106 protein-coding genes and 2 pseudogenes (2 of these 108 running past the window's edge) are annotated in these 115343 nt (G+C 50.0%); 56 read left to right on the top strand and 52 right to left on the bottom strand.

What is annotated here, in order from left to right; translation table 11 throughout:
- Together mukB and J0X00_RS20825 are read left to right on the top strand one after the other, a co-directional pair.
- Window positions 1-4181 carry the 3' portion of a chromosome partition protein MukB gene (mukB, locus tag J0X00_RS20830; protein WP_282477662.1) on the top strand. 280 nt of this gene lie to the left of the window's left edge, so only the last 4181 of its 4461 coding nucleotides appear in the window; its start codon lies beyond the left edge, outside the window; it ends in the stop codon at window positions 4179-4181.
- Between the two features lie 73 nt (window positions 4182-4254).
- Complete coding sequence (locus J0X00_RS20825; RefSeq protein WP_136484477.1) at window positions 4255-4608, top strand: hypothetical protein; 354 nt, start codon at window positions 4255-4257, stop codon at window positions 4606-4608.
- A 121-nt stretch (window positions 4609-4729) separates the two neighbouring features.
- Here J0X00_RS20825 and fhuB read toward each other — a convergent pair whose 3' ends face one another.
- The 3 genes from fhuB to J0X00_RS20810 are packed head-to-tail and all read right to left on the bottom strand — an operon-like array spanning window position 4730 to window position 8406.
- On the bottom strand, window positions 4730-6733 hold the full coding sequence (gene fhuB, locus J0X00_RS20820; protein ID WP_282477661.1) for a Fe(3+)-hydroxamate ABC transporter permease FhuB: 2004 nt from the start codon (window positions 6731-6733) through the stop codon (window positions 4730-4732).
- On the bottom strand, window positions 6730-7629 hold the full coding sequence (locus J0X00_RS20815; protein ID WP_282477660.1) for an iron-siderophore ABC transporter substrate-binding protein: 900 nt from the start codon (window positions 7627-7629) through the stop codon (window positions 6730-6732). The genes fhuB and J0X00_RS20815 overlap by 4 nt, the downstream gene beginning before the upstream one ends.
- A 9-nt stretch (window positions 7630-7638) precedes the next feature.
- Window positions 7639-8406, bottom strand: coding sequence for an ATP-binding cassette domain-containing protein (locus J0X00_RS20810; protein ID WP_218562971.1), 768 nt, complete (start codon window positions 8404-8406; stop codon window positions 7639-7641).
- A gap of 133 nt (window positions 8407-8539) precedes the next feature.
- Here J0X00_RS20810 and J0X00_RS20805 point away from each other — a divergent pair, with 133 nt between their 5' ends.
- The 3 genes from J0X00_RS20805 (at window position 8540) to J0X00_RS20795 (ending at window position 11879) form a co-directional block, all read left to right on the top strand.
- Window positions 8540-9115, top strand: coding sequence for an MSMEG_1061 family FMN-dependent PPOX-type flavoprotein (locus J0X00_RS20805; protein ID WP_136484481.1), 576 nt, complete (start codon window positions 8540-8542; stop codon window positions 9113-9115).
- Between the two features lie 129 nt (window positions 9116-9244).
- Window positions 9245-11410, top strand: coding sequence for a TonB-dependent siderophore receptor (locus J0X00_RS20800; RefSeq protein WP_282477659.1), 2166 nt, complete (start codon window positions 9245-9247; stop codon window positions 11408-11410).
- Window positions 11411-11480: 70 nt separating this feature from the next.
- Window positions 11481-11879: a VOC family protein gene (locus J0X00_RS20795; protein WP_282477658.1), complete on the top strand. Its 399-nt coding sequence runs from the start codon at window positions 11481-11483 to the stop codon at window positions 11877-11879.
- Between the two features lie 198 nt (window positions 11880-12077).
- On the opposite strand, the gene J0X00_RS20790 is transcribed toward J0X00_RS20795, so the two are convergent.
- The gene (locus J0X00_RS20790; protein ID WP_282477657.1) at window positions 12078-14033 is read right to left on the bottom strand and encodes a methyl-accepting chemotaxis protein; all 1956 of its coding nucleotides are present in this window, start codon (window positions 14031-14033) and stop codon (window positions 12078-12080) included.
- A 681-nt stretch (window positions 14034-14714) separates the two neighbouring features.
- Here J0X00_RS20790 and J0X00_RS20785 point away from each other — a divergent pair.
- Window positions 14715-15401, top strand: a complete 687-nt coding sequence (locus tag J0X00_RS20785; protein WP_282478334.1) for an EAL domain-containing protein — start codon at window positions 14715-14717, stop codon at window positions 15399-15401.
- A gap of 265 nt (window positions 15402-15666) precedes the next feature.
- Here J0X00_RS20785 and J0X00_RS20780 read toward each other — a convergent pair whose 3' ends face one another.
- The 6 genes from J0X00_RS20780 to J0X00_RS20755 all read right to left on the bottom strand — a co-directional run bounded on the left by J0X00_RS20780 (window position 15667) and on the right by J0X00_RS20755 (window position 22073).
- The gene (locus tag J0X00_RS20780) at window positions 15667-16659 is read right to left on the bottom strand and encodes an alpha-L-glutamate ligase-like protein (RefSeq protein WP_136484980.1); all 993 of its coding nucleotides are present in this window, start codon (window positions 16657-16659) and stop codon (window positions 15667-15669) included.
- Complete coding sequence (locus J0X00_RS20775) at window positions 16655-18163, bottom strand: inactive transglutaminase family protein (RefSeq protein ID WP_136484487.1); 1509 nt, start codon at window positions 18161-18163, stop codon at window positions 16655-16657. Before J0X00_RS20775 ends, J0X00_RS20780 begins: the two co-directional genes overlap by 5 nt.
- A 15-nt stretch (window positions 18164-18178) precedes the next feature.
- Window positions 18179-18919: an ATP-dependent zinc protease gene (locus J0X00_RS20770; RefSeq protein ID WP_136484488.1), complete on the bottom strand. Its 741-nt coding sequence runs from the start codon at window positions 18917-18919 to the stop codon at window positions 18179-18181.
- 178 nt (window positions 18920-19097) lie between these two features.
- A complete protein-coding gene (gene cmoB, locus J0X00_RS20765) occupies window positions 19098-20072 on the bottom strand; it encodes a tRNA 5-methoxyuridine(34)/uridine 5-oxyacetic acid(34) synthase CmoB (RefSeq protein ID WP_282477656.1) in 975 nt (324 codons plus the stop codon).
- Window positions 20073-20282: 210 nt separating this feature from the next.
- Window positions 20283-21011 (bottom strand): carboxy-S-adenosyl-L-methionine synthase CmoA, encoded by a 729-nt coding sequence (gene cmoA, locus J0X00_RS20760; protein WP_282477655.1) that lies wholly within the window; start codon window positions 21009-21011, stop codon window positions 20283-20285.
- Window positions 21012-21206: 195 nt separating this feature from the next.
- Window positions 21207-22073, bottom strand: a complete 867-nt coding sequence (locus tag J0X00_RS20755; RefSeq protein WP_282477654.1) for a DUF72 domain-containing protein — start codon at window positions 22071-22073, stop codon at window positions 21207-21209.
- 415 nt (window positions 22074-22488) lie between these two features.
- Here J0X00_RS20755 and aspS point away from each other — a divergent pair, with 415 nt between their 5' ends.
- On the top strand, window positions 22489-24264 hold the full coding sequence (gene aspS, locus J0X00_RS20750) for an aspartate--tRNA ligase (RefSeq protein WP_282477653.1): 1776 nt from the start codon (window positions 22489-22491) through the stop codon (window positions 24262-24264).
- Window positions 24265-24444: 180 nt separating this feature from the next.
- A complete protein-coding gene (locus J0X00_RS20745; RefSeq protein WP_218562976.1) occupies window positions 24445-25023 on the top strand; it encodes a thymidine kinase in 579 nt (192 codons plus the stop codon).
- A gap of 100 nt (window positions 25024-25123) precedes the next feature.
- Here the strand turns inward: J0X00_RS20745 and J0X00_RS20740 are convergent, their stop codons facing one another.
- The 3 genes and pseudogenes from J0X00_RS20740 to J0X00_RS20730 form a co-directional block, all read right to left on the bottom strand.
- Complete coding sequence (locus J0X00_RS20740) at window positions 25124-25756, bottom strand: YdcF family protein (protein WP_282478333.1); 633 nt, start codon at window positions 25754-25756, stop codon at window positions 25124-25126.
- Window positions 25749-26579 carry an NAD(P)H-binding protein gene (locus tag J0X00_RS20735; RefSeq protein ID WP_282477652.1) on the bottom strand — a complete coding sequence of 277 codons (831 nt, stop codon included), beginning with the start codon at window positions 26577-26579 and terminating at the stop codon, window positions 25749-25751. The genes J0X00_RS20740 and J0X00_RS20735 overlap by 8 nt, the downstream gene beginning before the upstream one ends.
- Window positions 26576-27473: pseudogene (locus tag J0X00_RS20730) on the bottom strand (LysR family transcriptional regulator). The gene J0X00_RS20735 and the pseudogene J0X00_RS20730 overlap by 4 nt, the downstream one beginning before the upstream one ends.
- Window positions 27474-27578: 105 nt before the next feature.
- On the opposite strand from J0X00_RS20730, the gene J0X00_RS20725 reads away from it, so the two are divergent.
- Window positions 27579-27998 (top strand): PACE efflux transporter, encoded by a 420-nt coding sequence (locus J0X00_RS20725; RefSeq protein ID WP_136484984.1) that lies wholly within the window; start codon window positions 27579-27581, stop codon window positions 27996-27998.
- A 116-nt stretch (window positions 27999-28114) separates the two neighbouring features.
- Here J0X00_RS20725 and J0X00_RS20720 read toward each other — a convergent pair whose 3' ends face one another.
- Window positions 28115-28348 (bottom strand): TIGR02647 family protein, encoded by a 234-nt coding sequence (locus J0X00_RS20720; RefSeq protein ID WP_136484496.1) that lies wholly within the window; start codon window positions 28346-28348, stop codon window positions 28115-28117.
- A 402-nt stretch (window positions 28349-28750) separates the two neighbouring features.
- On the opposite strand from J0X00_RS20720, the gene focA reads away from it, so the two are divergent.
- The gene (gene focA, locus J0X00_RS20715; protein ID WP_136484497.1) at window positions 28751-29593 is read left to right on the top strand and encodes a formate transporter FocA; all 843 of its coding nucleotides are present in this window, start codon (window positions 28751-28753) and stop codon (window positions 29591-29593) included.
- Between the two features lie 309 nt (window positions 29594-29902).
- Here focA and J0X00_RS20710 read toward each other — a convergent pair whose 3' ends face one another.
- Both J0X00_RS20710 and J0X00_RS20705 read right to left on the bottom strand, forming a co-directional pair.
- The gene (locus J0X00_RS20710) at window positions 29903-30703 is read right to left on the bottom strand and encodes an ABC transporter permease (RefSeq protein WP_136484498.1); all 801 of its coding nucleotides are present in this window, start codon (window positions 30701-30703) and stop codon (window positions 29903-29905) included.
- A gap of 101 nt (window positions 30704-30804) precedes the next feature.
- Complete coding sequence (locus tag J0X00_RS20705; RefSeq protein WP_282477651.1) at window positions 30805-31551, bottom strand: transporter substrate-binding domain-containing protein; 747 nt, start codon at window positions 31549-31551, stop codon at window positions 30805-30807.
- Between the two features lie 195 nt (window positions 31552-31746).
- Here J0X00_RS20705 and J0X00_RS20700 point away from each other — a divergent pair, with 195 nt between their 5' ends.
- Window positions 31747-33486 carry an alpha-galactosidase gene (locus J0X00_RS20700; protein ID WP_282477650.1) on the top strand — a complete coding sequence of 580 codons (1740 nt, stop codon included), beginning with the start codon at window positions 31747-31749 and terminating at the stop codon, window positions 33484-33486.
- A 21-nt stretch (window positions 33487-33507) separates the two neighbouring features.
- Here J0X00_RS20700 and J0X00_RS20695 read toward each other — a convergent pair whose 3' ends face one another.
- Window positions 33508-34707, bottom strand: a complete 1200-nt coding sequence (locus tag J0X00_RS20695) for a putative manganese transporter (RefSeq protein WP_282477649.1) — start codon at window positions 34705-34707, stop codon at window positions 33508-33510.
- A 287-nt stretch (window positions 34708-34994) separates the two neighbouring features.
- On the opposite strand from J0X00_RS20695, the gene J0X00_RS20690 reads away from it, so the two are divergent.
- On the top strand, window positions 34995-35384 hold the full coding sequence (locus J0X00_RS20690; RefSeq protein WP_136484502.1) for a DUF2750 domain-containing protein: 390 nt from the start codon (window positions 34995-34997) through the stop codon (window positions 35382-35384).
- 88 nt (window positions 35385-35472) lie between these two features.
- Here the strand turns inward: J0X00_RS20690 and J0X00_RS20685 are convergent, their stop codons facing one another.
- The 6 genes from J0X00_RS20685 to pspF all read right to left on the bottom strand — a co-directional run bounded on the left by J0X00_RS20685 (window position 35473) and on the right by pspF (window position 41929).
- The gene (locus J0X00_RS20685; protein ID WP_136484503.1) at window positions 35473-36261 is read right to left on the bottom strand and encodes an ATP-binding cassette domain-containing protein; all 789 of its coding nucleotides are present in this window, start codon (window positions 36259-36261) and stop codon (window positions 35473-35475) included.
- A 2-nt stretch (window positions 36262-36263) separates the two neighbouring features.
- Window positions 36264-37253 carry an oligopeptide/dipeptide ABC transporter ATP-binding protein gene (locus J0X00_RS20680; protein WP_136484504.1) on the bottom strand — a complete coding sequence of 330 codons (990 nt, stop codon included), beginning with the start codon at window positions 37251-37253 and terminating at the stop codon, window positions 36264-36266.
- Complete coding sequence (locus J0X00_RS20675) at window positions 37253-38140, bottom strand: ABC transporter permease subunit (RefSeq protein WP_282477648.1); 888 nt, start codon at window positions 38138-38140, stop codon at window positions 37253-37255. Before J0X00_RS20675 ends, J0X00_RS20680 begins: the two co-directional genes overlap by 1 nt.
- Window positions 38127-39089 carry an ABC transporter permease subunit gene (locus tag J0X00_RS20670; RefSeq protein WP_136484506.1) on the bottom strand — a complete coding sequence of 321 codons (963 nt, stop codon included), beginning with the start codon at window positions 39087-39089 and terminating at the stop codon, window positions 38127-38129. Before J0X00_RS20670 ends, J0X00_RS20675 begins: the two co-directional genes overlap by 14 nt.
- Window positions 39089-40711 carry an ABC transporter substrate-binding protein SapA gene (gene sapA, locus J0X00_RS20665; protein ID WP_282477647.1) on the bottom strand — a complete coding sequence of 541 codons (1623 nt, stop codon included), beginning with the start codon at window positions 40709-40711 and terminating at the stop codon, window positions 39089-39091. The genes J0X00_RS20670 and sapA overlap by 1 nt, the downstream gene beginning before the upstream one ends.
- Before the next feature lie 195 nt (window positions 40712-40906).
- Window positions 40907-41929: a phage shock protein operon transcriptional activator gene (pspF, locus tag J0X00_RS20660; protein ID WP_136484508.1), complete on the bottom strand. Its 1023-nt coding sequence runs from the start codon at window positions 41927-41929 to the stop codon at window positions 40907-40909.
- 219 nt (window positions 41930-42148) lie between these two features.
- Here pspF and pspA point away from each other — a divergent pair, with 219 nt between their 5' ends.
- From pspA to J0X00_RS20640, 4 genes are read left to right on the top strand one after another with little or no spacing between them, the layout of a single operon-like run.
- Window positions 42149-42811 (top strand): phage shock protein PspA, encoded by a 663-nt coding sequence (pspA, locus tag J0X00_RS20655; protein ID WP_136484509.1) that lies wholly within the window; start codon window positions 42149-42151, stop codon window positions 42809-42811.
- 27 nt (window positions 42812-42838) lie between these two features.
- Window positions 42839-43078 (top strand): envelope stress response membrane protein PspB, encoded by a 240-nt coding sequence (gene pspB, locus J0X00_RS20650; RefSeq protein ID WP_136484510.1) that lies wholly within the window; start codon window positions 42839-42841, stop codon window positions 43076-43078.
- Entirely contained in the window at window positions 43065-43454 is a 390-nt protein-coding gene (gene pspC / locus J0X00_RS20645; protein ID WP_136484513.1) for an envelope stress response membrane protein PspC, read from the top strand. The genes pspB and pspC overlap by 14 nt, the downstream gene beginning before the upstream one ends.
- 36 nt (window positions 43455-43490) lie before the next feature.
- A complete protein-coding gene (locus J0X00_RS20640; RefSeq protein ID WP_206208400.1) occupies window positions 43491-44069 on the top strand; it encodes a DNA-3-methyladenine glycosylase I in 579 nt (192 codons plus the stop codon).
- Between the two features lie 126 nt (window positions 44070-44195).
- On the opposite strand, the gene J0X00_RS20635 is transcribed toward J0X00_RS20640, so the two are convergent.
- Together J0X00_RS20635 and cls are read right to left on the bottom strand one after the other, a co-directional pair.
- On the bottom strand, window positions 44196-45401 hold the full coding sequence (locus tag J0X00_RS20635; RefSeq protein WP_282477646.1) for a cystathionine beta-lyase: 1206 nt from the start codon (window positions 45399-45401) through the stop codon (window positions 44196-44198).
- Window positions 45402-45532: 131 nt separating this feature from the next.
- Entirely contained in the window at window positions 45533-46987 is a 1455-nt protein-coding gene (gene cls, locus J0X00_RS20630; RefSeq protein WP_282477645.1) for a cardiolipin synthase, read from the bottom strand.
- Between the two features lie 342 nt (window positions 46988-47329).
- Here cls and J0X00_RS20625 point away from each other — a divergent pair, with 342 nt between their 5' ends.
- The 5 genes from J0X00_RS20625 (at window position 47330) to J0X00_RS20605 (ending at window position 52433) form a co-directional block, all read left to right on the top strand.
- On the top strand, window positions 47330-48664 hold the full coding sequence (locus J0X00_RS20625; protein ID WP_282477644.1) for a sodium-dependent transporter: 1335 nt from the start codon (window positions 47330-47332) through the stop codon (window positions 48662-48664).
- Between the two features lie 154 nt (window positions 48665-48818).
- The gene (locus J0X00_RS20620) at window positions 48819-50204 is read left to right on the top strand and encodes a class II fumarate hydratase (RefSeq protein ID WP_282477643.1); all 1386 of its coding nucleotides are present in this window, start codon (window positions 48819-48821) and stop codon (window positions 50202-50204) included.
- A 122-nt stretch (window positions 50205-50326) separates the two neighbouring features.
- Window positions 50327-51022, top strand: coding sequence for a TIGR01621 family pseudouridine synthase (locus tag J0X00_RS20615; RefSeq protein WP_282477642.1), 696 nt, complete (start codon window positions 50327-50329; stop codon window positions 51020-51022).
- Window positions 51023-51030: 8 nt separating this feature from the next.
- Complete coding sequence (locus tag J0X00_RS20610) at window positions 51031-51963, top strand: class I SAM-dependent methyltransferase (RefSeq protein ID WP_136484527.1); 933 nt, start codon at window positions 51031-51033, stop codon at window positions 51961-51963.
- Between the two features lie 125 nt (window positions 51964-52088).
- A complete protein-coding gene (locus tag J0X00_RS20605; protein WP_136484529.1) occupies window positions 52089-52433 on the top strand; it encodes a YajD family HNH nuclease in 345 nt (114 codons plus the stop codon).
- A gap of 29 nt (window positions 52434-52462) precedes the next feature.
- Here the strand turns inward: J0X00_RS20605 and J0X00_RS20600 are convergent, their stop codons facing one another.
- On the bottom strand, window positions 52463-53254 hold the full coding sequence (locus J0X00_RS20600; RefSeq protein ID WP_282477641.1) for a CLCA_X family protein: 792 nt from the start codon (window positions 53252-53254) through the stop codon (window positions 52463-52465).
- 248 nt (window positions 53255-53502) lie between these two features.
- Between J0X00_RS20600 and J0X00_RS20595 the strand changes: the two genes are divergently transcribed.
- Window positions 53503-53883 carry a hypothetical protein gene (locus J0X00_RS20595; protein WP_218562991.1) on the top strand — a complete coding sequence of 127 codons (381 nt, stop codon included), beginning with the start codon at window positions 53503-53505 and terminating at the stop codon, window positions 53881-53883.
- 532 nt (window positions 53884-54415) lie between these two features.
- Here the strand turns inward: J0X00_RS20595 and J0X00_RS20590 are convergent.
- The gene (locus J0X00_RS20590; RefSeq protein ID WP_282477640.1) at window positions 54416-55066 is read right to left on the bottom strand and encodes a TetR/AcrR family transcriptional regulator; all 651 of its coding nucleotides are present in this window, start codon (window positions 55064-55066) and stop codon (window positions 54416-54418) included.
- Between the two features lie 95 nt (window positions 55067-55161).
- On the opposite strand from J0X00_RS20590, the gene J0X00_RS20585 reads away from it, so the two are divergent.
- From J0X00_RS20585 to J0X00_RS20575, 3 genes are all read left to right on the top strand, one after another.
- Window positions 55162-56235, top strand: a complete 1074-nt coding sequence (locus tag J0X00_RS20585) for an aldo/keto reductase (protein ID WP_282477639.1) — start codon at window positions 55162-55164, stop codon at window positions 56233-56235.
- Window positions 56236-56325: 90 nt separating this feature from the next.
- Entirely contained in the window at window positions 56326-57393 is a 1068-nt protein-coding gene (locus tag J0X00_RS20580) for a metallophosphoesterase (protein WP_282477638.1), read from the top strand.
- 129 nt (window positions 57394-57522) lie between these two features.
- Window positions 57523-58371 (top strand): DUF6279 family lipoprotein, encoded by an 849-nt coding sequence (locus J0X00_RS20575; protein WP_282477637.1) that lies wholly within the window; start codon window positions 57523-57525, stop codon window positions 58369-58371.
- Window positions 58372-58760: 389 nt separating this feature from the next.
- On the opposite strand, the gene J0X00_RS20570 is transcribed toward J0X00_RS20575, so the two are convergent.
- Window positions 58761-59945: an alkene reductase gene (locus tag J0X00_RS20570; protein ID WP_282477636.1), complete on the bottom strand. Its 1185-nt coding sequence runs from the start codon at window positions 59943-59945 to the stop codon at window positions 58761-58763.
- A gap of 168 nt (window positions 59946-60113) precedes the next feature.
- Between J0X00_RS20570 and J0X00_RS20565 the strand changes: the two genes are divergently transcribed.
- Window positions 60114-61010, top strand: a complete 897-nt coding sequence (locus J0X00_RS20565) for a LysR family transcriptional regulator (protein WP_282477635.1) — start codon at window positions 60114-60116, stop codon at window positions 61008-61010.
- A 1022-nt stretch (window positions 61011-62032) separates the two neighbouring features.
- Here J0X00_RS20565 and J0X00_RS20560 read toward each other — a convergent pair.
- The gene (locus tag J0X00_RS20560) at window positions 62033-62803 is read right to left on the bottom strand and encodes an AraC family transcriptional regulator (protein WP_282477634.1); all 771 of its coding nucleotides are present in this window, start codon (window positions 62801-62803) and stop codon (window positions 62033-62035) included.
- A 106-nt stretch (window positions 62804-62909) separates the two neighbouring features.
- Between J0X00_RS20560 and J0X00_RS20555 the strand changes: the two genes are divergently transcribed.
- From J0X00_RS20555 to J0X00_RS20545, 3 genes are all read left to right on the top strand, one after another.
- Window positions 62910-63620 (top strand): type 1 glutamine amidotransferase, encoded by a 711-nt coding sequence (locus tag J0X00_RS20555; protein WP_282478332.1) that lies wholly within the window; start codon window positions 62910-62912, stop codon window positions 63618-63620.
- A gap of 78 nt (window positions 63621-63698) precedes the next feature.
- Window positions 63699-64334: a LysE family translocator gene (locus J0X00_RS20550; protein WP_282477633.1), complete on the top strand. Its 636-nt coding sequence runs from the start codon at window positions 63699-63701 to the stop codon at window positions 64332-64334.
- A gap of 362 nt (window positions 64335-64696) precedes the next feature.
- Complete coding sequence (locus tag J0X00_RS20545) at window positions 64697-64912, top strand: TIGR02450 family Trp-rich protein (RefSeq protein WP_218562998.1); 216 nt, start codon at window positions 64697-64699, stop codon at window positions 64910-64912.
- 69 nt (window positions 64913-64981) lie between these two features.
- Here the strand turns inward: J0X00_RS20545 and J0X00_RS20540 are convergent, their stop codons facing one another.
- The 5 genes from J0X00_RS20540 to J0X00_RS20520 form a co-directional block, all read right to left on the bottom strand.
- Window positions 64982-65602, bottom strand: a complete 621-nt coding sequence (locus tag J0X00_RS20540) for a CDP-alcohol phosphatidyltransferase family protein (RefSeq protein ID WP_282477632.1) — start codon at window positions 65600-65602, stop codon at window positions 64982-64984.
- Window positions 65595-66242 carry an ATP-binding cassette domain-containing protein gene (locus J0X00_RS20535; protein ID WP_282477631.1) on the bottom strand — a complete coding sequence of 216 codons (648 nt, stop codon included), beginning with the start codon at window positions 66240-66242 and terminating at the stop codon, window positions 65595-65597. Before J0X00_RS20535 ends, J0X00_RS20540 begins: the two co-directional genes overlap by 8 nt.
- Entirely contained in the window at window positions 66239-67924 is a 1686-nt protein-coding gene (locus tag J0X00_RS20530) for a thiamine ABC transporter permease (RefSeq protein WP_282477630.1), read from the bottom strand. Before J0X00_RS20530 ends, J0X00_RS20535 begins: the two co-directional genes overlap by 4 nt.
- Before the next feature lie 18 nt (window positions 67925-67942).
- Window positions 67943-69088 (bottom strand): ABC transporter substrate-binding protein, encoded by a 1146-nt coding sequence (locus tag J0X00_RS20525; RefSeq protein WP_282477629.1) that lies wholly within the window; start codon window positions 69086-69088, stop codon window positions 67943-67945.
- 264 nt (window positions 69089-69352) lie between these two features.
- The gene (locus J0X00_RS20520) at window positions 69353-69796 is read right to left on the bottom strand and encodes an META domain-containing protein (protein ID WP_136484565.1); all 444 of its coding nucleotides are present in this window, start codon (window positions 69794-69796) and stop codon (window positions 69353-69355) included.
- 162 nt (window positions 69797-69958) lie between these two features.
- Between J0X00_RS20520 and J0X00_RS20515 the strand changes: the two genes are divergently transcribed.
- Complete coding sequence (locus tag J0X00_RS20515) at window positions 69959-70207, top strand: DUF1289 domain-containing protein (protein WP_136484568.1); 249 nt, start codon at window positions 69959-69961, stop codon at window positions 70205-70207.
- 334 nt (window positions 70208-70541) lie between these two features.
- Here J0X00_RS20515 and J0X00_RS20510 read toward each other — a convergent pair whose 3' ends face one another.
- The 5 genes from J0X00_RS20510 to J0X00_RS20490 form a co-directional block, all read right to left on the bottom strand.
- Window positions 70542-70763: a hypothetical protein gene (locus J0X00_RS20510; RefSeq protein WP_136484570.1), complete on the bottom strand. Its 222-nt coding sequence runs from the start codon at window positions 70761-70763 to the stop codon at window positions 70542-70544.
- A 230-nt stretch (window positions 70764-70993) separates the two neighbouring features.
- Window positions 70994-72091, bottom strand: a complete 1098-nt coding sequence (locus J0X00_RS20505) for an ABC transporter permease (RefSeq protein WP_282477628.1) — start codon at window positions 72089-72091, stop codon at window positions 70994-70996.
- Entirely contained in the window at window positions 72088-73014 is a 927-nt protein-coding gene (locus J0X00_RS20500) for an ABC transporter ATP-binding protein (RefSeq protein WP_282477627.1), read from the bottom strand. Before J0X00_RS20500 ends, J0X00_RS20505 begins: the two co-directional genes overlap by 4 nt.
- Window positions 73011-73970 carry an HlyD family efflux transporter periplasmic adaptor subunit gene (locus J0X00_RS20495; protein WP_282477626.1) on the bottom strand — a complete coding sequence of 320 codons (960 nt, stop codon included), beginning with the start codon at window positions 73968-73970 and terminating at the stop codon, window positions 73011-73013. Before J0X00_RS20495 ends, J0X00_RS20500 begins: the two co-directional genes overlap by 4 nt.
- A 228-nt stretch (window positions 73971-74198) precedes the next feature.
- Window positions 74199-75455, bottom strand: coding sequence for an aromatic amino acid transport family protein (locus tag J0X00_RS20490; protein WP_282477625.1), 1257 nt, complete (start codon window positions 75453-75455; stop codon window positions 74199-74201).
- Between the two features lie 360 nt (window positions 75456-75815).
- Here J0X00_RS20490 and J0X00_RS20485 point away from each other — a divergent pair, with 360 nt between their 5' ends.
- A complete protein-coding gene (locus tag J0X00_RS20485) occupies window positions 75816-76676 on the top strand; it encodes a DMT family transporter (protein ID WP_218563009.1) in 861 nt (286 codons plus the stop codon).
- Between the two features lie 105 nt (window positions 76677-76781).
- Here J0X00_RS20485 and J0X00_RS20480 read toward each other — a convergent pair whose 3' ends face one another.
- From J0X00_RS20480 to xylB, 4 genes are all read right to left on the bottom strand, one after another.
- Window positions 76782-77909, bottom strand: a complete 1128-nt coding sequence (locus tag J0X00_RS20480; protein ID WP_282477624.1) for a 5-methyltetrahydropteroyltriglutamate--homocysteine S-methyltransferase — start codon at window positions 77907-77909, stop codon at window positions 76782-76784.
- 235 nt (window positions 77910-78144) lie between these two features.
- A complete protein-coding gene (locus J0X00_RS20475) occupies window positions 78145-78438 on the bottom strand; it encodes a hypothetical protein (RefSeq protein WP_136484586.1) in 294 nt (97 codons plus the stop codon).
- Between the two features lie 1017 nt (window positions 78439-79455).
- On the bottom strand, window positions 79456-79788 hold the full coding sequence (locus tag J0X00_RS20470) for a hypothetical protein (protein ID WP_136484588.1): 333 nt from the start codon (window positions 79786-79788) through the stop codon (window positions 79456-79458).
- 197 nt (window positions 79789-79985) lie between these two features.
- Window positions 79986-81443 carry a xylulokinase gene (gene xylB, locus J0X00_RS20465; RefSeq protein WP_282477623.1) on the bottom strand — a complete coding sequence of 486 codons (1458 nt, stop codon included), beginning with the start codon at window positions 81441-81443 and terminating at the stop codon, window positions 79986-79988.
- 196 nt (window positions 81444-81639) lie between these two features.
- On the opposite strand from xylB, the gene J0X00_RS20460 reads away from it, so the two are divergent.
- Window positions 81640-82833: a DNA-binding transcriptional regulator gene (locus J0X00_RS20460; protein ID WP_282477622.1), complete on the top strand. Its 1194-nt coding sequence runs from the start codon at window positions 81640-81642 to the stop codon at window positions 82831-82833.
- Window positions 82834-82918: 85 nt separating this feature from the next.
- Here J0X00_RS20460 and J0X00_RS20455 read toward each other — a convergent pair whose 3' ends face one another.
- Window positions 82919-84322 carry a sugar porter family MFS transporter gene (locus J0X00_RS20455; protein WP_136484595.1) on the bottom strand — a complete coding sequence of 468 codons (1404 nt, stop codon included), beginning with the start codon at window positions 84320-84322 and terminating at the stop codon, window positions 82919-82921.
- Between the two features lie 326 nt (window positions 84323-84648).
- Between J0X00_RS20455 and xylA the strand changes: the two genes are divergently transcribed.
- The gene (xylA, locus tag J0X00_RS20450; protein ID WP_282477621.1) at window positions 84649-85968 is read left to right on the top strand and encodes a xylose isomerase; all 1320 of its coding nucleotides are present in this window, start codon (window positions 84649-84651) and stop codon (window positions 85966-85968) included.
- 404 nt (window positions 85969-86372) lie between these two features.
- Here the strand turns inward: xylA and J0X00_RS20445 are convergent, their stop codons facing one another.
- Window positions 86373-86816 carry a DUF2798 domain-containing protein gene (locus tag J0X00_RS20445; protein WP_282477620.1) on the bottom strand — a complete coding sequence of 148 codons (444 nt, stop codon included), beginning with the start codon at window positions 86814-86816 and terminating at the stop codon, window positions 86373-86375.
- A 68-nt stretch (window positions 86817-86884) separates the two neighbouring features.
- On the opposite strand from J0X00_RS20445, the gene J0X00_RS20440 reads away from it, so the two are divergent.
- The 10 genes from J0X00_RS20440 (at window position 86885) to J0X00_RS20395 (ending at window position 95421) form a co-directional block, all read left to right on the top strand.
- Window positions 86885-87322, top strand: coding sequence for a MarR family transcriptional regulator (locus J0X00_RS20440; RefSeq protein WP_136484602.1), 438 nt, complete (start codon window positions 86885-86887; stop codon window positions 87320-87322).
- A gap of 161 nt (window positions 87323-87483) precedes the next feature.
- Window positions 87484-88167, top strand: coding sequence for an HTH-type transcriptional regulator RutR (gene rutR, locus J0X00_RS20435; protein WP_282477619.1), 684 nt, complete (start codon window positions 87484-87486; stop codon window positions 88165-88167).
- 359 nt (window positions 88168-88526) lie between these two features.
- Window positions 88527-89618, top strand: coding sequence for a pyrimidine utilization protein A (rutA, locus tag J0X00_RS20430; protein ID WP_136484608.1), 1092 nt, complete (start codon window positions 88527-88529; stop codon window positions 89616-89618).
- On the top strand, window positions 89615-90337 hold the full coding sequence (rutB, locus tag J0X00_RS20425; protein WP_282477618.1) for a pyrimidine utilization protein B: 723 nt from the start codon (window positions 89615-89617) through the stop codon (window positions 90335-90337). Before rutA ends, rutB begins: the two co-directional genes overlap by 4 nt.
- Before the next feature lie 11 nt (window positions 90338-90348).
- On the top strand, window positions 90349-90738 hold the full coding sequence (rutC, locus tag J0X00_RS20420) for a pyrimidine utilization protein C (RefSeq protein WP_136484612.1): 390 nt from the start codon (window positions 90349-90351) through the stop codon (window positions 90736-90738).
- A gap of 24 nt (window positions 90739-90762) precedes the next feature.
- Window positions 90763-91527: a pyrimidine utilization protein D gene (rutD, locus tag J0X00_RS20415; RefSeq protein WP_136484614.1), complete on the top strand. Its 765-nt coding sequence runs from the start codon at window positions 90763-90765 to the stop codon at window positions 91525-91527.
- 86 nt (window positions 91528-91613) lie between these two features.
- The gene (locus J0X00_RS20410; protein WP_282477617.1) at window positions 91614-92204 is read left to right on the top strand and encodes a malonic semialdehyde reductase; all 591 of its coding nucleotides are present in this window, start codon (window positions 91614-91616) and stop codon (window positions 92202-92204) included.
- Window positions 92197-92754: a flavin reductase gene (locus tag J0X00_RS20405; RefSeq protein WP_282477616.1), complete on the top strand. Its 558-nt coding sequence runs from the start codon at window positions 92197-92199 to the stop codon at window positions 92752-92754. The genes J0X00_RS20410 and J0X00_RS20405 overlap by 8 nt, the downstream gene beginning before the upstream one ends.
- 293 nt (window positions 92755-93047) lie before the next feature.
- The gene (locus J0X00_RS20400; RefSeq protein WP_218563018.1) at window positions 93048-94541 is read left to right on the top strand and encodes an NCS1 family nucleobase:cation symporter-1; all 1494 of its coding nucleotides are present in this window, start codon (window positions 93048-93050) and stop codon (window positions 94539-94541) included.
- 118 nt (window positions 94542-94659) lie between these two features.
- Complete coding sequence (locus tag J0X00_RS20395) at window positions 94660-95421, top strand: SDR family NAD(P)-dependent oxidoreductase (protein ID WP_282477615.1); 762 nt, start codon at window positions 94660-94662, stop codon at window positions 95419-95421.
- Window positions 95422-95563: 142 nt separating this feature from the next.
- Here the strand turns inward: J0X00_RS20395 and J0X00_RS20390 are convergent, their stop codons facing one another.
- Entirely contained in the window at window positions 95564-97810 is a 2247-nt protein-coding gene (locus J0X00_RS20390; RefSeq protein ID WP_282477614.1) for a phosphatase PAP2 family protein, read from the bottom strand.
- A 426-nt stretch (window positions 97811-98236) separates the two neighbouring features.
- Between J0X00_RS20390 and J0X00_RS20385 the strand changes: the two genes are divergently transcribed.
- The 11 genes and pseudogenes from J0X00_RS20385 (at window position 98237) to J0X00_RS20335 (ending at window position 106962) form a co-directional block, all read left to right on the top strand.
- On the top strand, window positions 98237-98428 hold the full coding sequence (locus J0X00_RS20385) for a hypothetical protein (protein ID WP_282477613.1): 192 nt from the start codon (window positions 98237-98239) through the stop codon (window positions 98426-98428).
- Window positions 98429-98561: 133 nt separating this feature from the next.
- Window positions 98562-99500 carry a universal stress protein gene (locus J0X00_RS20380; protein ID WP_282477612.1) on the top strand — a complete coding sequence of 313 codons (939 nt, stop codon included), beginning with the start codon at window positions 98562-98564 and terminating at the stop codon, window positions 99498-99500.
- A gap of 135 nt (window positions 99501-99635) precedes the next feature.
- Complete coding sequence (locus tag J0X00_RS20375; RefSeq protein ID WP_136484627.1) at window positions 99636-99827, top strand: hypothetical protein; 192 nt, start codon at window positions 99636-99638, stop codon at window positions 99825-99827.
- Between the two features lie 161 nt (window positions 99828-99988).
- Complete coding sequence (mbhE, locus tag J0X00_RS20370; protein ID WP_282477611.1) at window positions 99989-102655, top strand: hydrogen gas-evolving membrane-bound hydrogenase subunit E; 2667 nt, start codon at window positions 99989-99991, stop codon at window positions 102653-102655.
- Entirely contained in the window at window positions 102655-103008 is a 354-nt protein-coding gene (locus J0X00_RS20365) for a Na+/H+ antiporter subunit C (RefSeq protein ID WP_282477610.1), read from the top strand. The genes mbhE and J0X00_RS20365 overlap by 1 nt, the downstream gene beginning before the upstream one ends.
- On the top strand, window positions 103005-104501 hold the full coding sequence (locus J0X00_RS20360; protein WP_282477609.1) for a proton-conducting transporter membrane subunit: 1497 nt from the start codon (window positions 103005-103007) through the stop codon (window positions 104499-104501). The genes J0X00_RS20365 and J0X00_RS20360 overlap by 4 nt, the downstream gene beginning before the upstream one ends.
- Window positions 104498-104974 carry a Na+/H+ antiporter subunit E gene (locus tag J0X00_RS20355; RefSeq protein ID WP_136484636.1) on the top strand — a complete coding sequence of 159 codons (477 nt, stop codon included), beginning with the start codon at window positions 104498-104500 and terminating at the stop codon, window positions 104972-104974. The genes J0X00_RS20360 and J0X00_RS20355 overlap by 4 nt, the downstream gene beginning before the upstream one ends.
- Window positions 104967-105245 (top strand): cation:proton antiporter, encoded by a 279-nt coding sequence (locus J0X00_RS20350; RefSeq protein WP_136484638.1) that lies wholly within the window; start codon window positions 104967-104969, stop codon window positions 105243-105245. The genes J0X00_RS20355 and J0X00_RS20350 overlap by 8 nt, the downstream gene beginning before the upstream one ends.
- A complete protein-coding gene (gene mnhG, locus J0X00_RS20345) occupies window positions 105245-105538 on the top strand; it encodes a monovalent cation/H(+) antiporter subunit G (RefSeq protein ID WP_218563025.1) in 294 nt (97 codons plus the stop codon). The genes J0X00_RS20350 and mnhG overlap by 1 nt, the downstream gene beginning before the upstream one ends.
- A gap of 150 nt (window positions 105539-105688) precedes the next feature.
- Complete coding sequence (locus tag J0X00_RS20340) at window positions 105689-106189, top strand: hypothetical protein (protein ID WP_282477608.1); 501 nt, start codon at window positions 105689-105691, stop codon at window positions 106187-106189.
- Between the two features lie 306 nt (window positions 106190-106495).
- Window positions 106496-106962 (top strand): annotated as a pseudogene (locus tag J0X00_RS20335) (GNAT family N-acetyltransferase).
- A gap of 193 nt (window positions 106963-107155) precedes the next feature.
- Here the strand turns inward: J0X00_RS20335 and J0X00_RS20330 are convergent.
- The 6 genes from J0X00_RS20330 to J0X00_RS20305 form a co-directional block, all read right to left on the bottom strand.
- On the bottom strand, window positions 107156-108118 hold the full coding sequence (locus tag J0X00_RS20330) for a transposase (protein WP_282477607.1): 963 nt from the start codon (window positions 108116-108118) through the stop codon (window positions 107156-107158).
- A gap of 460 nt (window positions 108119-108578) precedes the next feature.
- Window positions 108579-108857, bottom strand: a complete 279-nt coding sequence (rplY, locus tag J0X00_RS20325; RefSeq protein ID WP_136484765.1) for a 50S ribosomal protein L25 — start codon at window positions 108855-108857, stop codon at window positions 108579-108581.
- A gap of 282 nt (window positions 108858-109139) precedes the next feature.
- A complete protein-coding gene (locus J0X00_RS20320) occupies window positions 109140-110486 on the bottom strand; it encodes an ATP-binding protein (RefSeq protein WP_282477606.1) in 1347 nt (448 codons plus the stop codon).
- Complete coding sequence (locus tag J0X00_RS20315) at window positions 110476-111135, bottom strand: response regulator transcription factor (protein ID WP_136484769.1); 660 nt, start codon at window positions 111133-111135, stop codon at window positions 110476-110478. Before J0X00_RS20315 ends, J0X00_RS20320 begins: the two co-directional genes overlap by 11 nt.
- 66 nt (window positions 111136-111201) lie before the next feature.
- Window positions 111202-111525 carry a PepSY domain-containing protein gene (locus tag J0X00_RS20310; protein WP_240798173.1) on the bottom strand — a complete coding sequence of 108 codons (324 nt, stop codon included), beginning with the start codon at window positions 111523-111525 and terminating at the stop codon, window positions 111202-111204.
- Window positions 111526-111741: 216 nt separating this feature from the next.
- A complete protein-coding gene (locus tag J0X00_RS20305) occupies window positions 111742-113478 on the bottom strand; it encodes a DEAD/DEAH box helicase (RefSeq protein ID WP_282477605.1) in 1737 nt (578 codons plus the stop codon).
- Between the two features lie 86 nt (window positions 113479-113564).
- Here J0X00_RS20305 and rsuA point away from each other — a divergent pair, with 86 nt between their 5' ends.
- Window positions 113565-114266 (top strand): 16S rRNA pseudouridine(516) synthase RsuA, encoded by a 702-nt coding sequence (gene rsuA, locus J0X00_RS20300; protein WP_136484775.1) that lies wholly within the window; start codon window positions 113565-113567, stop codon window positions 114264-114266.
- A 667-nt stretch (window positions 114267-114933) separates the two neighbouring features.
- Window positions 114934-115343 carry the 5' end (the start) of a Bcr/CflA family multidrug efflux MFS transporter gene (locus J0X00_RS20295; RefSeq protein ID WP_282477604.1) on the top strand. It continues 799 nt past the right edge of the window, so only the first 410 of its 1209 coding nucleotides appear in the window; it begins with the start codon at window positions 114934-114936; the stop codon falls past the right edge of the window.

Genomic DNA, 115343 nt, shown 5'->3' with positions numbered 1-115343 from the left:
ACTCACGTAATCAGCGCGTACTGTTTGCGGTTAAGCTGCAACAAGTCGCCGGCCGTGATAAAAAAGTCGATATCAAACCATTTTTGATTCAGGGCCTGCCAAGTCATGTTAAGCCTACCGATGTCCTGGTTGAAAGCGTGTCAGACAACCATGCCCGCGTGCGTCAGATCAATGAAGTTAAAGACGCCGTTACGGCGATTGAAGGCGCGCACTTTAAGTCATTTGCTTCGATAGTCGATTACCATAACCAGATGTTCGAACTGGGTGTGGTACCGAAGAAACTGCGTAACAGCAGTGACCGTTCAAAATTTTACCGCCTGATTGAAGCCTCTTTGTACGGCGGTATCTCCAGTGCGATTACCCGCTCGCTGCGTGATTACCTGCTGCCACAAAATGGCGGGGTGAAAAAAGCGTTCCAGGACATGGAATCCGCGCTGCGTGAGAACCGAATGACGCTGGAAGCGATCAAAACCACTCAGGCAGATCGTGATCTGTTCAAACATCTGATCACTGAATCGACCAACTATGTGGCTGCCGACTACATGCGCCATGCTAACGATCGTCGTCAGAAAATGGATCAAGCCCTGGCGCTGCGTGGCGAACTGTTCAGCGCCCGTGAAACCTTGATTGAGCAGAACAGCCTGCTTAATCGGGTGCATGAAGAGCTGGAACTGCTGGTGGAAACGGAAGCGACCCTGGAGCAGGACTATCAGGGGGCTTCCGATCACCTGCAACTGGTGCAGAATGCACTGCGCCAGCAAGAGAAAATTGCCCGCTATCAGGATGATCTTGAAGAGCTTAACATTCGTCTCGAAGAGCAGATGATGGTGGTTGAGGAAGCGCAGGAGCGCGTCCTGACGGTGGAAGAGCAGGCGTTGATTGCTGAAGAAGAAGTCGATAGCCTGAAAACGCAACTGGCTGACTACCAGCAGGCACTGGATGTTCAGCAAACCCGCGCTCTGCAATATCAGCAAGCGGTGACTGCACTGGAGAGAGCACGCACGCTGCTCGATGATCAGCATCTGAGTGCCGACACGGCTCAGTCGTTGGTTTCCGGCCTCAAAGCTGAGCAGGAGAACCGTACGACTGAACTGCTGGCGCTGAAACATAAGTTGGATATGTCATCCGCGGCAGCGACCCAGTTTGATAAAGCTTATGCTCTGGTGAAAAGCGTGCTGGGCGAAGTCGCGCGCGGTGACGCGGCCGATAAAGCCAAAGCCCTCGTCCGTCAGGCGACGGACGCTAAGCAGGTGGTACAGAACGAACACCAGTGGTACTCGCAGCAGCGTGACCTGGAACGCCGCATCGAGCAGCAGAATGTGGTTCGTCACCTGGCAGAAAGCTATCAGTCGCAGCATCAGGTGACTCTGAGTGATGAGATGACGGTTGAGCAAGAGCAGGAACGCCATGCGGCGTTGCTGGAAAGTGTTGAAGCCTCATACGAAGAGCTGCGTGAGAAACGCAGTGAGCAACGCCGACTGGAACAGGATTACCAGGCTGAGATTAGCCGTCTGGAATCCATTGCACCGGCCTGGATTAAAGCCAGCGATGCGCTGGAAACGCTGCGTGATCAGAGTGATGCTGAACTGGCTGACAGCCAGTCAGTGATGGCGCAGATGCAGATCGTGCTGGAGCAGGAAAAAGCTCAGTCGATCGCCAAAGATCGTCTGGCTGAGCGCCGAACTCAGCTTGACAGTGAAATTGAACGCCTGGCGTCGCCGGGTGGTTCGGACGATCCGCGTCTGAAAGGTCTGGCGGATACGCTGGGCGGTGTATTGCTGTCAGAGATCTATGATGATATTACCATCGACGATGCGCCATACTTCAGTGCCATGTATGGCCCGGCGCGCCACGCGATTGTGGTGTCGGATCTGTCTGGAATCAAAGAAAAACTGGTTGAACTGGACGACTGTCCGGAAGACTTGTACCTGATCGAGGGCGATGTGGATGCCTTTGATGACAGTGCGATGAATGCGGAAGAGCTTGAAGGCGCGGTCTGCGTGCAGCTTAATGCACACCAGATCCGTTACTCACGCTTCCCGAAAATCCCATTGTTCGGCCGCGCGGCACGTGAACAGCGCCTGGAACTGCTGCGCAATGAACGTGAAGAAGTGGTTGAACAGCATGCGAAAGCAGCGTTTGACTCGCAGAAACTGCAGCGTCTGTACAGCAGCTTTAACCAGTTCGTTGCCCAGCACCTGCAGGTGGCGTTTAATGACGATCCGGAGCAGGCACTGCAGCAGATTCGCGATAAACGCAATCAGGCTGCGCGTACTCTGGCTGAACTGGATAACCAGGAGCAGCAACAACGCAGTCAGCTGCAACTGAGCAAGCAGGCCCTGACGGCACTGGACAAAATTGCGCCGAATATGCTGCTGCTGGAAGATGATTCCCTGCCAGAGCGTTTAGAAGAAATCAGCGCCAATATTGCTCGTCTGAGTGAAGCAAAAACCTTCCTCACCGCGCACGGTAAAGCGGTCGCCGAACTGGAGAATATCGCCTCAGCGCTGGAAGCGGACCCTGAGCAGTTTGATGCGCTGGAAACCCAGTACCAGCAGGCTGACCAGGCACTGCAGACCCTGAAGACTCAGATCTTCGCCTTGTCGGATCTGCTTGAGCGTCGTCATCACTTCGCTTATGAAGATTCGGTTGATCTGCTCAATCAGAGCAGTGAACTGAGTGAGCAACTTAAAGCCAAGCTGGTACAGGCAGAAAATCAGCGTGGACGTCAGCGTGAAGAGCTGAAACAGGCTCAGTCACAGCTCAACCAGTATAACCAGGTTCTGGCGTCGCTGAAGAGTTCGCATCAGGCCAAACTGGAAACCGTACAGGAATTCAAAGCCGAGCTGCAGGAATATGGTGTGCACGCAGACGAAGGCGCCGTTGAACGCGCTCAGCGTCGTCGTGATGAACTGCAACAGCGCCTGCACAGCTCGCGCAGTCGTAAAAGCGAATATGAGCGTACCATTACCTCGACTGAGCTGGAGATGAAGTCTCTGGCCAAGCGGATGAAGAAGGTCGAGAAAGACTACAAAGAGCTGCGTACTTTCGTTGTGAATGCCAAAGCGGGCTGGTGTTCAGTACTGCGTCTGGCGCGTGACAATGATGTCGAACGTCGTCTGCATAAGCGTGAACTGGCTTACCTATCGGCTGGTGAGCTGCGTTCGATGTCAGATAAATCATTGGGTGCACTGCGTCTGGCGGTGGCGAACAATGACGATCTGCGTGATGCGCTGCGTCTGTCGGAAGACAACAGCCGTCCTGAGCGGAAGGTTCTGTTCTACATTGCTGTCTACCAGCACCTGCGTGAGCGGATCCGTCAGGACATTATTCGTACCGACGATCCGGTGGAAGCAATCGAAGAGATGGAAGTGGAACTGGCCCGTCTGACCGAAGAGCTGACTCAGCGCGAAAACCGCCTGGCGATCAGTTCAGATTCCGTCGCCAGTATTATCCGTAAGACGATTCAGCGTGAGCAGAACCGGATTCGGATGCTCAACCAGGGCCTGTCAAACATCGGGTTTGGTCAGGTCAGTGGCGTGCGCCTGAACGTGAAAGTACGTGAAAGCCATGAAATTCTGTTGTCCGGTCTGGCGGAGAATCAGGCTCAGCACAAGGACCTGTTTGAAACCTCGCGCTATACTTTCTCTGAAGCGATGGCTAAGCTGTTCCAGCGTGTGAACCCGCATATTGACATGGGGCAGCGTTCACCGCAGGTACTGGGTGAGGAGCTGCTGGATTACCGTAACTACCTTGAGCTGAGTGTTGAGGTTAACCGTGGCTCTGATGGCTGGTTGCAAGCCGAGTCCGGCGCGCTGTCGACCGGTGAAGCGATTGGTACCGGTCAGTCTATTCTGCTGATGGTAGTGCAGAGCTGGGAAGAGGAATCGCGCCGCCTGCGCAGTAAAGACATTATGCCATGTCGTCTGCTGTTCCTGGATGAAGCTGCTCGTCTGGATGGTAAGTCGATTGCGACTTTGTTTGAGCTGTGTGATCGCCTTGATATGCAGTTATTGATTGCTGCGCCGGAAAACATCAGTCCTGAGAAGGGTACGACCTATAAACTGGTACGTAAGGTGTTTAAGGACCATGAGCACGTGCACGTGGTCGGACTGCGCGGTTTCGGTCAGGGTGACAAGCCTAAATCTGCACAACAACTCCTGGCTGAAGAGCTGAGTTAAGTGGATAAAACGCCTTCCTTCGGGAAGGCGTTTTTGTGTTTGGTATCCTAATCGATTGATACAGAGGGAAACGATGCCATTGATATTTAAAGCCAGCCCAGAGCATGATGAAGATTTGTGTCAACAGTTAGCGGTTTTTCTAGATGCTCATAAGACGGAGTTTGAAACGCGTTTAATTCCGGATTTAACCCATATCGACCTGATGGCTCACAATGTCAACGGGATTGAAGTGCTGAGTGTTGAGCATATCAGCGATAATCAGTACCGGTTGCGCTATCGCTATGACTGGCAGCTGTTTAACGGCTGTGCCGGAAAAGACGAGTCAGGCATCGAACGTGACAGTGTCCGCTTTACTCTGGATGACAACGGGGTTATCGATATCGCGTTTTTGGTCACGGATGAAAGAGGTACGGCTGATGAACTATAGCCCTGAAACGGATAGAGTTAAAACGGATAGCGTTAAAACTGATCGTGTTGAGACTGCTAACCCTGAAGCGTGATGCAAAAGAGTGATGAGATGACCCATCACTCTTTTTGTTGCGGATGAATCAGTTCTTACGCATCAGATAAAGGAAGTAAATTCCGCCCAGCATGGAAGAGATTAATCCGGCCGGGAATTGCCACGGGAACCAGACCATACGCCCGACCCAGTCTGACAGGGTCATGACAATCGCACCAATCAGGCAAGCACTGATTAACTGCGAACGGGCATCGTAGCGTCCCATCGCTCGGGCCATGTGCGGCGCGAGCAGGCCGATAAAGGTCAGCGGGCCGATGACGATGGTGCATAATGTGGTCAGTGCGGCGACCATCAGCAGAATACCTTGCCGCATCCGGCCGACATGCATGCCGACACTGCCGGCAGAGACTTGTCCCAGGCTGACCACATTAACATGACGCGAAGTCACCAGGGCAATCAGCATAAGTGGGCTGATTCCGCCAATGAGCATCAGCACATCACGCCACGACGTCAGATAGGTAGAGCCGGATAACCAGGTCAGTAATGCCTGGGCATCTTCGCTGCTGCTGGACAAGGTGATACGCAGCAGGGCATCCAGTGCCGCACTGAGTGCGATACCGGTCAGGATCACGGTCATCGGAGCGAAATGTTGCTTACGGCTGGTGGCCCAGATCACCGCCGCGACTGTCAGTGCGCCCAGTGTGCCGACCAGTATCTGACCGTCGCGGCCAAGTTTGATACCAAACATCACACATAATACCATGGCCAGAGAGGCTCCGGAGCTGATTCCCAGCACTTCCGGGCTCGCCATCGGATTGGTGGTCATACGCTGAATGAGCGTACCGGCGACCGCAAGACCAATGCCGGCAAGCAGAGCGCTGAAAAGACGTGGTGCGCGCAGTGCCAGTACGTCTGAACTGATGGAGAAAAACCAGCCGCTGTCTTGATTGCCGAGTGTTGCTGCAACGGCGATGACCGCCACTAAACCGGTACCGAGCCACAACAACTGGCGTGTGAACGAGGTCTGTTTGTAATGCAGGGCTGCGTCAGCGGTTTGTGCGTGTTGCGATGGCCAGATGTTTCTGGTCAGCAACCAGAGGAAAAAAGGTGCGCCGATCAACGCGGTCATGGCCCCGGTAGGCAGTAACTGGCTGGTCACTTCTTTGGGTATCGCCTGAATCAGTAGATCCGATAGCAACAGCATTAAGGAGCCCAGTAGGCCGGAGAGCAGGATACGTGCACTCAACGCGCGCACTTTGAGCAGACGCACAATATTAGGCGTGACGATACCAACGAAGCCAATCAGGCCGACTTCACTGACCACAACAGCAGTCAGTAAGATAGCCAGACCTAAGCTAATAATTTTATAACGCTTTACGTTAACGCCGATTGAGTCTGCAACGGTATCACCGAGCGCCAGCGAACTGAGCGGGCGTTGCACCAGCAGCAACAATGCCGTAGTAGCGGCAATGACCGGCGCGAGATGCCAGACACCATCCCATCCATTCTGATTGAGAGAGCCGGTCCCCCACACGAAGATATTGGTCAGATGTTTTTCATTGACCAGCATCAGCATGGTGTTCACTGAGCCGAGAAACAGGCTGACGACCATGCCTGACAGCACCATCTGAACTGCTGCGAATCCCTTCCTGGCTGACAACCAGAACACCAGAACAGTTGAAAATACCCCGCCGATAAACGCAAAAGTCACTGCGGGAAGCATAGCTAAACCCGGCACCAGCAACATGCTGATAATCAGGCCGAATTGAGCACCAGAGGCAACACCTAACGTCGTCGGCGCCGCGATCGGATTACGCAGCACAAACTGCATCACGCAACCGGCAACCGAAAGTGCAAACCCGCACAGCAGTGCGACCGTGAGGCGGGGCAGATAGGTCAAACCAACCACAATATGCTGATAATTAGCGCTGTCGTAGTCAAACAGTGTCCGGAACAGCACCTTGCCACCGCCAAAGGGAGCGGTCAATTCGACAAGCACCGCCAGCAGCAATAACGTCAACCCTAGCCCCAGCCAAATCCGCCATGAGCGGAAGGGTTGAGAATGAGGGGCAGAAACGGTTAAGTCATTCATGGTTGTTCGGTCAGAAGGCGGGTAATGTTATCACTTAGCCGGCGCGCGGCTATCAGGCTGCCGAATGACCAAATTGCCGGCAGTTCATACACCTGCTTGTTGCGGGTGAATGCCATCGCCTGCCACAGCGGAGACTGGGTCAGGGCTTCTCGGTCTTTTGGACGCAGCGGGCCAAAAATCAGTACACGCGTGTCCTGATGCTCCGCTATTTTACTGATCTCGGTGGTGGCGAATCCCCAGCTGTTGGTTGCTTGCTGCCATTCATTATGCAAGCCCATCTGGGTAATGGTGTCGTTAATCAATGAACCTTTACCGTGGATACGCAGCGTTTGCTTATTGACGAAGCGAATGAACATCAGATTGCGATCATCGGCGCCGGCCTGGCGCAGTTTAGCACCATTGTCTTGCAGATGTTGGCGGGTTTGCTTTATCAGATCCTCGGCCTGCTGTTCACGGTTAAGAATCTGCCCAAGCTCACGTGTCAGTTGTTCAGCATTCGCCAGCGGTGTTTGGCTGTCATTGTAAATATCGACCACTGCGACTGGTGCGATGCGGCTCAGCGTGTCATAAGCGGGCAGCAGGTAAGAGCTGATCAGGATCAGATCCGGCTTGAGTTTAGTCAGCAGCTCAACATTGGGTTCGGTGCGTGAACCAAGATCGGCGACGCTGTCGGGTAATGACGGCTTGCTGACCCATTGGTTGTAATTCTGTGTGTCTGATGCGGCAACAGGTGTCACGCCCAGACTCATTACGGTCTCACTCAATGCCCAGTCGAGCGTTGCCACGCGGGTAGGGGGATGGTCGAGATGCAGAGCGGAGAGGGGGTGAACCGTGTCCGCTGCGGCAACTGCCCAGTTGGTGTAAATAAAAAACAGAGCCAAAAGCATTTTTTTCATCGGGGCGTCCTATGGAATATAGCTGATCAACTGGCCGTTAGCCGGATTACGAAATAGTGCGAGATCCATACCGTAGATGGATTTGAGAACGTCTGTCTGCATGATCTGCTCGGGGTTTCCCTGTGCGATCACCTGGCCTGACTTGAGCGCTATGATATGATCGCTAAAGCGCGCGGCCATATTGATATCGTGCAATACGATCACCACGGTCAGATTAAGGCGCTGGTTGAGCTCGCGAATCATCTCCAGCAGTTCGTACTGATGATGGACATCCAGAGCGGAAGTCGGCTCGTCCAGCAATAGGCATTCGCTTTGCTGCGCAAGTAACATCGCAACCCAGGCACGCTGGCGTTCGCCACCGGACAGGGTCGCAACAAAGCGGTCCGCATAAGCCGTCAGGCCGGTATGCTCAATCGCTTGTTCAATCGCCTGATGATCTTCACTGTTGAGCTGGCCAAAAGCGCCTTTCCACGGATAACGGCCAAAACTGACCAGCTCACGCACAGTGACCCCGTCGGTGACGGGCGGATGTTGCGGCAGGTAGGAGACTTTGCGCGCAAATGATTTATGTTCGAAGCCTTGCAGTGGCTTACCCGCAATATCAATGCTGCCACGATTGGCATGATACTGGCGGCTCAGCAGTTTCATTAAAGTGGATTTACCACACCCGTTATGTCCCAGCAGTGCTGTCACCTTGCCTGGCGGAAAGGTGAGATTGGTGGGGTGTAAAATTACAGTATTATCTATCTGATAGCTGACGTCTTTTAATGTGAACATGATTTCTTAGCAGCCATAACCTTTGGCTCAGTGTCATCCGGTGATAAATATGGTAATGTAAATTATTAACAATTAAAAGTAAGTCGCATTTTCAAATGCATCATTCTTTGACGTGTAGGGATAAATAATAACAATGACTCAGATTACGACACTGGAACAACTCCGCGAACTCTATCCAATGCCGGCCCCACTGGTAGTGGAAAAAGATGTTCACCATATTGATCAGCACAGCCGCACTTTTCTCCAGCACAGTACGCTGATGTTTCTGGCGACTGAAGGTAAAGAGGGGTTTCTGGATCTATCGCCGCGTGGCGGTACTCCGGGTTTTATCAAAGTGCTGGATGATCACACCATTGCTTTTCCGGACAGTCCGGGCAACAACCGCCTGGATACTCTGAGCAACTTGCTTGCCAATCCCAAAGTCGGACTGTTGTGCATGGTGCCGGGTGTGGAAGAGATTGTCCGTATCAAAGGAACCGCGTCACTGCACATTGATGAGGAGCTGCGTCAGCAATGTCTGGACGGAAAAAGTAAACCTAAGCTGGTGGTTAAAGTGGCGGTAGAAGCGCTGTTTTTCCACTGCCCGAAAGCGTTGATGTTATCCAAAATCTGGAACAGTGATTCGTACCAGGATCGCAGTTTCCTGCCTTCACTACTGGCGATCATTAAGGATCAGCAGGTGGAGAAAACACAGCACGGCGACTGTTGATGTGAGACTTATGTCACATTAATGAAGCAAAAATTGAACTTGTCAATTAATCTTAGTTCATGGTGTTGAAATAAATGCAAATGATACCTACTATCATTTGCATTTTGATAAAGACAACAGCGTAACACTATGAATAAAACAATGATTGCGACAGTGGTCGCCATGCAATTTGCTTCGGCTGCAATCTATTCTCCTTCTCTCTTTGCCCAGCAAGAGGGCTCATCTCAAACAGCTCAAACGACTCGATCATCCGAGCAGGAAATGGACACCCTTGTGGTGACCGGTCGATATACAGCGACCGAACAAGTATCCAGTGCAACCGGTATGAACTTATCCGATATGGAAACGCCGCAGTCGGTGAGCGTAATTACGGAACAACGTATCAAAGACCAAGGCTTGTCGAACGTTAAAGATGTGGTCAATACTGCGGTTGGACTCTCAGTCGATCCAGCAGACACCGAACGAAACACCTTTATATCCCGCGGCTTTGTGGTTGGCAGTTATCAGGTAGACAGTGTTCCGCAATCGCTGGGTGATCTTGGCGGTGCCTTAGGGGAAACCCTGATTGACCTGTCTATCTATGACCGGGTTGAAATAGTACGTGGTGCAACTGGCCTGATGACAGGTTCGGGGAATCCGGCCGCTGCGATCAACTTCGTACGTAAGCACGCGGACAGTCAGGAGTTTCGTGGCTATGTCAATGTCAAAGCGGGCAGTTGGGATCGACGTGAGATCACGACGGATTTATCCGGCTCGCTCAACGACAGCGGCTCTGTACGGGGTCGGATTGTGGCGAAGTACGACAAACACGGTTCGTTTATGGATCGTTACAGTAAAGAGACTTCGGTACTGTATGGTGTGGTGGATGCAGACATGACTGACAACACGCTGCTGAGAGTCGGGGCCGGCCTGCAAAATAATAATGCTGACGGTGCAACCTGGGGTTCACTGCCGTCCCATTACACTGACGGCGAGAAGATTAACTGGTCACGCTCCATGTCGACAGCGACCAACTGGAGTTATTACGACACCGATGCAAAATACTACTTCATTAATCTCGAGCACTATTTTGCTAACGGCTGGCGTCTCAAGACCGATTACAGCCACAATGAATACACTAATGATGACAAACTGTTCTATATCGGTGGTCAGATAGACAAGGCAGATGGTGGTGCTTCACTGGGACAGTGGCTTATCAATGGAGATTCAAAAGCCACCATCGATAGTATTGGTACACAGCTGAATGGTGACTTTGGTTTATTTGGCCGTCAGCACGACTTTGTTGCCGGTGCGCTGTTCAGTCATCAGACCCGCAAAATCTATTACGGCTATCCGGCTGAAAGTGGCCAGAATTTCAACCAGAGCTTACTGGATTATCAGGGCAACGTATCGGTATCAGGCTGGCCGCAACGTTCACTCGATTCCGACTACACCACTGAAGAGCTGGGTTTTTATGCCGCAGCCCGTTTCGATGTAACAGACGATTTGAAATGGATTGTAGGCAGCCGGGTCTCCAACTGGAATCGTGATGGCCTGTATTCGACAGCTTCGGCAACCAGTAAGGTCGACTATGGTGATAACGGGGTGATCACGCCATACACCGGATTACTCTACGATTTGACCGCCCAGCATCGTGCCTACGTGAGCTATGCTGAGATCTTCCAGCCGCAATTCAATAAAGATGCCAGCGGCGACTTCATCGATCCGCTGACCGGTAAAAACTACGAAGTGGGACTAAAGAGCAGTTTTGCTGATGATCAGATTCATACTGCCATCTCGGTATTTCGGATTGAGCAGGATAACCTGGCTGAATCGACCGGCACGCTGAACAGCAAAGGTGAAACTATTTATCGTGAGGTTGACGGGGTGACCAGTAACGGCTTTGAGCTTGAGGCGAACGGTCAGGTGACGGACGGATGGAATCTGAGTGCGGGCTACTCGCAATATACCGCTAAGGACAAAGATGACCAGCCAGTTAGCACAACTCGCCCGCGTAAGCAGTTCAAACTGTTTACTACCTATAACTTTACCTCAGCACTGCCTGAGCTGACTTTAGGGGGTGGTGTAAAATGGCAAAGCCGTATTTTCGCTGATGACAGCAGCGGTTATCGCACCGAGCAGGGTGACTATGCTTTGGTTGATCTGATGGGGCGCTACGACATTACCCGCCAGACTCAGGTACAGGTCAACATCAATAATGTGTTTGATAAAAAATATTACGCCGGGATCTGTACCACCTGTTACAGCTATGGTGATCCTGCTAATGTCACCGTCAGTCTGCAACATAACTTCTGATGGTGTGACAAGCGTTTAACGTTAGCGAACTAGCAAACTTGCACGACAAACATAATCAATCAGGAAAGGTATGATTTCTAAAAATACCAAGCTCAGGATCGCGCGTCCGACCGACAATCTGGAAACCATTGCCGATATGTATATCCGGGGGCTTGGTTTTGAGCTGTTGGGCCGTTTTAGCGACCACAATGGTTTTGACGGTAGCATTATCGGCCACCCGCAGCATAACTATCATCTGGAGTTCACCCATCATCGGGGGACTCTGGTGGGCAAAGCGCCGACGCAGGATAATTTACTGGTGTTTTATCTGCCTGAGCAATCAGAGTGGCAGCAATGCTGTGCACAGATGCTGGAGGCCGGTTTTATCCGGGTCACTGCATATAATCCTTACTGGGATGTGGTTGGTAAAACATTCGAAGATGTTGATGGCTATCGGGTGGTATTGCAGAACCGGGAGTGGTCAGCCTAGCTTAACGATAATCTACAACACTTAACGCCGCAACGCGTCTGCATAAACATCATACGCTGGCAGAACATGGCACACGTATTAATGGCTGGTGCATTGCGCGGTATCGAGCTGGAACAAGAAGCGCTGTGATACATTTCGGGCTGACTGTGATAGATGCGGCCTACGGCGATGTTTGCCGATAAGGCCGCTACAGGCTAGTTAGGCGCTAAGTTTAAACAGAGCAACCAGATCATTCAGTTGGTCGGCCAGGCGGGCAATTTCACTGCTTGAACTGCGGGTCTGGCTTGATGCCAATGCGTTTTCCTGGGCAATGCGTTTTACGTTGACTACGTTTTCATTGATGGTTTCGGCCACGGTGCTTTGTTGCTCCGAGGCGCTGGCAATCTGCATGTTCATATCATTAATGACACCGACCGCATCTGTAATCGACTGCAGCACAACCCCGGTTTTACCCGCTTGTTCAACACAATCGTCCGCCAGGGATTTGACCTGATTCATCACTTGCACCGAGCTTTTAGTACCGGACTGCAACTGCTCAATGATCGACTGGATTTCTGACGTTGAACCCTGCGTTCTCGCAGCAAGCGAGCGCACTTCATCGGCGACAACAGCAAAGCCGCGCCCTTGTTCGCCGGCGCGAGCCGCTTCGATCGCAGCGTTGAGGGCTAGTAGGTTGGTTTGATCGGCGATCGCGCGAATCACATCCAGAATCGAGCTAATATTCACCACATCTTGCTGGACCATGTGCAGTTTCTCTGAGGAGAGATTTACACTCTCAGACAAGGTGCCGATGGAGTTGACCGTTTCTGCCACGACTTTGGCGCCATTTTCTGCCTGTTTATCGGCATCATTGGCGGCATCCGCTGCCCTGGCGGCATTCGACGCCACATCATGCACGGTTGTCGCCATTTCATTCATCGCCGTCGCGACCATATCGGTCTCGGTTTCTTGTCGTACAATGCCTTGTGTGGTTTGGTCTGTCACCACAGCCAGTTCTTCTGAGGCAGAGGCGAGTTCGGCACTGGCACTGTGGATGGTTGATATCATGTCGGTCAGATGATCGGCGGTATTTTGAATAGCGTTCAGCAGTGTGCCTGTCTCGTCTGTACGATGTGTTGCAACTTGTATAGTGAGGTCACCTTGGGCAAGCTGATTGGCGGCCCCGACCGCGGCCTGAATTGGTTTGGTTATGTTGATAGTGAGCAGGTAAGCGGCCACGACTCCCAGCACGATCGCCGCAACGGACAGTATCAGAGTTAACTGAATACTGCTGTCGGTGTTGCGCTCTACTTCTGTGCCAAGAGCGTTTTGATCACCGATAATCGACAGTTTCACCTGCTCAACCTGACGGGCGACATTAGGCCCCTCGATATCCAGAGCCTGAGTTATCATCTCGTTACGCTGATTGATCATACGGTTAATATCGCGCATCTCAGCCACATAAGCGCTGTGAGCCTGCTTGAATTCACTTAGCATAGCGAGGTGTTGTGTAGTGAAGAGATTCTTTTCAAGGTTGGGCAATACCTGCTTCATCGCCTCGTCCATATTGGCAAGAGCCTGCTCAAAATCCTGCTTTGAATTGGTTTGTAAGAACTTAGCGACGTAGAGGCGGCCGGTGAGCATGACTTTTTGTACCTGACTGGCGTCATATGCGGCTTCGGTGTTACCATCGTCGTACACGGACTGGATAAGGTTGTCGATTTGGCGGCGCATTTTTTCCCCGCTGGGCACCAGGTGCTGATCATGGGCAGTATTGCGTTGCTCTATCAGGCGGGTGACGTTCTCAAATGCGTTCTGGTATGTGATGACCGATGAGGCGATGGACTGGATCAACTGTACACGAGAAGGTTCCTGAATATCGTCTTTAGCTTGCTGTAAAAGATGGTTCATTTTGGACAGATAGTTTTTATAGTCCTGCAGACTCCGTTCATCCTGAGCAATCAGGTAGTTTTTTACATTCATGCGAACCATCAGCATATTGGCCTGCAGCTCTCCTGCCAGGTTACTGTCATCGGCGAGATCACCGTAACTCATCAAGCCCTGATTGGTTTTAGTTAATGCCAGAATGCTGATTGCCAGAACGACAGAAAGCAGTGTTAACAAGGCACCAAAGCTCAGCGCCATCTTCTTGCCTAGTTTTAGGTTATTAAACATGCCAACTTCCTTGTATCTAAATAAAAGCCTGTATGCAGAATAGTCTAGTTTTTATTAGTTAAATATAGGCAATAAATTATATCGTACATTGTTTTGATTCTATTGATAATAGAAGTATCAATATATTTTTCATGATGGTAGTTATTAATATCAATAATATAACCAAGCTTGAGGTGGGTGTTTTTTTCTAGGAGAAGTGCTGTTTTTTATATTGGTAACAGTCACATGGTTATTCTTCAAGAAAGTGCAATAAAAACATATTGTTTAAATGTTAATTTAATTATTGTGAGTTGCAGTGTTTTATCGGATTCCAGTTGTTAATGATTCAATATAACCGGAAAAAATTGGAATAGAGATAATTAATCTATCGCTTTATCCAGCTCGTTTCGTGGGAAATACTGCATCAATCATTCATCCAGTAGAAAATCAATAAAAAATTGAAATGATATTTTTATTGATTTGTGATCCGAGTCGATGATTCATTCTGTTGCAAAGCACATTTCAGGATAAATTATTTTTCATGCTGCATGATTCGGTGATGGTTGCGTTCTTGTATAAATATGACTACTCTGACCGACTGATATACCAGTAGGCTATTTTATGAAAGACAGTCTCAATCACAAAAACGTGGCGTTGTGCCGACAATGTTCCGGGTCCAGTAAGCTCGAATTTGATTTCACGATGGCATTCCAGCCCATTATCGACTGCACATCACAAACAGTGTTTGGCTACGAAGCTTTGGTCAGAGGGCTTGATAATCAATCCGCGTATTCGATTATTTCTCAGGTCAATGATGACAACCGCTACCTGTTTGACCAGTTGTGTCGTGTCAAGGCGATTACCTTAGCGGCCAGGCTGAAAATAAATTGCATGCTCAGTATCAATTTCCTGCCTAATGCGATTTATAATCCTCAGCGCTGCATTCGAACCACGCTAGAGGCCGCCAATACTCACCAGTTTCCAATCCAAAATATCCTGTTTGAGTTCACCGAAAGTGAGAAGGTCGAGGATAGTCACCATATCCGTGCCATTGTAGAGTCCTATCAGGCGATGGGATTCAAAACTGCGATTGATGATTTTGGAGCCGGCTATTCTGGGCTCAATCTTCTGGCGGACTTTCAGACTGATATCGTCAAGTTGGATATGGCGTTGATTCGTAATATTGATGCTGATAAAGGGCGTCAGACCATAGTTATACACACGTTGAATATGTTACGTGATCTTGGGGTCAGAGCATTAGCGGAAGGGATTGAAAGTGAGGCAGAGTACCGCTGGTTAAAAGCGGCCGGGGTGGAACTGATGCAGGGCTATTACTTTGCTAAACCTGGTTTTGAATCATTACCTGAAGTCGACTTTTCTGCGCTTTAGACTTTCTCCACGTTTTCAATGCAATGTCAGCCATTCGATACAGGGTTAGTGGCTAACTACTGGCTTATCGATTCACGACTGATTTGCTATTAACGGCGGCCTCAGCGGTTAACGGCTTGCTCATCGCTTAAACATCATGTTTGTGATGAAAGAGTGAGCCAGAAGTTCGCTAAAAATAAAGAGATAAAAAACGGAAGTCACCGTGACTTCCGTTTTCAGATTAGGATGTGTTTAAATATTTCCGTTGTTAGGTCAGAACACGCCGTTAGAAGCTGACGGCTTCACCCTTAACGCCAAATTTCTTCATTGAATAGGCGACACGCTCGGCCGGGGTCGGTGGGATCAGCACGCTGCCCAGATTCTCAATGTGGTGCAGGCGTGGTAACAGGCCGGCACCATTGGCAATCTGGATCGCAAGCCCTGGACGGGCATTCAGTTCCAGTACCATAGGGCCTTCTTCTTTATCCAGCACCATATCCGTCCCCACGTAGCCAAGGCCGGTCATTTCCCAGGCGCTGGCGGCGAGGGTCAGCAGTCTTTCCCAGTGCGGCACTTCGAGAGTAAACAGATCTTTACCTGTATCGGGATGATGAGTCACCGGACGATTAAACTGCACCGCTCGCACCGCTTTGCCGGTCGCGATATCAATCCCGACTCCGACAGCGCCCTGGTGCAGGTTCGCTTTACCATCTGACGCTGAGGTAGAAAGACGCATCATTGCCATCACTGGGTAGCCTTTGAAGACGATGATACGCACGTCCGGCACCCCTTCGTAGCTGAAACCGTCAAAACAGTCATCGAACTTAATCAGGTTCTCAACCACAGCCACGTCATTCTTACCACCCAGAGAAAACAGGCCAGCCAGCGCGTTACTGATATGACGTTCGACATCTTCTTTACTGATGGTTGCGCCAGACGGTTTAGTGTACACCCCATCTTTGTGAGAGGTGACTACCAAAATCCCTTTCCCCCCGCTGCCTTGTGCTGGTTTGATGACAAAGCCTGGCCATTTTTTAACCATGTCATGAATGTGTTTCACATCGGCCTGGTTAGCAATGACACCAATCAGCTTCGGCACGGTACAGCCAGCCTGCTGCGCGATCAGTTTAGTCTTGAGTTTATCATCCACCAATGGGTATTTTGAACGGTCGTTGTAACGACCGATGTAACTGTGGTTACGTTTGTTCATACCCATGATCCCCTTGCGACTTAGCTTGAAAGGGGAGGTGTAGTCAGAGAGAGAAAACCGCATATTAATCTCCGTCAGCCAGTGGTTTGAAGCGACGCAGTTCTGTGATGCGGTAACCGGTATAGGTACCAAATAGCAGAATCGCAGCCAGTACAATCAACTGCAGACCGATGAAGTTAAAGGTCAGGTGCTGCACGTAGGAGTTCGTCATGGCCAGATAGATCAAGACCGCAGTAAATAGCGATCCGCCACCTTGCAGAATGACTTCCTTCGCACCTTCTTCTTCCCAAAGAATCGACATACGCTCGATGGTCCACGACAAAATGATCATCGGGAAGAACGTAATGCTCAGACCTTCGGTCAGGCCGACTTTAAACGCCACGACGGTAAAGACCGAGATAATCAGAATCACCGAGATGATCACCGCGGATATTCGCGCCACGAGCAACAGGTTGAGCTTCGACAGATAACTTCGGATGATGAGACCTGTGCCGACGATCAGCAGGAAGCCGATAATACCTGTGGTGAGCTGAGTCTGTACAAACGCCACCGCGATCAACACGGGCATAAAGGTGCCCGATGTTTTCAGACCGATAATGACCCGCAGGAACACCACAATCAGCGCGCCGATAGGGATCAGCATGATGGTTTTAAACATCGCCTGTTCTTCCAGCGGTAGGCTGTGAATCGATAGGTTGAGCAATCCGTCAGACTGAACCTTGTTACTGGTGGCCTGTTGCGGGGTCACATCCTGGGCAATCATGCTGAAATGCACCTGGCTATTCTGACCGCCCATTACATCCAGCAGTGAAATGTTGGATTCATCCCACACCAGCAGATTCGGATGGCTTGGCTGGGTTCCGGTTTCCGGATTAAACAACACCCACTTTTTGCCATTCCAGACTTCATTCATGTGCTGGATGGTCTGGCGGCGACGGCCGTCTTCCAGCTCGATCACGCCCACCACTTTATTCGGTACCTGAGCGTATGACAGCAGTTTTTCTGCCGCATCGACCTTGCTCATGTTATTCAGCAGCAAGGAGGCATTCTGACTTTCTGCGTCATTGAGGGTTTTGATCAGCTCGCGTGCAAAGGTGATGTGATCGGCGGAGCGTTGTGTTGCGCGTTCGATCAGAGCAATAGCGGATGCCTCTTCCGGACCGTTAAAGGTCGGTTTAGCCGGTTTGCCGGTCGGCGGAACAGGTTTGGCTTGTGACTGAGGATCAACCAGGAATTGAGTTTTGTAGTAAATAGTTTGCGGGCCACTGGCGTGGCGAATGGACCATTCGGCGCGGCGACCGCTTTCGGTCGTGATGTAGGAGACGCCATAGCCTGGTGAAGAAGCATTTTCGCCCACTAGGGTAAAACCGTCCTGGGTGTGCGGCGCGGCCAGAGAAACTTTGGCTTCTTTGCCTTGGGCGACAAATTCGATTCTGGCTTCAATATCCCAGACCTGACGAGTCTCACCCGGCGTCCAAGGGACACCGTAGCTCTGATGGCGAATCACACTTAAGGTAATGCCGATTGCGACCAACAGAATAATCGATAGATAAAACGGAATTCTTGACGTCATAAGTGACCTTATTTCTTATTTTGATCCTGTCTGAATGTGTTTGCGACTGACATCCACTACGGCGATATCGCGAATAAATTCGCGGCCAAGAAGAATCGGATGGCTCATCTGTGAACGGTCAGCCAGAGTAAATTGAGTTTTTTCATGAATAGCGCCGAGTTTGACCCAAAGTTCAACCACTGCGCGACGCTCGGTATCCTCACTTGTTGACTGGCGAATACGCACATAACGTAAGATTGGCGCTTCGATCCAGTTGGTGTCATCTTTCGCACCTTGCTCATCACTTAAATGAAAGCGTACCCAATTTTTACCATTGCGTTCGAACTCTTCAATATCCACTGCGTTGAGCGATGAAGTTGCAGCGCCGGTATCAATGCGGGCATTAAATGATTTGTTAACGACATCCAGTGTCACGGTTTCAATTTCACCCAACACAACTTCATGACGCGGCTTGGTCTGAACGACAGTCGGTTGCGGTGAAGGCGCAGGGGCAAGGGCTGCTTGCTTTTTATGTTCTTCAATAGTGGTTTGCAACTCGTTAACTTGAGTCGTTAATGTGGAGACGTGATTTTCAAGACTATCGATATAATCCATCTGGTTACTGATATGCAGTTCCAGGTTAGTCATCTTATTGGATAACGTGGATTCGGACTGTTGAATCGCGTCCAGCGTAGCATGATGATACTCATCGCCTTTCAATAGTGTACAACCAGAAAGCATTGTCAGTGCGACGACGGGTGCAATTCGCTTAAACATTTGCGACCTTATTCTTCAATTATCAGTTGATGTAGTTATAGCAAAGGATGAGCAAAGCATCCTTGGCTAGATTATTCCTATCTGAGGAATAGCGAGTTAAAACTGTGTCAAATATCCCTGTTTCTTCAACAGATTCAGGGAATATTAATAGCATTAAGTGACAGCAGTGTCGCCTGATTCAGACGGGTTTTTTGGCGACCAGAATAGCGCGACGTGGTGCCGGATATCCTTCCACGGTTTTTGACGGGTCATTCGGATCGATATAATCCGGCAGGGAATTGTGCGTCATCCATTCCGTGGTGCGTTGTTCGCCCAGTGAAGTAACATTCTCATCGACTATCCGTACGCCTTCAAAGCCTACTTTCTCCAGCCATACCTTAAGTGCTAGAGCGGAAGGGAAGAAATAGACGTTACGCATTTGCGCATAGCGGTCAAACGGTACCAGCACCGCGTTTTCATCACCTTCAATGACCAGGGTCTCCAGGATCAGTTCGCCACCGGCAATCAGCTGATTTTTCAGTTGCAGCAGGTGATCAAGCGGTGAACGGCGGTGATAAAGAACCCCCATACTAAATACCGTATCAAAGGCTTCCAGCTCCGGCAGTTGTTCAATACCCAGCGGCAGCAAATGAGTACGCGGGTCACCCCCCATCAACTTGCGCACGGCCTCAAACTGAACCAGAAACAGTTCGGACGGATCGATACCAATGACCTGATGGGCTCCTTCCCCGAGCATACGCCACATGTGATAGCCGTTGCCACAGCCCACATCAAGCACGCTGCGACCTTTTAAAGGTGTGATGTGCGGCAGCAGGCGATCCCATTTCCAGTCTGAGCGCCATTCGGTGTCGATATGAATACCGTGCAGGTGGTAGGGGCCTTTACGCCACGGGTGAAACATTTTTAATAAGCTTTCTAGCTTTTTCTGTTCACCCAGAGCCAGGGGCTGCTGGTTAGTTACACTTACCGACTCTTTCAGGTCAATGTTGTCTGGTTTGAAGTCCGGGAGCTTCTTTAAAGCACGTAACCAGCGGTCCATATCACCGTGGCTTTTGTCTTGCCAGTCAGCGAGTTGCTGAGGCAGGATTTTGAGCCAGGGTTGCAGACGCGTATCCTGAGCAAGTAGCGAGTAAACATTACCAAAGTCAAACATGGCAGGGGATTCCTAATTCCGACATCTTTGCCCTGACCAAATAATTAATGCAATCACTGATTCCGTCAGGGCAGGGAAACGCGTTGCCTAAAGCTGATTTGTGCGCCAATCGGTTCAGCGCGAGTTGATCCGTTTTCGCAACGGATCTGTGTTCGAACAGAGACGCTTTCAAACTGAGCGGCTTTCGAGCTTCGCTGCTTGAAAACGTACTTACTTAATCGCAAACATCGAGCCGAAGTTAAAACACTGGAACCAGACTTCGTAACTGGAGAAACCGATTTTTGCAAAGCGCTCTCGGTGGATTTCTACTGAGTCGGGGCGCATGACATTTTCAATTGCGCTGCGCTTCTGGCTGATTTCCAGTTCGCTGTATCCGTTGGCGCGTTTAAAATCATGGTGTAAATCAATTAATAATTCGTTCGCCACCTGATTTTCAAACACATATTTTTCCGACAGTATTAAAATACCGCCAGGACGCAAACCGGCGTATATTTTTTCCAGCAGCGTGAAACGATCTTGCGGAGAAAGAAACTGCAGGGTGAAATTAAGCACCACAACCGACGCATTTTCGATCGCCATATTGCGGATATCGGCTTCAATAATTTCAACCGGCGTATCTGACCGATAAGCATTCACGTGCAATTTGCAGCGCTCAACCATCGCTGCGGAGTTATCGACACCGATGATTTTGCAGCCTTCTTGTTTAATACCACGACGCATGGACAGGGTAGCCGCGCCCAGTGAGCAGCCCAGGTCATACAGGTTGCTGTGGGGTTTAGCAAAACGCTCAGCCAGCATACCAATCGCAGAAATAATATTGGCATAGCCGGGAACCGAGCGCTGAATCATGTCCGGAAAGACTTCAACCACACGTTCATCAAAGGTAAAGTCGCCAATCTTATCGATTGGTGATGAGAATATAGTGTCTTTGTTGCTCATGGTGACCTCAAGGCGGCTAGCGTCAGCCTGACCAACAGCATCAGGCTCAATAAAAGGCGCATATTTTATGAAAAATTTAGTCTTATGTCATTAGTACCCGGACTGCGATAACGTATTCCGTCTCATTTGTTTAGAAAGTGCTGAAAATATCAGCGCGTCAGGGCAGAGAAACCACTAAAACGAGTATGTAAACAGCTAAAACATGCTGATTTGGCTGTCGCCCTGGCTGGCCGGAAAGGTGGCGAGATCCGGTAAAGGCAGCTGTTGCTGCAGTTGCTGATAAAGTGACAGCGCGAGTTCCGGCGCCAGATTGTTATCCGGGGTATGTATCATCACATAAGGCTGTTTACCCTGGGCGACCCACAGCGGGAGTTTTTTTAGCCAGGGCTGGAAAAAAGCGAGATTGGCGTCAAGATCCGGATGGCCGATAAAACGCATCATCGGATGGGTGGCGGTAGCGATGGCATGCACCGGCACTTTAGGCTTTTTCATCTGCGCATCAATGATCACTTCATTGACCGGTTCAGCCGCAAACACTGGGCGACTGTCCATAATGATGCGGTCTATGCCTTGTTCCAGCAGCCATTGATTGAGGCTGCGCTCTTCTTCTCCCTTAGCGAAAAAAACGGGATGACGCACTTCAACTCCGAGCGGAAATTGTTTGGGGAAATAGCTGCAGAACTTTTTTAACTGCTCCAACTGAGCCGGACCGAAGGCCGCCGGTAACTGAATGGTCCACATGCCGACACGTTCATGCAGCGGCTCCATCAACGTCATGAAGTTTTTTAACTCGTCCTGGCAGCCCAGTAACATTTGCTGGTGGGTAATCTGTTTAGGCAACTTAAAGGTGAAGCGAAAATCGTCATGGGTGGCCGCTTTCCAGTTACTGACGGTCACCGGGGAAGGGGACGCATAGAAGGTGGTGTTACCTTCTACGGTATGAAATACCCGGCTGTACTTTGCCAGTCTTTCCGATGCCTGGGTGCCCCGGCCGTAAAAGCTGCTTTGCCAGGCAGGGTGGGACCACATTGTCAGGCCCAGTCGTAGGGGAAGTTCCGTCATGATTGATTCTCGTCTGCGGTGACTTGTTTCTGGTTTGTATCGCTATTTTATCGGTGGCCGTGACTTGTGGGTAAACGCCACGGGCGCGTTCAGAGAGTGATTCAGTGTCGGGCAGGATACGACAGATTGACGCTTTGCCCAAGTACGAAGCAATCTGAGGGGCGCTAATCTCGCAATTCGCCGCCGCTTAGGGTTATAATCAGCGCCAATTTTTCGTGTTGCGCCGCAGCTATATGTGGATTTGACGCATTATTGTACTAAAAAAGCGCGACACTGGATAAATCACAACAAATTGTATTCTGTAAGGTCGATTTTAGCTGCCTTTCAGCGTATAAATGAAACTTTGCGCCGCGCCGGAGGCTGTTTCTGGCGCGGCTTAGAATTTGATGACTAATTAGAGATTGGGAATTTCACTATGCGTAGCCATTATTGTGGTCACCTGAACAAGTCCCTTGCAGGACAAACTGTAGAACTGTGCGGCTGGGTAAACCGTCGCCGCGATTTAGGCGGACTGATCTTCATTGATATGCGAGATCGTGAAGGCGTCGTTCAGGTGGTGGTTGATCCCGATATGGCAGACGTTTTTGAAGTGGCAAACCAGCTTCGTAATGAATTCTGTATCAAACTGACCGGTGAAGTGCGTGCACGTCCTGAGAGCCAGGCGAATAAAGACATGGCGACAGGTGAAGTGGAAGTGCTGGCGACGGGTCTGGCGATCATTAACCGTTCCGATGTTCTGCCACTGGACTTCAATCAGAAGAACTCAGAAGAGCAACGTCTGAAATATCGCTATCTGGATCTGCGTCGCCCTGAAATGAGTGATCGCATTAAACTGCGTGCTAAAGCGTCAAGCTTTGTACGTCGTTTCCTCGACAGCAACGGTTTCCTGGATATCGAAACCCCGGTTCTGACCAAAGCAACCCCGGAAGGCGCTCGCGACTACCTGGTACCGAGCCGTGTGCACAAAGGCAGCTTCTACGCGCTGCCACAATCACCACAGCTGTTCAAACAGCTGCTGATGATGTCAGGCTTTGACCGTTACTATCAAATCGTAAAATGTTTCCGTGACGAAGATCTGCGCGCTGACCGTCAGCCAGAATTCACCCAGATCGATATCGAAACGTCATTCATGACGGCAGATGAAGTTCGTGCAGTGACTGAAAAAATGGTTCGTGACATGTGGCTTGAGCTGCTGGACGTTGACCTGGGCGAGTTCCCGGTGATGCCATACAGCGAAGCGATGCGCCGTTTCGGTAGCGACAAACCAGATCTGCGTAACCCGATGGACATGGTGGATGTCGCTGACCTGCTGAAAGATGTTGAGTTCAAAGTGTTCTCTGGCCCGGCTAACGATGCGAAAGGCCGCGTTGCTGCACTGCGTGTACCTGGTGGTGCTGCACTGAGCCGCAAGCAGATCGACGAATACACTTCATTCGTTGGCATCTACGGCGCAAAAGGCCTGGCATGGCTGAAAGTGAACGATCTGGCTGCAGGTATGGAAGGTATCCAGTCTCCGGTGGCTAAATTCCTCAACGAAGAAATCATCAGCTCTATCATCGAGCGCACTGGCGCGCAAACCGGTGACATCATCCTGTTTGGTGCTGATAAAGCGAACGTGGTTTCTGAAGCGATCGGCGCACTGCGTCTGAAAATCGGTAAAGATCTGGGGCTGACTAACGAGTCAGCTTGGGCTCCGCTGTGGGTTGTAGACTTCCCGATGTTCGAAGCGGACGATGAAGGTCATGTCTCTGCGATGCACCACCCATTCACTTCTCCGCTCAACATGACAGCGGAAGAGCTGAAAGCGAATCCGGAAAATGCACTGTCTAACGCGTACGATATGGTACTGAACGGCTACGAAGTCGGCGGTGGTTCGGTACGTATTCACGATGCGAAGATGCAGGCAGCAGTATTTGACCTGCTGGGTATCGATGCAGCTGAGCAACAACTGAAATTCGGCTTCCTGCTGGACGCGCTGAAATTCGGTACGCCACCACATGCGGGTCTGGCATTTGGTCTGGACCGTCTGGTGATGCTACTGTGTGGCACGGAGAACATCCGTGACGTAATTGCATTCCCGAAAACTACGGCAGCGGCGTGTCTGCTGACTGACGCACCAAGTGCAGCGAACCCGGCGGCTCTCGATGAGCTGGCGATCGCAGTGACGGCAGCGAAAGAAAAAGCGGAATAAGCAATAAATAAATCAGGGTGGCTAAGCCGCCCTTTTTTTTTGTCTGGTGCCTTGGTATGTTTGCCAGGGCACGTTTGTGTAGTGCTTTGCGTGCCCCAAGCTCCGCATTGAGGGGCGGGTAGATGCAGAGCACCTGTTTCTGGCTTTACACAGCCAATTTTTGCACAGGAATCAGCTCTCTTGGCTCAGATGTATTTTTATTACTCGGCAATGAACGCGGGTAAATCAACCACACTGCTTCAATCTTCGTTTAACTATCAGGAACGCGGCATGACTCCGGTGATTTTCACCGCGGCCATCGATGATCGTTTTGGGGTCGGTAAAGTCAGTTCACGCATTGGTCTAGAAGCCGATGCACACCTGTTTACCGCAGAAACCAATCTGTTTGATGCCATCAAGCAGCTGCACCAGAATGAAAAGCGTCACTGTGTCCTGGTTGATGAGTGTCAGTTCCTGACTAAAGAGCAGGTATATCAGCTGACCGAAGTGGTGGATAAACTGGATATCCCGGTATTGTGCTACGGCCTGCGTACCGACTTCCTGGGAGAGTTGTTTGAGGGCAGCAAATACCTGCTGTCCTGGGCGGATAAACTGATTGAGCTGAAAACCATCTGTCATTGCGGCCGTAAGGCCAACATGGTTATTCGTACTGATGAACATGGCAACGCCATCTCAGAGGGGGATCAGGTTGCGATTGGCGGCAATGATAAATATGTATCAGTGTGTCGTCAGCACTATAAAGAAGCGTTGGGTCGCTGATTAAAAGTGCGTTGAGAAAAGAAAAGGATGGGCTAGCCCATCCTTTTCTATTGGTTACCTAGCGCTTCTTATCGGTTACCTAACGGCAAACACGTGCCTATTATGCGGCCAAAGGTTTGAGGGCAAGATAAGCCTGCTCCACATCGGCCGGGATCATCTGTTCAATCTGAAAACCTTTCTGAGGGTAGTGCTGAATACGCTCAAAGTCGCCGATGACGGCTTGCATAACGAAGTCCAGGGTCAATTCTTCGGTCAGGTAGTCGAAAATACCACAGCCGGTTGAGGTCACTTGTAGCGATTTGATTTCACCCGGCCACTGTTTGACGAAAGTCGCATAGGCACGACGCTCCATATACGGTTTTTGTACCAGCAGAATACGCTTGGCTTCAATCCCTTTCGCTTGCAACATGTCATAAGTAAAGCGCACATTTTCGCCGCTGTTGCTCGAGCGTGGTTCTAGTAACAGGGCTTCTGCGGGCACGCCGCAATCTTTGGCGACGGTGGCAAAAGTAACTGCTTCACTGTGCTCAAAAATACCATCGGTAAAACGCCCGTGACCACCAGAAAAAACAATCAGCGGGGCGAGCCCTTTGTGATACAGCGACGCCGCATATTCCGCGACACGAGTATCATTGCTGCCAGGGACAAAAATCACATCGGCCGGCGTCAAATCATGACCCAGCTGCATGTATTGCCACAGTGTTTCCAGATGTTGATAAAGGTGTTTATCCATCGGCATTCAAAGCCTCCAATGTATTCAAATAATGGAACTGATAACCGGCGCAAACCAGTTTATCAGCCACAATGAGTTTGTCGGCGACATCCACCACCGCTGGCAGCGGGTCGGTTGATGCAACCGCATCCAGTGCCGCCTGATAGAATTCCGCTTTGCTGACCGTGTTCGGCGTGGTGGCATTGACCACGTCACTCTGCAGGTGCTCGACGGCAAATGTTACTGCGCCGATGGCATCATCAAGATGCAGCATGTTGGCCGGTGCCAGCGTACTGACTTGTTTCAGCCTGGCCGCAAAGCGCGACGGGTGGCGGTCCGGGCCAATCAGGCCGCTGCAGCGTACAACGGCGTAATCCAGTCCTGAGTCTAAAACGCTCTGTTCCGCTTGTAACATCACTTTTGCATTGGCTGAGAAATCGGCATCAGATTGGGCCAGCGCCAATGAGGCTTGTTGCTCGGTCATGGCTTCAGCGCGGCTCGGATAGACGGTCGTCGAGCTGATCATGATGATTTTTTTACACTGCGCGCGTTGTGCTGCTGAAACTAAATCCTGCCATTGCTGGGCATATTCGTCACCCTGACCACGGCGGAATCCGGGCGGAAAACTACCGACTACCGTATCGCAGCCTAATGACGCTAATGTGTCAGCCAGGTGAAGGGGATTGTTCAGGTCGCAGACAAACCCCTGAATACCCTGTGCTGCCAGTTGCTCGATACCGGCCTGGCTGGTGCGGCTTGCGCTGACCTGGTAGCCAAGTGTCTGTAAATGTTTTGCCAGTGGTAAACCTAACCAGCCGGCTCCGATAATAGCAATGTGCTTCATGAGGCAGATCCTGTAAACAGTTGTCGCAAAAGTTGACGAGTGCGTTGATGAAGTGTGTCGGACGAGGTGTGGTGATGTTGAATCACATCCACATTGGTGTACCAGGCCAGTTGCTCAAAAGCAACCGGCACACGAACCAGTTCACCGTTATCCACATGGGGCCTGGCAAGGTGAGCAGGTAAAAAGCACCAGCCACAGCCGTGCAGCGCCATATCCAACAACAAATAATAATGATCAGCGTACCATACATCCGGGCTGTGCGGTTGATGAAAGCTGCTGGATGAGTGGTTTCTGGAACGTATTACCAATTGGCGGTGCAGACGTAGGGTATCGACATGTGGTGCCACCGATTGTGCCAGGGTATGTTGCGCCGCGACGTAGACGTCAAACTTAATTGAGCCGATCGATTCGAAATCCAGACTGTGCGGCAGGATCTGTTCGCCGAATATCAGGCCGCAGCTTGCGCGTCCGGTTTCGACCATCTCGATGATATCTGTACTTGATGCGCTCAAGCATTCTAGCTCAAGGCGGGGAAATTCGTGTTCCAGGCGGGTGATAAGCGGGGCAAGACCCGACAGCAGAATACCCTCATCCATCGCTAGAGTCAGAAGCTGGTTTTGTGGTGCATGCAGACTCTCTGCCAGAGACTGAAAACGTTGATGTTGCTGTAACGCCGCTTTGGCGTAGGGCAAGAGTTTATGTCCGGCAGCTGTTAATACCGGGTAGCGGCCACTGCGTTCAAATAAGCGCATATCGCAGTCGATTTCCAGGTTAATAACATGCTGGCTGATGGCTGATGGCTGACTGTACTTTACCCAGTTTACGCGCTGCGGCTGAAAACGAGCCTTGTTCGGCGGTCGCTATAAATGCAGCCAGTTGTTCAATGCTGTACATGTATCGTTATTAGTGATGGTGTCTAATTATTTAATATCTAACTATTAGATGATAATCGCCGTGTGTTCAACGTTAAAATGAAGATCTGCTATGCAAAAACATATGATGTCCGGTTGGGAGCGAGTATTCCATGCCGTCAGTTTCGAACTGCTGGCATTAATGTGCCTGGTGCCAGTCGGCGCTCTGTTTTCCGGCCAGCAAGCGACGCATCTGGCGTTGGTTGGTCTGGGACTGAGCTTGTTTACCGTGGTATGGAACTTCTTATATAACCTGATGTTTGATCGCATCATGCAGGATGTTCGCAGTCTGCGGACTCTACGCCTGAGAGTTGTGCATGCGTTGGGCTTTGAAGGTAGCCTGGTGTTTGTCACTGTGCCTGTTTTGGCCTGGGTATTGAGAATTTCTCTGCTTGAGGCGCTGGTGGTTGAAGCGGGCTTTTTACTGTTTTTCTTTGTTTACACCATTGTGTTTAACTGGCTGTATGACAAGTACCAGCCTTACCAGCGCTGGTTTGTGACCGGATAACGGATTTATTCGGCCGAAAAGATATGTGACGGAATAACGAATGGGTTAGCACACAGAGCAACCTGATGCCCTGAACAAAAAAGAGCGTCGAAGGACGCTCTTTTGGTGTGTCTGGATTATTCGCTCAGAACGCGCAGTAGGCGATCCGCCTGCTCGGCCATTTCAATGCCTTCGTTAGTCAGATAGCCACCATCAGGCAAAGTGCATAAGCCTTTGTCATGCAGTCGCTGCACGGCACTTATCAGTGAATCGGATGCATCTTGGTGGACTTTAATCCCGGTCGCCGCACTGCCGATATCAAACTGAAGCAGAACGTTCAGTTCGTCGATATGCTGTTGAGAAAACTTCATCTTAAGTCCTTCTTGCAGGTTGAATAAGTTTTACAATAGGCGGGCATTGCTGTGGATGCAATCTTGCTCTGACAGATTTGTTAGGTCGAACAGCTCTGTTACTTTTTTGCGCAGTTATTAGTTCCGAAGGGAATAAAAGCAGCTAAAAATCGGCATAGGATTTATAAAGCTAACGGGTGGGGCAGCATACGGTAAATTATCATTTTAATTGATTAATATCAGTGTAATAAATATGTATTCATGATAATAACTAATACTAGTTATGGTTTATCGCTTTATTCCCAGTAATGACGTCTCGCACCATAGAATTTATCTATTACCTAATAAATTGCACTTGAATAAATATGGAAATAGAGCGATTATCCGCCACCTCTCTATGTTGTATCAAAATGTAACCGTATTATGGATCTTAATCAATTCGACTCATTACTGCCTCCTCAAATGGCAGAACGCGCCGCAGATGTTGGCGTAAATAAAGCGACCAAACCTGCCTCTAAATCTTTTCTTCTTGCTATCTCTGCTGGTATTCACATTGGTATTGCTTTCGTATTTTACACTGTAGTCACGACCGGCGCGCAAGATATGCCTTATGGCGTGACTAAACTGCTGGGTGGCCTGGCATTCAGCCTGGGTCTTATCCTGGTTGTGATTACCGGTGGTGAACTGTTTACCAGTTCAGTTCTGACTTTAGTGGCCAAAGCGAGCGGAAAAATCAGCTGGCTGCAATTAGTCAAAAACTGGGTAGTGGTATACTTCGGTAACATGGTCGGTTCGATTCTTCTGGTCGGAATCATGTTTGCGACCAAGCAGTTTATGGACAATGGCGGTAATTTGGGCCTAAACGCATTAGCGATTTCTCAGCATAAGTTACACCACAGTTTCTTCCAGGCATTTTCCCTGGGTCTGATGTGTAACATTCTGGTTTGTCTGGCGGTTTGGATGACGTTCAGTGCCCGTTCTCTGACCGACAAAGTCATGGTGATGGTATTACCTGTGGCGATGTTCGTTGCGTCTGGTTTTGAACACTGTATCGCAAACATGTTCCAGGTTCCGATGGCGATTGCGATCAAGAACTTTGCTCCGGATACGTTCTGGCAGATGACGGGGGCGGATATTGCCCAATACGCTGACCTGACGTTAAGTAATTTTTTCTACAGCAACCTGTTACCGGTGACTCTGGGTAACATCGTTGGTGGTGGCGTGTTTGTCGGTATCTGGTACTGGATGGTTTACCTGAAAGACTGATGCAGTTGATGCCAGTTCAACTTGATTGCCATAAAAAACGCCACGAAGTGGCGTTTTTTATGGGCGTGAGAAACCCCATCACCTCGAACGGCGGAAATTGCTTATCATGGTTATCCACATTTTCTGTGGATAAGTTGTTTTAAAGTGAGTGAGTAACCTTAAATCGATGATTTATGGTGCAAAAAGTGCACAATTGTCGTGCGGGGCGCAGACACTTTTTCCTTCATTCTATCCCCAAACGACTTGAAGCCGCAGCGGGGTTCGCGGCAACGCCAAGTCGTTTGGATAAAACGTGGGAGAATTGAGCATTTAATGCACATTTTCGTCGGTAAACCGGACGTTAACTTTGCCTTCTTTACTTAAAGCCGCCCGCAGCGAGAGGTGGACCGATAAAGTTAACGAGATATTCATCATCACGAAAATAGCGATCATGATCAGCAGTTGATATTTGATGGCAATGAGCGGGGATGTGCCACCTAAAATTTGACCTGTCATCATGCCTGGCAGGGTAACCAGACCCGTGGCAGCCATGGATGCCAACAAAGGAGCACTGGCCTTACGCAGCGCGTTTTGTACAAAACTGCGTGAGGCATAAAATGGCGAAGCACCCAGCGACAGGGCGGCTTCGTATTCGCTGCGTCTCTCTTTGTAGGCCGTGAACAAGTTCTGTAACGCGACAATATTACCACTCAGACTGTTACCCAGTAACATCCCTGATAACGGAATCATATATTGGGCACTAAACCAGGGGCTGGGCTGGATGATGACCAGACATAACACAAAAATCAGCGGAAATAAGCCGGCGACTAATCCTATCATTACCGGGCCGATTAAGATTTTAACCGGTAGTTTGGCTTTCGATACGATTGAACTGGCACCGACACTTATCATGATCAACAGCCATAATAAGTTGACCCATAAGCTGTTCAGCGAAAACAGATATTCCAGATAGATACCCACCAGTAAAAGCTGTATCGCCATTCGGGCGATAGAGATGATAATTTCTTTCCCAATCTGCAACTGATGATAATGGTTGACGGCTAGCGGGATCACCAGCAGGCAACTGAACAACCCAAGTTGCCACCAAGTGATATCCAGGACACTGCTCATGATAACTCCTTCATTTTTTTCTTTATTATAGCGAATATCCGGAGCCACTCAGAGCGATTTAAAGCAGGATTTTTGAGGCGGAGCGGACTCGCTCCTTGCTGTCAGGGGGTAGAATATGATTCGTATTTAGTCATGATGGCCGCGTATTCTCCGTTGTCCCGAATTGCCTCCATGCCTTTTTCAAAGACATCCAGATACAACCCAGCCTTGGGATTATTCTTACCGACCATGATATGGACCGGTGTTCGCGAAAGCTCGGGTTCGAGCGGGATCAGGCTACCAGGTTCGATGTGGTTGGCGTGCATTGTCCATAAAGCAACTCGTCGTTCACCGGCCAGTAAATCAATCCGGCCGTTTTGCAATTTACGCAGGTTAATGAGGAGCGTCTCAGCCGGCAGCAGGGTTAATTCCGGATGAGTCATCAGGCTTGAGTCATAGGCATAATTCTGCACTAGGCCTATTCGTTGACCTTTAAAGTCGTTCAGGCTGGTGTAGTGCGCCGGGTAACCACGGCGGGCGAACAGATGAATATCACTAAACAGGTAAGGCTTTGAAAAAGCAAGGCTCTGGGTGCGCTGTTCGGAATACCAGGCGGCGAGTACAATTTGATCACGTCCGTACTGCGCTTCTTTTAATGCCCGGTTCCAGGGTTTTATCGTAAGTTGCAGAGTGTAGCCTTGCGTGGCAAAAGCACGGCTGACCAATTCGACGGCCAGTCCGGGCATTTGCGGATTATCAATAACGTAAGGGGGCCATTCAGCCTGAATGGCATGAATGATGTTGTCGCCACGTGCCGCAAAACAAAACGCTGCTAAACTGAGAAGAGCAAATGAGTAGTGATGGCGCACTGACTTTCCTTGTGAATCGTACACTGGATAAAGTGTAGTGTATGAGGTGTATTTGTGGTGTCGTATAGCGCCAAATTTTATTGGTTAACTATGATAAACAGGCATTTGCGTTAGGTTGCGTGATTCTGGTTAGGTACCGATTAACATAATAACAATATACTTAATAGATATTGAGACTGAGTGAGCGAGGATGTTATGACTCTGCTAACGCTCGATAATTTGCGCGAAGTCGAGATTTTGCAACCGCGGGATACCGAAGTGTCGCGTCATTACAATGAACTGAGTTTTTCTTACCAGGGGCCGTTAACCCAGGTTATGGCAGAGGTTTTTCCACTGTGCCGGACTCTGCTTGATATCGAGCCGGGCGCCCGGATCTATGGTGATGGTTTTCAGATGCTGTCGCAGACCGCAGGAACCATAAGCGCTGTCGAAGAAGTCGGCCGATGCCCTGACAACGGGCAACTCTATCATCTTTATGCCGAGCGGTTACCAAAGCGCTTTTATAATTATCTGGTGATTGAAAGTGCCAACGGTTATCTGCTGTTTGGCTTTTCATCCTGTCGCCGTTTTGCCGGTTATTTCGAATTAAGCATGTTGAACGGCCACTATTGTGTAACTGCCTATCTGGACGGCGAAATGAGCCCGCCGCGCTATTGGGCTTTCAACGCACTGGAATCCGTGGTGATGCTGGAAGCGGAATCACTCGCCGGATTATTTAATGATTATGCACGTTATCTGCGTCTTCATCATGGTTGCCGGCCACATTGTGACGCCAACGCTCCACAAGGCTGGTGTTCCTGGCCCGCTTATGCCACCGATGCCAGCGAGCCACGTATTATTGCTAATGCAGACAGAATGACCGCCGGGTTAGACAGTCTGGAATGGGTGGTCATTGATGACGGCTATCAGAAATATATGGGGGACTGGCTTTCTCCCTCCACTCGTTACCCTGGCGGGATCCGGGCATTAACCGAAAAACTGCGCCGGCGCGGTAAACGGGTTGGTATTTGGCTGGCCCCGTTTATTGCCGAGGCAGACTCCTGTCTGTTCCGCGCTCATCCTGAATGGTTTGTCCGTCATTATGACGGCACGCTGCTCAAAGCAGAGGATGTGACCTATGGCGGATGGCGGCGTACCCCCTGGTACATTCTCGACTGTTCCAATCCTTATGTCCGGCAATACCTGACCCGGGTCGTGCGCACTATGCATGAAGAGTGGGGCATCGGGTTGTTTAAACTCGATGCCGGTTACTGGGGAGCGCTGAAGGGCAAGCGTTTCCGACCGGGTATTACAGGGGTAGAAGCCTACCGGCTCGGATTGAGGGCGATAGCTCAGGGCGCGGGTGACGCCTGGTTACTGGGATGTAACGCACCGATGTGGCCGTCACTGGGGCTGGTGGATGCGATGCGTATTGCTGATGATGTGGATCGGAATATTGACCGTTTCAGTCAGTTAGCGCGGCAAATTTTTTATCGCAGCTGGCAGCATCGCGTGCTATGGCAAATTGATCCGGACTGCCTGACGCTGACCTCGTTACCCGGGCAAGAGGTTTCAAAAGCCGCTTACTACTTTCATCGTGATGTTCTGTTGGCAAGTGGCGGATTATTGCTGTCCGGTGACCGTTTACCTGAAGCTGAGGAGTTCATGCGCCATAGTCTGGAAAAGCTGATCGCACGCCAGAGGATGTGTCAGCGCAGTGCTGCGATGAGTTGTCTGAGCCTTAACCACGCATTTTTACACCTTACCGAGGTTAGTGACCTGCACTGCCTGTTCAATAATGGCGCGGAAGCGCGCGATTTTACCCTGGTGGCTGACAGTCCGGTGCATTGGTACGATTTTTGGAGTGGAGAACGTTTGTGCAAGGAAGCACGCAAAGTCCTGCCGATCACGCTACCAGCAGGAATAGCCAGCCGGGCGATAGTGACCGCTTGCTAGACGATCGCAGCGTCGCTGCCGCTAGATTTCAAACAGCCAGAAGTAGCCGTAACCAACGACAATGGCCGGGATTGATGTATATATCGTGGCAAACAGAGCGGCTTTGGGGGCCAGTGCGATGGCAGGAAACAGCGCGTCACCATCGTTTGAAATCGCGTTCGCTAACTGGGTGGAAAGCGGCACACTACCCGCCAGATAAAAGCTGGTGATCAAAATCTGTGGGCCGCAACCGGGCAGCATACCGACAATAATGCCGACCGCAGGCATCCAGACTCCCCACTGCTGCCAGTCATTGCTCATCTCCCAGCCAGTGAAATGGCGCATTAATTCGAAGATCAGAAAAGCGATAATTACCCAGGCACTGACGAAGTTGGTGTCTTGCGCGGCTTTTTGCAGTGGATGAGCCTGCCGGACTTTCTCATTTTCACTCACCGCAGACTGATAGCTGTCTATCTCACGGGTCAGCGCCCACAATACCATCGCGGTAACGGCCAGGCTGGCACCAAGCCATTCGATACTGTGCGCAGGTAATCCCAGACGGGTATTAACATCAATCTGGAACGACTGGGCAAAAGCGACCAGTGAGGCCGGGATGATTGCCCATTGCCAGAATATGCCCTGTAAGTTAATTGCACGGTGATTCAGTGGTGTGTGGATGTTTGCTGGTGGCTGCTGCGCGGCTTCAGTGTTTTTCGGGCGCATAAAATCATCGCCGTGCAGCGTGTTCACCACCAGCCCTGTGATACAGCCAGTCACAATACCAATCGCGATCACGCCCAGTCCGGTTAACGGACGGCTGGCCAGCAACAGGAAGGCAGCATCGCCCATGGTCGCTGTCAGTACCGCAACCAGAGAGCCGAAACCGAGTCTACCATTGACAAACTGGGTGGTGACCACAATAGCGCCGCCACAGCCCGGCAGCGCGCCGAGTAAAGAGGCGATGATGACTTGCAGGTGACGTGAGCGCTGAAAAGCCACCACGAAACGATGAGTGCTGTTAATCCAGCGTGATAAATAGTGATAAATGGCCAGAGTGAGAGCCACATAAGTTGAAACGGCCCAGAAGGAGTCAGACAACGTGGTTATTGCCAGCTCACGTGTGTTCGGGCTGAGTACTAACATGGTCAGGGCGATGGGCAGCAGCAGTCGTTTGTAGCCGAGTGGGGCTGCACCGGAGCGTACCGAATCTGTCAACGCAGATGGCCATCGAATCGAAAACATAGTTACCACCGTTGAGAATGCGAATAATTATCACTATACGATAATGAGAATGATTATCAAGTGAATTATGACGATTTATTGAGTACGATAATTTTTATAAATGCGAATCTCGCGTCGGCTGTCCGCTGGCTCGTGGCAGGTCAGAAAAAGGACAGGCGCTCAGTGTTGGCGAAGTGGGTCGGCATGGTGAATTGGCGTCAGCGTATCAATCGGGTATCATGCCTGTCTAAGCAAAGCTTTAAGGGTTTACAGCCTGATTCTGTAAGCCCTTTTATTGGGAGGCCGACATGGCGACAACACTGAGTGCGGAACAAATCGCGACCATTAATCAATATGATCAGGAGCAGCGTTTTAATTACTGCATTAAAGAGATCGTAGCAAACCAGCAAGTGTGGATTCTGAAAGACGAACACGGTTGTGTGATGCTCAATACCGAAGAGGACGATTGTGTGCCGGTGTGGCCTAACCGTGAGTTTGCCGAAGCGTGGGCAACGGGGGAGTGGGCCGATTGTGAAGCGGAAGCGATTTCGTTTAACAAATGGCGCAGCCGCTGGACTCAGGGGCTGGAGCAGGATGACTTGTCTGTTGTGGTGTTTCCGAACGACAACGAAGAAGGCGTGGTACTGTTCCCGGATGAGTTTGATTTCGAACTCAACAAACAAAACGCGCGTCGCTAATCGTGACTCGGCTCGTAAAATTAAGGCCTGTTATACAGGCCTTAATTATTGTGAGTGCTTGGTTTTTTCACTAATCACCGCGGCCTAATTATTTAAAGCTCGGCGCCTTGTTAAAGTGACTTTCCACCATGCGCTGGGTAATCGGGTGCTGAGGCTCGGCCAGCACCGTACTGGTATCGCCAAACTCGACCACTTCCCCTTCATGCATCACCATCACTTTGTCGGTGATATGCTTTATCACGCCAAGATGCTGCGAAACATAAATAAACGAAACGCCCATCTCTTCCTGTAGTTCCAGAAACAGGTTGAGGATCTGCGAACGCATTGCCATATCCAGACCATTTAACGCTTCGTCGGCAATGATGATTGAGGGTTGCAGGATCAGCGCCCGTGCCAGACAAACCCGCTGCTTCTGACCTGTCGCCAGCATTTGCGGATAAAAGTACGCGTGCTCCGGTAGCAGACCGACCCTTAACAGGGTGTCTTTAACCCGCTTCATCCGCGCTTCCGGCTCCATGCTGGTGTTTCGTTTCAGCGGGCCTTCCAGAATTCTGCCGATCTGAATTCGCGGATTTAACGAGGTGTTCGGATCCTGAAAAATCATCCGGATGAGCTTGCAGCGCGTGGCGTAATCTTTGTGTTCGAGCAGTTCGCCATTGACCCGGATTTCTCCGCCGCTTGGTTCGACCATGCCGGCCAGCATGCGCGCCAGCGTCGATTTACCTGAACCATTCTGGCCGATAAAACCTATGGTTTGTCCCGCTTCCAGAGAGAAGCTGACCGGTTTAACGGCGCTCTGGACTTTTTTTCTGAACAGGCCTGAGCGTGTTACAAAGTCTTTCGATAAGTTACTGACCTGCAGTAAGGCATCGCTCATGGTTACTGCTCCATATTCAGCGGGAAGTGACAGGCATATTTATGGGTTTTGACCCAACGGGTTTGTGGCATTTCGACACATTGGCGCTGCGCATACGGGCAGCGTGGTCCGAGGCGACAACCGATTGGCAAATGCTGTAATGGAGGAATAGACCCCGGCAGCGACTGCAATTTTTCCTTATGAGGGATCCAATCACTGAAATCCGGCATTGCTCTGAGCAGAGCGACCGTGTACGGGTGCTTGGGCTGACTCATCAGGCTTGCAGTCTTGGCAGATTCCACCGACTGGCCGCAATACATCACCGTGATGCGGTTAGCCCATTGAGTTATGGTGGTCAGGTCATGGCCAATCAACAAGATCGAGGTGTTGTTGAGTTGGTTCATCCGACTTAGCAGACGCAGGATCTGCGACTGAGTGACCGGATCCAAATCGTTGGTCGGCTCGTCGGCAATCAGCAGCTTAGGCTTGGCGGCGATAGCCATGGCGATCATGATTTTCTGACACTCACCATCGGTGAGTTCATAAGGGTAGCTTTTCATCACCCGGCGGTGATCTTTAATGCCGACCTTGTGTAACAGAGCAATCGCTTGTTTTTTACGCCACGCAAAGCGCTGCCACCAGCGCCCATCAAAGGTACGCGAGGGGATAGATTCAATTAACTGTTTGCCCACCTCGTCTGACGGATCGAGACAGGTCGACGGTTCCTGAAAAATCATCGCCACATCACGAGCGATAACTCGGCGGCGTTCACGCGGAGTTAACTGCAGCAAATCAATATTGCCGAGCCGCATCCGGTCAGCGGTGATGCGCCAGTTCTCTTTACCCACGCCCACAATGGCTTTGGCCACCAGGCTTTTACCTGAGCCGGATTCACCCACCAGGCCACGAATTTCACCTTCATTCATGGTCATGCTCATGCGGTCAACCGCTTTCACCAGACCTTGAGGGGTATCAATCTCAATTGTCAGGTGACGAATATCAAGTAACGGCATTATTCGACTCCTGCATTCAGTGCCTGACGGATGCCTTCACCCACCAGGTTAATCATAATTACAGTATACATGATAGCGATACCCGGTAACGTGACTGTCCAGGGAGCCAGATAAAGCAGCTCGACCGAATCACCCAGAATCGCGCCCCATTCCGTGCTCGGCGCCTGAGCTCCAAGGCCTAGGAAACCAAGCGCAGTAATGTCGAGAATGGCAATCGACAGCGCCATGGTGATTTCTGCGGCGATCACCGGCAGGATGTTGGGGAAAATTGAGTGCCACAGCAGATAACTGTCATTGGCGCCATCCAGGCGTGCTGCCATCACGTAATCTTTCTCGACTTCGTTATGCACCGCGATGTAGAGCGAACGGATAAAGCGCGGAATCAGGGCCAGACACAGCGCCAGCAGAATATTAAATTCACCGAACCCGAGAAAGGCGACAAAGATAATGGCCAGCAGCAGAGTCGGGATCGACATGACCGTATCAAGCAGATGGTTGAGTACGCTCGACAGCAACCCTTTAGTCATACCGGCCATAATGCCGATACCGCATCCGATCACGGTTGCGAGCAGGGTAATCAGCACTGATGCGCCAAATGTCAGGCGCGAACCGTCAATCAGGCGTGACAGAATGTCACGGCCTAAATCATCGGTACCGAGGAAGTACTCAACACTGCCGGACGGATCCCATGACGGCGGCACCAGAAGCTCGCCGGACTGCATATTCGGGTCGTGTGGGGTGAGCCAGTAAGAAGTCAGAGTAATCAGAATGATCAGGATCAGGCACCACAAGCCGAACATCGCCAGATTGTTGGCTTTGTAACTGCGCCAGAAGCGTTCAAACTGCGTCGGGATATGCTCTTCCTGATAAACGCTATTTGTTAGCATACCATTCCTTCCTTACCAGAGGGTTGATCATTGCACCGATCAAATCGGAGAGAATGTTGGCAGTTAGCACCAGGGCACCAACGGCAATCACACCAGCCTGGATAGACACGTAGTCCTGATTAGACAACGCATCGAGCAGCCAGCGGCCGATGCCCGGCCAGTTGAAAATCGATTCGGTGATGATAGCCAGTGTCAGCATACTCGACAGCTGGACCCCGAATTTAGGAATAATCGGCGGAATCGCGTTACGCAGTACGTGCTGGATAACGATTTCGTAGTACGACAAACCCTTGATACGCGCCGCGCGGATGTAGTTCTGCGTCATGACTTCAGCCACCGATGCCCGCATCAGGCGTACAACCTGTGTGGTCGGCGCCAGAGCGAGTACCAGACACGGCAGAATCATGTGTTCAATCACACTCTGCAGCGCAAAGTTGCGGTAAGGGCCTTCGGCCAGAAACGCATCTATGATGGCAAAACCGGTCACGTGTTTAATCTGATACAGCAAATCGTAGCGGCCGGACACCGGCAGTAGCTCGTAATTGAGCGAGAACACCATGATCAGGATCAGTGCCACCCAAAATAAAGGCGCTGAGTAGCCCGACATTGAGGTGAACGAGATAACGGTATCAATCCATTTACCTTGTCGCATTCCCGCTATGGTGCCGACCGGAATACCAACCAACAGCGAAAGGGTAAATGCAATCAGGCACAGTTCCAGCGTGGCCGGAAACACCGAGGCCAGTTCGGTCACGATTGGTGTGCCGTTTTTGGTCACACCGAAATTGAGTTTGAGTAACTCACTGAGATATTGTGACCAGCCGGCCCAGAAATCGAGTTTGCCCCAGGCTGAGTCCGGCTCCAGACGCAGCAGGCTGTAGCCGACCATGGTCAGGATCAGCAGGGTAATAACAAACAGGTTGAAACGACGCAGCGTGTAGTTAAGCATTATTCAGACACCCTCTCGACGGTATTAAACGGCTCGACACTGAAGGGGCTGAGACGAAAGCCGGTCAGGGTTTTGTTGTATGCTTTAAACTGCATGCCATGCGCGATCGGGATCACCGGAAACTCCTGGTTCAAGATATTTTGTGCCTGGCGGTATAAATTCAAACGATAGCGCGGCCGCTCCACTTCCAGAGCCAGATCGAGCAAAAAGTCAAAATCGGCATTACACCACATCGCCACATTCAGCCCGGCACGGTTTGAATCACATGAGAGCAGCGGACGCAGGAAGTTATCCGGATCACCGGTATCACCGCTCCAGCCGGTCAGGAACAGATCGATATGAGAGCGCTCCGCCAGTTCGGTGCGGTCAAGGCGATCTTCCGGGACCAGATGCAGGGTGACGCCGATATCAGCCAGGTTGGACTGAATCAGCTCCGCGGTTTTTCGCGGGCTCGGGTTGTAGGCTCTTGGCTCTATCGGCACTGACATACTCAGCTCCAGACCGGACTCAAAGCCGGCTTCACGCAGCAGTGCCAGAGCGTAGTTACGATCGTAACGCACCTGGACGTTATCTCGGTTGTAAGCCCACGATGTCGGCGGCAGGATGTTGTAAGCGATACTCCCGGTGCCGTAGTAAACAGAATCAAGAATATTCTGGCGGTTGATAGCAAAGTTAAGCGCTTTACGGACCCGAACATCACGCAGACCCGGATGAGAAGTATTTACGGCAATAAACGCCACGTTCATCGCCGGTTTGGCATCCAGAACGATGTTGGCCTGCTTTTCGATGATTGGGATCTGGCTCGAAATCGGCGAGCTCAGCACATCACACTCATCGCGCAGTAATTTGGCCAGAGTGCCGGTGCCGCGCTGGGAAATATCAAACACCACCTGCTCCATATTCGCCGGACCATTCCAGTAACCGCCATGGCGACGCAGACGGACTAAATCATGCATCTGGAATTCGTCGAGATAGAACGGCCCGGTACCGACCGGATGACTGTCGAGCATCGGTTTTTCGTCCTTCAGCTCCAGCTGATGGGCGTATTCCTCAGACAGAATCACGGCGTGCGTGGTGGCAATGTTGGACAAAAAGCTGTTATCAGCGCGGCTTAAGGTAAATTTGACCGTATGATCGTCCAGCGCCTGGACATCAACCAGCAGGTTGGAAAAATCGATACCGGCAAACCAGGGATAACCACCGCTGTGAACGTTATGGTAAGGATTGGTGGTGTCGATAATGCGGCGGAAGCTGAATACTACATCCTCGGCCGTCAGCGTACGGGTCGGAGAAAACCAGCGGGTGGTCTGGAATTGGACCCCGTTACGCAGTTTGAAGATGTACTCGGTACCACTGCTGTTGACATCCCATTCGGTGGCAATGTTAGGGACAGGCAGGTGAGTTTCAGGATCGAGTTTAATCAGCGTATCGTAGATCTGAGGGCTGAGGGCTTCAGATGTAATGCCGCTGTCGACCAGTTGCGGGTTAAATGTGCTCGGGCTGCCCTGACCACAGTAAACAAATCCGCTCTCGCGGATTTTACTATGATCGATTTCCTCGCCACATCCTGCCAGCAGGCTGATGCCGCATAATCCCAGAGTAAGTCGTAATAAAGTTTTCATAATGAAACTGAGTTGAGAACCGAGGCGGATTCTTGCGCATGAACGCCTCAAAATCCCGCTAATTTACCATTGTTTGTAGGCTGAAACCATGCCTAGTGTTGATGAAAGCGTGCCCTGTCAGTGAAAACTCAGCTTTAGCCGAGTTAAGCCGCGCAAAGATTGATCGGACGGGCCAGTTGGTCGGCAAGCGCCTGTTTATTCAGGGTTGTCTTGCAGTAATTGATATTTACGCACCATGCCCCTAAATTGATGATAGCTCAAGCCAAGCAGCTCCGCGGCCTGACGCTGGTTAAACTTAGCCGCCTGCAGAGCCTGGTTGAGAATCGCTTTGTCCTGATCCTGCTGCCACTGCTTATAATCCATCGGAAAGCTCGCCACAGTGTTGGAGGCCGAAGGTGCTGCGGCCGGAGATGCTAAGGCTGAAGAGGCCTTGTGCGGCGGCGGATTATCCCAGGGCTGGCTGAACGGGTCGAAAACCAGATTGTCGATCGGCGCTTCGTGCTGACCATGTTGATAGACGGCACGCTCAATGACATTTTTGAGTTCACGCACGTTGCCGGGCCAGGCGTAATCGAGCAGAGCCTGAAGGGCGCGGTCTGTAAAACCGACAAACAGTGGCAGAGCCAGTTCGCGGCACATGCGGATAGCAAAGTGCTGCGCTAACAACTGAATGTCTTCACGCCGCTCGCGCAGCGGAGGCAGGGCAATGACGTCGAAGGCTAGCCGGTCGAGCAGGTCAGCGCGAAAAGAACCTTGCTGTGCCAATTGTGGCAGGTCGGCGTTGGTGGCGCAGATCAGACGTACGTTAGCGGTCAGAGCCTGGTGGCCGCCAACCCGTTCGTACTGGCCATATTCGATAACCCGCAGCAGCTTTTCCTGCACTGACAAGGGGGCCGTCGCCAGTTCATCGAGAAACAGGGTGCCGCCTTCAGCTCGTTCAAAGCGTCCCTGATGACGGCCTTTCGACCCGGTAAATGAGCCGGATTCATGGCCGAATAGCTCTGAATCAATCAAGCCTTCACTCAGAGTTGAGCAGTTGAGCGCGACCAGAGGTTGATCCCAGCGGCGTGATAAGTAGTGCACGCGCTGGGCGATCAACTCTTTGCCGGTACCGCGTTCTCCGGTGATCAGCACTGGGCGCTCAATCGGCGCAAGGCGAGAAACTTTATCGAGTACGGCCAGAAACGATGGCGATTCACCGATCAAATTATGGGGCATATCTTTTCCTCAACAATCCTGTGCTCAACACGGCTTGGTGAATTTAACCAACTGTTAGCGAATTCTTTCACAGCATAGTGAAGAACGTGTCACTATTCAAACTAAGCGACTGAAAAATAAAGGTCTGATTATTGGCACGCTTTTTGGAGCTCAGAGATAGAGGCGGTCATGAGGTCATGACCGGCACCACATGCAGAGTTCATCAGAAGGAGTGACATTATGGGCATCTTTTCGCGTTTTGCAGACATTGTGAATTCCAATATCAGCGCACTATTAGATAAAGCTGAAGATCCGGAAAAAATGATTCGTCTCATTATTCAGGAAATGGAAGATACTCTGGTTGAGGTCCGCACCAACTCGGCCAAAGCCATAGCAGATAAAAAAGAGCTGGCGCGCAAAGTTGAGGCGCTGGAGCAGCAGATTGAAGACTGGCAAGCAAAAGCAACCCTGGCACTCAATAAACAGCGTGAGGATCTGGCACGTGGCGCACTGATTGAGAAACAGAAATTGCACAATGTATTGAAAGGATTGCATACTGAGCAGACGCTGGTGGAAGAGACGATTGATAAGCTGACCGGTGAAATCACCAAGCTGGAAAGTAAGATCACCGAAACCCGGGCTAAACAGCAGGCGTTAGCGATTCGCAGCCAGGCCGCCGGCAACCGCCGTGACGTGCAGCGTCATCTGCATACCAGCCGCACCGATGAGGCGATGGCTAAATTCGCACAGTACTCGCGTAAAGTCGATGAACTGGAAGCCGAAGCGGACCTTTATGCTCAGTCAGGAAAGTCGCTTGATCAGGAATTTGCTGAGCTGCAGGCTCAGGATGAAATTGAACAAGAGCTGGCAAAGCTCAAACAAGATATGAATAAACACCAATAATCTCAGTGGATTAATCAGGAGCGAACTATGGCCACATTTTTTTTAGCAGGACCGCTGGTCGTCTTTTTGATTTTTGTGGCACCGTTGTGGCTGCTGCTGCATTACCGCAGCAAGCGTAAAGCGGCCAACGGTTTGTCGCAGGAAGATTATGAAGCACTGCAGGGGTTGTCCGATAAGGCAAAAGGGCTGCAAGATCGCATCAATACACTGGAGCGAATTCTGGATGCCGAATCGCCAAACTGGAGAGGTCAGTATGACAGGTCGTGAACTGTATCGTGATCCGGTCAACGGTAAGATATCCGGTGTGTGTGCCGGCCTGGCTGACTATTTTGGCCTTGAAGTCTGGGTGGTCAGGATTTTAGTGATCACGGTATCCTTGCTGGGCGCGTTTGCATTAGTGCTGATTGCCTATATCGCGCTGACTCTGATGCTGGAGAAACAGCCGCAGCAGTACCGGGATACTTTGCGCAGCCAACAGTCACATACACTGAAAAGCTCACCCTGGGAGCAGGGTAAAACAGCGCAGGAGCTGCTGCAGACACTGCAAGATGATCTCAGTGACGCAGAATTGCGGGTACGCAGGTTGGAAGCCTACGTCACTTCTGATGCCTTTAAAGTGAACCGCGAATTCCGGAATTTATAAGCCACTTACATTTAGCCAATGAACAAGGCAGGAAGCATGACCTTAGCTGAACATATCCTTCAAAGCGACACCACCTGTGCCTGGGCGATGAAACATCCGCTTGAGCGAGAATATCATGATGCTGAATGGGGCAAACCGGTGCATGATGATAAGACGCTGTTTGAATTTCTTACCCTGGAAGGGGCGCAGGCCGGACTCAGCTGGATCACCATCCTGCGCAAACGCGAAGGCTACCGGCAGGCATTTGAAGATTACGATATTAAGCGGCTGGCGCAGTACGATGAAGCTCGGGTCGAGCCGATCATCAGCCAGTTTGATGTGGTAAAACATCGTGGCAAAATTGCATCGGTGTTTTCCAACGCGCGCGCTGCATTAGCTTTGCAGCAAGAATTTGGTTCGCTGGATAAAGCGTTGTGGCAATTTGTTGACCATCAGCCGCTGATGAATCACTGGACTACGATGGATGACGTGCCGGTTTCCACCGATCAGTCGCGCGCCATGAGCCACTTTCTGAAAAAGCGCGGTTTTAAATTCGTCGGTGAAACGATCTGTTACTCGTTTATGCAGGCAATGGGCATGGTTAATGATCACCTGCAAGGATGTCCGTGCAAGTAGTTGCCTGAATGGCGTTTAAATGACTCATTGTTTGTGCTAGCAAAAAGCCCTGCGGTCGCAGGGCTTTGCTGTCTGTCTCTGGCACTTATCACGTACCAACGCTCAAGCCATCAGGTTTAACTCTGTTCAGGCAGTGGCTTCCTGCTCCAGAATAACCGCGTTGTAACGCGCCAGGCCTTGCTCCAGATCGGCAATCAAGTCGTCGACGTCTTCCAGACCGATATGAATACGAATCAGCGTGCCGCTGAAGTTAGGATTTGCCACCGTACGCAGGCTGTTAAAGCTCTTTGGCTCATTGGCCAGGATCAGGCTTTCGAAACCGCCCCAGGAATAACCCATGCTGAAGTGCTGCATACTGTCCAGCAGGGCAGTCGTTGCACGCGGGTTACTGGTTTTCAGCACAAACGAAAACAGGCCGTTACCGCCGGTAAAGTCGCGTTTGAAGAATTCATGCCCCGGGCAGCTTTCCAGTGCCGGGTGACGGACGTGGTCCACTTCCGGACGCTGCTCCAACCATTTCGCTACTTTCAGGCTGCTTTCCGCGTGCTGACGCAGACGCACATCCAAAGTACGAATGCCACGCAGGCCTAAGTAAGCGTCATCCGGCGAGACACACTGACCCATCAGATAGCTTTGCTCGCGCAGTTGATCCCAGTATTTCTCACTGGCAACCGCAGTGCCCAGCATCACATCTGAGTGACCGACGATATACTTGGTTGCCGCCTGAATCGAAATGTCGACGCCGTGCTCAAATGGCGAGAAGTTAACGCCGGCACCCCAGGTGTTGTCGAGCATGACAATGATATCCTGCTCGTGGGCGATACGAGCCAGAGTCGGGACGTCCTGCACTTCCATGGTGATCGAACCTGGTGATTCGGTAAACAGAATCTTGGTGTTTGGCTGAATCAGGTCACGGATGCCTTCACCAATCGTTGGTTCGTAGTAGGTGGTTTCTACGCCGAATTTCTTCAGGATCTTGTCACAAAAATCACGTGTCGGCTCGTAACAGGTATCCACCATCAACAGATGATCGCCAGATTCTACGAACGAAAGAATCGTGTTACTGATGGCGGCGGTCCCGCACGGGTATAGCGCACAACCGGCGCCGCCTTCCACTTCCACCATGGCTTCCTGAAACGCAAAGTGGGTGGTGGTCCCGCGACGTCCGTAAAACAGCGTTTTATTGGCGCGGTTGATCGTGGCGTGATTTTTTTCAGCTACCGTATCGAATACGACTGTCGAAGCACGTTGTACGGGTGGGTTGACCACACCTTGGGTCCATTTTTTACTGCGGCCGGCGGTGATGAGTTTGGTCTTGTTGCCTTCTGACATTTACGATCCTTGTCTGGAAATTTGAATGCTCTATTTAAAACATGGAGCCGTAGGTCAATGCAAGCCAAAGTACAATAAAAAACTCATCCCGGCCCGGGCAGGGCGCTGAGGTCTTTTCCCGGCCCTGTCGCTTATAACAGCGGGTTGAATAGATAGAAAAGACGTTCTAAAAAGCGATGGCCGAGTGAGCGCTGTTCCCATACCTCATAATCCACTTGGGAGGATTGTTCAATGTAACTCTGCTGTTGCCAGTAAAGCTGTTGGGTGAATTCCTCATCATCCACGGCCAGGGTTACTTCAAAATTGAGCCATAAGCTTCGCATGTCGAGGTTAACCGTTCCGACCAGGCAAAACTGACGATCAATGACGACCGATTTGGTGTGCAGCAGTCCACCGGAAAACTCGTGAATAACCACACCGGCCTCAAGTAACTCGCCGTAAAACGCGCGCGAGGCCCACTTGACCATCACAGAGTCATTCTTGTGCGGGATAACCAGATCCACCTTAATGCCACGTTGAGCTGTCATCTTCAGCATCGCGAGCAGATCGGCACTCGGGACAAAATAGGGCGTAGTAATACACACAGATTCGTTGGCCTGGTTAATCGCCAATGTCAGCACCTGGGAAATCAAATGCTCTGGCATGCCGGGGCCGGACGGCACGACCTGAATCGGGTGATGCGGTGAGCTGCTGTCAATTCCGCATTCCGGCACATGAGGCAGGTTACGTTCACCGGTCTCGACCTCCCAGTCCCAGCAGTGGATAGCCGACAGCACGTTAACCGCAGGGCCGGTCACGCGCACCATGATATCAATCCACTGGCCGACGCCGGAATTTTGTTTGAAGTAAGCCGGATCGACCATATTCATTGAGCCGGTATAGGCGACTGCATCATCGATCACGATGATCTTGCGATGCTGGCGCAGATCGAGGCGGCGCAGAAAAATACGCCACGGGCTCACTTCCAGCGCCTGGACGACGTGAATGCCGGCATCCTCCATCATGGTCAGCCAGTGGCTGCGGAAAAAACGCGGGCTGCCGGCTGAATCGAGCAGTAACTTGACGTCGACACCACGTTTGGCCGCCTGAATCAGTGCCGACGCGACTGAATCGGCCAGCCCGCCCGGATGCCAGATATAAAACACCATGCGAATACTGTGCTGCGCTTGCTTGATATCATCAATGATGGAGTGAAGAATCTCGTTGGGTGAATTCTGCAGCGACAAGGTGTTACCACTCAAGGCCGGTATGCCCATACGGTGATTACATAACTCGTCAATTTTATAGATGTGCGCACCCATGCCGTCCGGCCGATGCGCCTGGCAATCATTCAGTGAGCGGAACCAACTGCCAAACGGCTTAAACATCTCTTTGGCGCGCTCAGCACGTTTGCGGCCCAGGTTCAGTTCACCGAACAGGAAATAGCACAGCACTCCGACGATCGGGAGAATGTAGATCACCATCAGCCAGGAAAGAGAGACACTGACGGCGCGTCTTTTTAAAACCACTCTGAGTGAGACACCCGCGACCAGAAACCAGTACAGCGCGATGCTTGCCAGAGTTAAGAAGTGATAAACCTTATCCATGCACTAAGTATACTCAAATTCAGTTGTTCGAATAGTAAATTGAAAGCATAAGCGTGAAAAGAAAACCAGCAAAAACAATATGAAACCAAGATAACAGAAAAGTTTGTTAATTGAGTGTAATTCTAGTGTTATATAAGGAAGGGTAGGTTAAAAACGCATCAGATAGTCTGACAAATGCGGGTGGAGTCCGAAAAATATACTGTTCGGGCTTCCAATTTTATTCCTAAACTGTTCTACTTGCCACAACCTTGGTGTCACTCTATTTTTAAATGTGTGTAAATAAATTTATACACCTACTTTTGGACACCGCACTGACAAACACAACATATTGGTACAGAAACAATGGCGAGTAGTTCTCGAGGTCAATTTACATCGCGGTTCGGCTTTATTATGGCCGCCGCGGGCTCGGCCGTGGGCCTGGGTAACGTTTGGGGTTTCCCGACCCAGGCAGCGAGTAATGGTGGCGCGGTCTTTTTGATCGTATACCTGTTGATGGTCTTTTTGCTGGCATTCCCGATGCTGGTGGCGGAACTGACCATTGGTCGTTATGGCCAGTCCAACCCGATTCGCTCGTTTCGTGCTGCGTGGCCGAAAGGCAAACTGGGTGCCATTTTATTAGGTATCGGCGGGATGATCGTCGTCTCCCTGATCCTGAGCTTCTACGCGATCGTGGCTGGCTGGCTGGTCGGCTCTTTCTTCAGCAGTGGCCTGGATTTTATCGGCATGCAGAGTGCTGGTCACTGGCTGACCACTTTCGGCACGGAGCGCAACCTGGTACTGATGGTGCTGTTTATGGCGCTGACCATGTTTGTGGTACGCAACGGTGTGGCGGACGGGATTGAAAAATGGTCAACTCGCCTGATGCCGCTGTTGTTCATTCTGTTTGGTCTGCTGACTATCTACATCTTCACTCAGGATGGTGCGGTTGAAGGTCTGAAAATGTACCTGGTACCGGACTTCTCTCATCTGACACCGCAACTGGTTGTGAGCGCAATGGGGCAGGCGTTCTTCTCACTGTCGCTAGGGGTGTGCGTAATGACGACGTACGGCTCTTACCTGAAAAAAGACACGAACCTGCCGAAAACCGCAGCGCAGGTCGCCCTGATTGATACCGGTGTTGCCTTTATTGCCGGCCTGATGATTCTGCCAGCGATGTTTGTTGCCAAACACAACGGGGTTGAAATTTTCTCTGAGTCGGGTGAACTGCTCAACTCAGATACACTGGTCTTTACTGTACTGCCGGCGATGTTTGATACCATGGGTTCCGTTGGTGCCCTGATTGGCTTGGTCTTTTTCCTGCTGATGATCATCGCGGCCCTGACGTCTTCAATTTCCATGCTGGAAGTGCCGGTTGCCTGTGCGACCGAAGAGCTGAAGCAGAGCCGCCGCACTGCGGTATTGTGGATTGGCGGTCTGGTCACGGTGATTTCTGCGGTGATTGTGATGAACTTCTCCAGCCTGTTTGGCCTGGTGATTCAGTTCACCACAGTGTACTCGCAGCCTATCATTGCTCTGTTGATCACCCTGATTGTTGGCTGGATCTGGAACCGTAACCAGATTCTGACTGAGCTGAAGCAGGGTTGCCCGGAGATTGAAAACAGCTGGTTCTGGAAAATCTGGCCACTGTACGTGCGCCTGGTTTGCCCGGTACTGATGCTGCTGGTCTTTTTTGCCTGATCCGCGCCGAGCCAAGCTCAGTTATCGGCGACGGCTTAGATAACTCTTTAATAAAAAAGCCACCTGCGTCAGCCGGTGGCTTTTTTGTATCTGCTATTCTCAGGGCGTAGGTTGGCACTGACCTGCCAGCAGTAAACAGAATAAGGAGCCTGAAATGGATACTACGTATCGGATTGAACAAGACAGTATGGGCGAAATTAAGGTACCCCAAGACGCCTTATACCAGGCTCAGACTCAGCGAGCAGTGAACAACTTTGCTATCAGTCGTCATCAGATGCCGAAAGCGTTTATTCAGGCGCTGGCGCGGATAAAGCAGGCGGCAGCGATGACCAACGCCCAACTCGGTTTACTTGATCAGGATATAGCGGATGCGGTGCAGCAGGCCACCAAGCAAATCATTGAAGGACACTACCTTGACCAGTTTCCGATTGATGTGTTCCAGACCGGTTCCGGCACCAGTTCGAACATGAACATGAACGAAGTACTGGCTACACTGGCGTCCAGAATCACCAACAAGACAGTCAGCCCTAATGACCATGTCAATATGGGACAGAGCAGTAATGATGTGGTCCCGACCGCGATTCAGCTCAGCTCTGCGATTCAGATTGAGCATCATTTGTTGCCGTCACTGTCCCATCTTAGCTCGGTGCTGGCCAATAAGAAGCAGCAACTGGCGCATGTGGTCAAAACCGGGCGTACTCACCTCATGGATGCGATGCCGATAACCTTCGAGCAGGAACTGGGCGGCTGGCAGGCACAGATAGAACACGCCAGTCATGCGATTGAGCAGACCCTGCCTGCGTTGACGGCTCTGGCTCAGGGCGGCACAGCGGTGGGCACCGGGATTAATGCCGACCCGCAGTTCGCTGAGGCGTTTGCGGAAAATCTGTCGCGTATGACCCGGATTGATTTTGTGCCCAGTGATAACTTCTTCTTTAATCTCAGCAGTCAGGATGCAACCGTGGCTTTGTCCGGCCAGTTAAAAACCACGGCCGTCGCTTTAATGAAAATGGCCAATGACCTTCGCTGGATGAACTCCGGCCCGCTGGCCGGACTGGGTGAGATTGAGCTGCCGGCGTTGCAGCCCGGCTCTTCCATCATGCCGGGCAAAGTCAACCCGGTGATCCCGGAGGCGGTGGCAATGGCCTGCGCTCAGGTCATCGGCAACGACACCACCATTACCGTGGCGGGGCAGGCGGGTAACTTTCAGCTCAATGTGATGCTGCCGGTGATTGCGCACAATATTCTGGAGAGCATTGAATTACTGGCTAATTCGGCCATCGCGCTGGCGGATAAAGCGCTAGTGGGCTTTACGGTGCGGGAAGACCATCTGGAAGCGGCACTAGCTAAAAATCCGATTCTGGTCACCGCGCTCAATCCTGTGATTGGTTATCTCAAAGCGGCCGAGATCGCGAAACAGGCCTACCGCCAGGGCAGGCCGGTGATTGATGTGGCTGAAGAACTGACAGAGATAAGCCGTGACGAACTGGAACACTTGCTTGATCCGGCACTGCTGGTGAAGGGGGGGATCGTCGAATAGGGCTCTGGCTGCCTGGATCGCTGGCAATGGACAAATATCGGTCAGCCAACATCGCGTAAGCGAGAGTTTGCTGACCTTTGGCGTCACTTGAGTATAATGGCGGTCCATTTTAGTGAGGCCGTATGTTCGATATTCTCTATAGTCATGCTGATTTTCTGATCATCAACAAGCATCCCGATGTGTCTGTACACAAGGATGACGGCGACACCATGTTGCTGCAGGACGTGGGTCAACAGAGCGGCGACAGCCAGCTTTATCTGGTGCATCGTCTCGACAAAATGACTTCGGGTATTTTGCTGTTGGCTCGCAATGCCAGTGCTGCGTCTGAGTTGTCCAAAGCGTTTGCCGACCGGGCAGTCGCAAAATTTTATCTGGCGCTGGGCAGCAAAAAGCCGAAGAAGAAACAGGGCCTGGTGAGCGGTGATATGGAACGCTCACGTCGCTCGGCGTGGAAACTGATGCCGAGCCAGCATAACCCGGCCGTGACCCAGTTTTTTTCCGCCGCTGCAGAGCCGGGTGAGCGCTTGTTTTTATGTAAACCGCATACCGGTAAAACCCACCAGATTCGGGTGGCGCTAAAATCGGTCGGCTCGGCGATTGTCGGTGACCCGATTTACAACCCGGGTAGCAGTGCCGATCGTGGTTACCTGCATGCCTTTGCGCTGCGCTTTCCATATCAGGGGGAAATCTACAGCTGGGTGTGCGATCCGCGTCAATATAACGCGCTGGGCGAGAAATGGCACAGCGTTATCGTCAGCCAGGGCATTGATGCCTGGCTTGAACCCTGGTCACTAAGCTGGCCAAGCGTGAAAAAGTAATTATATATATGCAAACAACTGCTTTATCTCAATTTTTTTCAGAAATCACGGCTCAACTGGCCGACGTTCCCAATGAAGTCCGCCGCCTGTTTCATGGCCGTGGTCAGCGCTTCGCCGGATTAGAGCAACTGACCGGTGACTGGCTGCAGGGGCAGTTGATCATCAGCCTGTTCAAACCGGTTGAAGATGAGTTTCTTGATGCACTGGTAAAGGGCCTAACTGAACTGGCTGCTTCGCCACTGTGGGCGCACAAGGGCGGGCGTTGTATTGTATTGCAACACCGCTATGCCGATGGCGCGCCATCGCAGGTGCTGGTGGGGGAACTCGATGACCGCCCGGTGGTGGAAGAAAACGGCCTTAAGTTTCAGCTTGATATCGGCCGCAATCAGAATTCCGGCCTGTTTCTCGATATGCGTTTGGGCCGTGACTGGGTGCGTGAGCACGCCAAACACAAAAACGTGCTCAACTTGTTTGCCTACACCTGCGGTTTTTCTGTCGCGGCGATTGCCGGTGGTGCCGATAATGTAGTAAACGTGGATATGGCCAAGGGCTCGCTGTCGAAAGGGCGCGAAAATCACAAGCTCAATGATCATAACCTGAATCAGGTCAGTTTCCTGGGTCATGATATTTTCAGAAGCTGGGGCAAGATTAAGAAATACGGCCCGTACGATCTGGTGATTATCGATCCGCCGTCGTTCCAGAAGGGCAGTTTCGCCCTGACCAAGGATTACGCCAAGATCCTGCGCCGCCTGCCTGATTTGCTCAACCCGAATGGCGAAGTACTGGCCTGCGTTAACTCGCCGATGGTGAGCAGTGAGTTCCTGATTGAAAGCATGCAGGCAGAAGCGCCGCAACTGACCTTCCAGTACCGCCTGGATAACCCGCCGGAGTTTGCTGATATTGATGATGAGTCAGCGTTGAAGGCGTTGGTATTCAGTTAAGTTCGGAAGATAGCACAGCTCAGGCTGTGCTTTTTTTCGCATTTGTCTGCCGGGTCGCGTGGCGATTCTTTCCGGTCTCGGCTCGTGCTAAAATCTAGCTTATTACCACTGTTAAGGATTACGACATGGCCTCAGATTATTACGGCACCAGTGCCGGTTACGCGCGCAAAGAAGCCGGCTACCGGGAAAAAGCACTCAAACTGTATCCTTGGGTATGCGGTCGTTGTGCACGCGAATTTGTCTACTCTAATCTGCGTGAATTAACCGTTCACCACAAAGATCACGACCACACCAACAACCCGGAAGACGGCAGTAACTGGGAATTGCTGTGCCTTTATTGCCACGACCACGAGCACAGCAAATATCTGGATCATGAGCGTTACGGCAGCGAAATCAAACCCGGTGATGATGAGCATCAGGGCGCCACGTACAATCCGTTTGCGGATTTAGCCAAGATGATGAAGAAGTAGGGATTAGGGCGCAGCGGATAAGATTGCTGTCAGCGGCTTAATGCTGCACCGAGCGGGTGGAAGTAGGCCTGCAGCGCAGTGTGAATAACATCTCTGTGCCCAATATCCGGATAAACCGCGATGCTGTCAGGTTTCGTGGTGCCTGAGACTAAATACGGGTTTTCAATTCCGGAACATGACTCTACCACCGCCTCAAAAGCGCGCGCCATCATCTCAGTTGGCTGAGAAAAGTAATTTGACCCCATCGCTTTATCCGCTTTGACGCTGCGCAGGACATAATCGTGCATGTCCTGGCCGTTATTAATCAGAAGTGTTGCATCGAAAATACGGAGTAAACGCTGATTCAGCGGATGCGGATAATGGTCGAGATTTTTTAACCAGCAATCACTGGCGAACAGGATACTTCTTTGCGGCCCGGAGCGGTCGCCGATGGCAAACGCCTTCTCTGCAATATAGTGATCAAACGCGTGCCAGAACTCATGTGCCAGCGCACCGGCACCGGCATTTTTCGCCAATGCCAGTTCACGTTGATTGGGAGCATAATGGGCCTGAACACCTTGGCGGCCACCAGTGCCGAATGCCAGATTCAGATTACCGCGCAGGCCAATTGCCTCCGGCGGCAGAGCCAGGATATAGGCCAGATCGGCCAGTGAATCAAAAATCAGATTAGCGGCGAGGTCCTTTTCTTCCGCGTTCACCCATTTACCGACACGAATACTGCCGATGCCAAACGTCTCTTTGATATCAAGAAATGACATCTGCTCGCCGTGGCGATAGTCGGGGCCTTTACGCGTCTTGTATTTAAAGCTGGTTAACTGCAAGCGATTCCTCGGAGATGGTATGCCACGGGCCGTCATTCGACACGGCCTTAACTTCGCAGGCCAATTGTACATGAATCCGTGACTCAGGGAGAGGGCGACTTCAGCTATCTGCGTTGAAAATGCGTTGAGCTAATAAGGCAGCACAGAGCCAGTAAGTTAGAGTAAAGCCAGTAAGTTAGAGTAAAGATAGCAATTTAGCATAAAAAGCGCATAATCTGCTTTTACGACACTGACAAAAGACATTCCCTATGGCTGACTTTCAATATTACTTTGAGCAACTTCCTTGTTTTAACTGTAAAAAGACCACGGTAAGCACCGATCTTGGCTGGTTAACGGCTGCCATGAAAGCAGATGTACAGGCGCAAGTGGCTGAGATTACCGCGCAAGATGGCCTTGACGCCGATATCGCGGTCAACGTGACCTGCACCAAAGACGAAGCGCGCGATTATTTGCTGCTGAACTTCTACGGTTACTCTGACGAAGAACTGGCGGATCAGGTGGAAGCTGACGACGAAAAAGAAGTCGCAGATGAAATCGCAGAGCTACTGGAAGCAGGCAGCAGCACCATCGTGTTTGAACACGAAATCGCACTGCAAAGCTGCACCGCGTGCGATGTTGATGCTGAGTAACAGCAATCGTCAACACCACCGCTAAACCGGTATGAATATGGAAGGCGTGAGCGGAATAAATCTGCTCACGCTTTTTTTGTTTTGTGCTGCTGGTTTTGCCCCAAACATCAAGTTAACTCGTTTTCTGTGACGTAATCAAACGCAGACTTTTTCGCCTACAAATTTTCATCCATTTCACTCAAATGTTGCCATTCTTTGCAATGCCTAAAAGCAGGACAGGCATACAGTCATATTGAAATTATGACGATTTTTATCCCAAATTCGTGCGCGTTTTTCAAGATGGTGAATTTAGAATAATTCTGATAAGTTAAGTCTATACAGATACTTAACTGTGTGTATTTTTACTGGCCCAATGATGTGAATGCGCATGCGCAATAATAAAATGTTAGGCTACAACCAGTCGCTATAAAATGGAGATGGAAAATCTGAACACCGTAGAAATTAAGTCATTCTCTGATGAACTATCATCTCTATCTCTCTCGACGTCCCGATCTGGCTAACTCTGGCGACCAACTTGTATTACCTTTGACTTTCATTCTCTTTTAGAAAGAGCGGGTAACAATACGCCATCGATAATTGTTGTCAGAAATGGCAAATCAAATGGTTTTCGTTGAATCAGTGCACGATAAGCAGCCATTGATGGAATAACACGAGACACGGCGTTAATGTCCGCGTTGGCTGCGATTTCACCGCGATCACGTGCTCGAACCATTAATATGCGATTTATGGTAGCCCAAGGCTTGACGATTGCCTCATCGCCTGCTTCTGCCAATTGTGGGTTTTCGAGCAACACCGAGGCCAGTCCAGCCATGATTCTCATTTTTCTTTTCCCAACTTCAGCCGTCTCAGGCTTAAACAAAGCCAGTAAGTCCCCTCTGAGTGTACCAGTGTCAGGCAGGCTTTCTAAGTCGATCTCGCTGTGCTTCAAATGGGCAATTGCATCAACAACAAGTTCCGCCTTTGAATTCCAACGCCGGTAAACGGTTGCCTTTCCTGCCTTCGCTCGCGAAGCGACCATATCCATAGTCATACCGTTGTAACCAGATTCCGCCAGAACCTCTATCGCGGAATCTAAAATCACGACATCACGCTTAGGATCTCGCTTGCGCCCTCTGGTCGATGGCTGGGATTCAGTCTTATCTTCATTTTTAGTTTGCATATTGTTTGGGTTTTTATTTATCACTCTGTTCACTCTTTACACTACCCATGTAATCTATTATACAATTACGGAACTTTACAGTCTCGTAATTGTGTGTAATTATTATTCTAACATTGAATATGAGAGATATTTTAATGCGATACAACAAACTAGGTAACACGGGATTATTCGTTTCAGAGTTCTGCTTGGGAACAATGACTTTTGGTAAGCCTGCTCCAAAGTATGCTGCTGCGGGTGGTGTAGAGCAAAAAGAGGTTGATTTGATTGCAAGCCGTGCATTCGATGCGGGTGTTAATTTTATTGATACCGCTAATGTCTATTCAGGCGGGCAATGTGAAGCCATCGTAGGTCAAACATTAAAAAATAACGGAATAGCGCGACAAGATGTGATCATTGCAACCAAGGCTGTACATGCAATGGGACAAGGACCAAATGATGGCGGTGCGTCACGTCATCATTTAATGCATCAGGCCAAAGCAAGTCTTAAACGTCTTGGCACGGATTACATAGACCTTTTTCAATTACATGGCTGGGATCCCGTAACGCCTTTAGAAGAAACGCTACGTGCGCTTGAAGACCTTGTTAGTCAAGGACATGTTCGCTATATCGGTGTCTCAAACTGGGCAGCTTGGCAGGTGAGTAAGGCGCTGGGTATCTCCGATAAACAGAATTCAGCTCGCTTTCAAACTTATCAAGGTTACTATTCACTCATCGGGCGTGATGCTGAGCGAGAAGTGATACCGATGCTCGAATCCGAAGGGCTTAGCCTTATTGCATTTAGCCCACTCGCAGGAGGGTATCTGACGGGGAAGTATCGCGATGGTAATGGGTCGGGGAGACGAGCAACGATTCAGTTTCCACCGGTGGACGAGACACGCGGCGCGCAGTTGCTATCAGCGATGGATACTATTGCCGCCCAGAAAGGAGTATCAATGGAGGTAATAGCATTAGCTTGGTTAAGCCATCAGTCCGTGGTTTCAAGTACAGTTCTTGGCATAAGAAATTTAAACCAGCTTGAAGCCAATCTTGCTGCTCTTGACCTCAAGCTTTCTGACGAAGAATTCAAACTGCTTGCTGAAGCCAGTGTACTACCTTCTGAATACCCCGGCTGGATGATTGCCAACGATAGCGATAATCGACTCAAACTCTTAAAAACAGGCATTGCAGAGCAAACAAAATTGCCACGTCAATAACTAACGCTGCTCTGCCATAGGTGTAAGCAAATGTTCCATATAATGTTTAGCATACCTTGCTGGTATGTAATTGTTCGATTCATATATCCGATGCCATGGATTCTATCCACTAAAATTGCGGTTGCGATACTGCTTTTGTTAGCTTCTCAATACCATTTGTTCAGCCGTTTTTCTTCCGGTAGCGTTTTTTCACCGGAATTCCCCCGTATCGTGGTCATGCTTTTCAACTGGGGGTTTGGTGCTATTCTGCTGCTTGCGATTTTCCAGTTGATCACTGACCTTGGCATTTTAGTGATGATGCTATTTAAGCACCAACAGCTTGCTATCCCATCTGGACTTCGTCTTGGTATCGGAGCCGTGGCGCTATTTTTGGCAGGGCTGGGGGTTATTCAGGCCGCTCGCGTCCCACCACTTAAGGATGTTGAGTTTGCAATCAATGATCTGCCGCCACAATTTGACGGCTACCAAATACTTCATCTGACTGATTTGCACATCAGCCGTCTGTTTGACAAGCAATGGACAAAAAAAGTAGTGAGTCAGTCCAACGAATTAGGCGTTGACCTTGTTGTGATCACTGGAGATTTAATCGACGGCTCAGTCACCGAGCGCTCGGAGGATATCAAAGCTCTAAGCGACCTGTGGGCACCGGATGGCGTTTATGTCACACCGGGCAATCACGAATACTTTTTCGATAATGAAGCCTGGATGCAACACTATATCTCGCTCGGTATGCGCCCGCTTGCGAACAGCCATACCACTCTAGAGCGTAATGGCTCGCAAATCGTATTAGCAGGCGTGACCGACTTAACCGCTCCGGAAACTGGATTTCCGCCCCCAGACCTTAAAAAAGCTTTGGCAGGTGTGCCACAATACGTTCCTATCATTTTGTTAGACCATCAACCCAAGAACGCTCGTGATGCAGCCAACCAAGGGGTGGATCTACAACTCTCTGGACATACTCATGGTGGGATGATCTTGGGACTTGACCAGCTTGTAGCGTTGGTAAACGGTGGTTTTGTGTCAGGGCGCTATCAGATAGCCGACATGCAATTATATGTGAGCAACGGTACTGCACTTTGGCCTGGGTTTGCATTGAGACTTGGACGACCTGCTGAGTTGACACGCATAACGTTACGACGCGCGGTGAAATCTAATTAATATTGCAAGGTAATCGGCGAATCCATCTTTATAAGTGCCATCAAATAGCTTTGGTATGACTTTAGATAAAGTGGTTTTTTTCATAGAAAAAGTGGCCCTCCTTCCCTGACGACAAGAATCGAGTAGTAAATGACAAAAGTAAAGACTCTCTTTTTACTTATAGCAGCTTTTATGGTTTGCTCTTGCTCAACAACCACATTCGTTTATAACAATGTAGACTGGTTCATTGAATTCTATCTTGATGACTATGTGGAGCTTGACAGTAAACAAGAAGAAATTTTAGTCAAAAGCGTCAATAAATTGCGCTCATGGCACCGGACTACAGAGTTAAGTAAATATAAAACTGACCTTACATTATTTACTGAACAGCTTAAAGAGCAGCACCTTAATAGAGACCAGTGGCTTGATATTTTTTCAAAGAGCAAACGACATATATATAACTTTCGTGATGAGGTAGCTCCAGAAGCAATTAAATTGATTCAGCAACTTTCAGATGACCAAATTAATCAGGTGCTGGTTTTGTGGTCAGAGAATGATCATGAAGAGTTCGAAGAATTTACACAGTTGGGAGCAGAGGAGGAAATTGAAGTCAGACAAGAAAAGATAAAGGAAGCGCTCGAAAGAAATATTGGTGACCTATCATCGCAACAGGAAAGCATAGTTTATCGCTATTCATTGAGGATTGAGTCTACCTTTGTTGAGGAAAATGCTTACAGTAAAAAGCTTAGAACGGCGTTGGAGCAGTTGCTTGATAATAGAAACACTGATGAATTTTCTAATAAGTTTACTTTTCTGATCAAGAACCTTGATTCATTTAAATCTGAATCACTCCTAAATGCTAAGCAAACAAATGAATATGTTTATGCAGAGTTACTCTCTGAGTTAAATGCAAGTCTCAGCAAAAAACAGAGAGATAACTTATTGAAGAAACTTAAATCTCACATTGAGACCTTAGATTCATTGATTAATTCATTTTGAAGGTCGCTTGGATGACGTCTTAGATATTTAGCCAAAATTAGCTGACACAGAATTCTGAACGCCCTCGTACTCACAATTGGCCGCTGAAATCAGTGAACAAGAAGAAAACGTTGCAGCGACCATCCGAATTTTCAACTCAAACGTTGCGCTCTTTAATACATCAATAGAAACCTTCCCAGCGAGTATTATCAACAGTCATTTTACTAAGAAAAAAGTGGTGAAATCGTACGAAAACAGCAATATCGACGTGGGTTTTACACCGAGTCTGAACCAAAACTAGGACAGCCACATTTGTGAGACTGTCCTGATTTCAGTGTTTATTCGTTTGACTCAAACCTGTACTCAATACGGCTTCTGATATCGCAGTATTCATCATGCAGCGTTTCGGTTTAACCGCCACACTCACTTTCGTTGGTATGGCGCGAAGCATAGTTATCCGAAGCATAGTTATCCGATGTGTAAGTTGGGTAGTCGATGTAACCTACGTCAGTACCACCGTACATGCTGGTAGGATAAACAGGGTTGAGTGGCCAATCGTTACGAATACGTTCTGGTAGATCCGGGTTGGCGATAAACGGACGACCAAACGCGAACAAATCACCATACTCTTTGTCCAAGATGCGCTGCGCTTTTTCTACGGTATAACGGCCTGCATAAATGATGCGGCCGCTGAACGTGGCGCGAGCAGCCTGATAGAACGCATCAGGCAGATCGGGGGCGTTATCCCAATCCGCTTCAGCAATAGAGAGATAGGCAATGCCCGCGTTTTCTAGCACTTTAATCGCTTCTACATAGGTTTCCAGCGGATTGCTTTCCACCAAACCAAGGTAAACACGATCTTCATCGGTGCTTTCAAACAGAGGGGCAAAACGCACGCCCAGTTTTTCCGGGCCGACCACGGCAGAAACGGCTTCAACCACTTCCTTCAAAAAGCGCAGACGATTTTCTAAGCTGCCACCGTATTGGTCGTTGCGCTGGTTGCTGTGCTCAGAAATAAATTGGTTCACCAAGTAGCCATTCGCACAGTGTAATTCCACTCCATCGAAGCCTGCTTCCAGAGCGTTGCGTGCCGCTTGTGCATACAGTTCGACAATTTCTTGTACTTCGTCGGTTTCCAGTGCGCGAGGCATACTCGGGTCGGTCAAAATACCTTCGCCAGGACCTGTTTCAATAAACACTTTGACCGAATCGGTCGCGATGGCAGACGGTGCCACAGGCGCGTCGTTATTAGGTTGAAGGTTGTTATGCGATACTCGCCCGACATGCCATAGTTGACAGAAAATCACGCCATCATTGTCATGCACCGCTTGAGTGACCGATTTCCAGCCTTCAATCTGCTGTTGAGAGTGAATGCCCGGAGTCCAGGCGTAGCCTTGGCCGCGAGGCTCAATTTGCGTGCCTTCTGTCACCATAAAGCCCGCACCAGAACGTTGCTGGTAATATTCTGTCATCAGCGCATTGGGAATGTTGCCCGGCTGTGAGCTGCGAGAGCGGGTGAGGGGCGGAAGTACGATACGGTTTTTTAATGTGTTTTGACCAAGCGTAATGGCATCGAATAGTGTTTTTTCACTCATAAGATTTAAGAATGTCCTGCTTAGCATGATTTACCGCTGTCCTTGGTTAAATCACCTAGATAAAAAGAATGGCCTTGCTACCTTGCGAGGTGGGCAGATTAGGTGAGGTTGGGTACAATGTGAAACAAGACTTTTTGGTAATTGCTACAATTATAAATGGTAGATAACATGAGCGGGATACAACGACTCGATATTAAACAGCTGCGTGTGTTAGATGCCTTGCTGGTAGAAAGAAACCTCTCCCGGGTGGCTGAACAAATGGGTTTAACTCAACAGGCTATTAGCGAGCAACTGCGCAAATTGCGTGATTTGTTTGCTGATCCTTTATTGCTGCGCCAAGGCAATACTATGGTGCCGACCCCTTTAGCACTAGAGCTTGGTAAGCGCATTCGTTCTATTTTAGATAATGTGGAAGGGTTGTTAACGCTGCATGAGTTCTCGCCCGGCAGCTATCAAGGTGTGCTGACCATCAGTGCGACCGATTACGCCATTGACGCACTTTTGCCGCTGTTTTTGAAAGAGGTACGCCAAGAAGCCCCGCTGCTAAAAATCATTGTGACCGATTTTGAATCCGATGATGTTGGGCCATTGCTCACCTCTGGAGAGTTGGATCTTGCATTAACGTTTCCGCCGTTTATTCCCGATTACATTCAGTCCGAACGGTTATTTGACGAGCGACACATCTGTATCGCCAGTATCGATTCCCCTCTGCATCACCAAACCTTGGCGCTGGCGGACATTGCTGCTTTACCACAATTGGTGATTTCGCCATCGAAAGCGAACTTAAAAGGCTCGCACGACGATTGGTTCGCGCAGCAAGGGTTACAACGCAATATCGTGATGTCGATCCCTAGCTTCAAAGCCGCCCCCGATGTGCTTTACACCACAGATATGATTGCCTTCTATCCCTCGCGCTTATTACCTCATCCCAAGGTCAAACCGCTCAATATCGCCATCAAGCCACCGAAGTTTGATGTGATCGTGGCTTGGCACGAAAGAACCGCACAAAGCCGAATCCATCAGTGGCTAAGAGAGAAACTCAAAGAGTTGTGCGGGGAGGTGTAGCGCAGTAATGAGTAATGAAGTGCACAATGTACGTTGCAGTATGGCGGATCCTATTGGGTTCAAGGTAAGGGCGGTGGTTAATGTGCCTCAATGACACGGATTTGTTGTTAAGTGGTTGTTTTGTGTTGTGGGGATGGTACGAGAATGGGGGGAAGGTTAGAGCATAGTGTGGCTTATCCCGTTTGGTCTGGCCCTGCGCCGAAAACCTAAAAACCGGACTGATAGATTACCTTCGTGTCGTGATTTCTGGGAAAACGCTAAAACGGTTTTGCTCCAAAACAATTCAGAGCAAAAAGTTGTTGCCCACTTCACATCTATACTTTTCCCTATCAGAAGTTATCCGAAGAAGTTTGGAAATCAACCTTTCAGAAATTATAAGGCATTCTGCAATCTAATATCCGTTAACTTTCATTAACCTATTGATTACAAGTTGAAGTGATATAAAAAAGGCTGCACTATAAGAGGATGAAATATGGCTTTTAGCTGGCTAATAAGCGTTATATTTATGATACTCACTCAGTCACCACTGTAGGTACTGCAATCTCGTACATAATGCAAGAGGCCCTCGCTTTCATTAATGCGTTTCTACGGTTTTCGAATGTTTGAGAGCCATCCGCAGCAATTTCAATTTGCTCTGTTACTTTGTTCACAATTTCGTTACGGGTAGAGGCTACAGCTGATCCGCTCAATCCTGATTCTTTAAGATTTTGGCTAGCAAAGTTTATTGTACATCAATATCGTATTAAATAAGTCTAGGTGTTTATTGTTGAAGTGCAACTTAGAGCTTATAAATATAACAAGCGTCTAAGTGAACACCATACTTTTCCTAATCTGGCAGAAACGTTTTTGAGCAATAGGCCTAAGTCATTTATATCCATAGGTGTGGTGAAGGGGCGTGCAACACAGAAATGCCCCAAAGTGAATTTCGTCTCAGATAGTGCATGAAAGATGGTTCTTGATTTTGCTATATTAAAATAATCCCAAAAGTAGTGTAATCCGTGTATTAGAGAGTCTGAACTCGTTTATAGGTTTGCAGTGCGGTATTTTCTTGGTGTCTGATTGAACAGCTTTTTAAAAGCCTGTACATAGGATGAATCAGATGCGTACCCCAACTCCATAGCAATTTCCTGTATGCTCATTTTCGAGCTTAATAATGGCAGAGATAAAACCAGCCTTATATTTTGTCGCCACAGAGCAAATGATTGAGAGAACTCTTTCGCACATAATCTGGATAATGTGCGCTCAGATGCTCCGACTTTTTTTGCCCATTCTTTTAACGTAAACGGTAAGTCAGGTTGCTGTTTAAGCTGTAGAAAAATAGATAAAAGGCGTTTGTCCGTAGGGATGAGAAGTGGTATTTCATAACTTTTTGCTGCCTCGATTTGATCTCGTAAGACCGTTAACAAATGTGCCAAGTTGTATTCCGGCTGTGAGAGCGTATCACTTTCAAATAAAAGCAATATCAACTCTTTGAGGAAGGAGCTTACCTGACAGGATTTCGGCTCACTTCCATACTGCACATGTTTGTTAGGGTTGAGGTAAATCGCTAAAAATTCTGTGTCTGTAATTGCAACAGATTTATGAATGGTATTGGCGGGGATAAAGAGCATACCATTGTGAGGGACTATTCCACTTTTATCACTAATGTCTGATTGTAACAAACCTTGGCGTGGGAAGACGATTTGGTGCCATGGATGTGAATGGAAATCATCAATATAACCAGAGGCCATGATAGTCGTTTTCGTTATAAATTGTTTATCTGGAAAATCTCTGATTAAATCGTTAGCTTGCATAAATGGCGACTTATCTACATTAATTGTCAGTCATTATAAATTACGCCAGTTTTTTTTGATATAACATCATCAGTCAATTGTTATCAAAAAACAAAAGGGCTAAATGATGCACATTCACTTTATCATCCATGAACATTTTGAAGCTCCGGGAGCTTATGAGTCTTGGGCTAAAAATCTCGGCTATACAACGACTTATTCTCGGGTTTATGACGGCGACTCTCTTCCGGAAAAAGTAGATGATATCGATTTTCTGATTGTCATGGGCGGTCCACAAGATCCTGTGACCACTATCGAGCAATGTGCTCATTTCGATGCCAAAGGTGAACAGGCGGTAATTACAAAAGCGATTGATGCAGGAAAAGTCGTACTTGGTATTTGTTTGGGATCTCAACTCATTGGTGAAGCATTAGGTGCCCACTATGCGCATAGCCCTGAACGCGAAATTGGTAAGTTCCCTATCACGCTAACTAAAGACGGCAGTACCCATCCACTGTTTGACCATTTTGGCACCGTTCTAGAAGTGGGTCATTGGCACAACGACATGCCAGGACTGACTCCAGACGCCAAAATCATTGCGTACAGTGAAGGCTGTCCTCGACAAATCGTTGCTTATAGCGATTTGGTGTTTGGTTTTCAGTGTCATATGGAATTGACTAAAGATGTTGTAGCGTTGCTGATAGAAAATGATGATCTCAGCGAGGCAGCAAACTATCGTTTCGTTGATGAGCCTGAAGTACTAATGAATCATGACTATGATGAGATGAACCAAAAGCTACACGAATTTTTGGATAAACTAGCGAAAGCCTATCAAGCATAAAGTTAAGTTTCTGGTTGCTTTTTATTTTATCGCCGGCTCATTGAGCTGGTATTTTATAGATAGTTAGTGAAGAAACACATGGACATTAATTTGCAAACATATATGCCAATATTGGCAATCACTGGAGCGCTTACTCTCGGCGCTATGAGTCCGGGTCCCAGCTTTATCTTTGTTGCCAGACGAGCAATTTCACTTTCAAGACGGCATGGGATTTTTACCGCGTTAGGTATGGGGACAGGTGCTTTAGTTCTATCGGTTGCCGCCTTACTCGGATTACAAACAATTTTTAGCCTAATTCCGGTAAGCTATTTAATATTTAAAATTGCAGGCGGATGCTATCTCTTGTTTTTGGCATTTGGAATTGTGAGATCAGCTCGAATCCCGTTACAGACCATAGATGCTACTCGATGCCAAGATGTTCCCTTATTTCGTTCGTACTTATTAGGTTTAGGAGTCCAACTCAGCAATCCAAAAACAGCCATCGTATTTGCCAGCGTATTTATAACACTGCTTCCGCAAAACATACCTATGTATTTCTTTATTGCGGTTCCAATCTGTACATTTTTGAGTAATGCAGGATGGTATCTTATTGTTGCTTTAGTTTTATCTGCTTCACGCCTTCGTCAAGCATACTTAAAATTTAAAAAATTTATTGATTATTTGTCTGGGTCAGTGATGGGAGGATTAGGATTGAAATTAATCATCAGTCGCTAATGAGCACTTTACTATACTTCAAGTAATGCATGAAGTGCTAATTTAGCAAAGCCGATAACTCACAAGTGTCGAACTCTGTGCTGTAGGAGGTAATGCCACTTTTGTCAGTCTTCAACTCAGACTAAGTTCAGCGTCAGGAAACCCCAAATCCGAAAAGTCAGCGTCTTGCAAGCACTGGTCTGCTGACCGTTCAGTAAGTGATGCGTACCTGGCCGCTCATTCAAGCGCTTGAATGAGCGGCCAGAAATCTTGCTGAAAGGTCGTAAACACAAAGCCGCCAGGTTTAGCAGTATTGAACCTAATCCGTAAAAGTGCGTAGAACCATTCAGTTACCCCAACACCAACCCGATTACGGAGCAAAAATGAACCCAATTAACCCCGCCAAACTGCGCAACAGCAAATGGACCGCTGTGACACCGATGAACCGGGAAAAGCATTTTCTGGTCTCAGATATCGAGTTTAACGAAGAGGGCGTTGTGGTGTCCTGCACTCTCGAAGCGGTGTTGTCGAGAAACGAATATCCGATTGACTGGCGCGAATTGAAAGATGAGCAAAAATGGGCTCAGGGCTGGAAGTAGCGCCCGTTTATCTCTGTGTGCCCACGCGTTGACGTGTGGGCAGCAACCAAGATTAAGTGAATGAAGACGTTATGGTAGCTCGGCCTCCCGCAGGGTGTGATAGCCGGAATAAATACGCGTCGCGGTGGTAAACCAGCACGCAGTACCGAACAGGTAGGCTATCAGGGCAAACTGTTCGGGGAACAGGCAAAACAGCACCAACGCGGCGATGGTCTCTGTGCCTTCAGTCAGGCCGCTCATATAGTACAGTGATTTATGCTGGTAGACCGGGTTCTGAATGCCGCGCTTGCCTGCCATCACCGCAAAAGCGAGAAAGCTGCATCCGGTGCCGATAAAAGAAAAGATCAAAAAAGCGCCGGCAATGGCGTTTTGTTCCGGATTGGCGACGACGAAACCAAACGGGATCAGTGAGTAGAACAGGAAATCGAGACTGATATCGAGAAAGCCGCCGGCGTCGCTCAGGCCCTGAATTCTGGCCAGAGCGCCGTCTAGCCCGTCACACAAACGGTTGAGGGCGATCAACAGCAGTGCCAGCAGGTATTGCTCCAGCACCAGCGCTGGAAAGGCCAGGCAGCCAAGGAGAAAACCAAACAGGGTAACCTGATTGGCAGTGATACTGATTTTGTCGAGTACGACGGCCGATTGGTTTAGCGGCCAGCGAATCAGGGGGATAACATGGCGATCAAGCATGGGAATTCTCCGTCGGCCAGTGAATAATGCGTCCGTCGGGCAGGACGTCTTCCGGGTCGTGTGTGACCATCAGTGTCGGGATGCCTGCGGTCTGTAAGCGCTCAAAAACCCAGTCACGAAACTGGCCGCGCAGTGCTTTGTCCAGTTTATTAAACGGTTCATCAAGCAGGGCCAGTTGCGGCCGGGCAAGGAGCATGCGTATCAGGCTGATTCGCGCTCGCTGTCCGCCGGAAATCTGCTGCGGAAATGACTGCGCCAGAGAGCCCAACTGAACATGGCCAAGCGCCTGCAGTGCCTGCTGTTTACGCTCACTGCCTTTGATATGGTCCGGCAGGGCGAACGCGAGGTTTTCCCACACGTTGAGGTGAGGGAACAGCAAATCGTCCTGGAACAGCATTCCGATATGGCGCTGATGGGGCGGCAGAGTATCAATGGTCACGCCATTCAATTGCATCTTGCCGTGATAGCGGAAATCCGCGCTCAGGTGCCCGGCGATGACATTCAACAGGGTGGATTTACCGCAGCCGCTTGGGCCCATTAGGCTGACGATTTCGCCGGCGGCAATGGTGAGGTTAAAATCTGCGAGCAGTACGGCACCACTCTGATGGCGGATAGTAAGGTGTTCGGTGCGAAACATCATGGTTTTTCACTTGTCGATACGGTCACTGCGGTGGCCATGATGCGCTGGCGATGAGGTTGCGCCCGGCTTATCAACACCGCAAGGGTAAAGAAAATAAACGGCAGCAACGCCTGCCACAGTGCATAAATTGCCATCACCCGGCGGTCAAAACCACTCGACAGGGCGACTGCTTCGGTGGTGATCGTGGTAATGCGACCGCCGCCGAGCATTAAGGTCGGTAGATATTGTGCCAGGCTGACACTGATCCCGACCGCCCAGGCATAGAGTATGGCCGGTAGCAGTAAAGGTACTTTAATGGCCAGAAATTGCTGCCAGGGGCTTTTGCCTAAGCTGAGTGCGACCCGGGTATAGCCAGGGTTAAAGCTGCGCCAGGGGCCGTCCAGTGCCAGATAAACGAGCGGAAAGGCGAACAGCAGATGCGACCAGATGACCCACAGTTGATAATGGTCTGCGGCCAGCCATAAGGCTGAAATCTGGATGCCGAGCAGCAGCGATAACTGCGGCACCAGCATAGGTAGCACGATGATCCACAGCGGCACAGCCGCCCGATGGCGCAGCTTGTATTCATGGGCGAATAACGCGGCAACCAGAGCCAGGCTACCGCTCAGCAGGGCTATCCAGATACTTTGCCACAAGGTCGGCAGCATAGTTGGCCACTCGCTGAGCCAGAAACGGCTGCTGAACTGGCTAGGCAGCAGATCCGGAAAGCGCCAGCGCTGGGCAAAGCTCCAGACCAGCATTAATGGCACGATCAGCGCGGCAATCGTGCTCACCAGCCACAAACTGCTGCGGCCGGGCAGGGGAAAGCGGCTTTTGCCGGACCACTGCCAGCCACGATAACAGTGCAGCAGTGCTTTTTCGATCAGCACTACGGTCAGCAACATCAGTCCGGTCACGACCAGCAGTACGATCGCTCCGGCAGCCGCGCGTGGCAACTGTTGCAGATCCGGGTCGTTAAACCACTGCCAAACCAGTACCGCAAAAGTGGGTGGTGTATTGGGGCCGAGGATCAGGCTGACATCGACAACCGCCACCGCATAGGCAATCACAGCAAACAGAGCGAAACGCAGTGCACGCAACCATTGCGGAAACAAAACTTTAAACCAGGTTTGCGCTGCGGAATAGCCGAGAGAGGCTCCGACCTGAAGTTGGCGCGATACGTTCAGCTGCTGCAACACCGGAATGCTCATCAGCAACAGAAATGGTGTCTCTTTCAGCGCCAAAGCCAGCGTCAGCCCCAGCGCGTGGTTGTCCTGAACCAGCCAGGTACCAGCCTGAGTGGAAACCTGATAATCCAGCAGCGCACTGGCAAGACGCGCTGTGATTCCGGTCGGGGCAAACAGAAAAGCGAACCCGATTGCAAAGGCAACATGAGGCAGAGCCAGCAGGCCGGAAAGCAGGTGCTCAACCCGGTGCCAGTGCCGGCTTTGCCACAGGGTCTGGACGATACTGAAACAAAGCAGCAGGGCCAGGTAGGTACTCAGCAGAGCCGAGGTCACTGACAGCAGAAGAGAACGGCCGACTCCCTGCCATTGCGCCACGCTAATAAACGCTTCCAGATTAAAACGCTGTAACCCGACCGCTGGGATGTAACCGAGCGCAGAAAGCACTGCCCCTGCCAATCCGGGCAGCAGCGGGGCGACACAGGTCAGCAGCAGCAGGCTGTATGCGATGCGCATCATGAAGTCAGTTCGCCCGGTTTACTGGCTGGTTCCGTAACGCTTTTGCCATTCGGCTTCCAGCGCTGTCTGCCAGCTCGGATGCGGCTCGGCGATCGCTTTAAACAGTTGCGTTTGGGCTGCACTGCCACTGAGTGACGAGGCTTTTAGCACCGACGGGTCGCCCCAGGTATTAATGTCACCTTTGAGCGACTGAGCCTGCGGGCTGAGCAGAAAGTTAATCGCCACCTGAGCACCAGCTTTGGCTTTGGCATTCCAAGGAATAGCCAGGAAATGAATATTGGTTAACGCACCCGCTTGCATTGCGTAACTGCGAGTACTTGGTGCCAGTTTGCCGGACACCTGAGCAGAATAGACCGCATTAGGATTGAAGGTAATAGCCAGATCAATCTGTCCGTCATCAAGTAACTGCATCATCTGCGCCGAGCCATTGGGAAACTGCTTGCCCGCGCGCCAGGTCAGGGGATGCAACTGATCAAGATAGTGCCACAATGGTGCGGTCACGGCTTGAAAGCTTTGCTCGTCGACGGGTTGATGCAGAGCAGGATCGCTGTTGGTCAGTTCAATCAAAGCCGCTTTGAGAAAGCTGGTGCCGTGAAACTCCGGCGGGCGCGGGTAGGTAATACGGTTCGGAAATGCTTTGGCATAACTGAGTAATTCTTTAAAAGATTGCGGTGGATTATTGAGGGTTTTAACATCGTGAATAAACACCAGCTGACCCACACCCCACGGAGCTTCCAGTCCTTCGGTGGGTTCAGAGAAGTCGGTCTCTACCGGTAGAGCTTGATTCACATGCTGCCAGTTAGGCAGGGAAGCAGCGAACGGCCCATATAAAAGGCCATTGCTTTTCATTGACTTAAAGTTCTCGCCATTAATCCACACCATGTCCACGCTGCCGTCCTGATCCTTGCCGGCGGCTTTTTCTGCCAGCAGACGAGTGGCGGTTTCTGCGATATCGGTGACTTTAACCTGCTTCAGCTCTACCCCGTATTGCGACTGCAACTGTTCACCGGCCCAGCGGATATAATTATTGATCTCCTGGCTGCCTCCCCAGGCATGAAAATAGACGGTTTGACCACGTGCCTGCTCGGTAATCTCCTGCCAGGATTGGCTCCATCCCGGGAGTGAGAACAGGCAAGCACAGACGAAGGTAAGCAGTTTTTTCATGAGAATCCTTTGCAATACGAGATGAAAATGAGGTTATGGCGTCATCCTGAGCCGAAACGGCGTTACCGCATACAGAGACAGACCGGGCCGCAGGACGTTATCATTCATTATGAATGATAAATCGCAAAAGATCTGATTAGTAAGGAAATAGTTCGCGTCACGCTTCACGATCTCAACATCCTCACCAGCGGATAGCGGCAGGGTTTCGCGCTGGCTATAAAAAAGGCAGCCAACTGGCTGCCTCATAAAACCGGAACCTAAAGGTTACTGTTTCCAGTCACTCAGGGTAAAGGTCAGGGTATGAACATCGTTTTTCAGGATCATACTCTGTTTGGTCAGCGTGATGTCGTTCCACTCTTGTAAAGACTGGGACACGGCCTGTTCGGTATCCATAATGTCGCCGATACACATCTTCATCGTCATGCCCATTTTTTCAATGCGCAGACGGTTGTCTTTCAACTCGGCTTTACCGAAAAAGTTGTTACAGCCGGCGTTGCCGCTTGCCATCATTTTTTCGCCAATTTCGAGACGCGGTACCTGATGACGATCACCCTGTTTGACCGCCTGGCCATCAATTTGGGTTAGTTGCCAGTTATGATGTTGCAAATCTTGTTCGCTGATTTGCGCATCATCACCATTGCTTGCACACGCTGCGAGCAGGGCGGGCAGTGTGATTGCGGCAAGTAATGATTTTGAACTAAGCTTCATAATATTCACTCCAAATGTGGAAAACGCCGACAGTATAGACAATAAAACACTGTTTTTGTCAGTAAAAGGTTATAGTTTAATATGCAACACGATCGAAAAATAGAACGAATGTCTCTATTTTACAGAGTGTTACACGCACATTAGAGGATATTTGCGTCGCTTATGGAGCAGCTAGAATTTTTCCAGGTTCCCAGCCCGTGCGTCGGGGTGTGCAGTTTAGACGATAAAGGCTACTGCCGCGGCTGCATGCGCAAGCGCGAAGAACGCTTTCGCTGGCTGGAGATGACTGCCGCAGAACAATTGCACGTGATTAAGCTGTGCCAGCAGCGCTATCGCCGCAAAATGGCGGCCGGAAAACAGGGCGCGCAAAGCCATGAAGAACCAGACAGCCCGCAACAAGAGTTGTTTTGATCCGCGCGATCGGCTTTGATCGCTATGTCGCCGTTCGGCGACCTTTATCGGGTATCTGGTGCCAAAAGATTTAGGTCTATAGCGCAGCGAGCCCGACAAAGCCGTGCGACAGATAGCGAGTGCCGCAAGACGCCTGAATGCGGATGAGCGATAGGAACTCAGTGTTTGGAAGCGCGTGTTCCTCGCTGATAGTAAAAGATGTTCGCGATGATTTTATTATTTTTATCAGATACTTAAGTTATATTTATCAGATACTAATTTATTGTTATTAAACACTTAGGCTAATGTTGGCACTAGCCTAAGTGACATTCTGTTCGTTGCGGTCGGGCTTGTATTATTTATTGAGTTGCCAGCGATCACTGACCCAGCCACCGGCATGCTCATCAAAGTGTGCACCGCTGAAACTTCGTGTCGATTCTTTTTGGGATTTGCTGTCGGATTTTTTAGAAAGTAACGTTCGTATATAGTTCGCCATCGGATCGAGAGTAGAGGATTGCTTTCGTAAGGCGACTTCTTTAATGAGCTGAAGACGGTAACTTGGGTTGGCACGTTTCATTGGTGGGACCTCCGTTGTGATGACGACTAATGTACAAAGTTAGAACCTGGTTACTTTTTAGTCAACGAAGTCGGTGCCCTATATTTTCTAATGGATTTCGCACATCAATCACGCGCCCAAGCGTGATATAGAAAGGCTTTATATATTAATAAAGGTTGATTATCTAATCACAAACCTACCAACTGTATGGCTCAGTTTACTGTCTTTTGTGTCACTTTAAGGCATTGAACTTAATCGAGAGATTTTTTGAAGCGTAATGAAGCCACCACCAGACCAAACAGGGTGAAACCCGCCAGCCATAAGCTGTCGCGCCATAGATCGGCCAGATCCGCGCCGCGCAGTACAATGCCACGAATCAGGCGCATAAAATGGGTCGCGGGCAGGGCTTCAGAAATCCACTGCGCTGCCAGCGGCATACCTTCATAGGGAAACATAAAACCAGACAGCAGAATCGAGGGCAGCAGAATAAACACCGTCATCTGCATTGCCTGCAGTTGCGTGGTGGCAATGGTTGAGATCATTAGTCCGAGAGTCAGGCTGGCGGAAATAAACAGCAGGGTGCCGAACAAGATCTGACTGACAGCGCCATTAATCGGCACGGCAAAAATTACATGACCAAGGCCGAGAATAATGAACACCTGAATCAGGCCAACAAAAATATACGGGATGATTTTGGCGATCATCAGCTCCATCGAGTGGACCGGTGTGGTGATCAGCAATTCCAGATTGCCTCTTTCCCGTTCACGTACAATCGCCGCGCTGGTAAACATAATCATGGTCATGGTCAGAATGACGCCCAGTAAGCCGGGAACAATATTGACGGCCGCGCGTTTGCTCGGATTGTAAAACAGGGTGATGGCGAAGGTCGCAGCCACTTCGGGATGCGGGTGAAAGGCAATGTCTGCAGTGGGCATGTGCTGCAGACCCGATATAGCGCTGGCAATCATGGTATCAGACCCGTCTATCAGCCACTGCCCGAGTTCACGTCCATCCAAAATGCGCCGGTTGAGATCGGGCGGAATGATCAGCGCGGCACGGACTTCGCCGCTGGCGATGGCTTGTTGGGCCTGTTCCGCGGTGCTATACACCTGTTTAATCTCAACCACCTGACTGACCCGGACCGATTCGGTCAGCCAGCGCCCGGTTACAGATTGGCTGTTGTCGACGACGGCAATTGGAATACTGCGAACATCGGTATTGATAGCAAAACCAAACAGCAATAACTGAATCAGCGGGATCATGATCACCATACCAAAGGTGATACGGTCACGCGATAACTGGCGAAACTCCTTAATCATCACCGCTTTAATCCGAAACAGGCTGTTCATTGGCGGTTCTTCCCGGTCACAGTGACAAATACATCTTCCAGGCTGGGCCGTGCCAGACCGATGTTGGCTTGCGCTAATTGCGGTAGCGTGCTGCGCAGCCACTGTACCGGGTCTTGAATATGACGGTAGATAAGTACCCGTAATCGCACGCCCAACTGCGCTGCAGAGCGGACTTCAGGCCGTTGTAACAGTGTCTCTTTTAAGCAGCGTAAGTCCGGTGCGGTGACCTCAACCACGTGCACGCCCATCTGCTGCATTAGTTTTTCCGGTTCGTCATCGGCACGAATTTCGCCCGCATCCATGATGGCGAGACGATGGCAGCGCTCCGCTTCGTCCATGTAGTGGGTCGTCACCAGTATGGTAGTACCCTGTGATGAGAGATCGAAAAGCTGCTCCCAAAATTCACGCCGGTTTTCCGGATCCACCGCCGAGGTGGGTTCATCAAGAAACAGCAGTTGCGGGCGGTGCATGGTGGCGCTTGCCAGTGCCAGGCGCTGCTTTTGCCCGCCGCTCATGCTGCCGACCCGTTGCTTGCGCCGTTGATCGAGGCCGTAAGTGGCTAACTGCTGATTGGTCCTCTGTTTCAGGGCCTGACGATTCATGCCAAAGATCTGACCGATGAACTGCAGGTTTTCTTCCACGCTCAGCTCGTCATACAGGGAAAATTTCTGCGTCATATAGCCGATATTGAGCCGCAGGATTTCCGACTGACGCGGGATATCAAGGCCAAGTACATTCACGCTGCCCCGGGTTGGCGTCAGTAGGCCGGTCAGAACCCGGATGGTGGTCGACTTGCCACATCCGTTGGGGCCGAGAAAGCCGTAGATGCTGCCGGTCGGCACATTGAGGTTGATGTCATGAATCGCGGTAAAATCGCCAAAGGACTTACTGACGCCGCGTGCCTCGATAGCCAGTTCACTCATTTTGCCTCCTGCGGAAAATCAACCTGGGCCGGTACGCCGGACGGCAGATCGCGTGCGGCGGCAGGTAAGTCAATTTCAGCCAGAAACATCAGCCGCGCCCGTTCATTTTCAGTCAGTGCATAGTAAGGAGTAAAAGAGGGCTCCGTCGCCACCCAGCGCACTGTGCCCTGATAGCTGTTTGGTGTGCCGTCGACATGCACCGTCACACTGCGGCCCGGAGTAAAATGTGCGCGCACCCTCTCCGGCACGTAAACGCGTGCAAACGGCGCGCTGTCTGACTGCAACACGGCAACGACGGCGCCGTTTGGTACCCGTTCGCCGAGATGATAGGGCAGGTTATCAAGAATGCCGGCACGGGTCGCGGTAACGGTGAGCCGGGTGAGTTTTTGCTGCTGCAATGCCACTTCTGCCTGTGCCGCGGCCAGTTGCGCCCGAGCCTGATCAATATCTTCGATTCGCGCGCCGGCGGTCAGTTTTGTCAGTTGCTCAGTGGCAGAGGCCAACTCTGCCTGTGCGGTATCACGGCTGGCCTTGGCCTGGTCTAGCTCGGCCTGGCTGAGCAGGCTTTTGCTGACCAGCTCTGCTACGCGGCGGTAAGTCTGCTGTGCTTCGGTCAGTTGTGCTCTGGTGCTGTCTAGCTGCGCTCTGGCGACCGCAATGTCTTCGGCTCTTTCACCATGGGTCAGTTTCGCCAGTGCGGCCTGAGCCTGTGCCTGACGGGCGAGGGCCTGGTCGAGCAGGGCCTGTTGCTCCGCCGTATCCAGCACAACCAGTACATCACCGACACGTACGCTGCTGCCTTCGGTTACGGGTAACTGACGGATTATTTCGTTACTGGTGGCTGAGAGTGTCACCCGATCACGTTCAAGCGTGCCTAAAGCCTGTGACGCGTCCTGGCGGTCACCACAGGCCGACAGCAGCGGGATAGCCAGTAACAAAAACCAAGTGCGCAGCATGCATTTTTCCTTTTCCGACCGAATCAACACCATCCAATAATCGTGGCCAGAGCGGCAACAATCGCATGGTTATCATCAGTGTATGACAGAGAAGGCCTGCTATCCGCCGGACAGCCCGCATAATTGAAGTTATTCGCAACGGATGCCGAGCGCAAGGTGTGGCGCAGGATGGGGCGTACCTGGTAAAACGGCCCGCATCCGCGGACCGTTGGTCGTTATCGCGCTGAATCAGCCCAGCAGGCTGAACAACAGTGCCGAGACCGCCAGCATCCCGACCAGGAGCACGAAGTAAGTCCCGAGATGTTTACGATAGTTCCGGAGGGCATCCACTTTAAACACCGCCAGCATTGGCATAATAAACAGGATCATGGCGATGACCGGCCCGGACAGGGCTTCCATCATGCCGAGAATGCTTGGGTTCATCACTGCAGCAAACCAGATAGCGATAAACATCAGTGCGATGCCCAGCTTATCTGCCACGGCAAGCGGTAGTTTAGTGTACTTGGTCAGCAAGCCATTCAGGCTCTCACGCGCACCGAGGAAATGGCCCAGGAATGATGAAGTGATAGCAACAAACGCAACCAAAGGTCCCAGGGTCGCGATAAACGGGTTATTGGTGGCGTTGGCGAGGTACGACAGCACGGATACATTTTGCGCTTTGGCCTCCAGCAGTTGCTGTGGCGACAGTGCGAGTATGCAGGAGAACACGAACATCAGCACAAACGCAATCAGCATCACGCTGGTACGCTTGAGGATTTGCTCGGATTTCACCACCGCTTGCTTGCGGTAGTGACGGCGCTGAATATTGGCAAAGCTGGAAATCGCCGCGGCGTGACTGAATGAAAACACCACGACAGGAACAGCCAGCCATACGGTTTGCAGGAAATCGCCAGCGGCTGGGATGGCCAGTGATGGCATGCTCCAGTAAGGGATCAGATACAGCGACAGTGCCGCCAGAATCGCCGCCAGCGGGTAGACCATCACGGCAAAGGCGCGCAGCATGATTTTTTCACCGCCCAGCATGATGGCAATCAGGCTAAAGACCAGAACGCCGGACAGCAGTGTCCGTGGCGGGGAAACCATTTGCGCCTGGTTGACCAGAAAACTGTCCACCGTGTTGGTGATGCCTACGCCGTAAATCAGCAGGATCGGAAAAATTGACAGGAAGTAGAGCAGCGAGATCAGACGGCCGCCGCGCGTGCCGAAATGCTCTTCTACCACATCGGTAAAGTCTGCATCAGACCGTTTGGAAGAGAGGACAAAGCGGGCCAGGCCGCGATGGGCAAGGTAAGTCATCGGAAAAGCGAGCAGTGCCATCAGTACCAGTGGCCAAAAACCGCCCAGGCCAATGTTGATTGGCAGGAATAAAATCCCGGCACCAACGGCAGTGCCAAATAAACTGAGTAACCAATGTGTGTCGTGTTTGTTCCAGCCGGTTTGAGTAGTGGATACTCCAAAATCGACGGAATCTTGAGTTTCTTTCACTGAAATATTGCCATGGTGTGAATTATAATATTGCAAATCCTACTACCATTGGTAGATATGATCACATTGTGACGCTGGTCAAATTGACTGACAGATTTATAACTCTCTGATGAATGAAACTAGGTTTTTCGCAATATAACCGAATATTATTCTACTTTTATGGTCTCTTAATGAAATTAAACACTAAAAAATATCTATTTTTTAGTGTTGGTATGTGTTAACAAACGGTTGTTGGCCTTTAGAAAACTGGTGTGGGAAGCTTTGGCTAAGCTACAGAAATAAAAGCGTTTTATAGTGGAGTTGTGTTTGGATATGCCTCACAATTAACATCTGCCTGTTTAACAATAATAACAACTGCTCATGTTTGCTAACCTGCGTGCTGAATTCATTCTGATTATCACAACTTTACTGGCCGCGGCCGGTTGGGTGTTTTCTAAACAAGCCATTGAAGGACTTCCGCCGATAGGGTTTATCGGCTTACGTTTTGTTACGGCGTCCTTACTGTTACTACCGTTTTGTCTGCCGGCGCTGCGCAAAGCGCCGCGTGGCGAAATTTTGCGTTCGATGGGCGTTGGCGTCTTTCTGGGCGGCTCTATTTTCTGTTGGATTTATGCCATTTCGATCAGTGAAACACTGGGCGAGGGGGCGTTTATTATGAGTTTGTCGATGCTGTTTGTGCCCTTGGTCGCCTGGGTTCTGTTTAAACGCCGGCCCGGTCGCCCGTTCTGGCTGTCACTGCCAATAGCCGTGATCGGACTGTTTTTACTGGCCTGGAGTGGTGAATGGAATATTGCCGCCAATCAGATGTGGTTCTTGGTCGCGGCGGTGGGGCTGGCGGTACATTTCAACTTTAACAGCCAGTATTCGGCACGTTTTTCACCGATGTTGCTCACCACGCTGCAGCTGTTCGCGACTGGCTGTCTGGGGTTGGTACTCTCTTACAGTATTGAAACCTGGCCGGACAATGTCAGCATCATCACCTGGCAGTGGTTCGCGCTCAGCGTATTGCTGGCAACGAGTTTGCGTTATCTGATGCAGACGCTGGGGCAAAAACACGCCAATCCGACCAATGCGGCACTGCTGATGCTGCTTGAGCCGGTCTGGACCATGATATTGAGTGTCTGGATCTACGATGAGTCGATGCCGCTGAATAAAATAATCGGCTGCGCTTTGTTGCTTGGCTCTTTAGTGCTTTATCGCCTCACTAGCATGAGAGCTTAGGCAGCACCCACTGATTCAGAGTGCTGGCTCATCAAAGACAAAGGGCGCCGCGGCGCCCTTTGTCTTTTCCGTTACGATGATGCGGTTACCATCGGCACTGCACCATTAAGACCAGATCTGTTTCTCGATTTCAGTCAGGAAGCGGATCTTATCCCACTGCTGTTCGACAGTCAGTTTGTTGCCTTCTTCGGTCGAAGCAAAGCCACATTGCGGGCTGATGCACAGGTTTTCTAACGGTACGTACTGAGTGGCTTCCTGGATGCGCGCTTTCACTTGCTCTGCATCTTCCAGTTCCGGGAACTTAGAGGTGATCAGACCCAGTACGATTTGGCTACCGTTGTTTGACCAGTGACGCAGCGGCGCGAAATCGCCAGAACGCTCGGAATCATACTCCAGGAAGAAACCATCGTACTTGGTCGCAAACAGAGCTTCTGCCACCGGCTCGTAGCCGCCCGAAAACAGCCATGAAGAAGCGTGGTTTCCGCGACAGATGTGAGTCGTCACAATCAGGTCTTCCGGCTTGTCACGCAGTGACTCGTTAATGATTTGCGTACAGACGTTGGCAATCTCATCCGGGTTGATGCCTTTTTCGATCAGGCTTTCGCGCTTGCTTGAATCGATTAGGAACGCCCAGTTGGTATCATCAAATTGCAGGTAGCGACAGCCACGTGCGTAGAAGGCCGCAATGGCATCACGGTAAGTCTGCGCCAGATCTTGGTAGAACTCTTCAATTTGCGGGTAGAGCTGGTGGATTTTTGACGAACCATCGTTAGCCAGAATTTCCTGACGCAGAATCATGGTCGGGCTAGGAATCGTCGCTTTCGCCACGAATTCACTGTCTGTGCCTACAGCGTTAAGCAGAAATTCAAAGTGGTCCAGGAATGGGTGTTCCGGATTGAATGCAATTTTTCCGGTTGCACGGATGTTGTATGCCGGCGCTGCTTTGCCGTGGAATTTCTGGTTGTAACTGTCAGCAGTGTAACCTTCGATACCGGTCAGATTTTCGAGAAAGTCGATATGCCAGAAGCCGCGGCGGAATTCACCATCGGTAATGGCCTTGATACCAACTGCTTTTTGTTGGTCGATCAATTCAAGAATTGCTTTATCTTCAACTTCGGTCAGCTGAGCACGATTGATGGTTCCCTCTGCAAATTCGCGGCGAGCCTGATGAAGATAAGCTGGACGAAGAAAGCTGCCGACGGAGTCAGTGCGGAAAGGAGGGCGATTAGCCATGACAGATACCTCTTGTTATTTATTCTGCGTTGTTAAGGCTAGAGTAATGGATGGCTAGACGTCCTGTTAATCCGTATTTTTTCATACATAACATGAAGAAAATTCATGTTGCTATTTAATTACACGCAAGTAACAGAAGACATAATAAAAGAACCGGAAAACGCTAAAGGTTTTCCGGTTCTGAGGTTAGAGGGGTGATTAAAAATAACTGTCGGCTTGGTGGTCATTGCCACAATTAACACAGATCACGCATTAGTGTTTCATACTCTTCTTTCGCTTCTTCAATCAGAGTCACGAGTTCTCTTGCATCCTGACCCTGCAGAGCAATACGCCAGTCGTGCTCGGCGTCTTGACAAGTCAGCTCAGTTTTCCTGTCCTGAGTTTTGAAACTCAGGCTTTCAAACTCACCGTCAAGTTCGTCGCTTTCCTCCATGATGTCGATGTGTAAATAACCTGTCGGATCGACCATGACCCGTGCATGGTAGTGTTCCTTTCCAGCCAAAGTGTAAGAACGATGTTTAGTGTACATAGTAAGCTCAATTGAAACGTATGAATTTACGCAGCCGTATACAGCAAGGATGCCCCAACTACATTGTAAGTATAGCGAAGCAGGCACAGAGCTCTTGTCACGGGCAGGATTTTTTTAGACCGAATCTTTGTAACACGGCGCAGATTATTAACTAAACGGAATGACGCCTGAACTGGATTTGATCCGAATCAAATTCATGCTGATTGAGTGAAAATATCGCTCGATACGGTGTGAACTTTGCTAACCAATTTGACGTTGGGGCATGGTTCATCGGTTCTGAAAAACGAGCGTCTGTGCGGGGGATAAGACGGAGGCTGGATCACAGCAGGCTATTTTCGAACTGGCAATATTAGGGAAGTGGAGGGATAGTTACCTCCCGGAATTGCCAGTTCTGTTGGGTTAGCCTCTGACTATTGCGTTGAGGCTGTTTGATTTGTCACGATTTGACTTGTTACTCGCTATTGCGTGTCAATAGCTGGTTTTTGCGGATTAGCTTGCGGCTAATCGCTTGGTCACTATGATTTTTTCTCTGCTTGTTTCGTATCTTTCCAATATTGAATACGAACACGATGCAGCTGAGCTTTTCTCATTTTTTTCATAGTAATCTCCTTTATAAGTAGCGCCCTTGGTGGGCTTATTTTTCAGGTTTACTTTGTGACGCTTCTGCTTCAACAGAAGCACATAAGACGTTATGGCTTAGCTAATACGACTGAAGCAACATAACAGAAGATGCCTGCTTTTTCGCAGCGCTTATCTTACAAGTTACGATGTTTCTCTCAACAGCCTGGAATCACCTTAACCGGCCTGTGTGACAGAAAAATGTCAAACTTATCTTTGTCTGACATGTCATCGAATGTTCATATTCATACACCCAAATCTATAGTGAATGCAAGCATTAAAATAACGTTGTGCGTAGCTGTTGGCAACTTGTCGCGTTTGCTGTGGATAAGTATCGGTTTTATAAGGCGCAACATCAGCGCTGCGCCCCGTATTTATCTAAAATGACAAACCAGTGAGCTAAGGTAAATACATCCCCAAAGTGTTTAAAATCGGGTCTAACTCTTGCTGGTGACGGTGGGAAGTGTCGATAATTGCACTCAGTTCCTGCGGACTGAGGGACGATCCAAAGATAATAAAGCAGCGCCATTGATTCTCTGCCAGGCTGAGCTGGGAGAGAAAGTGCGGGTAACTGATTTCACCCTCTTCATAGACCAGGTAATAAGTCAGCATGGTTAACAAGCGCGGGTAGCACGCTTCACGAGCGATAGGACAGGTGGATAGTGCAGTGATTAAGCGTTCTTTTAGGTCACGACGAATTTCACTAAGCGAATGATCGATGATATCAGCCATAACTCTTCTCCAAGCGACGTGGTACCTACAAATTAGCGTAATTTTTATCCGATAGACACTATTTTATTCTTGTGAAACGTGATTATTGCGTTGCGGGGTGGCAAAAAACAAGGTGGAGATGAGTTACCACATAAGCGGACAGACCGATATGAGCAAGAAGGGGATGGTCTGCCCAGGCAGAGGACAGACCGGATGGATCAGGCTTTGAACAGCGGCTTTAATTGTCGATAGAGGCTGATGTAAGTCTGACGTTTTACCGCCAGTTGCTGATGTATCTCAGGATTTGGCGTGTGGGTCTGCAAAACCCGCGGTTGGGCGCAGATTTGCTCTACTGCAGCCTGCTTGCCTTCAATCGCCAGTTGCGCAAGACGGGCAGCACCCAGGGCCGGACCGACATCGCCCCCTTCGCGATACACCAACTCGGTATTGAAAATGTCTGTCAGTAACTGGCGCCAGTATGCGCTGCGCGCCCCGCCACCAATTAGCGTAATGTTATCCGGCACATCACCGGTCATGTGCAGCGCATCCAGACCATCCTGCAAAGCAAATCCCACACCCTCTAATACCGCCTGTGCCATATGCAGCGGTGTCGTATTATGAGTCAGGCCAAAAAATACCCCTTTGGCATTCGGATTATTGTGTGGTGTCCGTTCACCAGACAAATAAGGCAAAAAGATAACATCGGTTTGCGGTTGTTGTGCTTCAAGCGCTTGCATCATCGCCGGGACAGCGCTGAAACCGGTCATCCGGGCTACCCAATCCAGACAGGAAGCTGCACTGAGGATCACCGACATGGTATGCCAGGTGCCCGGTAAAGCGTGACAAAATGAATGCAATGCAGCGGCCGGGTTGGTGGTGAAACCTTGGCTGACCGCGAAGTAAACCCCGGATGTGCCGAGTGAAATCATCGCCTGGCCCGGTTTGACAATACCAACCCCAACGGCACCAGCGGCATTGTCACCGCCGCCCGCAACAACAGGGACACACGCCATACCAAGCTGCTGAGCCAGTTCCTGATTGAGCGTGCCTGTTATTTGGTTGCCTTCAAACAGTGTCGGCATTTGCGAGCGGTTGAGGCCGCAAGCGCTGAGCATTTCGTCGCTCCAGTCGCGCATGCCGACATCGAGCCACATTGTGCCGGCGGCGTCAGACATATCGGTGGCGAAATCTCCACTGAGCAGAAAGCGCAGATAATCTTTTGGCAGCAACACTTTAGCGACGCGTGTAAAACACTCCGGCTCATGTTTGGCGAGCCATTTCAGCTTGGGTGCGCTAAATCCTGGCATCATCAGGTTGCCGGTAATATCGCGACTCTCCGGTACGAGTTGTTCTAGTTCAAGGCACTCCTGCTCGCAGCGTCCGTCGTTCCATAATATGGCCGGACGTAACACCTGGTTTGCGCCGTCGAGCAGAGTCACGCCGTGCATCTGTCCGGACAGACCAATGGCCTGGACCTGCTGCAGGCTGTGTTGTTTTCCCAGCTCGGACAGTGAATTGAGCGTGGCATCCCACCACTGTTTTGGGTCTTGTTCAGACCATAAAGGCTTAGGGCGAGAGACCGTCATCGCTGTGGTTGCTGAGGCGAGTATCTCGCCGTTGGCAGAGAGCAGAATGGCTTTGACACCTGACGTGCCCAGATCAATCCCGATATACATAATTTATGTCCTCTTTGGCGTAGGCCAGTTTGTTATTTTTAGGGTACTGTAACCAGTCTATTCATTTGCTGTGCGGTCTCAATTATGATTTTTATTAATTGAGTTTAGATATTTAGCGACTCCCTTAATGATCACATTATTTTTTCTGTCATTTTGATAGACTCCGGCAAATTCTTTGACCAATTGGTTACTGCCTATGGATAAAAATTATCGAATCTCTTTACTATTTAATGCCAATAAAGTTTATGACCGGCAAATTATGGAGGGTATCGGCGAATATTTACATGCATCGCAAACCCATTGGGACATTTTTGTTGAAGAAGATTTCACCACCAATATTGATCATTTCCGCGCCTGGCGCGGTGATGGTGTGATTGCCGATTTTGATAATCCGGCGATCGAGTCACTGCTCAAGGACTCAGGGATCCCGGTGGTCGGTATTGGTGGCTCTTACAAAGATGAACAGCAATACCCGGATGTGCCTTATGTGGCGACGGACAACTGCGCGCTGGTGGAGATGGCGTTTAATCATCTCAGGGATAAGGGAATTGAGAAGTTTGCCTTTTACGGTATTCCCCATGAATCCTGGGAGCGCTGGGCTTCAGAGCGGGAAAGTGCGTTTGTTAATCTGGCGACACAAAATGATTATTTTCATTCAGTCTATCGTGGCAATAAGACCAACCCGCTCAGCTGGCAATATGACATGAACCGTCTGGCTGATTGGCTGCAACGGTTGCCTAATCCGATTGGGATCATTGCGGTGACAGACGCAAGAGCGAGACATATTTTGCAAGCGTGTGATTCTTTGGGGTTAATGGTGCCGGACCGCATTGCTGTTGTCGGTATCGACAACGAAGAGATGACGCGCTATCTGACCCGGGTGTCACTGAGCTCGGTTGGGCAGGGTTGTAAATCGATGGGCTACACTGCGGCCAAGATGTTGCACCGTTTGCTGAATAAGAAGGAGCAGGGCGAGCCGCTCACTATCAACCCTGCGCGGGTGTTAATCCCGCCAACTAAGGTGTTTGAACGGGAAAGTTCGGACTTTCAGGCTCTGAACGACCCCTACGTGATTCAGGCTCTGCACTTTATCCGTCATAACGCCTGTAGAGGCATCAAAGTCGAGCAGGTGCTGCATCATGTCGGTATCTCCCGTTCCAACCTGGAAGCGCGTTTTCGCCAGGAACGCGGTTACTCGATACATAATGAAATTCATGAAGCAAAATTAGAACGAGCAAAAAGTTTATTGATTTCCACCGAATTGCCGATTGCAGAAATCGCTCAGGCATGTGGTTATCCATCATTGCAATATATGTATTCTGTATTCAAGAAAGCGTTTGCTAAAACGCCCAAAGAATATCGCTTGAGCGGAAGTGAAGAAAATAATTAATTCCGATCACGAACGCTGCCAATAAATAAGCCTGCAGATTGCAGGCTTATTTATTATTGTTTTAGGTTTAGTAATTGGTTCAGGTTTAATGATTAGTAATCATTTTCTCTTCAGCGGATTTGGCAGATTTCTCCCATAACTCTTCCAGTTCTTCAAGCGATTTACCTTTGGTTTCAGGTACCCACTTGTAGATAAAGTAAATGGTAAAGATCCCCATCACGCCGTATAACCAGAACGGGAAGCCACCGTTAAAGGTTTGGTACACGCTGCTTTGTGGATCGTTCATCATAGGGAAAGTCTGCGAGACCACAAAGTTCGCGGCCCACTGAGCAAACACGGCGATGGATAACGCTTTAGAGCGAATGCTGTTAGGGAAAATTTCTGACAGCAACACCCAGACCACAGGACCAAGTGACAGCGCAAACGCGCCGATGTAGAGCAGCACGAAGATCAGCAGGTATCCGCCGATGGCGTTGAGATAAGCCGCGGTACCAATTGCAATCATACTGACCGCCATTAAGGCTGCCCCCAGCATCATCAGCGGGCGGCGGCCGAATTTATCCACGGTCAGAATCGCAACCACGGTAAAGCCGAGGTTGACCGCACCCACCAGAATGGTTTGCAGTAATGCAATATCGATACTGGAATTACTAAAGCCTTTCAGAATGGTCGGTGCGTAATACAGGAATACGTTGATGCCGGTGACTTGCTGCAGCACACTGAGCATAATGCCGATCACCAGAACACCAAAGAATCCGCTGGCGACGATTGACGTGCTGTTGTGTTGTTTGAATGAAGACTGGATGTCCCGCCATTGGTGATCAACATCCGCACCATTACCGTTATTAAGAGCTTTGAGCAGTGAGTAAGCCTCATCGTTTCTGCCTCGCATCGCCAGCCAGCGCGGCGTTTCCGGTACAGTAAACAGCAGTAGCAGGAACAGACCCGCCGGAATGACCTCAGAAGCAAACATATAACGCCAGCCGGTGGTATTCAGCCAGGTTTCCGTGCCAATCAGAGCGATACCGTAGTTAACGAAGTAGACCACCAGCATACCAAAAATGATCGCGAACTGATTGCAGGCGACGAGGCCGCCACGCTTTTTCGGTGGGGCGACTTCAGCAATGTACATTGGCGAAACCATGGACGCGATACCGACACCGATCCCGCCGATAATACGGTAGACGACGAAGGTCCAGTAGCTTTCCGGAATCGCCGAACCGACGGCTGAGATCAGAAAAAGCAAGGCAGCGATTTTCAATGCGCCACGCCGGCCGTAACGGCTACTGAAATCACCGGCGACAATCGCACCAAGCACACAGCCGATCAGAGCTGAAGAGGCGGCAAAGCCAAGTTCAGCGGGGGTGAGTTGAAAATAGGATTGCAGCGCTTCGGTTGCTCCGGATATGACGGCAGTGTCATAACCAAATAACAGCCCGCCGAGTGCTACCACCAGCGTCAGGCGCAGCACGTTGACTTTATTATTCATGTTTATTCCTCGTTATATTTTTTGTAGGGCGCTAATATTCTTGTCAGTAAATCCTGATAAATAAATTACGGAATAAATCATCATCGTTATGATATTTTGTAATTGTGATCTTAAAGTTACTTTTTAAATAACTTGTTGTTTTTATTGAATTGATTGGAAGTGTGTCGAGTCTCACAGTTGAAAGATATCTGAATTAGGTTGTGAAAATTCGTAATTGAAGATTCTCTGTTATCAATGAAAATAACCTTATTCCTGACATTTGATAGCTAGAAAGTTATTCAAATGCAACGGATTGACATACTCACTAAAATAACGAGAGCAAGATTATGAATGATTTTTTTCCTAATGTAGATTCAATCAAGTTTGAAGGCCCTGAATCCAATAACCCGCTGGCTTTCCGTCATTACAATCCTGATCAGATGGTGATGGGTAAATCGATGAAAGACCATCTGCGTTTTGCCGCTTGTTACTGGCACAACTTTGTCTGGCCGGGCTCTGATGTATTTGGCAACGGTACCTTTGACCGCCCTTGGCAAAAAGCGGGCAGTGAGATGGAACTGGCAATGATGAAAGCCGACGTAGCGTTTGAATTCTACCAAAAACTTAACGTACCGTTTTACTGCTTCCACGATGTGGATGTGGCGCCGGAAGGCAACAGCATCAAAGAGTATGTCAATAACTTTACTCGCATGGTCGATAAGCTGGAAGCCAAACAGCAGGAAAGTGGCGTCAAATTACTATGGGGTACGGCGAATGCTTTCTCTAACCCTCGCTATATGGCGGGTGCAGGCACCAACCCGGACCCGAAAGTATTTGCTTATGCGGCAACTCAGATCTTTAACGCGATGAATGCTACCCAGCGTCTGGGCGGTGAAAACTACGTATTGTGGGGCGGCCGTGAAGGTTACGAAACCCTGCTTAATACCGATTTACGTCAGGAACGTGAACAACTGGGTCGCCTGATGCAAATGGTGGTTGAGCATAAACATAAAATTGGTTTCAAAGGCACTATTCTGATTGAGCCTAAACCGCAGGAGCCGACAAAACACCAGTACGATTACGATACGGCAACCGTGTATGGCTTCCTGAAACAGTTTGGCCTGGAAAATGAAGTGAAGGTCAATATCGAAGCCAACCACGCTACACTGGCAGGTCACAGCTTCCAGCATGAAATCGCCACCGCAACATCACTAGGTATCTTCGGTTCAGTCGATGCTAACCGCGGTGACCCGCAACTGGGCTGGGATACTGACCAGTTCCCGAACAGTGTGGAAGAAAATACTCTGGTGATGTACGAAATTCTCAAATCAGGCGGTTTTACTACCGGTGGCCTGAACTTTGATGCGCGTCTGCGCCGCCCGTCTATCGACCCTGAAGATCTGTTCTACGGTCATATCGGTGGTATGGATACCATGGCGCTGGCTCTGAAAAAAGCGGCACGTATGCTGGAAGATGACAAGCTGGGCAAAAACATCGCGCAACGTTACGCTGGCTGGAATGAACCGCTGGGTAAAGCGATTCTGTCTGGCGATCACAATCTGGAAACTCTGGCGAAATACGCGGTCGATAATGACCTGCAGCCACAGCGCGAGTCCGGTAAACAAGAGTATCTGGAAAACGTGGTTAACCATTATATTTTCGACTAATCACTATATTTTCGATTAACCACTATATTTTCGACTAAACCCAAAGGGTGATGACCCCTGAGTTTAGCGCTGTCATTTCACTTCGTCTGTAGGGGACGGAAAGTTGGGTAGGGCAGAAATGACAGCGGTCGGGCTGGTCACAGGAACTGAATAAGATTCAGCCACCTGTGCCCAGCCCGACTTTTTTGTGCCCGCAAATCTTGGCAGGACACACACCCTAATCAGTGTCATGCAAGGTTTTTTACGAGGACACACGCTTTTATGCGCAGCGTGATTGAACGAGTGATTTGATGAGGACACATGATTTAATGAGGACACACACCCAAATCGCCTGTGCGTGAGCGCTCTCTGAACAAGCGTGTGTCCTTACTGCGCCCACCTCGTACCGTTCACGGTTTTTACCATCAGGCGGCAGCCAGAGCGCGTTGAATTCTCGGGCGTACGATAAAGACCATGATCATGGCAATCAGGTAACCCAGTGGCAGCGCTTTGAGCAGAGTCAGCGCCCAGAAAGCAATCAACTGGCTGGCACTTTCTGCCTGTGACGTTGAAAGTACGGACATCAGGCTGATAATGGATTCCAGGCTCAGCGCAATCAGACCACACAGAATGAGCTTACGGCCAAGAGGTTGAATATGCGGCAAGCGGCGTTCAACTAACTGAGCCAGTTTCATGATCAGCAGACCGGCAATCGGCAGGATCACGACCAGAGAGAATAAGAACGACTTCAGCCATTGGGTTGCGAATTCAGCATTCAGGCCGTGGTTAATGTAAGTAATGAAAGCAGAGATGCTTGCCACAATACAGACAGGAGCAGGCAAGGTAATAGCCAGTTTTTTAAGATTCATATGGTCGACGTGTTGGTTAGTTGATATAGTCAACCATATTAAAGCCATTAGTTGACAATATCAACCATATGAATAGTAGTCCTATAGAACACCACATTGCCTATTTAACTCAGTGTATGCGTGAAAACATTACTCATGAACTTGAGCGACAAGGCGTTTTGCTACCGTTTTTTCAAAGTCTGGCACTGCACTATATTGCCACCCATCTTCCTTGCACTGCTCATGATGTTGCGATGGCGATCAAAAAGGATAAAGCGCAGGTAACCCGACTGATTAATGAACTGATCAAGCTGGAGTTAGTTGACAGGGAACAAAATCCGCACGATAAACGTGAGTTGATACTTTCATTGACGGAGTCTGGCCAGACGTTAGCGCTGCAGATAAAAGAGGTGCGCCGCGTGGTATCGGCACGTATGACCGAGGGGCTGGATGATGAGCAGCAAGCGCAGATGCAGCAGTGGTTGGTCAGGATGATCGATAATTTGGCATGCCAACAGAGTCGGTAGAAGAGTTCTACAAACGATTGAATTTATTCGTGATATCTAGTGCAATATAGTATAAAAACCAGATGGTCAGCGCTTGGAATTGGCTGCCCCCCACAGACAGCGTTTAAAGTGATAAACTTGCTGCTTAGTTTCACGACAATCATACAGTTAGAGTCGTACTCATGGTGAGAGAAAATATTTCGTTAAAGGGAGCTAAGGTCGAGGGCCTGAAGAAAACACGCACTAATGTCGAGCCTGGTACCCGGCGGCGTAAAAAATTTGAAGACAAAAGACAATTTATTCTTGAAACCGCATTGTCAGCATTCTCAAAATTTGGTTTTCATGGTACCACCATGGAGCAAATTGCCACGGCGGCAGATATCTCCAAAACCAACCTGTTTTACTATTTCAAAAGTAAAGAGGCACTTTATCTGACCATCCTGGAGAATATTCTCAATGACTGGCTAGCGCCAATTGGTAGTTTTGAAGAACCGGATGATCCCAAAGCGGCGCTGGAAAAGTACATCCGTCTTAAGCTGGAGTTATCGCGTGATCAGCCGCAGGCTTCACGTCTGTTCTGCCTGGAAATTATCCAGGGCGCGCCGATCCTGAAAAATTACCTCTCCGGTCCGCTTAAACAGATAATGAGCGAAAAGTCGAAAGTGATTGAGCAGTGGATCAGCCAAGGCAAACTAAAGCCTATCGAGCCTGCCCAACTGATCTTTATCATCTGGTCTACGACCCAGCACTACGCTGATTTCAGCGTTCAGGTGAAAGCGATTACCGGTAAAGATCTTAATAACAAAGAATTTTTTGAAGAGACCTGCCAGACCATTCAGGGAGTGGTATTGGGCGGTCTTTTCTGACTTTTATCCATTCTGAATCTCTTAACCATCCTAAATTGTGATTTGGCGCGTCATCTGACGCGCCTTTTTATTTCCTGCATAGCTGTTTGTTGTACCGCTTCAGCCTCTTTGTCTCGTTTCTGCCTGCATCCTTACCTGTTCTCTATTTGTCCGTTTTAGCATCGATTTGAACAAAAAATGCGCACTCAATTAGTGCTATTGCACCATTTTTATTGCAATAAAACAGACCAAGTGGTCTGTTTTAGAGTGAATGGTTTGATTTAACTCATTGTTATATAAGTTAAATTAACTTTTGGCATAAAGTTTGATTAGGATCAATGCGAAGAATCGTTAAATGCATGTCGAAAAAAGGAGTTTATATGCAGATTGGAGTATTCATTCCCATTGGCAATAACGGCTGGCTGATTTCAGAAAATGCCCCGCAATACATGCCAACCTTCGAGTTAAACAAAGAGATTGTGCTGCGCGCAGAACATTACGGATTAGATTTCGCACTATCCATGATTAAGTTGCGCGGTTTTGGCGGTAAAACTGAATTCTGGGAACACAACCTGGAATCCTTCACCCTGATGGCAGGTCTGGCGGCAGTGACCTCAAAAATTAAGCTGTTCGCCACCGCAGCAACTTTAACCCTGCCACCTGCCATTACCGCGCGTATGGCATCGACGATTGATTCCATTTCCAACGGCCGTTTTGGCGTTAACCTGGTGACAGGCTGGCAAAAGCCGGAGTACACCCAGATGGGGCTGTGGCCGGGCGATGAGTTTTTCGCGTCACGCTATGACTATCTGTCGGAATACGCTCAGGTATTACGTGATTTGTGGGACGAGGGGGTTTCTGATCTGAAAGGTGATTACTTCACCATGCAAGATTGTCGTTTGAGTCCGCGTCCGCAAGATACGATGAAAATTATCTGTGCCGGTTCCAGTGATGCCGGGATGGCATTTTCCGCCCAATATGCCGATCACAACTTCGTATTTGGCAAAGGCGTGAATACGCCGAAAGCCTTTGCGCCAGCCGCTGATCGCCTGCTTGAAGCGACACAAAAAACGCAGCGTGATGTGAGCTCGTTTGTGCTGTTTATGGTCATCGCCGACGAAAGCGATGAAGCGGCCCGGGCGAAATGGGAAAGCTATAAAGAGGGCAAAGACGTCGAAGCGCTCAAATGGCTGGGTGACCAGGCGGCTAAAGACAAAACGTCGGGCTCGGATACCAACGTGCGCCAAATGTCGGATCCGACATCAGCGGTCAACATCAATATGGGCACGCTGGTGGGCTCTTACGAAAAGGTGGCCAGGATGCTCGATGAAGTGGCCGAAGTTGAAGGCACTGGCGGTGTGCTGCTGACATTCGATGACTTTATCTCCGGTGTGACGGCATTCGGTGAGCGTATTCAGCCGCTGATGAAAACCCGTCAACACATTGGTTACCAGGGAGAGTACGCAGCATGAGTCATGACGCGATTTCCGGCTACACACTCAATCACACCGATTCTCCCTTGGTGGTCAAAGCCGAGCCTGAAGCCTTAGCGATTAAACCGAGTGAAACTGCGCTGATTGTGGTGGATATGCAAAACGCCTATGCCAGTCAGCAAGGCTATCTCGATCTGGCCGGATTTGATGTTTCCGCCACCGGCCCGGTGATTGAAAACATTAACCGTACGATTGCGTTGTCCCGTCAGGCAGGCATGCAGATCGTGTTTCTGCAAAATGGCTGGGATGCCGATTATGTCGAGGCGGGTGGCGCAGGTTCACCGAACTGGCATAAATCCAATGCGCTGAAAACCATGCGCAGTAAGCCGGAGTTATCCGGTCGGTTTCTGGCCAAAGGTGGCTGGGATTATGCCCTGGTGGATGAGATTGTTCCGCAAGAAGGCGACTGGATAATCCCTAAAACCCGTTACAGCGGTTTCTTCAATACGAACCTCGACACCATGCTGCGCGCACGTGGGATCCGTAACTTAGTGTTTACTGGTATCGCCACCAACGTGTGTGTTGAATCGACTCTGCGCGACGGCTTTCATCTCGAATATTTCGGCCTGGTTTTATCGGATGCGACCCATCCGGCAGGCCCGCTGGCGGCGCATGAGGCCGCGCTGTTCAATATCCGTACTTTTTTTGGCTGGGTTTCCAATCTGGAAGATTACGCCCAGGCTCTGGCAAATAAATAAAGGAGATTATTATGCCTAAACAAATCGTTGTCCCTGAAGGAACCGGTACCCCTCTTGCCCCGTATTCCCCGGGTACTCAAGCCGATGGAGTGGTGTATGTATCCGGCACACTACCGTTTGACCACGACAACAATGTGGTGTTTCCCGGCGATGCGGCGGCGCAGACCCGTCATGTTCTCAACACCATTAAAGACGTAGTGGAAGAAGCAGGCGGCACCATGGCTGATGTGACGTTCAACATGATTATGATCCGAGACTGGAAGGACTACGCGATGATTAATGCGGTGTACGCGGATTTCTTCCCGGGCGATAAACCGGCGCGTTATTGCATTCAGTGTGGCCTGGTGAAAGAAGAAGCCTTGATCGAGATAGCTTCGATTGCCCATGTTGGCCAGGCGTAAACGCACAGAGTGAGGTAGGGCAGCATGTATTTTGAGATCCATGGCGATAATCACCCTGACACTGTTTTGCTGTCATCGGGGCTGGGCGGATCACACCACTACTGGGACAGTCTGATCCCTGAGCTGGCAACGCGCTTCAGAGTGGTGGTGTACGACCAGTACGGAACCGGCAACAGCGATGGTGCAATTGGTGAAGGTTACAGTGTCACAGATATGGCGCAGGAAGTGAATGCGTTGCTGAGCACCACTAAAACGCAGCAAGTCCATTTCATTGGCCATGCATTGGGCGGTTTGATCGGCTTGCAACTGGCGCTCGATGCCCCGCACAAAGTGGCCAGTCTGCTGCTGATCAACAGTTGGGAGAAAACCGATGACCATACCCGGCTCTGTTTTGAGATAAGAAAGCGTTTATTGCATGAGTCCGGAGTTGAGATGTTTGTTAAAGCCCAGCCGCTGTTTTTATACCCGGCGCAATGGATCAAACAGCATGCTGCACTACTGAGTGAAGAGGCGCAAAAAATGGCCGCCGCCTTTGCGGATACTTCCAATTTACTCAGACGAATAACAGCTATTGAGCAATTTGATCTCTCCGGGCAGTTGCACAATATACGCTGCCCGACCGGTATTATTGCCAGTCGTGATGATTTATTAGTGCCTTATTCTTGTTCGGAGCAATTAAATCAGGCTATTCCCGATTCATATTTATATTTTATGCCGTATGGCGGGCATGCCTGTAATATTACAGAGCCGGAAGAATTCAGACAGATACTCGATCATTTTTACAGTTAAATTGATTAATAAAACTGACTAACCAAAAATAGTTACGAATCAAAGATACTCACTAATCAAAAAATTTTATACGCAGGAGACAATAAATGGGTCATATCATGGATGAAGCAGTACTGCAGCAGTTATTCACCGAGGCTCGTACTCATAATGGCTGGCTGGATAAAGCCGTCAGTCAGGAACAAATTGAGCGGCTTTATCAACTGACCTGTATGGGACCGACATCCGCCAACTGTTCACCGGCGCGTTTTGTGTTTGTCACCTCAGCAGAAGGGAAAGCCCGTTTGGCACCGACCTTATCCAAAGGCAATCTGGACAAAACCCTATCGGCACCTGTGACTGTGATTGTCGCTTATGACAGCCAGTTTTACGATGCGCTGCCCACACTGTTTCCGCACGGCGACGCGAAAAGTTGGTTCACATCCAGTGAGGCGTTGGCTCAGGAAACCGCAATGCGCAACAGTTCCATGCAGGCGGGATATATGATTTTGGCCGCGCGTGCCATGGGGCTGGATACCGGTCCGCTGTCAGGCTTCGACCCGCAGGCGGTGGATGACACCTTTTTTGCCGGCACCAGTTGGAAAACCAACCTGATGATCAACATTGGCTATGGTGACCGCAGCAAACTGTATGGGCGTTTACCGCGTTTAACTTTTGAGGAGGCATGCCGTTATGAGTGAAATGAGTCTGGATTTAGTCGTCAGCAAACCGGTTAGTCATGAGATGAATTTTACCGAGTTTGCTCAGGTGGCAGATAACGGCGTGCAGGCTTTTAAAGATGGCATGGCAAGTCTGGGGTCTGCGGTCAATGTAGTGACCACTATGGTTGACGGGCAGGCAGCCGGGTTTACCGCAACGGCGGTGACCAGTGTTACCGACACGCCACCAACGCTGTTGGTGTGTTTAAACCGTTCTTCATCGGTGTTTGCCGCATTCGATAAAGCGCAAACCTTGTGCGTCAATACGTTAGCGGCGGAGCAGGCGCAAGTGTCCGGCTTATTTGCCGGTAAGCTGAGCCAGCAGGAGCGTTTCGACAGTGTGGCATGGCTGTCATTTGTCACCGGCGCTCCGGTGTTAGCGGCCAGCTCGACCGCCTTTGACTGCAAGATAGCGTCGCGCTCGACGGTCGGCACGCACGAAGTGTTTTTCTGTGAAATTGTCGGTATTGGTGCCGCGCAGCAGATTTCCAACCTGGTCTATTTTGATCGTCGTTATCACAAGTTGACCTGATAATCGCTGGAGGCTGAATCATGATATTTGCTTTGGAGGCGTTTTATTTAATTCCGTACACGCAGGACCATTTTTTGAGTGACGGCTTGATTGTTACCACACAAAATTTTGACTGATTTTACCTATTATCATCTTGATAATGTGCTGACGGTTTTAGTGGTCATGCTTAATTATTTATGGATAGTTAATTCGATAATTCGATTGCAATAATTGTACTACCAAGTGGTTTGAATAATTCAGCGTTGTAAAAGCGAAGGACAGCAAATGAATCTCAACGGGATGAGGACATTGTTATGCAAACGCAAATGAAGAAAGTGGGTGACTTCTATGAATTAGAAGTTGGGGAAGATTTATTAAACAGTAAAAACTTTAATCAGGATTTAGCGCCAACTAAGGTCAAAGAGCGCAGTTGGAGCCAGTGGAATATTGCTGCTCTGTGGGTGGGGATTGCGATTTGTGTTCCGACCTATACGCTGGGCGGGATACTAACCGCTTATTTTGGTCTGTCGGTGGTAGAAGCGCTGCTGACCATTTTTATCGCCAATATCATCGTGTTGATCCCGCTGACGTTGAACGCGTTTGCCGGGACTAAGTACGGATTACCGTTTCCAGTGCTGCTGCGCTCGTCGTTCGGGATCGTGGGCTCGAACGTGCCGTGCCTTATCCGCGGCTTTGTTGCCTGCGGCTGGTTTGGTATCCAGACCATGTTTGGCGGGCTGGCGATTCACCTTTTATTAGCGGAAATTTCAACCAGCTGGGCGAGTCTGGGCAGCCAGGGTGAGGTATTGGGTTTCTTTATTTTCTGCCTGCTGAATATCGGAGTCGTACTCAAAGGGGCCAATTCCATTAAGTGGCTGGAAACCTTGTCGGCACCACTGCTGCTGATTGTGTCGCTTGGACTGCTGTTCTGGGCCAGTGATAAGGTCTCTTATGCTGAGTTACTGTCAACGCCGGCTAATCGCCCGCCGCAGGATGGCGTGGCAAAATACTTCTTTTCCGGGTTAACCGCTATGGTCGGCTTCTGGGCCACCTTGTCGCTCAATATTCCTGATTTCAGCCGTTATGCCAAGTCACAGAAAGATCAGATCGTCGGTCAGGTAATTGGCTTGCCACTGACCATGTTTCTGTTCGCGGCGTTGGGTGTGGTATTAACCGCTGCGTCGCAGACGCTGTTTGGCGAAACCATTTCAGACCCGATCAACTTGATCGCGCAAATTCAGAGTCCGTTCTGGGTCGCGGTCGCAATGGTATTGATTATCATCGCAACCTTGTCGACCAATACCGCGGCCAATGTGGTTTCACCGACCAATGATTTTCAGAATATTGCCCCGCGCTACATCAATCACACCAAAGGCGTCCTGCTGACCGGTGCGGTGGGGATTGTGCTGATGAGTTGGGAACTGCTGAAAAAAATGGGCTGGATTGAGTCAGACGTCAGCGTAGAAGCTTTTATCTCCAACTGGTTGTTGGGTTACTCCAGTCTGCTGGGGCCGATTGCCGGAATTATGATTGTCGATTACTTCATGATTCGTAAGCAGCAGCTCAATATCCTGGCGTTGTATCAGGAGAATGCTTATCCGGCGGTCAACTGGGCTGGTTTTATCGCCTTTTTGATCCCGGTCGGATGTACCTTCTTGGCGATTTCGTTTGATGTGATGACCTGGTTCTATGATTACGGCTGGTTTACCGGGGCCATCAGTGGTGCTGTGCTCTATTTTGTTGCCAGCAAGTATCTGACCGCACCATTGGCTAAACCGTTTATGTCAGCGGGTTTGAATAAAGCCTGACCCTAAGACGGCCAATATAACCAATATAACTAAGATGACCAGAAGTGACATAGACAAGCAGCGCGAGGCTATGTCACTCTGAATCAGCACTGTTACTGTTTTAAAGAAGGAATGAGAAATGTCGAAAGTTGCATTTATTACCGGCGCAACATCAGGTTTTGGCCGCGCTGCGGCGCGCAAGTTTGCCTCACAAGGATGGTCGGTCGTGATTACCGGGCGGCGAGAAGAGCGACTGCAGGCATTGAGTGACGAGTTAGCTGAACTGTCTCCGGTGCATTATCAGGTACTGGATGTACGAAACAACGAAGAAGTGGTGCAGATGGTGCAATCACTGCCTGAGACCTTTAAAAACATCACTTGTCTGGTCAACAATGCCGGCCTGGCTCTGGCGCCGCAGCCGTCGCAGACCGTGGACATCAATGACTGGCACACCATGATTGACACCAATATCACCGGTCTGGTCAATGTGACGCACGCTCTGCTGCCGACACTGATTGAAACGGGGAGCGGCGCGTCCATCATCAATGTCGGTTCGATTGCCGGCCAGTGGCCGTATCCGGGCAGCCATGTTTACGGCGCGAGCAAAGCGTTTGTGAAACAGTTCAGCTACAACCTGCGCTGTGATTTGCAGGGCACGGGCGTGCGTGTCACTGATCTGGCGCCGGGTATTGCGGAAACTGAGTTTACCCTGGTGCGTACCAAGGGCGATCAGGCTGCATCGGATGCGTTGTATGAAGGCACCCGGGCGCTGGCAGCAGAGGACATAGCCGAAACCATGTTCTATCTCGCGACCTTACCGCCACACATCAACGTTAATCGCATGGAAGTGATGCCGACCGATCAGGCCTGGTCTCCATTTGCGATTCATCGTGAACAGTAATGTCATTGTGGAAGATGATGATCTGTTGACACAGCGATGCGGTGTGACAGCAAAGAGAAGAGAAAAAATGGCCTGAATGACAGGCCATTTTTGACGGGTGGTGTTTCAATCAATTCGTGTTATTGCCTCGATGCCGGTCGACTTACACCGCCGGAATAACAGTTACGCTAAGGCCGGTTTCGCTGTACATCAGTTGCGCCGTGTATGAACCGCCGTTAGCGTCTGAGACGGTTACGTTGTCAAACTGACCTTGCAGATGGTCTGCGCTCAGCAGAGGGTACGTTGTCGCAGCAGACAACGCTGGCACAGTCAGTTGCAGCTCGGCGCCACTCAGATAGATGGTCTTGTCTGCCTGAACTTGCGCGTTATTCACCAGGTTCAGTACCAGAGTCCCGCCATCTTGTACAAAATCAGAGACATTCAGAGATCCCGCTGCTGCGTCGCTGTTTCCGGCGTCGATAGACACAGAAAGCACACCGTCCTGCTGATAAAGCGTACCTGTCCCGGTCGCAGAAGATGATGCTGCAATCAATTCGCCGCTTTGCAGTACCACACCGCCGCTGAAGCTGTTGTTGCCTTGCAGCGTCAATGAGCCGCTGCCTTGCTTGGTCAGCAGGCCGTTACCGGAAATGTCGTTACGCCAGGTATCCTGAGCACTAAACCCTTCGTCTGCAGCGTCCATGAGCACGGTAACATCACCGTTAAATGCGCCATAGCCATCGGCTGCCATGACTAAATCCAAACGACCCCAACCGCGAGACTGGTTGATGACCGGATAATTTGAATCAATTTCTGTCGTGGCCAGTACCGCGCGGCGCTGCGCATCGCTTAGATAAGGGAAGCGTGTTGCCAACAGAACTTCAGCACCTTTGGGTACTTGCGGAGCAACACTGGTTTCATCCAGAGCCGGAAAGCCGTACGTCAAAGCGGCGCGATAGCGCGCTTTCATTGCGTCATGATCAGTGTAGCGCTGTGCTTCTGGATCAGAAGTTGCGCTGTGGGCGAACTCATAAATGGAATTAAAGCCCGCCTCCTGTGCTTTTTGTGCAAAATAGCTGTTGGCCTGAGTTAATGCCGCACTGGCCAGGTCCGGACGCGCGTTTAACGCAGCGGCGGTAACGGCTGTGCCCATGATACGGCCGCCGATAACATCAAGTGGAGAGTGCATTCCGGCCACAATACGGTTGGTGCCCAAATCCACGGCACGTGCGGTCATCTCGGCAAAGCGCGCTGGAATGGCGTACGCAAAGGCTAGGCCGCGGTCAACCGCTTCGGTGGTGTGTCCACTTGGGAAACCACCATCTTTAGCTCGACCCGACACCCAGGCATCTCCGCTGCCAGCGGTATAATTGGAGCTGAATGAACCATCGCCGTTATCGGTGTAAACCGTGCGACCAGCGCAGCGTAAGCCAGGGATAGGCGACACAAGCGGATTTACTGGGAAATCATAGAATTTTGTGTCCGCGCTGCCATCCAGATTGTAACAAGTGAGTTGGGTGACATCATTGATGTCGCTGAAACTGGCGACACTGTAGTCGCTTTCAATCCGCCATGGACGCGGTGATTCAAAGTGGTATTTCGGGGCCTCCGTTGACGCTCCAAAGTCTCTGACCAGATTGAGCAGCGTGACCATATCGTCCAGTTCGTAACCAAGTTCACCATAGTTGGTTCCGTTGCCCAGACCGTCGTTCATCAGGCGGGATTCATCAAAGATATCGATGGTTGTTCCGCCGACAGAGACCTCGGTACCATCAGCACTGTAGGCATAATTGGAGACAGAGTTCGCACCGCTGCGATAGTCGTCCGCCAGCGCACCCAGGCCTGATGTCAGGCTGTAACCTTTTTCGCGCTGATCATCGAGATAAGCAAATACCTGCGTAGCCGCGTCAGTGCGATCCACATCGGGTGCGCTTTGGCCCGGCCGGGTCAGCGTTTTTACATAGTCAAAGTTATATTGCCATATGTCCTGATCAAGCGTCTGCTCTGCGCCGAAATCGACCAGCAGAGCGCGACTGGTGCTGTTGGTCGCGCCACCGCTTATGCCCGTGTAGGTTTCGTAGCCAGTCGCAATACTGAGAGAATCCGAACCGGTGCTCGCCCAGGTGGTATCACCCAGAGTCCAGATGTCATCAAAGCCGGCCAGGATCTGCAGAATCGGGTTTACGCCGGCGTGGTAGGCCACAACGTTACCTTTGGCGTTGGTCACCGGTATATCCCCATCCACGACCGGCGTTCCGTTAATTAGAGGGACACTGACGCTCTGTTCGTAGCCTAAGCCTTGTGGCACTGCCGGCTTATCAAAATTGGTTGAGTCGGAATTACAGGCACTGAGTAGCGCGGCTGCCAGAGCGGTTAGCGTGAAGATTTTATGCTGGTGGTGAAGTTTCATCGGAGAAAGTTGTCCTTACCTTTTACAATGCGTGTCCTGACGGTATGCGCCAGAGGCTCAAATCAGGCGATGATGCTAGTTGCTGCAAATGACAATCAGGTTTCAACGTGATGAAGTTTTTATACGTACTCTGAAATATATCAACAGGTTAATGACACAACTAATAGTAAGCTAGCGGTAGATGGCCTGACCGGAAATCCCCTAATGCAGCGTAGCAGTGGCCAGCGAACGATGAAAAGCTGTGCTATCTATTGGATAACGTCACCGCCGGGTGTTTGTTATTTTCTTCGTTAATTCAGGAGGTCGTATGCAGAATGAACAAGCGCTTCAGGATTAGATTCCCAACAACTATTGTTTTGGCTGCGGAGTGCCCAATCCGATCGGGTTACAGGTAAAAAGCCATTGGCGTGACGAGAATGAATCTATGTGCACTTTAACCCGGCGAGTTATCATAGCGCCGGCCTGCTGCAATTTGTTAATGGCGGTATTATTTCCACTCTGATCGATAGTCATTGTGTATGTATTGCTATCGCCAAGGGTTACCAGTTGCAGCGGCGCCCGATTGGCAGTGGCGAAGCGGTGGAGTCAAAGTATCCAGCCAGTGGTTTAAGTCGCTAAATAGTCCCGCCAGCGGGATGTAAGCAACAGGTTGGCTATCGTGTGACCTATGTAAATTAATACGCCGTTACAATTGTGGGTTAGGTATTATACTTCCCGAGTGGTTAAAATTTAACCACTTAAGGAGGTGTGTATGAAACGATTTGAGAACATACTGTATGCCACCCAAGGGTTACCTGGTCATAGTGACGCGCTCGACCAGGCTATTCGAATCGCTCTGAACAATGGCGTTTCTGTCACTGGTCTGATTGCCTGTCCGGCTTTCCCGCAAGAGTGGGCTCATTACCAGCAAAGTTATGAACACTCTTTGTCTAATTCGCTGCAGGAAAAGGTGGCCCGTTTCAGATCAGAACATGATCTATCTGAACAGCAAGCACCATTTCCGCTCCTGGTCAAACACAGTGAGCAACCCGCTATCTGTATCATTAAACAAGCCCTTGAGAACGACCACGATTTGATCATCAAAGAAGCGGAGCCGCTGCGCAACGGGGCCGGTGGCTTTAAAGCGCTGGATATGACCTTGTTACGAAAATGCCCGTGTGCCGTTTGGCTGCATCGTCCCACAGATAAGCCCAAAAACAAACGAAGAGTTGTGGTAGCGATTGATCCGACGCCAAGCGGTGAGGCACAACATGCGCTCTCTTTACGTTTACTGGAGCTTGCGCGATCGATTGCTGATTCCTGTGACAGCCGACTCCACCTGATTTCATGCTGGGAATACTATCTCGAGCATTATCTTGAAGATAACAGTTGGATCCATGCCGATCCGCAAGAGCTTAATCAGGAAATTGATAAAGCCAAAAACAGCCATCAACGCGCATTACAGCAATTGCTTGAAGAGTCCGGTATTGCAGGCGAAACGGTCACTCATTATCTGCACGGTAATCCCGATGACGCCATTCCGGAATGTGTGCAGCAGGAGGATGTGGATGTCCTGGTGATGGGCACTCTGGCGAGAACCGGTATTGCCGGATTTGTGATTGGCAACACCGCGGAGAATATTCTGCAATCTATTCGCTGTTCTCTGGTCGCCCTCAAGCCGGAAGGGTTTGTTTCTCCGATCAAGTCGTGACCGAAGAGACTGGGCCGCCTGGTAGCAGGAGATTAAACGGCTGACCATCAAAAATGTCAAATCGCTAGTTCGATGTTAAATCGCTAGTCAGATGTTAAACAACGGGTCTGATGTTCAATAAATAGGGAGCTCGATATGCAACGATTTTGCCCACGATGTAAAACAGAAATGATAGAACGTCTTAATGTCTACGTCTGTCCCAGAAATGATATCGGTGATTGCACTTACGATGCATTTGACAGCACGGATGGCGATTACGAAAGCACGCGAGGTCAGTCTGTTTACAGTGATCTGCGTTCTTTTAATACTGCCGGCAGCAACAAATAGCTCAAACGGGCAATCAACATACACCGGGTGGTGTAGCGCCATACCTCTGAATAAATGTCTGCTATTGAAAGTTGCTGCCTGGGCGAGCTATCCGGCCGTTGTGATACGCCGTTTAGCTCCCCTTCGCGCTATCATCACCGCTGTATCAGATTGTAGCTGAAATGCCTGAATTGACTCATCATGCTCGTTCGCAGCCTATAGCCTGGCTTTTGTTTCCGTTGTTGCCGCTGGTTATCTTTGTTGCGTTGCTTTTCTGCTATGACGCGCAGGGGAGTGACGCACAGGGGACAGTCTGGTCTGTACCTTGGGTGGCGTCGATGGGGATCAACCTGAGTGTACGCCTCGACGGATTATCTGCTCTTTTCGCGGGATTAATCAGCGGTATCGGTTTTTTGATTCAGGTGTATGCGCTGGCATATCTGCGTGGCAAACCGGCCCGGTTGTCATTTCACTGTCAACTCACTTTGTTTATGCTGGCCATGCTCGGCTTGGTGGTCAGTGACAACTTGTTACTCCTGTTTGTTTTTTGGGAGCTAACTACGCTCACTTCTTATTTGCTGATCGGGTTTAACCATGAGAGCCCGACTTCACGTCAAAACGCCCTGCAATCGTTACTGGTTACCGGTGCGGGTGGGCTAGCGTTGCTGGCCGGGCTCATAATGCTGGGTGACATGGCAAATAGCTATGAGCTCGACGTGATATTGCAGCAGACTGAAGTGATAGCCAGTCATGCGCTGTTTTTGCCCTCCATGGTGCTCATCTTTCTCGGCGCCGTGACCAAATCGGCACAATTTCCTTTTCATTTTTGGCTGCCCAATGCAATGGCGGCGCCGACACCGGTCAGTGCTTATCTTCATTCGGCGACTATGGTCAAGGCCGGGGTCTATTTACTGGCTCGCTTTTCACCGATCTATTCCCACAGCGAGGTATGGTTTTATACCCTGGTGATCATCGGCGGAATTACGGCGGTCTGGTGTACGCTGGTCGCTATCCGTCAAACGGATCTCAAGTTAATGCTTGCATACAGCACTAATGTTGCACTGGGTAAACTGATGTTGTTACTTGGCATCGGTACTCAGTTATCGGTGTCCGCATTGCTGCTTTTTATCGTGGCGCACGCTCTGTACAAAGCGGCTCTGTTCATGGTGGTGGGAAACGTTGATCTGGCGACCGGGACCAGAGATATACGGCGCCTGTCCGGCTTGAAATCAGTTCTGGTCATGAGCACAACAGCATTGGTGATTGCGGCGTTATCGAAGGCCGGTCTGCTGCCCATGATGGGATTTGTCAGTAAAGAGTATATGTACAAAGCCTCGCTGGAAATCGGAATTATGGTTACCGCGACTTTGGTAGCGGCCAATGCATTAATGGTATCGGTGGCTATTTTGTTAGTACGCAAGCCGTTTTTCTCGCGTCAATCCGGGACGGCGTCAACCATCAAACCAGTCGAAAAAAGGTGGGCTTTGTGGCTTCCCGCGACCTTATTAGCGTCAGGCAGCCTTCTTTTACCTCTGTTTGGCCTGAACTGGCTGGATGAGCAGGTTATTACGCCCGGTGTCGCGGCAATCTTGCCCGGAGCTGAGCCTGAACCAACCAAACTTTGGCAAGGGTTCAACTTCGCGTTATTGCTGAGTGTCATCACGGTTTTGCTGGGGGTGGCGGTGTACGTGTTATGTCCGGGCCTGCTTTCGCGCTGGCGCAGTGCAGGGGAGCGAGTTATCAAGGCCGAGGTGGTCTTTTCCGGGTTGATTGGGGCTATGACGCAGATTGCCCGCTGGCAAACACAGTGCCTGCAGCACAAACCGCTGCGCAGTTATGTATTACGGTTTTTTAGCGTACTGGCCGGCTTGCTGCTCATCAGTTCGATGGCGTTTACCACGCTGCCCTTTGATTCCCTGTCTGAGGTGGCTTTTTACGAAATTGCGATAGCACTGCTGATGGTGGCGGCGGTGTTTGTTTGTATTACCACCGGTGCACGCCTGTTGGCGATTGCGGCGCTGGGCAGCATAGGTTTTATGACCACACTTGTGTTTATGCTCTACAGTGCGCCGGATGTGGCTAAAACCCTGCTGCTGGTTGAAACCTTGATGGTGGTATTTATGGCGCTTCTGATGCGCCATATTCCCCGTCTGGAAACGGTGCACGCTCATTCCGCTCTGCGTAAGACTGTACATGCGATCGTCGCTGTGACGATAGGGCTTTGCGTTTGTATGCTTTTGCTCTATGTGACCAAGCAGCCGCTGGACCTGACAGTGACCGACTTCTATGCACGCAACAGTGTGCCGGGCGGGCACGGGCGTAATATCGTTAACGTTATCCTGGTTGACTTTCGTGCGCTGGACACACTGGGTGAAGCACTGGTGGTTGTCCTGTCAGGCCTGGCTGCGGTGAGTTTACTTTCTTCACGCTACGGTAAACAAAATCGTATCCAGTCGCTGATTTTTGCGACGACCTCTCATATTGTTGCGGCGCTGATGCTGGTTTTCTCTCTGTACTTATTGCTGCGCGGACATAATCATCCCGGCGGTGGTTTTATCGGCGCGTTAATCGCGGTGATCGGTTTCTCTTTGCTGATGTTCGCTAAATCACCGCGTTATGTGCGCGACAGACTGCAATATCCGCCGTTTCGGATTGCGCTGTTCGGGGTGCTGTTGAGCCTGACGGCCGGCAGTTTCAGCTATGTTGCCGGTTTACCCTTATTAACCGGTTTGTGGTGGACAGAACCAGTTACGATCGGCACACCGCTGATGTTCGACATCGGTATTTACCTGGCGGTGATCGGCGGCGTGATGGGAATGCTGCTGCGCATCAATGAGGAGCTGGACTAATGGAACTGCTCTGGAGCATGGTCGTCGGCGTATTTGTTTCGGCAGGCATCTATTTGATGTTAGAGAGGCATGTGCTGCGTTTACTGTTCGGGCTGATTCTGCTCAGCAGCGCGATTAATCTGGCGATCTTCACCGCCGGTCGGCTGACACCGGGCTTACCGGCACTGATTGAAACCGAACAGGTATTACCGCCGGAAGGGGCGGCTAATTCGTTACCGCAGGCCTTGATCCTGACCGCTATTGTGATTGGCTTCGGTTTGCTGATATTCACTTTGATACTGCTTTACCGTGCCAATTCTGAAGCAGGCTCGGCCGATGCGGATAGCATGCAATCATCGGAGGACGACAAATGATCTCTGTGCTGCTGACTCTGCCGGTGGTGATCGCTTTGTTTACTGCGATCGGGCTGTTTTTTGTCCGGGATTCTCATCGTGTCTCGGAATGGGTCAGTGCGATAAGCTCGATTTTTACTCTGATCGTGAGTTGGGTACTGGGTGTTACTGTGTTTGAACAGGGGCCACAGGCGGTGGCATTTGGTCAGTGGCCGGCACCGTTTGGTATTGTGTTTGTGGCTGATCTTTTTAGTGTGGCGATGGTGACGGTCACTGCGCTGATCGGCGTGGTGAGTGTGTTTTATGCTATGGCAGATTTGTCGCATAAACCAGCATACGGGCTTTATCACATGCTAATGCACGTGCTGCTTGCCGGGGTGTATGGCGCGTTTCTGACCGGTGATATCTTTAATCTCTATGTTTGGTTTGAAGTGATGCTCATCGCTTCATTTGCACTGATGGTAACCAACGCACGTAAGCAACAAATTGACGGTGCGGTGAAGTATGTCGTCCTCAATCTGGTTTCTACCCTGGTGTTTTTACTTGCGATTGGTTTGCTCTATGGCGCGACCGGTACGCTTAATCTGGCAGACTTACATGGTAAAGTGGGCCGTTTGTCGGTTGAAATACAGACCTCATTAGCTGCGTTATTTCTATTTGCGTTTGCGATTAAGTCGGCGCTTTTTCCGCTCTTCGCCTGGTTGCCGGCGTCCTATCATACCTTACCCAGTGGCGTTGTGGCCCTGTTTGCGGCTTTACTGACCAAAGTGGGCGTGTATGCGTTGATGCGGGTTTTTACTCTGGTATTTCCGCTGCCCGGCAGTGGATGGCAGTCAACCTTGATATGGGTTGCCGCATTGACGATGTTAACCGGTGTGCTCGGTGCAGCCAGTCAGTTCAGCATTAAAAAAATATTGTCATTTCATATTATTAGTCAGATTGGCTACATGATCATGGGGCTTGCGTTGTATACACCGCTGGCGTTATCCGGTGCCATTTTTTATATCGTTCATCATATTATCGTTAAGGCTAACCTGTTCTTGATCGGCGGTTTTCTGGAACGTAGATATGGTTCGGACCAACTTGCGCAATTAGGTGGCGTGTACAAGGCAATGCCGTGGCTGGCGGTGCTGTTTTTGATACCTGCGTTCTCGCTGGCGGGATTTCCGCCATTGTCGGGGTTCTGGGGCAAGTTTCTGGTAATAAAAGCCAGTGTGGAAACAACGTACTACGTACTGGCCACGGTCGCTTTGGTGGTCGGATTGTTAACGATATTCTCAATGACCAAAATCTGGAGCGAAGCATTCTGGAAGGCTTCTCCCGAGGTCCGGAAAGAGGCCTCGCTACCGGTGAAAATCCAGTGGTTGTATTGTGCACCAATCGTGCTGTTAACTTTAATCACTGTGCTGATTGGTCTGGTGGCGGAGCTATTTTATCAGTTTGCGCTTCAGGCGGCGGGACAGTTGTTGCAACCTGATGGCTATATTTATGCTGTGCTGGGAGAGAAGGAATGACGTATTTATTACTCAATCTTTTTTTAGCCCTGATCTGGATGATGCTTAACGGCAGCTACACCAGCCTGAGTTTTATCGCCGGATTTGTGATTGGTTTCATTATCTTGCGCCTTAGCCGGCCTTTTGGGCTCAAAAGCAGCTATTTTCGACGTTTCAGAGCGGTGTTCGTTCTGTTGCTCTATTTCAGCTATGAAGTGATTCTCTCGTCTGCGCGTGTTGTCTGGGATGTGATTACGCCGACTCATCTCAGCGACCCCGATATCCTTTATATCCCACTGGATGTGCAGTCTGACCTGGAGATCACGCTTCTGGCTAATATGGTTTCTCTGACTCCGGGCAGCTTGAGCCTGGATGTTACACCGGACAAGAAATACCTTATTGTGCATGCCATGTTTGCTTCCAAACAAGATCAGGTGGTACGAAGCATTAAACAGGGACTGGAGAAAAAAATTCTGGAGGTGACTCGTGACTGACTGGTTAGTACTCAGTATCAATATCGCCTACGCCGGGTTATTAGTTAGCATATTATTTGCGTTTATCCGCTTGATTCTGGGACCGACGCTGGCAGATCGGGTCGTTGCGCTTGATCTGATCTCATTTACCACCATAGGTTTTGTGACGGTCTACACACTCGATAGTGGTCAGCAAGCTTTGTTAGATATTGCGATTACACTCGGGTTGGTTGCATTTCTGGGGACAGTCGCGTTTGCCCGGTTGATCATTAAACAGAAGGGAAACGAATAATGGAAGCCATCACGGGAATTCTGCTGTGTCTGGGAACCGTATTCATTGTGATTGCCAGTTTAGGCGTGCTGAGAATGCCCGACCTTTACACACGCATGCATGCGGCGACCAAAGCCGGTACGGTTGGCGTCAGTTGTTTATTGCTGGCATTAGCGTTCAGCATCCCGGAAATTACGGTCATTTCCCGCGTTATTGGCACGATTTTATTTATTGTTCTTACCGCTCCGGTTGCAACTCATCTGCTTGGCCGCGCAATGATAAAAACCGGTTATAAAATCTGGCGCAATGACTGAAAAGGTTTCAGGTATTCGCATGTTTGCCTTTCATCTGTCAATGGCGGTACTTGCCCTGCTAATCCTTAACTGACCTGAGCATCGCAGGTGTTTCTGGTAAAGTTATGTGATAAAAAGAGGATTAAATTCATTCTTTTATTCGGGTTTACTATGCAAAGAATTTTAACTGTACTTGCGCTGACACTGTCATTGCCGTTGACGGGGTGCGCTACCTCTGAAGTACCGCCACTGGCTATCGGTGATAAAGTGAATCTGGCTGGTCTGCAGGACCAAAATGAGAATACTTTTACTCATCAGAACAAGATGCAAGCCTTGTTGTTTGTCGACGGCATGGCGGGTAAAGACCTGATTCAGAACGCACTTAATACCATAGATACGCAATGTATGGATGAAGGTAAGTTAGTTTATCTTGCTGATATCAGTGCGATGCCGGGTTTAATTTCAAAATTCATCGCGGTGCCTAAGATGCGTGATTACGGCTATCCCGTCTGGCTTGACCGTGACGGAGCGGCTTCTTCCGCTTTACCGGTACGGGAAGATCAGGTGACGCTGCTTAGCATTGATGATCAGTTGATTAGTGGCGAAGAATTTTTTGCTAGTAGTGAAGCCCTGACCCAGCGTTTGGCCAAGATGTGTGGCGTGGCTAAATAAACCGTTGTTGTTTGCTGTTACCCGAATCCCGAGGAAAGACCTTCGAGGACACACGCCTTCTGGAGAAGGATCTAGAGGATGGAGTTTCAAGGACACTCGCGATTGTCGAGTCGAAATTTATGTCTACGCGAGTAAGAATTCCGAGGACACACTCTTTAGAACGGAATTATTGGGACACACGCTTTAGCATGGTATTACTCGCCAAGCTGGTATCGGACACGCGCGATTAATTTGGTCTTGTTGCTCGTCTGCTATATCCTGCCGTGATACGAAACCACCCCAATAAGTGGCCTGACGGAGGACGTTTTGTTAAAGATTCGTCGTTATAAAACCGATGATGCCCTTACTTTACGAGAGCTTTTCATCAGCACGGTTCATCACATCAACCAACGCGATTACACTCAGGAGCAATTGTGTGCCTGGGCTCCGGTCGAATTTGACGCTGTTTTGTGGGACACACAGCTAACGTTGTTAAATCCTTATGTTGTACATCTCAATGGCAAAATTGTCGGTTATGCCGACTTACAACCCGATGGTTTAATTGACCACTTCTTTTGTCATTATCAGCATCAGGGGCAAGGCATCGGACGATTTTTAATGCAGCATGTCCTGATTAAGGCTCAGCAACGGGGTATTAAACGGCTCCATGCTCATGTCAGTATTACTGCCCGTCCTTTTTCGAACATATGGGCTTTCGGGTAGTCAAGGCACAGCAGGTGACTGTACAGGAACAGACGCTGACTAACTATCTGATGGAACGACCGGCGTGGTAGCGCTGCCAAATGAGTCCAGCGCTGGCTTACATCTACGATGGGGTTTAAAAAGGTCAGGGAGTTTGCGGGTATGGGGTATAAATTTGAGCAGACGATTTCAGTCGACTATCGGCAACTGACTTTTACCGTTTAACGCCCAGGTTAAACCGTTCTATGCTCGGACCAATAATCCAGAGTCGTGACTCAGACATCGTCAGGATATATGAACGCCACACATACGTTTACGCTTGAGTTTGTCTTTTGCGCGCAGTAACTCAGGGGTTGAACCTATCCATAGTCCAGACTGCTTTTCTAACTGGGTGCAGAGTCTCAGGCACGTCTGCTGGGGCAGGGTTAACTGCTGCAGGATGAAGGGATGAGTGGCATCGAGTCGTCCTTTTTTGTCAGGTCTTAACTGACGCCCGATCCAATCAAGCAGTTCCAGGTAATCACTGAGCCGGAAAGGGATACCTGCCGCCTTATCCTGATGTTGGTAACCAACAAAATCAGATAAAGGCGATGCTGTTGTATTGCCTTTTTCGAGCTCTGACAGTCTGAATTTAATCGACGTGTGATCAGATTGTTTCAGTGACGGTGCAATATTCGCTCTGATCGGGTTAAGATCAACGTAAGCCATTGCTGCGAGCAGCGCTTTTTCATCTAGCAGAGCTTGAGATTTAAACCTGCCTTCCCAAAATCGCCCTGTGCAATCATCTTCTCTATTCGCTTGAACGGCAATATCGTAGTTCAGTTCTTTCATAAACCAGCTTAGTGAACACAGGCGTTGTCGCCAGGTATCTATGAGTTGATGGCAGAGGTTCCATTCAGTTTCGCAGGTCAGTTGCTGAGAAATGTATCTCTGTATGATGACAGGTAAGGTGTGTTCTGCGCCCCACCGTTCGACGACTTCAAGCTCTGAAAGAGACTGGGCTGCGTCGGTATCGATAAACGTAACCAGATGGTAATGGTTGCTCATAATGGCATAGGCGCAAATACGGACACAGTAGATTGCGGCTAAGGACAGGATGCGCTGTTCTACCCAGTCACGACGATGTTCGTAAGACTGCCCGGACAGCTTGTCGTATCCGCATAAGTAAGAACGTCTTACGCAGCGAGAAACACAATGATAATAAGGTGTAACATCAGGACGGATGAGCTGACTGCGTGCGGTCGTCATAAGAGTCTTCCGATAGGGGGCGTCATCAGATAATGGTCAATCAAGAGATGATTTTCATGAACGACGTTAAGAGACGCGACTGAGGTCAAGTAAGTGAATGTCCATCAGGGTGGTGCGAGTATGAGATACAGTGACTTTCGTTAGGTGTGTGTCCGCTTTGAACATCCGCTTTGAACATCAGTCTTGACTCGGATGTGTTCTTGGTAGGTGCGTGTGTTAATCATATGCTGGGATGTTTATCGAAGAGGCGAGTGTCCTTGTTATTTGCTTGGAGGGATTTGGGTGTGTGTCCTGGTTTTATACTCGTTTGATGAACTGAGGACTGATTCAGGACCCAAAAACGGTGAAACCCCGATGTTGGTAGCATCGGGGTTTCGAATTTTTAGATATTTCGGATGGTAAGGCCGATAATCTTTATGCAAAAGGCTGGATTAAATCCGGCTAATTCCCTGGTGAGGAATTAGATGCGGATGAAGTCCATGTGCTCAACTTTTGGCTTGAACGCGTGACGTTGAACGTCTTGTGGTTTAACCTTAACTTCAGCACCATCGATTACTAGAACGATAGTTTCGTAGAATTCAGGCTTATCCATCTGGTTGATCACGTCATCGTGGTTCAGAGCGATAGAAACTGGCGCAGCCTCACCACCGTAAACGATAGCAGGGAATTGACCAGCGTGACGTAGGCGGCGGCTCGCACCTTTACCTAGCTCAGTACGTACTACTGCTTCAAATTTCATAGTATTTACTCTCAAATTAGTAAAAATAGATAGTGTTACAGCAACAATGCGACCTTGTTGCTGTGTTAAAGTTTTGAAACCAACGAAGAGTTAGCATCAAAACGAGCGCGGATACTAGCATTCAAACGGCTTGTGAGCAATAGAATTTCTTTCGGTTCGATGCTGTATGATGCTGATTTGCCCGATTTGCGCTGGCTTTGCAAGCGTATGGTTGATTGATTTTCAAAACTAGCTTGGTTGACTCTGTTTGGGCGCAGACAGCGGCAATGCTGATAGTCCGAGTCATGGTGTAGGCTGTTTCAGGGTCAGTGTGACTTTCAGTCCACCCAGTTTACTGCGTGATAAAGTCAGTTTGCCCTGATAACTGTGCGCCATTTCACTGACAATATTCAGTCCGAGTCCAGTTCCTGGTTCACTTTCGTCCAGACGTACGCCACGTTTGGTTGCACGATGCAAATCAGCCTCATCGATGCCCGGCCCGTCATCTTCAACGGTAATTTCCACCCGTTGTTTATCAAGGGTACGGCTATAAACTCTAATCAGGGATGATGCCCACTTATAACCATTTTCCAGTATGTTGCCCATCATTTCATCAAAGTCGGTGCTTTCGACACTGACTTCGAGTTCTGAATCCAATTCGTTGACCAAAATGATTTCACGTTCGGCGTATACTTTATCAAACGCGATGGATATGGCGTCAACCCGTTCACTCGGGTTGGTTTTGGCTGCCAGAATATTGGCCGAACCGGCCATTCGGGCCCGGCCGAGATGATAGTCAATCTGAGATTGAATCTGATCAATAGAAGGTTGCAGCTTGTTTTGCTGATCCTGGGGCAGTTGTTCGCTTTCGTTTTTCAGTACCGACAGCGGGGTTTTCAGAGCATGGGACAGGTTACCTGCATGATGACGTGCGCGTTCCAGCAGTTCTTGGTAGTGAAACAGCAGGGCATTGAGATCGCGGATCAGCGGTGCGATTTCTTTCGGGTAACTCTCATCCAGACTCGATTGTTGCCCTTTGCGCAATGCAACCAGCTCTTTTTGCATTTTCGCCAGCGGCCACAGCGACCAGGAAATCTGTGCTCCAATCAATATCAGCACGCCGATAAACAGTAAACCGAGGATGCCCCACAATTGGCCTCCGACCTGTTTCAAGGTCGCCATGATGGGCGCTTCATCCACTCCGACCACAATGTTAATTGGATTGGAGAATTCCCGCAGATAAATGGTACGCGACAGCACAATCAAGGGTTCATCTTTGGCGCCAAAGTAACGGGTTTTAAGTGCATGGGTTTCTTTGGTCATCGAGCGGTCCCACAGAGAGCGTGAGCGCAACTCCTGGCTGCCGACTTTGGCGGTCCAGTACAGACCGCTGTAGGGCTGATAGAAACGGGGATCTGACAAGCGGATGCCAAGGCTCAGGCTGCCACGGTCATTGGCGCCGAGGTTCGCCGTGATTTCATCCATCGAGAGAGTAAGCTGCTGCTCGGCATCGGCAACCAGGTAATCTTTGATAAGGCTTGGAATCAGATAACCGGCCGCAAGAATCATCACGCCTAGCCATAAGGTTGCAGCAAGCAATAAGCGGGTTTTCAGACTGAGTTTTCTGAACGGCGAGGACTTATTCGGCATTCAGCTGATATCCCAGGCCGCGCACGGTTTTGATGATTTCAGGTGCGACTTTTTTGCGTATCCGACCGATGAACACCTCTATGGTATTGGAGTCACGATCAAAATCTTGCTTGTAGATGTGCTCAACCAGTTCGGTTCGTGAAATCACCTTATCCGGGTTGTGCAGAAAATAGGCGATCACTTTATATTCCAAAGCCGTCAGGCTGACCGGCGCGCCCTGCCAGGTTACCGTGGAAGTGCGAGTGTCCAGACTGAGCTGGCCGTAAGACAAAACCGGTGAAGCACTACCGGATGCTCTGCGTAACTGGGCACGCAAACGCGCGATCAGCTCCAGAACTTCAAACGGTTTGGTGAGATAGTCATCTGCGCCCGCATTCAGGCCGTCAATCCGTTGGGTTAGCGTGTCACGCGCACTCAGAATAACGACCGGTGTGTTGATGTTCTCATCCCGGATGCCTTTAAGCACTGTCAGGCCATCGAGTTTTGGCAGGCCCAAATCGAGAACAATCGCATCCCAGGGCTCAGAAGTGGCGCGATACAGCGCATCGACGCCGTCTTGGGATAATTCTGCGACCCAGCCAGCCTGATCCAGGGCGTCGATAATTTGTTCGCCCAAGCGGGTATCGTCTTCGATAACCAGAATTTTCATGTATTTTCTCTTTGTTATTTTTTATTCAGCATAAGGCGCCCGGTGGACGCCATATCTTATTCCGAGTTAGCGTTTGATAAACTCAAGCACGTTACGTCCTTCAATAGACATTAGCTCAAGGGTGGTGGCGTTGTATTCCACCTCAATCACTTTATTGTCATGCACCAGTTTGAGTTCGTAGATCCATTCGTTGTCGTCTTCTTCGAGTTCGACTTTAATCACGCGGCCATAAAGCTGTTCATCAATCGCCGCATATAATTCTGAGAACGGGCGGATACGGCCCTGTTGTACAGCTGCAAACACTTTGTCTTGGTCTTCATCAATCTCGACTCGCGCTCCATGTCGTTCTGCATCTTGCAGAAATTCATGACCGGCACTTTGCTGAGCCATAACCGGTAATGACAGGCAGCCCAGCAGGGTGATCCAAGTACGAAGTTTTAAGCTTTGATTTAACATATGTGATTCCGTCCGATTGTGGTTAACGATTTGATGCTCAGTATACGAAGCACAAAATGAACCCAAGCTGAATTGTTTGTTAAGCTAACATCTGGTTGCATATTGGTGCAATGTCAACAAATCCATGGTATTGGCGTTGGATGCTATCGTTCAACGCAGTTCATCTTCAAAAATTTTATCGCGCATTTTCCAGAAACGACCGGACTTGCGCGCGATGACAAACTGCGGCGGGCGGAAGCGATGCTGGTTGTTGACCACTTTGGCCGGCGATGCTTCGTCAAACGGACGATGTTTGTCTGCCAGATGAGGACGCACAAAACGCTGTTTAAAGGTTGCTTTTTGTTTCGGGGTACTCAATGACCAAAATTCATGCACTTGGGCGTTGTTGTCTCCGCGGTAGGTGACTTTCAGTTGGGACTTGCCTTTGTCGTCTTTAAGTACTGATAAGTCCATTTCCAGGCATTCGAACACCAGCGCATCTTTCAGATTGAGCGCTTCTTTAAGCTTTTTGTCCGGATCAACCAGGGTCGCGTCACACTCATGGCAGATGCGTGCGGCGATGTCATTATCAGCGCCGCACTCGCCACAATATTTGGCACGGAAACGGTAGCCACAATGTTCCCGCTCGCCGGTCTCTTCATCGGTAAAGTAGCCTTGGCAACGGCGGCCAAAATGTTCAAGCAGAAAGCCGTTGCTGTCGAGCTTACCCCAGAAATTATTATTGAAGCCGCATGCCGGGCAGGGAATAGTGATGATTTCACTGTCTGAATCCGGTTTCGGATCGCCGACCTCAGGCTGATACAAATCGTAAGTGTTGCCAGCATAGTCTAATACCAGACATTCGGTTTTACCCGGCGACAGACGCAGTCCGCGCCCGACGATTTGCTGATAAAGGCTGACTGACTCGGTCGGACGCAGGATCGCAATCAGGTCAACGTGCGGAGCGTCAAAACCGGTTGTCAGGACAGACACGTTAACCAGAAATTTTACTTCACGCTGTTTAAAGCGTTGAATAATGGTGTCACGTTCCGGCGAGGGCGTATCACCAATCACGATGTCGGACTGTCCTTGTGGCAGTAAGGCGAGAATTTCCTGCGCGTGACGCACGGTCGCCGCAAATATCATCGCGCCTTGTTTGTCTTGGGCGAGGTGAATGATTTGCCCCACAATTTGTGGTGTTGCCCGTTTGGATTGCTCAATCACCATATCCAGTTCTGACTCTTTATAGCGGCCGGTATTCGCTGGCTTCAATTGAGAAAAGTCGTAACTCAGTACCGGCGCGTCAATCAATTTGGCCGGGGTGAGGAATCCCTCATCGAGCAGATAAGTGATCGGCAGTTCAAAAATACAGTCGCGAAAAAAGCGCGTGTCTTCACTGCGCACCAGGCCGCGGGTGTGATACTGGTAGATCCAGCCCATGCCTAAACGGTAAGGGGTGGCGGTCAGTCCCAACACTTTCATACCCGGATTGAGGCTGAGTAAGTGGGTGATGACTTTTTGATAACTGCTGTCTTTGTCATCCGGGACACGGTGACACTCATCAATCACCAGTAACGAAAACTGATGTTTAAACGCATTCAGATTGCGTACCACAGACTGCACGGACGCAAACACCACCTGCTGATCGGTTTCTTTACGGCCCAGGCCGGCGGAAAATATAGCGCCCTTCTGGCCATAGCCTTCATATTTGGCGTGGTTTTGCTCAACCAACTCTTTGACATGGGCAAGCACTAATACCCGGCCTTTGGCCAGACGAGCCAGTTCCGCAATCACCAGGCTTTTACCGGCACCTGTCGGCAGGACGATAACCGCTGGCGTATTGTTGTGACGAAAATAATGAATGACGGCTTTTACCGAGTCAGCTTGATAGGGGCGAAGTGTATACATACAGTCGGACGATGAATTCTGTGAAATAGCTCAACTATTTAATGTGGGCTCTGTATAATACCCGACTTCGAGCAGATGAGGTATGCATGCGTTTAGATAAATTCCTGTGTGACGCCCTGGGCACCACACGTAAAGAAGCCACTCAGATCCTGAAAAGCGGCGATGTCACCGTTGATGGTCAATCGCAAAAAAGTGGCGCATTCAAAGTCAGCGAGACATCCGTTGTCGAATGGCAGGAGCGTGAAGTTACGCTGAGTGGCCCACGATACATCATGTTGTTCAAACCGGAAGGGTTTGTTTGCTCTCACGAAGATGGTTTTAATCAGACTGCATTTGTGTTGCTGGATGAAGCGAACATGCGCGGGCTGCATTTTGCCGGCCGCCTCGATGTGGATACCACCGGTTTGGTCTTGATTACCGATGATGGTCAGTGGTCGCATCGTATTACGTCGCCAAAACACAAATGTGATAAAACGTACCGTGTGTGGCTGGCTGACCCAATTCAACCGGATTACGCAGAGAAACTGGCGCAGGGGATTGAGCTGCGTAATGAACGTGACATGACGCTGCCAGCTCAGATGGAAGTGGTGGATGAAGCGGAAAACGAACTGCTGCTGACCATCCATGAAGGAAAATATCATCAGGTTAAGCGTATGTTTGCCGCTTTGGGTAACAAAGTCATTGGCCTGCATCGCGAACGGGTGGGGGATATCGTGCTGGATGATACCCTGGAGCCGGGTGAGTACCGCTTCCTGACTGAAGACGAAGTCGCGTCGATCTGGAAATAACCCTGTTAGAGGCTTGAGTCACAGTCGCGTCTGTCCTCTCTATTCCCACTCTGTTGTTTACTGAGTAAAGAGGAATATATAAGCGGGACACACGTACTTAAGCGCACATACTTAAGTGGGACACTCGCAGTTCAGAGGTTTATACAGGTGCAGTATAGGTATCTAAGTGCATATTGGCGGTAAGAGAACAAGGACAGATGTCAGAAAAGGTGTGTGTCCTTTTTATTTTCTCCTTAGTAAGAGTGTGTGTCCCCGTAAATGGCCGCTCATAAATGCCTGACTGATTGCAACGACTTGTGTGTCTGAATAGGCGTTACTCAGATACTGCATCGATGCTGGTAAAGGCCTGGTTGGTGTTGGTTCTGTGCTGGACACTGAGTTCAATTAGGAACTAAAAATCGAATTAGGAAATAGTTTATTTCCTAATAAGAACTAGAAGTTTCTCGGCTTTGCCATAAGCTAGAGAGTGGAATCAATGTTTTCGATATTACCCTCTCGATTTGAGTCTGACTTGGCGTTATCTGCCTTCGTTTCTCCGCGCATGAAATTTTCTGTTGCGGGCTCACTCATTTCTCGTCGTTAGACCTGATTGTTCGGGATGTCGAAATCGAATCAATAAGTGCGGCACCTGGTGTCGCACTTCGTATTTTTATCAGAGTGGAGATGTATGACCTCAACGAATTCCCCCCTTAACTACGATGCGTCGAAGATAGGCTTTGTGTTATTTATTGTGCTCGGTGCGATTGGTGCACTGACTCCGCTGGCCATCGATATGTATCTGCCAGCCATGCCAGCTATCGCCCAAGATCTGGGGACCACTGCTGGCCAGGTGCAGATCACGCTGACCGCTTACACGGCAGGCTTTGCTATCGGCCAACTTTTGCATGGCCCTCTCGCTGATAGTTATGGACGTCGCCCGGTGATGTTGGGCGGTATTTTCCTGTTTGCGGTAGCGGCTATGGTCAGCGCCACCACGCATGGTATTGACGCGCTGACTTATGTGCGGGCGGCACAAGGTTTTGCTGGTGCTGCTGCTGCCGTGGTGATTCAGGCTGTGGTACGCGATATGTTTGACCG

This window comes from Vibrio sp. ABG19, from assembly GCF_029962385.1.
Taxonomy (GTDB): Bacteria; Pseudomonadota; Gammaproteobacteria; order Enterobacterales; family Vibrionaceae; genus Vibrio; species Vibrio ostreae.
This window is presented reverse-complemented; position numbering and strand designations above follow the sequence as displayed.

Coding starts and splice junctions, on each gene's coding strand:
- J0X00_RS20825 (WP_136484477.1), top strand. CDS start 4,255: ATGCCATTGATATTTAAAGCCAGCCCAGAGCATGATGAAGATTTGTGT.
- fhuB (WP_282477661.1), bottom strand. CDS start 6,733: ATGAATGACTTAACCGTTTCTGCCCCTCATTCTCAACCCTTCCGCTCA.
- J0X00_RS20815 (WP_282477660.1), bottom strand. CDS start 7,629: ATGAAAAAAATGCTTTTGGCTCTGTTTTTTATTTACACCAACTGGGCA.
- J0X00_RS20810 (WP_218562971.1), bottom strand. CDS start 8,406: ATGTTCACATTAAAAGACGTCAGCTATCAGATAGATAATACTGTAATT.
- J0X00_RS20805 (WP_136484481.1), top strand. CDS start 8,540: ATGACTCAGATTACGACACTGGAACAACTCCGCGAACTCTATCCAATG.
- J0X00_RS20800 (WP_282477659.1), top strand. CDS start 9,245: ATGAATAAAACAATGATTGCGACAGTGGTCGCCATGCAATTTGCTTCG.
- J0X00_RS20795 (WP_282477658.1), top strand. CDS start 11,481: ATGATTTCTAAAAATACCAAGCTCAGGATCGCGCGTCCGACCGACAAT.
- J0X00_RS20790 (WP_282477657.1), bottom strand. CDS start 14,033: ATGTTTAATAACCTAAAACTAGGCAAGAAGATGGCGCTGAGCTTTGGT.
- J0X00_RS20785 (WP_282478334.1), top strand. CDS start 14,715: ATGGCATTCCAGCCCATTATCGACTGCACATCACAAACAGTGTTTGGC.
- J0X00_RS20775 (WP_136484487.1), bottom strand. CDS start 18,163: ATGACGTCAAGAATTCCGTTTTATCTATCGATTATTCTGTTGGTCGCA.
- J0X00_RS20770 (WP_136484488.1), bottom strand. CDS start 18,919: ATGTTTAAGCGAATTGCACCCGTCGTCGCACTGACAATGCTTTCTGGT.
- cmoB (WP_282477656.1), bottom strand. CDS start 20,072: ATGTTTGACTTTGGTAATGTTTACTCGCTACTTGCTCAGGATACGCGT.
- cmoA (WP_282477655.1), bottom strand. CDS start 21,011: ATGAGCAACAAAGACACTATATTCTCATCACCAATCGATAAGATTGGC.
- J0X00_RS20755 (WP_282477654.1), bottom strand. CDS start 22,073: ATGACGGAACTTCCCCTACGACTGGGCCTGACAATGTGGTCCCACCCT.
- aspS (WP_282477653.1), top strand. CDS start 22,489: ATGCGTAGCCATTATTGTGGTCACCTGAACAAGTCCCTTGCAGGACAA.
- J0X00_RS20740 (WP_282478333.1), bottom strand. CDS start 25,756: ATGGATAAACACCTTTATCAACATCTGGAAACACTGTGGCAATACATG.
- J0X00_RS20735 (WP_282477652.1), bottom strand. CDS start 26,579: ATGAAGCACATTGCTATTATCGGAGCCGGCTGGTTAGGTTTACCACTG.
- J0X00_RS20725 (WP_136484984.1), top strand. CDS start 27,579: ATGTCCGGTTGGGAGCGAGTATTCCATGCCGTCAGTTTCGAACTGCTG.
- J0X00_RS20720 (WP_136484496.1), bottom strand. CDS start 28,348: ATGAAGTTTTCTCAACAGCATATCGACGAACTGAACGTTCTGCTTCAG.
- focA (WP_136484497.1), top strand. CDS start 28,751: ATGGATCTTAATCAATTCGACTCATTACTGCCTCCTCAAATGGCAGAA.
- J0X00_RS20710 (WP_136484498.1), bottom strand. CDS start 30,703: ATGAGCAGTGTCCTGGATATCACTTGGTGGCAACTTGGGTTGTTCAGT.
- J0X00_RS20700 (WP_282477650.1), top strand. CDS start 31,747: ATGACTCTGCTAACGCTCGATAATTTGCGCGAAGTCGAGATTTTGCAA.
- J0X00_RS20695 (WP_282477649.1), bottom strand. CDS start 34,707: ATGTTTTCGATTCGATGGCCATCTGCGTTGACAGATTCGGTACGCTCC.
- J0X00_RS20690 (WP_136484502.1), top strand. CDS start 34,995: ATGGCGACAACACTGAGTGCGGAACAAATCGCGACCATTAATCAATAT.
- J0X00_RS20685 (WP_136484503.1), bottom strand. CDS start 36,261: ATGAGCGATGCCTTACTGCAGGTCAGTAACTTATCGAAAGACTTTGTA.
- J0X00_RS20680 (WP_136484504.1), bottom strand. CDS start 37,253: ATGCCGTTACTTGATATTCGTCACCTGACAATTGAGATTGATACCCCT.
- J0X00_RS20675 (WP_282477648.1), bottom strand. CDS start 38,140: ATGCTAACAAATAGCGTTTATCAGGAAGAGCATATCCCGACGCAGTTT.
- J0X00_RS20670 (WP_136484506.1), bottom strand. CDS start 39,089: ATGCTTAACTACACGCTGCGTCGTTTCAACCTGTTTGTTATTACCCTG.
- sapA (WP_282477647.1), bottom strand. CDS start 40,711: ATGAAAACTTTATTACGACTTACTCTGGGATTATGCGGCATCAGCCTG.
- pspF (WP_136484508.1), bottom strand. CDS start 41,929: ATGCCCCATAATTTGATCGGTGAATCGCCATCGTTTCTGGCCGTACTC.
- pspA (WP_136484509.1), top strand. CDS start 42,149: ATGGGCATCTTTTCGCGTTTTGCAGACATTGTGAATTCCAATATCAGC.
- pspB (WP_136484510.1), top strand. CDS start 42,839: ATGGCCACATTTTTTTTAGCAGGACCGCTGGTCGTCTTTTTGATTTTT.
- pspC (WP_136484513.1), top strand. CDS start 43,065: ATGACAGGTCGTGAACTGTATCGTGATCCGGTCAACGGTAAGATATCC.
- J0X00_RS20640 (WP_206208400.1), top strand. CDS start 43,491: ATGACCTTAGCTGAACATATCCTTCAAAGCGACACCACCTGTGCCTGG.
- J0X00_RS20635 (WP_282477646.1), bottom strand. CDS start 45,401: ATGTCAGAAGGCAACAAGACCAAACTCATCACCGCCGGCCGCAGTAAA.
- cls (WP_282477645.1), bottom strand. CDS start 46,987: ATGGATAAGGTTTATCACTTCTTAACTCTGGCAAGCATCGCGCTGTAC.
- J0X00_RS20625 (WP_282477644.1), top strand. CDS start 47,330: ATGGCGAGTAGTTCTCGAGGTCAATTTACATCGCGGTTCGGCTTTATT.
- J0X00_RS20620 (WP_282477643.1), top strand. CDS start 48,819: ATGGATACTACGTATCGGATTGAACAAGACAGTATGGGCGAAATTAAG.
- J0X00_RS20615 (WP_282477642.1), top strand. CDS start 50,327: ATGTTCGATATTCTCTATAGTCATGCTGATTTTCTGATCATCAACAAG.
- J0X00_RS20610 (WP_136484527.1), top strand. CDS start 51,031: ATGCAAACAACTGCTTTATCTCAATTTTTTTCAGAAATCACGGCTCAA.
- J0X00_RS20605 (WP_136484529.1), top strand. CDS start 52,089: ATGGCCTCAGATTATTACGGCACCAGTGCCGGTTACGCGCGCAAAGAA.
- J0X00_RS20595 (WP_218562991.1), top strand. CDS start 53,503: ATGGCTGACTTTCAATATTACTTTGAGCAACTTCCTTGTTTTAACTGT.
- J0X00_RS20585 (WP_282477639.1), top strand. CDS start 55,162: ATGAGAGATATTTTAATGCGATACAACAAACTAGGTAACACGGGATTA.
- J0X00_RS20580 (WP_282477638.1), top strand. CDS start 56,326: ATGCCATGGATTCTATCCACTAAAATTGCGGTTGCGATACTGCTTTTG.
- J0X00_RS20575 (WP_282477637.1), top strand. CDS start 57,523: ATGACAAAAGTAAAGACTCTCTTTTTACTTATAGCAGCTTTTATGGTT.
- J0X00_RS20570 (WP_282477636.1), bottom strand. CDS start 59,945: ATGAGTGAAAAAACACTATTCGATGCCATTACGCTTGGTCAAAACACA.
- J0X00_RS20565 (WP_282477635.1), top strand. CDS start 60,114: ATGAGCGGGATACAACGACTCGATATTAAACAGCTGCGTGTGTTAGAT.
- J0X00_RS20560 (WP_282477634.1), bottom strand. CDS start 62,803: ATGCAAGCTAACGATTTAATCAGAGATTTTCCAGATAAACAATTTATA.
- J0X00_RS20555 (WP_282478332.1), top strand. CDS start 62,910: ATGCACATTCACTTTATCATCCATGAACATTTTGAAGCTCCGGGAGCT.
- J0X00_RS20550 (WP_282477633.1), top strand. CDS start 63,699: ATGGACATTAATTTGCAAACATATATGCCAATATTGGCAATCACTGGA.
- J0X00_RS20545 (WP_218562998.1), top strand. CDS start 64,697: ATGAACCCAATTAACCCCGCCAAACTGCGCAACAGCAAATGGACCGCT.
- J0X00_RS20540 (WP_282477632.1), bottom strand. CDS start 65,602: ATGCTTGATCGCCATGTTATCCCCCTGATTCGCTGGCCGCTAAACCAA.
- J0X00_RS20535 (WP_282477631.1), bottom strand. CDS start 66,242: ATGATGTTTCGCACCGAACACCTTACTATCCGCCATCAGAGTGGTGCC.
- J0X00_RS20530 (WP_282477630.1), bottom strand. CDS start 67,924: ATGATGCGCATCGCATACAGCCTGCTGCTGCTGACCTGTGTCGCCCCG.
- J0X00_RS20525 (WP_282477629.1), bottom strand. CDS start 69,088: ATGAAAAAACTGCTTACCTTCGTCTGTGCTTGCCTGTTCTCACTCCCG.
- J0X00_RS20520 (WP_136484565.1), bottom strand. CDS start 69,796: ATGAAGCTTAGTTCAAAATCATTACTTGCCGCAATCACACTGCCCGCC.
- J0X00_RS20515 (WP_136484568.1), top strand. CDS start 69,959: ATGGAGCAGCTAGAATTTTTCCAGGTTCCCAGCCCGTGCGTCGGGGTG.
- J0X00_RS20510 (WP_136484570.1), bottom strand. CDS start 70,763: ATGAAACGTGCCAACCCAAGTTACCGTCTTCAGCTCATTAAAGAAGTC.
- J0X00_RS20505 (WP_282477628.1), bottom strand. CDS start 72,091: ATGAACAGCCTGTTTCGGATTAAAGCGGTGATGATTAAGGAGTTTCGC.
- J0X00_RS20500 (WP_282477627.1), bottom strand. CDS start 73,014: ATGAGTGAACTGGCTATCGAGGCACGCGGCGTCAGTAAGTCCTTTGGC.
- J0X00_RS20495 (WP_282477626.1), bottom strand. CDS start 73,970: ATGCTGCGCACTTGGTTTTTGTTACTGGCTATCCCGCTGCTGTCGGCC.
- J0X00_RS20485 (WP_218563009.1), top strand. CDS start 75,816: ATGTTTGCTAACCTGCGTGCTGAATTCATTCTGATTATCACAACTTTA.
- J0X00_RS20480 (WP_282477624.1), bottom strand. CDS start 77,909: ATGGCTAATCGCCCTCCTTTCCGCACTGACTCCGTCGGCAGCTTTCTT.
- J0X00_RS20475 (WP_136484586.1), bottom strand. CDS start 78,438: ATGTACACTAAACATCGTTCTTACACTTTGGCTGGAAAGGAACACTAC.
- J0X00_RS20470 (WP_136484588.1), bottom strand. CDS start 79,788: ATGGCTGATATCATCGATCATTCGCTTAGTGAAATTCGTCGTGACCTA.
- xylB (WP_282477623.1), bottom strand. CDS start 81,443: ATGTATATCGGGATTGATCTGGGCACGTCAGGTGTCAAAGCCATTCTG.
- J0X00_RS20460 (WP_282477622.1), top strand. CDS start 81,640: ATGGATAAAAATTATCGAATCTCTTTACTATTTAATGCCAATAAAGTT.
- J0X00_RS20455 (WP_136484595.1), bottom strand. CDS start 84,322: ATGAATAATAAAGTCAACGTGCTGCGCCTGACGCTGGTGGTAGCACTC.
- xylA (WP_282477621.1), top strand. CDS start 84,649: ATGAATGATTTTTTTCCTAATGTAGATTCAATCAAGTTTGAAGGCCCT.
- J0X00_RS20445 (WP_282477620.1), bottom strand. CDS start 86,816: ATGAATCTTAAAAAACTGGCTATTACCTTGCCTGCTCCTGTCTGTATT.
- J0X00_RS20440 (WP_136484602.1), top strand. CDS start 86,885: ATGAATAGTAGTCCTATAGAACACCACATTGCCTATTTAACTCAGTGT.
- rutR (WP_282477619.1), top strand. CDS start 87,484: ATGGTGAGAGAAAATATTTCGTTAAAGGGAGCTAAGGTCGAGGGCCTG.
- rutA (WP_136484608.1), top strand. CDS start 88,527: ATGCAGATTGGAGTATTCATTCCCATTGGCAATAACGGCTGGCTGATT.
- rutB (WP_282477618.1), top strand. CDS start 89,615: ATGAGTCATGACGCGATTTCCGGCTACACACTCAATCACACCGATTCT.
- rutC (WP_136484612.1), top strand. CDS start 90,349: ATGCCTAAACAAATCGTTGTCCCTGAAGGAACCGGTACCCCTCTTGCC.
- rutD (WP_136484614.1), top strand. CDS start 90,763: ATGTATTTTGAGATCCATGGCGATAATCACCCTGACACTGTTTTGCTG.
- J0X00_RS20410 (WP_282477617.1), top strand. CDS start 91,614: ATGGGTCATATCATGGATGAAGCAGTACTGCAGCAGTTATTCACCGAG.
- J0X00_RS20405 (WP_282477616.1), top strand. CDS start 92,197: ATGAGTGAAATGAGTCTGGATTTAGTCGTCAGCAAACCGGTTAGTCAT.
- J0X00_RS20400 (WP_218563018.1), top strand. CDS start 93,048: ATGCAAACGCAAATGAAGAAAGTGGGTGACTTCTATGAATTAGAAGTT.
- J0X00_RS20395 (WP_282477615.1), top strand. CDS start 94,660: ATGTCGAAAGTTGCATTTATTACCGGCGCAACATCAGGTTTTGGCCGC.
- J0X00_RS20390 (WP_282477614.1), bottom strand. CDS start 97,810: ATGAAACTTCACCACCAGCATAAAATCTTCACGCTAACCGCTCTGGCA.
- J0X00_RS20380 (WP_282477612.1), top strand. CDS start 98,562: ATGAAACGATTTGAGAACATACTGTATGCCACCCAAGGGTTACCTGGT.
- J0X00_RS20375 (WP_136484627.1), top strand. CDS start 99,636: ATGCAACGATTTTGCCCACGATGTAAAACAGAAATGATAGAACGTCTT.
- mbhE (WP_282477611.1), top strand. CDS start 99,989: ATGCCTGAATTGACTCATCATGCTCGTTCGCAGCCTATAGCCTGGCTT.
- J0X00_RS20365 (WP_282477610.1), top strand. CDS start 102,655: ATGGAACTGCTCTGGAGCATGGTCGTCGGCGTATTTGTTTCGGCAGGC.
- J0X00_RS20360 (WP_282477609.1), top strand. CDS start 103,005: ATGATCTCTGTGCTGCTGACTCTGCCGGTGGTGATCGCTTTGTTTACT.
- J0X00_RS20355 (WP_136484636.1), top strand. CDS start 104,498: ATGACGTATTTATTACTCAATCTTTTTTTAGCCCTGATCTGGATGATG.
- mnhG (WP_218563025.1), top strand. CDS start 105,245: ATGGAAGCCATCACGGGAATTCTGCTGTGTCTGGGAACCGTATTCATT.
- J0X00_RS20340 (WP_282477608.1), top strand. CDS start 105,689: ATGCAAAGAATTTTAACTGTACTTGCGCTGACACTGTCATTGCCGTTG.
- J0X00_RS20330 (WP_282477607.1), bottom strand. CDS start 108,118: ATGACGACCGCACGCAGTCAGCTCATCCGTCCTGATGTTACACCTTAT.
- rplY (WP_136484765.1), bottom strand. CDS start 108,857: ATGAAATTTGAAGCAGTAGTACGTACTGAGCTAGGTAAAGGTGCGAGC.
- J0X00_RS20320 (WP_282477606.1), bottom strand. CDS start 110,486: ATGCCGAATAAGTCCTCGCCGTTCAGAAAACTCAGTCTGAAAACCCGC.
- J0X00_RS20315 (WP_136484769.1), bottom strand. CDS start 111,135: ATGAAAATTCTGGTTATCGAAGACGATACCCGCTTGGGCGAACAAATT.
- J0X00_RS20310 (WP_240798173.1), bottom strand. CDS start 111,525: ATGGCTCAGCAAAGTGCCGGTCATGAATTTCTGCAAGATGCAGAACGA.
- J0X00_RS20305 (WP_282477605.1), bottom strand. CDS start 113,478: ATGTATACACTTCGCCCCTATCAAGCTGACTCGGTAAAAGCCGTCATT.
- rsuA (WP_136484775.1), top strand. CDS start 113,565: ATGCGTTTAGATAAATTCCTGTGTGACGCCCTGGGCACCACACGTAAA.